The sequence below is a fragment of the Falsiroseomonas sp. HC035 genome (genome assembly GCF_050563525.1).
Taxonomy (GTDB): domain Bacteria; phylum Pseudomonadota; class Alphaproteobacteria; order Acetobacterales; family Acetobacteraceae; genus Falsiroseomonas.
Genome location: NZ_JBNXUN010000001.1, coordinates 553,349 through 664,882 on the forward strand (window position 1 = coordinate 553,349; position 111,534 = coordinate 664,882).

Below are 111,534 nucleotides of genomic sequence, written 5' to 3' on the forward strand. Positions count from 1 at the left end.
CGGTCTGCTTGCCGCAGACCTGCTCGTAGGTCGGGTTCGGCACATGCCCACCGGCATAGCCGCTCTCCACCCGGGTCACGCCCTGCACGTGCCGCAGCGCGCCCTCGATGCACCAGAAGCAGCCGCCGCCGAGCGTCGCGGTTTCGGTCGTCATGGTCGTATCTCTCCTCGTTTGGGACCTATGTGGGGTGTTCGTCCCGAGGATGCACGGGGTTCCGCTGCGCGGGCGGGGGTTCCGCTGCGTCGCCGGTGGGGGCACCCTGCCCTGCATGACCCAGACTGACCCCCGCCTCGCCGATGCCGTCGCCTTCGCCGAGGCCCACGAATCCCCCTTCCCGCGCGACCTCCTCGCGCATCTCGAATCCGGCCACTTCGACCCGCCGCCGCACAACGCCGTGCTCGGGCCGGTCTTTCCGCGCGGCGCGCCCAACGGCCTGGTCCTGCACCGCGGCCAGCGCATCGCCGCCTGGGGTGACACGCGCCAAGCGGACATGACCTTCAGCGCCGCCAAATCCTACCTCTCCCTCCTCGCCGGCATCGCCCAGGCGGACGGCCTGCTGCCGGACCTCGACGAGCCGGTCCGCGCCCGCATCCGCGACGGCGGCTTCGAATCCGACCAGAACAGCGAGATCACCTGGCGCCATTTGCTGACCAACACCTCCGAATGGGAGGGCGAGTTGTTCGGCAAGTCCGACCGCATCGACCGCGGCCGCGACCTCGCCCGCGAAGCCGCCGCGCGCAAAGGCATGGACCGCCCCCTCGCCCGCCCCGGCACCTACTGGGAATACAACGACGTCCGCGTGAACCGCCTGTCGCTGTCCCTGCTGCACCTGTTCCGCCGCCCGCTGCCGGAAGTCTTCGCGGAGCGTATCCTGGACCCGATCGGCGGCAGCCGCGACTGGGTCTGGTACCCCTACGACAACGCCTGGGTCGAGATCGACGGCCGCCGCCTGCCCTCCGTCCCCGGCGGCACCCATTGGGGCGCCGGCCTGCGCATCCACGCCGAGGACCAGGCCCGCATCGGCCAGCTCGTCCTGCAGAACGGCGCATGGGAGGGCCGGCAGGTCGTCCCCGCCGAATGGATCCGCCAATCCCTCGCGCCCTGCCCGCTCAACCCCTCCTACGGCTTCCTCTGGTGGCTGAACGGCGCCAACCGCTGGCCCGGCGCGCCCGCTGACTCGGTCTTTGCCATGGGTGCCGGCGGCAACGTCACCTGGATCTGGCCCGCCGGCCAGGTCGTCGCCGTGCTGCGCTGGGTGAACCCAGAGGCGGTCGGGCCCTTCTGCGCCAGGGTCGCGGCGGCGCTGGGCTGAGGCGGCACAGGATCATGCTCCGCCTCCTTGTCCTGCCCGGCGACGGCATCGGCCCCGAGATCACGGAGGCGACGCTCCAGGTCCTCCGCGCCGCCGATGCCCGCTTCGGCCTCGGCCTCGCCTTGGAGACGCAGCCGATCGGCCTCGCCACGCTCGCCAGCCACGGCACCACCCTGCCCGACAGCGTGCTGGCCGCAGCGCGCGCGAGCGACGGCATCATCCTCGGCCCGATCAGCCACCTGCACTACCCGCCGCGCGACCAGGGCGGCATCAACGTCTCGGCCGCGTTCCGCGTCGGCCTCGACCTGTTCGCCAATGTCCGCCCGGCGCGCACCCGCCCCGGCCTTGGCCGCGGCCACCAGCCGCTCGACCTCGTCATCATGCGGGAGGCGACGGAGGGCTTCTATCCCGACCGCAACATGCACATGGGCCAGGGCGAGTTCATGCCGACGCCCGATGTCGCGATCTCGATGCGCCGCATCACCCGCCACGCCAGCCTGCGCATCGCCCGTGCGGCCTTCGACCTCGCGCGCCGGCGCCGCAACAAGGTTACCGTGGTGCACAAGGCCAACACCTTCATCATGACGGACGGCCTGTGGCTGCGCTGCGTGCGGGAGGTGGCGCAGGACTATCCGGAGGTGACGCTGGACGAGATCATCGTCGATGCCTGCGCCGCCATCCTGGTGCGCGACCCGCAGCGCTTCGACGTTCTGGTCGCCACCAACTTCCACGCCGACATCCTGTCGGACCTCGCCAGCGAATTGTCGGGCGGCCTCGGCCTTGCCGGCAGCACCAACGAGAATGCCGAGCTTTGCTGCGCCCAGGCCCAGCACGGCAGCGCGCCGGACATCGCGGGGCAGGACCGCGCCAACCCCTGCTCGCTGATCCTGTCGGCCGCCATGCTGCTGGACTGGCACGCGCGCCACCGCGCCAACGCCGCCGCCGGCGCGGCCGCCACCGCCATCAACGCGGCCCTGGATGCGTTGCTGGCGGACCCGGCGACCCGCACAACGGATCTCGGCGGCCCGCTCGGCACCCGAGCCTTCGCCGGCCGCCTCGCCGCCGCGCTGTAAGCCACTGGCGCAAGCCCTCCCGCCCCGCCATCCTGCCGCCAGAAGAAACGCCCGAGGATACTTCCATGCGTCGCCGCCACATCCTGGCCGCCCTCGCCGCCCCCGCCTTGGTCCCGGCCGCGGCGCGCGCCCAGGGCAACTACCCTACCCGCAGCATCACCCTGATCGTCCCCTGGGCGCCCGGCGGCTCCAACGACGTCGTCGCCCGCCTCGTCGCCCCCCTGCTCGGCGAGCGGCTCGGTCAATCCGTGGTGGTGGAGAATCGCGCCGGCGGCGGCGGCTCCATCGGCATGGGCCAGGTCGTCCGCGCGCGGCCGGATGGCTACACGCTGCTGGTTTCCTCGGCGTCGAACCACGTCTTCCACGCCCTGGTCTCGCCCGACCTCGGCTACGACGTGCGCGAGGCCCTGTCTGGCATCGCCATGATGGTGGACGTGCCCAACGTCCTCGCCGTGAACCCCGCGCTCGGCGTCTCCAGCGTCCCCGAACTGCTCGCAAAGATTCGCGCCGCGCCCGGCGGCCTGTCCTTCGGCTCCTCCGGCATCGCCAGCTCCAACCACCTGGCCGGGGAGCTGTTCCGGATGATGACCAAGGTGGACCTGACCCACGTGCCCTATCGCGGCGGCGGCCCGGTGGCGACGGATCTTTCGGCCGGCGTCATCCCGATGGCTTTCATGAACCTACCCACGGTCATCGGCCCCGCCGATGCCGGCCGTATCCGCATCATCGGCGTCGGCACGGAGGAACGCGTGCGCTTCCGCCCGGATATCCCGACCATCGCCGAACAGGGCCTGCCCGGCTATTCGGTCCGCAGTTGGACCGGCCTGTTCGCCCCCCGCGGCACCCCGCGCCCGATCATCGACCGGCTGGCCGAGGCGATGCGCCAGGCGCTCGACAACGCCACCGTCAAGACCCGCCTGACCGACCTCGCCAGCGAGCCGATCTGGATGGCGCCCGACGCCACGGATACCTTCGTCCGCGCCGAGTTCGACCGCTGGGGCCCCGTGGTGCGTGCCGCCAACGTCACCACCGGCTGAACGGCTTGCGCGTCCGGCCAAAGGCCGGCTTGCGTACAAGCCGTTTCGCCTTCAGATATCGACGACCAGCGGAGGACAGTTGGACATGAGGGACGGCACCGATTTCGTCGAGCTTGCGCGCATCTGGCGCGGCCCGCTGGTGGAAAGCGTACATCGCGGCACCGTCGTGGTGGCCGATTTCGAGGGCCGCCTGGTCGGCAGCTGGGGCGATGCCGGGCTGATGACCTTCCCGCGCTCCTCGCTCAAGCCGTTCCAGGCGATGGCCCTGGTCGAGAGCGGCGCCGCGGACGCCTTCGGCCTGACCGACGAGCACATCGCCATGGCCTGCGCCTCGCACAGCGCGGAGCCGTTCCAGGTCGCGCTGGTGAATGACTGGCTCGGCCGCCTGGGCCTCGATGAATCCGCCCTGGTCTGCGCCCCGGCCCTGCCGCGCGGCGAGGCCGACATGGGCAACGCCTTCACCAGCGGCGGCCCGCGTCGCGTCTACCACAACTGCTCCGGCAAGCATTGCGGCTTCCTGACCGTCGCGAAGCACTTGGGCGCCGGCCTGGATTACGCCGACCCGGCGCACCCGGCGCAGAAGCTGTACCTCTCCATCCTGTCCGAATACCTCGGCCAGGACGCCGCGAAGCTGCCGATGGGCCGCGACCAGTGCGGCCTGCCCGCCTTGGCCCTGCCGATGCGCAGCCTGGCCCGCGCCGCCGCCCGCCTTGCGCTGGGCTATTCCGGCGACGCCAACCGCCGCGCCGCCGCCCGCCGCGTGCTCGGCGCCATGGCCGCCCACCCGGACCACCTGCAGGGCACGGACGCCGCCACCGCCCGCGTGGTCCGCGCCACCAATGGCCGCGTGGTGCTGAAAGGCGGCGCCGAGGGTTTCCTGATGGCGATGGTCCCCGAACGGGGCTTGGGCATCTGCATCAAGACCGCCGATGGTTCGCCCCGCGCCAAATTCGCCGTCCTCGCCCGCGTCCTCGGCCATTACGGCGTGCTGGAGACCGCGGAGGCCGAGGCCCTCATCCCCGACCTCTGCCCCCCGATTACCGACAGCACCGGCGCTCTGGTTGGCGGCACCGAGATCGTCTTTGAAAAGCCCGTCGCCACCACCCCCACCAAGGCCACCCTCGGCTTCTGGCTCGGCGGCGTGAAAGAAGCCTTCTTCTGAGAAGAAAGCCCTCTCCCCTCACTTCCGGGGGGAGAGGGTTGGGTGAGGTTGCCTCGCCACGCTTCGCCGCGCACCGAAGCGGACGCGCCCGCAGTCTGCTACAATCCCGGCATGATCGCCGTCATCTTCGAAGTCTGGCCCGCGAACGGCGAACGCCAGCACTACCTTGACCTCGCCGCCGCGCTGCGCCCGGAGTTGGAAACGGTCGACGGCTTCCTTTCCATCGAGCGCTTCCAGTCTCTCGCCGACCCCGGCAAGCTCTTGTCGCTGTCCTTTTGGCGCGACGAGGCCGCGGTCCAGGCCTGGCGCCAGCGCGAAACCCACCGCGCCACGCAGGCCAAGGGCCGTGCCGGCGTCTTCCAGAACTACCGCCTCCGCGTCGCCGGCGTGCTGCGCGATTATGGGATGCACGACCGCGCCCAGGCGCCCGCTGACAGCCGCGCGGCCCACCGGGGCTGATCAGCCGGTCGCGAAGATCGCCTTGCCCGCCGCCAATCGAAAAATCCGCGTCGGCCGCTCCACGCCGACCAGCCGGTGTACGATCAGGATCACGCTGCGCCCCGCGGTCGCCTCACCCAGCGTCTCCAGGAAAGCGCGCTCCGTCTCCGGGTCCAGCCCCGCCGCCGGCTCGTCCAGGATCAGCACCGGCGCCTCCGACAGCAGCGCGCGCGCCAGCACCAGGCGTCGCGCCTGCCCGCCGGAAAACCGCACCCCCGCCTCGCCGCAGCGCGTCGCCAGCCCCTCCGGCAGCGCCCGCACCACCTCGCCGATGCCGGCGCGGTCCAGCGCCTGCCACAGCGCGGCCTCCTCCGCCTCCGGCCGCCCGATCCGCAGGTTCGCCTCGATGCTGTCGTCGAACAGCCGCGCATCCTGCGTCAGGCAGGCGATCCGCCCGCGCACCGCATCCGCCGGCAGCGCCGCGAGATCGACCCCACCGAGCGTGATCCGCCCCGCCTGCGGCGCCGCCAGCTTCAGCAGCAGCGACGCCAGGGTGGATTTCCCGATCCCCGAAGGCCCGAGCAGCGCGATCCGCGCCCCCTCCGGCACATCCAGTTCCAACCCGTCGAACACCGGCGCCCGATCCGCCGCCCAGGCGAAATGCAACCCCTCGATGCGGATCGCGTGGCCGCGTGGCGTTGCCACCGGCGCCTCCGGCTCCGCCACCGGCGGCGCCTGGTCCGCCGCCTCGAACAGCCGCCGCGCGCTCGCCCCCGCCGCCGCCAGCGCCGCCCCGGCCCGCGGCATCAGCCCCAGCGCCTCCCCCGCCGCCGTCGCCAGGAACAGCCCCAGCACCGCCGCCGCGACCCCTGCCTGCCCGGACGCCAGCCCATAGCCCAGCGCGCCCAGCATCGCCGCCTGGCTCAGCAGCGCCCCCGCCGCGCCGCCCCAGGCCCCGCGCCGCGCCAGCGCCCGCTGCGCCGAGGCCAGCGCCGCACCCTCCTGCGCCACCCGCGCCGAGGCACGCGCCTCCGCTCCCGCCGCCAGCGTATCCTCGATGCCCGTGAGCGGATCGACCACCGCCGCCCGCAGCGCCCCCTGGCTTTCCGCCACGCGCTGCCCGGCAGAGGCCGCCCCCGGCGCCAGCAAGGGCGGCAGCAGCAGCGCCGCGGCCAGGGGCAGCGCGACCAGCGCCGCCAGCGCCGGGTCTATGGCGCCCAGCACCAGCGCGATCGCCAGCACTGCCGCCACCCCGGCAACCCCCGGCACCACCGCGCCGAGATACACCCGGTCCAGCGCATCGATGTCCGAGACCAGCCGCCCGAGCAGATCCCCCGCGCGTCGAAACCCGAGCCCCGCCGGCAGCCGTTCCGCCAGCCGGCGAAAGAACCAGATGCGCGTATCCGCCAGTGCCCGGAAGGTCGCCGCATGCGTCACCAGGCGTTCCAGGTAGCGGAACACTGGCCGCAGAAGCACCACCGGCCGCAGCCAGATCAGTGCCGCAGCGCCCCCCGCGAACACCGTGCCCTGCGCCACCCCCTCCGCCACGCCCCGCCCCGCCAGCCCGAGCAGCGCCAGCCCTGCCAGCGCCGCCGCCACGGCCATCGCCGCCCCTGCCGCCAGCCACCAATACCGCCCGCGCCAAAGCCCCAGGACCCGCACCAGATCGCGCGTCATCCCGAAGCCCTCTCCCCTCTCGGGGGGAGAGGGTTGGGTGAGGGGGCCCGCGCCGACCTCCCTCATTCCCCCGCCAGCCTTCCCGCCACGCCCTGCTGCCCCACGGCCCGCCCGGCCTCGATCTCCAGCACCCGCCCGAGCGCGCGCTGCGCCGCCCGGCTATGGCTGGCGATGATCGCGGTCCGCCCCGAACACAGCCGCCGCAGGCTGTCCAGCACCTCCGACTCGGTCCCCGGGTCCAGATGCGCCGTCGGCTCATCCAGCAGCACCAGCGGCGCATCCCGCAGGAAGGCCCGCGCGATCGCCACCCGCTGCGCCTGCCCACCGGACAGCCCGAAGCCGCCCTCGCCCACCAGCGTGTCCAGACCCTGCGGCAGCGCCTTGGCGAAATCCACCACCCGCGCCGCCACCGCCGCCGCCTCGACCTCCGCCGCCGAGGCTCCCGGCCGCGCCAGCGCGATATTCTCCCGGATGCTGGCGCGGAAAAGATGCGCCCGCTGCCCGACATAGGAGGACAGCCGCCGCAGCTCCGCCGGCGCCAGCTTCGTGGCGTCCCGCCCGTTCAGCGAAATCCGCCCGCCATCCGGCCGCAGGAATCCCATCAGCAGGCGCAGGACGGAGGACTTGCCCGCCCCCGACTGCCCCGCCAGCACCAGCGTCTCCCCGGCCATCACCCGGAAGCTCAGCCCATCCAGCGCCGCCGGCCGCGTCGGGTCATAGACCAGCCGCACATCCTGGAACGCCACCGTCAGCTTCCGCGGCATCTCCTCCAGCAGCAGCCCGCCCGCCGGCTCCACCTCCAGCAGCGGCGCCAGCTCAGCCGCCGCGCCTCGCGCGGAAAGCCGCTCGTGATAGGCCTGCGAGAAGGCCCGCAGCGGCGTGAACAGTGCCGGCACCAGCAGCAGGCAGAAGATCGCGCCCGCCGGGTCCGGATGATTGGCGCCCAGTATCGCCCCGTGCCGGATCGCCAGGCACGCGATCGCCCCGGCCGCCAGCGCCTCCATCGACGCCGAGGACAGGAACGCGACCCGCAGCACCCGCATGGTCCGCGCCCGCAGATCCTGCGCCGCCACGCCCAGTGCCTCGGCCTCCGCCTCCTGCCGCCGGAACAGCACCAGAGTCGGCAACCCGCGCATCCGATCCAGGAACCGCCCCGAAAGCTGGTCGAGCGCCGCGAATTGGCGGCGGCTGGCCTGTGCCGCACCGATCCCGGTCAGCGCCATCGCCACCGGTACCAGCAGCGCCGCCACCAGCAGGATGGCCCCGCTCGTCGCATCCACCGTGAAGGCCGCCAGCACCACCAGCCCCGGCCCGATCATCGCCAGCATCGCCGCCGGCAGCCAGCGCGTGAGGAACCCTTCCAGCGCCTCGATGCGGTCCACCACCAGCGCCGCGCGCTCGCCCACCGGCCGCTGGTCCCCGGCGCCGCCGGCCAGAAGCCGCTCGAACGCAGCGCCTCGCAGCCTGGCCTTCGCCGCCTCCCCCGCCGCGATCAGCGCGCGTTCCTGCGCCACGCCCAGCCCTGCGGAGACCAGCGCCAGCGCCGCAACCGCCGCCAGGCTGCCCCAGCCGGCCTCGCCATATCCCAGAAGCCGAGCGATCAGGGTGGCGATCAGCCAGGCCTGCGCGATGCCGATGGCGACCTGGGCCGCGCCCAGCCCCACCGGCAAGCCCAGCCGCCGGCGTGCCGCCCGCGCCTCGCGCTGCAGCAGCGCGGACGCCGCATCCCCCCCTTGTCTCGCCCTTGGCATGTCACCTCGTAAGATACGCCAGCGGCTCGCTTTGGTCACCCCGTCGTGACCAATGGACTTGCCCTGTGGCGCGGAATCCCCACCCTGCCCTCACCGCCGCCGGAGCCTCGCCACATGCTGCCCACCCATGGTCGCTACGCCTACACGCCCTGGCGCGGCCGCACCCCCTATGCCTGGCCCAACGGCACGCGTCTCGCGGTCTATCTCGGCGTCAACCTGGAGCACTTCGCCTTCGGCGAAGGCCTCGGCGCCGAACTCGCGGCCGGCGGCCCGCAGCCCGATGTCCTGAACTTCGCCTGGCGCGACTACGGCAACCGCGTCGGCGCCTGGCGCCTGCTCGACCTGCTGGACGAATTGTCGTTCCCGGCCACGGTCCTGCTGAACAGCGCAATGTACGATTACGCGCCTGACCTTATCGCCGCCCACCGCGCCCGCGGCGACGAAATGGCCGGCCACGGACGCACCAACTCCGAACGCCAGTCCATCCTGCCCGAACCCGGCGAGGCCGCCCTCATCGCCGAATCGACCGCCGCCCTGACCCACCACGAAGGCGCCGCCCCGCGCGGCTGGCTCAGCCCCTGGATCGCCGAAAGCCGCACCACGCCGGACCTGCTGGCCGAGGCCGGCTACCGTTATTCCATGAACTGGTGCGCCGACGACGCCCCCATCTGGATGGCGACCCGCGCCGGCCCCCTGCTCGCCATGCCCTACCCGCAGGAGGTCAACGACATCCCCGCCATCGTCGGCCGCAAGGACTCATCCGAGCAATTCGCCACCACCATCCTGGACGATTTCCACGAGCGCCTGCACCAGGTGGCGGACGGCCTGGCCCAGGTCATGGGTATCGCGCTGCACCCCTACATCATCGGCCAGCCGCACCGCATGCGGCATCTGCGCCGCGCGCTGACCGAGATCGCCCGGCACCGCGACGCCATCTGGATCACCACCGCCGGCGCCATCTTCGACCACGTCGCCACCCTGCCCCCCGGCATCATCCCCGGTTCGGAGTTTTGCGAATGACCCGCCTCCTCGCCTCGGCCCTGCTACTGCTGCTCGCCGCGTGCAGCACCGCGCCCTCCGGCCCGCCGCCCGCCACGGTCGCCCAGGTCGACCTCGCCCGCTACGCCGGCATCTGGTTCGAAATCGCCCGCTACCCGAACAGCTTCCAGGACGCCCCCGGCCAGGTCTGCATCGCCACCAGCGCCACCTATACGGCGCGGCCCGATGGCCAGATCGGCGTCATCAACCGCTGCGAAGACGCCGCCGGCCAGCCCAACATCGCCAACGGCAGCGCCTACGCCGTGGACGGCACCGGCAATGCGAAACTGCGCGTCAGCTTCTTCTGGCCCTTCTACGGCGACTACTGGGTGCTCGGCCTGGACCCCGACTACCGCTGGGCCCTGGTCGGCGCCCCCAACCGCAAATACCTCTGGGTCCTGTCCCGCACCCGCGCGATGACGGAGGCCGACTACGCCGCCGCCACGGCCATCGCTGCGCGCGAGGGTTTCGACCCTGCCCGCCTGCGCCGCACGCCTCAGCCCAGCTCGAACGTCGCCACGCCGTAAAGCTGCGCGGCCCGGATTTCCGGTGCCGGCCCGGTGTACATCCGAGCCGTCTCGAACACCGGCCGCAGCCCCAGCCGCTCCGCCAGCCGCACCGCCTCCCGCTGCGGCTCCGGCACGTCGAGGAACACCGTGCCGCCGCCCGGTACCCGCGCCAGCAGCCCCGCCAGCAGTGCCTCCGCAACCGCCGGCGACCCCGCCACCAGCGGCCCCACCTTGTGCCCCTCCCGCGCCGGCCGGATCACGCCGAAGCCGTCGACCTCGCCCGCCGTCACATGCGCCAGCGCCACATGCCCCGGCGCCGTCAGCCACGCCCGCAGGAAATCCTCCCGCGCCGCCGGAAACACACCCCGGTCCAGCGCCGCCAGCGCCGCGAAGGGCACCTCCCCCGCCGGGACGATCCCCGCCGGGACAATGCCCGCCGGCACCGGCAGCGCCCCCGGCACGCCGCCAAACCGGATGTTGTTCCAGGCGAGACAAAACCCCGATTTCCGGTAGTTCGCCTGCTGCGCCACCACCCCATCCAGCCCGACCAGCCGCCCCGCCAGCCGCGCCATCGCCGCCCGCCACACCGCCATTCCGTGCCCCTTCCCACGCAGGTCCGGGCGCGCGATGTAGAAGCCGATAAAGCCGAACGTCGCGCCGTAGCGTGTCGCGGCGATTACCGCGGACAAGGCACCGTCCTGCTCCACGGCCAGGAATGCCTGCGCATCCTGCGCCAGGAAACACGGCAGGTCCGAAAGCCCCGGATTCCACCCCTCCGCGGCCGCCCACTCCACAGCGGTCGCCGCGCGCGCCGCATCAAGGGTGACGATCCTCATCTCAGTGCATCACGTCGCCGCCATTCGGCGACAGCGTGGCGCCGACGAAGAAGTCACCGCCGGGAGACGATGCCAGCAGCAGCGCCGCGTGCGCGATCTCCTCCGGCTGCCCGACGCGCCCCAGCGGCAGCTTCGCTCCCGTCCGCTCCGCCCACCCCTCGCCAAGCTGCGCCGTCAACTCGCTCACCACCGGCCCCGGCGCGATCGCGTTCACCAGGATGCCCTTCGGCGCCCCCTCATGAGCCAGGGCCCGCGTGAACCCGATCAGCGCCGCCTTCGCCATGCAGTACGGCACGATGTTCGCCGCGCCTTTCAGCCCGAGTTGACTCGCCGTGGTGATGATCCGCCCGCGTCCACGCGCCGCCATGCCGTCCCACACCGCCTGCGCCGCGAAGAAGCTCGCCTTCACATGCACGTCCATCACTCGGTCGAACATCGCCTCCGTCACCGCCTCAATCGGCCCGCGCAGGTTCAGCCCGGCATTGTTCACCAGCACGTCGCACGGCCCGAGCGTCGCCTCCGCCCCGGCAATGAAAGCCCGCAGCGCCGGCAGGTCCGCCACGTCGAGGTCCACAGCATGCACCCGCCGCCCCATCGCGGTGATCTGCGCCGAGACCTCCGCCGCACCTGCCTCGTCATGCAGATGGCAGAAAGCGATGTCTGCCCCCTCGCGGGCGAACAGCAGCGCGATGGCGCGCCCGATCCCGCGGCTGCCGCCGGTGATGATTGCCACCTGCCCCGCCAACGCCCTGCTCATCCCAACAGCCTCCACCGCCCGCCGACCGCCCACCACGATGCGCTCCGAGTTCAGCAGCGCCTGCGTGGCCAGGACATGCCGGTTCGTTGCGTTGGCATGCCCGCTCCTACCGCCGCCGGCAAGACGCCGAACAGGCGCCGCCCCACGCCCCTTGCAGCGACCCGATTCCACGCGATGCTGCCGCACCCCTTGAAAGCCGCCGCATGTCCGACACGCCCGCGACCATCACCCTCGCCGAGATGCAGGCCCGCGTGCACCAGGGCGTGCCGCTCGCCGCCGCCTGGGAGATCGAGGTGCTGTCCTTCAGCGCCGGCCTCGCCCTTCTACGCCTGCCCTTCCGCGCCGACCTGCTGCGCCCCGGCGGCACCGTCTCCGGCCCCGCCCTCATGGGCCTCGCCGACGTCGCCATGTGGGTCGCGCTGCTATCCCTCAGCGAGGGCCAGGACGAGAGCCTGACGGCCAGCCTCGCCATCACCTTCCTCCGCCCGCCACCGCCCCGCCCCGTCCTGGCCGAGGCCCGCGTCATCAAGCGCGGCCGGACCCTATCCTACGGCGAGATCACCCTCCGCGCGGAAGGTGCCGCCGAAGCCTGCGCCCACGCCACCACGAGTTGGGCCGCCCGGCCCCGGCAAAGATGAAAACCCCTTCACATTACATACCCGCAATCCCATATCTTCCCCAACGGAGATGGAGGAAAGCAAGATGCGCGCCCGCGACCTGATGACCCCCGACCCGATCAGCTTCCCACCGGAAACCCCCATCCAGGTGGTGGCACGCGCCTTCGCCGAGCGCGGCATCTCCGGCGCCCCGGTGGTCGATGCTGAGGGCCGCCTGGTCGGCATGGTGACGGAGGGCGACCTGCTGCGCCGCCTCGCCGCCCCGCTGGACAAGCCCGAAAGCTGGATCGCCACCCTGCTGGCCCCCGCCGCCAAGCAAGCGGACCGCTTCGCCCGCACCCACGGCCGAACCGCCGCCGACGTCATGACCCGCGGCGCCGTCTCGGCGGAGGAAGACATGCCGATCGAGAAGCTGGCGCAGGCCATGGAGCAGCGGAACATCCGCCGCATTCCCGTGGTGCGCGGCGACAGGCTCGTGGGAATCGTCTCCCGCGCCGACCTGATCCGCGCGCTTCTGCAACCGCCCGAAGCTCTGGCCGCCGACGCACCGGATGAACGCATCCGCCGCGACCTGCTCGCGGCCATGAAGACCCAGCCCTGGATCGATGCCTTCTACATCTTCCCCGAGGTCAAGGACGGCGTCGTCTATTTCCACGGCTTCTGCCGCAACGAGTCCGTCCGGCGCGCACTGCACGTCCTGGCGGAGAACCTGCCCGGCGTCCGCGACGTGAAGGTGATGGTGGAACGCCCGCCGCTGCCGGTCGTGGGCGCCTGATCGGCGCCGGGCGCAGGAACAACACGCTCCGGCGAGTCATCAGGTATTCGGCGCTTTCGCCTTGAAGTCGCCGAAAATCGAGACCAGGATTTTCAATTGAGGCCCGGGCCCCTCTGGCGGCGCACCCCCGGCATTCCGCGATGTCGGGCCTCCAACCTGAAACCGCCGCGCCCCCGCGCGGCGCAAGGGACAAAGGTGGGCGTCATGGATGGCTCTGGCTTCAGCGTGTCGGATGGGTCGCTCAAGGGACGGCTTGCCGAACGCCTGCGCGAGTTGGACCTTCAGATCACGGCCGAGCGCCTGCGCGCCACGCCGGACGAGGCGCTGATCCGCCGCCTCAGCCGCGAGAAGCTGCTGGCCCGCGACCGTGTCGCCGCCCTCGGCGGTTGCGCCATGCCGCGCTGGGCCCGGGAGTCTCCCACCCCCTAGAGTGTGATCGTCTGAGGTGAAGCAATGAGCCGGAGGCTGTGTGGCGCTTCTATCAGCGCCCGGCCGGATCTAGACTCGTCGCCCGGTGAACAGCACCGCCGCCAGCATCGCCACCACCGCCAGCACCACCCCGGCCAGCTTCGCCCAGCCGAGCGGCTCGCCCAAGATCAGCACCGAAAGCAGCACCGCCGCCACCGGCACCATCGCCGTCAGGCAGGCGGTCCGCGTCGCGCCCATCAACTCCCCGGCCCGCGCATACAGCGTCGTCGCGATGGCGGTCGACATCACACCCTGCCCCACCGCCTGCAGCATGTTCGACTGCCACGGCATGTCCGGCACCACGCCGCCGCCCAGCAGCAACCAGGGCGGCAGCAGCACCGCCGCCGACAGCACGCTCATCGCCGCATTTCCCGCCAGCGCCGGAATTCGCCAGCGCCGCAGCAGCAGCGTGAACGCCGCCCACACCGTCCCCGCCGCAACCAGGATGATGTCGCCGCGCCACGCCCCCGGATGCGCGCCGCCAATGCCATCCCAGCCGATCAGCAGCACACCGCAGGCGATGAACCCCAGCGCCACCGCCCGCCCGCGCGTCGGGCGCTCCCCCAGCAGCGGCACCGCCAGCACCGCCCCCATCACCGCCGCGGTGATCGGCGCGATGGTCCCGCCATGGCTCGCCGGCGCATAGACCAGGCCCCAGCCGAACAGCAGCGCATTCAGCGCGCCCCCGGTCGCCACCAGCCCCATCAGCTTCGGCAGCCCGATCCCGGTCAGCACGTGCCGCGCCCGCCAGGCAAACGGCGCCAGCACCAGCGCCGCCGCGCCGTAGCGCAAGGTGGCGAGATCCAGCGGCGAATACCCCGCCACCGTCCCGCTGCGCGCCACCACCGCCTGGCCACCCCAGGTGATCGCCGCGACGAGACCGAACAGCAGCCCGATGACCAGGTTGCGGGAAGCCGGCGTCAAGCGCGCGGCGATGAGGAGAAGGGCACGGCCGCAGCCTAGCCCGTCCGGTCGGGTATTCCCAGGCACGCTGTCAGGCCGGGCTTCACCCGGCGTGCCGTCAGGCGGCGTGAACCTCGTTCACATCCTGCCCGAAGCGGTCGAAGCCGACGCCGTAGCAATGGATGGAAATCGCCGTGCGGCAGGACAGGTTGGCCAGCCGGTGGATCAGCGTCGGGTCGGCCGGCCCGTGGCTGCCCTCCCCCGGCCGCAGCAACTGCGTGGCGTGCGGCTGCGGCAAATCTCCCTCGCCCTCCGCCGGGGCGTAGTACGTCTCTGTCAGGACCCCCTGATGCACCCCCAGCGCGCACCAGGTCCGGTGCCCATGCACCGGCGACATCTGCCCCGGCCGCCAGACCAGCGCCACGACCGCGTAGCCATCGCCGGCCCGAAGCAGGTGCCGCACATACCGGTCCGGACAACAGGGGCAATCCAGCCCCGCCAGCAGCCCGGGGTCCGCCGCGAAGGCCTGGATCGCCTCCGCCACCGCCCGCGGCCGCATCGCGTCCGGCTGCCGAACCGCGGCGTCGATCCCGGCGAGCATGGTCTCCAGCTTCGGGCGGGCGCGCATGAAGGTCATCGGCGGGTTCTTCCTCGATGACCGCGACCCTACACCATGATTTTTCTCCCGGACAAGTCCGAAGTAGACCCGCCTTCTCCCAAAGCGCTGGGTGACAGGCGTTTCCGTCTCACCATCGCCCGCCGGCCAGCTGGCTAGATCAGGCCATAGTCGTTGCCGTTCCCGTTCTTCCGCCCGATGCCCTTCACGGCGAGGAAGTAGCCCTTCCCGTCGTTGCGCAATTCCCATTTGTAAAGCAGGCAGTACTGTCCGGAGAACCGCTTGTGGTTCCAGCCGGACAGGTACCGCAACGCACCGTCCCCCGGACCCAGGCTCGCGGATTGGCTTGCCATGTTGAGCAAGGTAATCTCGTACTGGTCCTGGACGACCTTCGGCAGGCCGGCGACGACGTTCTTGACGTGCTGGGGCACGTTCTTGGCATCCCAGCCCCATTGCTGCTGGCCCGCCTGGCTCGACGCCCGCCGTTCCTCGAGAGTCCTGGTATCACCGACCTGCTCGCTCATCTGTCCGCTCCTCCGCACCCGCCGGGCCACTATGGCTTTTGCGGCGGATCGAGCGAGCGTAACGGAGGTTAACCACTATTCGCGAGCGTAATTGTGTCGAACGCCTCGCTCGAAACGTGCAGGGCGTTTTCCTGTAGACCCCCCGGCTGCCGAACCGATCCCGAAAGCAACTTCAAGCGCCGAGCCGCGCCAGCACCGCATCTCCCATCGCCGCCGTCCCCAGAACCGCCTCTCCCGGCAGCGCGATATCCGTCGTCCGCGCCCCCGCCCCCAGGGCCGCAGTCACTGCCGCCTCCACCTCCCGCGCCGCCGCCTCCGCCCCCGCGCTCCAGCGCAACAGCAGTGCGACCGACAGGATCGCCGCCAGAGGGTTCGCCACGCCCTTCCCGGCGATATCCGGCGCCGAACCATGCACCGGCTCATACAAGGCCCGCCGCCGCCCATCCGGCGCCGGCGCGGACAGGGACGCGCTCGGCAGCAACCCCAGGCTGCCCGCTAGCGCCGCCGCGCCATCGGACAGCAGATCGCCGAACAGATTGTCCGTCAGCACCACGTCGAAGCGCTGCGGATCGCGCCCGAGCATCAGCGCGCAGGTATCCGCCAGCATGTGGTCCAGCGCGATGTCGCGGAATTCGTCCTGGTGCAGCGCCGTCACCACCTGGCGCCACAGCGCCCCCGCCTCCATGACGTTCGCCTTGTCCACGCTGGTCAGCCGCCCCCGTCGGCCGCGCGCCAGCGCGAAGGCGAAGCGCGCCGCGCGGATGATCTGGTCCTCGGTATAGACATGCGTGTTGACGCCGCGCCGCGCACCATCCGCATGCCGCTCGATCCCACGCGGCTCGCCGTAATAGACCCCGCCCGAAAGCTCCCGAACGAACACCAGATCCACCCCCGCCAGGATGCGCGGCTTGAACGGCGAAACCTCGTCCAGTGCCCGTTCTGCCCGCACCGGCCGCAAATTCGCGAACAGCCCGAGCCGCCGCCGCAGCGCCAACAGGCTGCCGCGCGCTCGTTCCTCCGGGGATATGGCGCCGCGCCCCAGGCTGTCCGCAGCCCCGAACAGCACCGCATCGGTCCGCGCCAGCACCGCCTCGGTCTCCGCCGGCAGCAACCGCCCGGTCTCGCGCCACACGGCATTGCCATAGGGCATCTCCTCGATCACGAGGTCCAACCCGTGCCGCGCCTGCATGTGGCGCAGCACCCGCAGCGCCTGGCCCGTCACCTCCGGCCCGATGCCATCGCCCCCGAGTGCCAGGATATGCACGGGTCGGGTCTCGGTCATGGCAGGCTTCCTCGGGTCTTGGCGCAAACCGCGCTTGCCCTGAATCCGACCGGCCGACCCACCGGTCAAGCCACCCGCCCGCGCCCGAAACGCCCCCCTTGCTTAACCCAGCCGCGCGCCCGCATTCTCCGCCCCCGGAACAGCCGGCCGGAAAGGCGCGGCAGATTAGGGAGGGGACCCGATGACGACCTTGATCACCCGCCGCCTTGCGCTGGCGGCCGCCGCCGGCGCGCTCGCCAGCCCGCACGTCGCCCGTGCGCAGACCCAGTACAAATCCGAATACAAGCTTTCCGTCGTCGGCAACCGCACCATCCCGCTGGCCGATGGCGCCTTCAAATGGGCCGAGCTCGTCACCGAACGCTCCGGCGGCCGCATCAACGTCAAGGTCTATCCCGGCAGCCAGCTCGTCGGCGGCGACCAGACCCGCGAACTCGTCGCCATGCGCCAGGGCGTCATCGATTTCGCCGTGTTCTCCACCATCAACATCTCGCCGCAGATCCGCGAGATGAACCTGTTTTCCCTGCCCTTCCTGCTGCAGGACAGCCGCGGCTTCGACGCCATCATCAGGGGCCCGATCGGCACGGAGCTGTTCCGCACCCTCGAATCCCGCGACGTGCAGCCGCTCGCCTGGGGCGAGAACGGTTTCCGCGAGATCTCCAACAGCAAGCGCGCCATCCGCACGCCGGAGGATCTGCGCGGCATGAAGATCCGCTTCGCCGCCGGCGCCATCTTCTCCGAGATCTACACCGCCCTCGGCGCCAACCCGGTGCAGATGTCCTTCGCCGATTTGCAGCCTGCGCTGTCCACCGGCGCCGTCGACGGCCAGGAAAACCCCGTCAACCTGTTCCTCGGCTTCCGCATGGACACGCTGGCGCAGCGCCACCTGACCATCTGGAACTACGTGGCGGACGCTGGCATCTTCCTGCTGACCAAGCCGGTGCTCGCCAGCTTCTCCCCCGCCGACCGCGAGCTGGTCCGCGCCTGCGCACAGGAAGCCGCCGACATCCAGATCGCCGCCAGCCGCAAGGGCCTCGGCGCCGATGGCGACCGTTCCTCGCTCGATGAACTGGCGCGCCGCAATGTCACCGTCACCATCCTGTCGGACGCCGAGAAGCAGGCCTTCGCCCGCGCCACCCGCAGCGTCTACGACAAATACGCCCAGACGGTCGGCGCCGACCTCGTCCGGCGCGCCGAAGCCGCCATCGGCACAGCCCGCGCCTGAAGCCAAGAAAGCCCTCTCTCCCTCTCATGGGGGAGAGTTGGGTGAGGGGGACGCCGCGACCCGCACCCCCTCCGCCCCATACCGGGACCGCTCCATGACCGAACACGCCGACATCCAGGCCCCCGGCCTGCAACTGGGGGAAGCGCCACCGCGCATCCCAGTGACGATCGAGGGCGCCATCGGCGCCGCCATCATGGGCGCCCTCGCCCTCATCACCTTCGCCAACGTCGTGGTCCGCTACTTCACCGACGTCTCCTTCGCCTTCACCGAGGAATACTCGGTGGCGCTGATGGTGGTGATGGCCTTCGTCGGCGCCGCCGCCGCCTTCGGCAACGACCGACACATCCGCATGACCTTCTTCACCGAGAAACTGCCGGTCCGCACCGCCCGCCTCGTCGAGCAGTTCGTCCTGCTGGTCAGCCTCGGCATCTTCGCCGCCATCGCCTGGCTCGGCGCCTGGTACACCTGGGACGAATACCGCTTCGAGGTGCTGTCCCCCGGCCTCGGCGTGCCCTCCTGGTACTACACCGTCTGGATGCCGCTGCTGTCGGCCGTGATCTGCCTGCGCATCGCCGGCCGCATGTGGCGCGTGGCGCGGGCCTGATCCGATGGTCCTCGAAGGCTCGCTCATCCTCCTTGGCGTCTTCTTCCTGCTGCTGTTCACCGGCGTGCCGATCGGCGTCTCGCTCGGCCTCGCGGGGTTCCTGGTCATCGCCGTCGAGGGCCTCGGCGTCATGGCCCTGCCCACCAACATCTGGACCGGCATCGCCAAGTACCCGTTGCTGGCGCTGCCGATGTTCGTGCTCGCCGGCATGGTGTTCGAACGCGCCGGCGTCGCCGCCCGCCTCGTCGTCTTCGCCCAGGCGCTGGTCGGACCCCGTCGCGGGGCGCTCGCCATCGTCGCCGTGCTGGTCTGCCTGGTGCTCGGCGGCATCAGCGGATCGGGCGCCGCGGATTCCGCCGCCGTCGCCGCGGTGATGCTGCCGGCGATGATCAAGCAGGGCTACCCGCGCGCCTATTCCGCCAGCCTGATCGCCGCCGCGGGGTCCACCGCCGTGCTGATCCCGCCTTCGATCCCCTTCATCGTCTATGCCGTGCTGGTGCCCGGTGTCTCCGTGCCCGCGCTGTTTCTCGGCGGCGTCATCCCCGGCCTGCTCGCCGGCCTGTCGCTGCTGATCCCCGCCATCGTCCTGGCCCGCCTGCACGGCTTCGGCCTGCCGCCGCCGGAGGAAGTCCGCCCGCCGCTCTGGGCCTCCTTCAAGGACGCCATCTGGGGCCTGCTCGCCCCGATCGTCATCCTCGGCGGCCTGCGCTCCGGCGCCTTCACGCCGACGGAGGCCGCCGTCGTCGCCGTCTTCTACGGCCTGTTCGTCGGGCTGTTCATCTACCGCGTCCTGACCTTCCGCGACCTCTACGCCGTGCTGCGCGACAGCGCGGAGATCTCCGCCGTGGTGCTGATGATCATCGCGCTGGCCAGCATCTTCGCACATGCCGGCAGCACCGTCGGCGCCTTCGACGCGCTGGCCCGGACGCTCGTCGGCATCACCGGCAACGAGACGCTGATGCTGCTGATGATCACCGCGCTGGTCCTCGTCGCCGGCATGCTGATCGACGCGATCTCGATCTTCCTGGTCTTCCTGCCGATCCTGCTGCCGATCGCCCGCGCCTTCGACTGGGACCTGACCTGGTTCGGAATCCTGCTGACCATGAACGTCGCCATCGGCGCCTTCACCCCGCCCATGGCGGTGAACCTCATGGTCACCTGCAAGGTCGCCGGTGCCTCCATGGAATCGACCATCCCCTGGGTGATCTGGTTCGTCCTGGCGATGCTCGGTGCCCTGCTGCTGGTCGCCTTCATCCCCGAACTCGCGCTGTTCCTGCCCCGCCTGTTCGGCGACCTCTGAGCGGGGAGGGCAGCGCCCTCCCCGCCGCCCTGCTACAGGCTCATGTCCAGCGCCGGCTTCGCATCCGCCGGCAGCGGGCTCTCATACGGCTTGCCGCCGGTCCGCTTCGCATGGTCCGCCTTGGCTTCCGCGATGATGGCCGGGTTGCGCAACGCATCCACCGCCGTCCCCGCCATCACCTTCGCCACATGCACCATGCCCTTGTGCGCCGCCGGCAGCTTGCCCTGGCCGGTCAGCTGCCAGCTATGCCCCGGCGTGCCGATCGCATAGGTCGCACCCCGCGCCTGCACCGTCGGCACCTTCCAGGACACGTCGCCCACATCCGTGCTGCCGATCATCGGCACGCCCTTGGCCCCGTCCGGAACAACCTGCTCGCACAGCACCTCGCCCTCGCGGGGCTCCACGCCGACGCGCCGCCAGGCGGACAGCACATCCTCCGCCGTCATGGTCGCCTGGAACTCGGCGGCCTTGGCCCGGTCCGCATCATCCCATTCCGGCGCACCCAGCCGTGCAAGGTTCGCGTGCATGGCGCGCTCGAGCGGCGTGTTCCCCATCAGGTTCGACACCGCCGAGACCACCCGCGTCGTCACGCTGCATTCCGTCATCAGCGCCGCGCCATCGGCGATCTTGCGCACCCGCGTGACCAGCGCATTCAGCTCCGTGACGTTGCGCGCCCGGATCAGGTAGCGCACCTTCGCCGTCGGCTGCACCACGTTCGGCGCGATGCCACCCGCATCGAGATACGCATAATGCACCCGCGCGTCGGAGGGCATGTGCTCCCGCATGTAGTTCACGCCGACATTCATCAGCTCCACTGCATCGAGCGCGGACCGCCCCAGATGAGGCGCCGCCGCCGCATGGCTCGCCCGTCCCACAAAGGAAAAGTCGATGCGCGTATTCGCCAGCGAGATCGCGTCATCCACCCCCGCGAAGGCCGCCGGGTGCCAGGTGATGGCGATGTCCACGTCGTCGAAGGCGCCGTCGCGCACCATGAACCCCTTGGCCGCGCCGCCTTCCTCCGCCGGGCAGCCATAATACCGCACGCGGCCGGGCAGCCCGTTCGCCTTCAGCCAGTCCTTCACCGCCGCCGCCGCCATCAGGCTCGCCGAGCCCAGCAGGTTGTGGCCGCAGCCATGCCCCCGCGTCTCTCCCGGCACCGGCCGCGGCTCCGCCACGCCCGCTTCCTGCGACAGACCCGGCAGCGCGTCATACTCGCCCAGGATGGCGATCACGGGTCCACCCTCGCCCGCCTCCCCCATCACCGCAGTCGGGATACCCGCGACATTGGTGGTCACCTTGAACCCTTCGGCCTCCAGCATCGCCTTGTGCTCGGCGCTGCTGCGGTGCTCGTCGTAGCAGAGCTCCGGCATCCCCCAGATCTTGTCCGCCAGCTCGACATAAGGCTCCCGCCGCTCATCGACGAGCTGCCAGATCTGTTCCGCATTCTGCATATTCGACATCCCTCGCATCCTGCCGCCAGTATCGGGCCGAGCCCTGTACGCACGCAACCGCCCCACCTGCCATGCCCGCGGCCGGCTATGCTACGTTGCTGAACCGGCCCGAAAGGCGAGCGCCATGCCCGAACTCAACCTGTCCACCCTGGTCCTCCTGGTCGTCCTGGTGCTCGCCGTCATCACCGTGGCGCAGGGCGTCCGCACCATCCCCCAGGGCCAGGTCTGGACGGTGGAGCGCTTCGGCGCCTTCACCCGCCTGCTCTCGCCCGGCCTCAACCTCATCATCCCCTACGTCGACCGTATCGGCCACCGGCTGAACGTGCAGGAGGTGGTGCTGGACATTCCGGAGCAGTCCGTCATCACCAAGGACAACGCGACGGTCGCGGTGGACGGCATCGTCTACTACCGCGTCATGGACCCGGCGAAGGCCGCCTACGCCGTGCAGGACCTGACCCAGGCCCTGGTCGCCATGGCGATGACCAACATCCGCGCCGTGATCGGCGAGATGGACCTCGACCAGACCCTGTCCTCCCGCGACCGCATCAACACCTCCCTCCTCACCATCCTGGACGGTGCGACCGACCCCTGGGGCGCCAAGGTCAGCCGCGTCGAGATCCGCAAGATCGAACCGCCCGAAACCCTGATCCGCGCCATGAACCTGCAGATGACGGCGGAACGCGAGCGCCGCGCCGCCGTCGCCAAGGCGGAGGGCGACAAGCAATCCCTGGTCCTCCAGGCCGAGGGCCGCCGCGACGCCGCGCTGCGCGATGCCGAGGCCCGCGAAGCCCTCGCCCAAGCCGAGGCCAACGCCACCCGCATGGTGGCCGAAGCCGCCGCCGGCGCCGGCGCCGATGCCCTGCGCTACTTCATCGCCCAGCAATACGTGAAGGCGTTCGAGGCGATGGCCGCCAACCCCTCCTCCCGCCTGGTCATCGTGCCGATGGAGAGCGCCGCGCTCGCCGGCGGCATCACCCAGGCCATGGAACTGCTGCGCGGCACCCAGCCGGGCGCGACGCCACCCGGCACCAGCACCCCGCCCCCGGGCGGCGGCCTCATCCCCGGAGGCAGCCCTTGGAACCGGGCCTGATCTGGATCCTCGCCGGGCTGCTGGCACTCGGCGCCGAGTTGGTCCTGCCGGGCGTCTACCTGGTCTGGGCCGGCCTCGCCGCCATCGGCACCGGGCTTGCGATCGTGGTGTCCGGTCCGGCTTCCGACTGGGGCTTCGGCTGGCACGTCGCCCTGTTCCTGGTCCTGCTCGCCACCGGCGTCGCCCTGTCCCTGCGCCACCGCCGCAACGGACCCACCCGCCGGGTCAACGCCCCCGAGGCCGGCCTCGCCGGCCGCCGCGCCACCATCCTCTCCACCCCCGATGGCGCGCTTCGCGTGCGGCTGGGCGACAGCGAATGGCCCGCCCGCCTGCCGCGCGGCGTGCTCGGCGCCGTCCCTGGCACCGCGGTGCGGGTGGAGGCTGTGGATGGCCTGGTGCTGGTCGTCCGCCCCATCGAAGGCGAGGCCCAGCCGGGCGCCCCATCCTGATCCAACCAAGCTTTCGCCCATCGGCACGTTGCCAAGCGCCCGCTTCGCCGCCATCTTGCGGCGCACCATAACGGCACCGCGATTTCGCCCGCGGCGCCGCACCCCCGCCTGCGAGGAAGCATGCCATGACCGTCACGGCCAACGGGTCCGTCACCTTCACCCTGGACGGCTCCAATCGCAGTACCAGCCTGCCCATCCTCAAGGGCGTGCTCGGCCCGGATGTCGTCGACATCCGCAAGCTCTACGCCGATCTCGGCGTCTTCACCTTCGACCCGGGCTATGGCGAGACCGCCAGCTGCGAAAGCCAGATCACCTACATCGACGGTGACGCGGGCGTCCTGCTGTACCGTGGCTACCCGATCGACCAGCTGGCAGAGAAGTCCGACTTCATCGAGGTCTGCTACCTGCTGATGAACGGCAACCTGCCGACCGCCAAGGAGCTGGAGACGTTCCGCAAGGGCGTCACCTACCACACCATGGTGCATGAGCAGATCCGCCGCTTCTACGACGGCTTCCGCCGCGACGCGCACCCGATGGCGATCATGTGCGGCGTGGTCGGCGCGCTGGCCGCCTTCTACCACGACAACCTCGACATCAACGACGCCCACCAGCGGGAGATCGCCGCCTTCCGGCTGATCGCCAAGGTGCCGACGATCGCGGCGATGGCCTACAAGTACAGCCTCGGCCAGCCCTTCGTGTACCCGCGCAACGACCTGTCCTACGCCGCCAACTTCCTGCACATGCTGAACAGCGTCCCGGCCGAGCCCTACAACGTCTCACCGACCCTGGCCAAGGCGATGGACCGCATCCTCGTCCTGCACGCGGATCACGAGCAGAACGCCTCGACCTCCACGGTCCGCCTGGCGGGTTCCACCGGCGCCAACCCCTTCGCCTGCATCGCCGCCGGCATCGCCGCCCTTTGGGGCCCCGCCCATGGCGGCGCCAACGAGGCGGTGCTGAAGATGTTGGCCGAGATCGGCCACGTCGACAACATCCCGGCCTTCATCGAGAAGGTGAAGGACAAGAACTCCGGCGTGAAGCTGATGGGCTTCGGTCACCGCGTGTACAAGAACTTCGACCCGCGCGCGAAGATCATGCAGGAATCCTGCCACGAGGTTCTGTCCGAACTCGGCATCAAGGACGAACCGCTGCTGGACATGGCCATGGCGCTGGAGAAGGTGGCGCTGGAGGACGAATACTTCGTCTCCCGCAAGCTCTACCCGAACGTGGATTTCTATTCGGGCATCATCCTGAAGGCGATGGGCATCCCCACCAGCATGTTCACGGTGATCTTCGCCGTGGCACGCACGGTCGGCTGGGTCAGCCAGTGGAAGGAAATGGTCGAGGACCCGGCCCAGCGCATCGGCCGCCCACGCCAGATCTACACCGGCCCGGCCCAGCGCGACTACGTCGCGGTCCCCGAGCGCGGCTGAACCGTCGCCCCGATCCCGGATCCACCCGCCATCGGGGTGGGTCCGGGGCCCGGCCTAGGCTGTCCCGCCCTTCCAGCACCTGCCAGCCCCGCCCCGCGGGGCTTTTTTTCGCCCCGGAGCCGCCGGCGCCAACCGGGTCATTGCGGAATCGAGAAATCCACGCACGCCAATTGCGGCGTCTCGGCAAGCAATTGAATCCCTGTGGAAAATTCCGCCCGCGCAATTGCGCGCCAGCTTCGCGCCCCGCGCGGAAAGCACCGCCCCAGTGGCTTGGGGCGCTGCAACGGCACCCGTTCTGCAACCCCGAGTCGTATTTTCTTAAGATTCCCAGGGATTTCGCCTTGAACTCGCAAGCAGTTCAGGGAATCTATCTACGCAGGGTTGATATTCACAGGGGACAGAAACCAAATGAGCGAAACCCTCCGCCTGGGCTCCGGAAAGGAGCTTGATGAACTTGTGCGCACACGCCTGCGGTGCTGGCCGCAGCGGCCACCCGGCATCACCCGAACGCCGAAGCAGCCGGGCACCTGGCTGCGCGGCCGGCCGGGCGAGCCCTCGCTCGTCGCCCAGCCTTTCCTCAAGCTGCCGGGCACCAACACCTACCGCACCATCCCGGACGGCCTCTGGCTGCATTTCAGCCCGGACCCGCTCGATCGCTACGCCGACATCCTGTGCATCGAGGCCTGCGGCACCATTGCCAACCTGCAGGACAAGCGGGCCCGCTTCGCCCCCTCCACCTGCTCGCTGCTGGTGGTCTGCCCGGTGCGCTGGATGCTGGATCGTGTCGACCCCGAGGACAGCACCCCGCGCTGGCGCCTGATCCACCTGCTGCGGGAGGCGCCGATCGAACCCCTGGTCCTTCCGGTGCGCGACGTGCGGGTGCTGTATGGCCTGAAGTCCCGCCACTACCTCGGCTTCGCGAAGTCGCAGATGCCGCAGCCGCACGAATACTTCTGCCCGATGGACGCGCTGACCGCGAAGGACGGGCATGAGGCGCCGGAGCTCCAGGGCCTGATCGGCCGGGCCAGCGCCGCCGCCAACTTCATGACCCCTCCCTGATTGCCGGCCAGAACCCGTCGGCGCGGCGGCGGTGGGGCCGCCGCGCCGCCGGCCTGCCCGTTTCGCCACAGGAAGTTCACAGACCCCCCCTGCCCACCCCGCCCGGTCCCGTCTAGATCGCAGCGCAACCATCACGCAGCAGGGCAGGCATGGCACTCCAACGTCGCACACTCGGCCTCGCGGCCGCCGGCTTCGCGGCCCTCCGCACCCCCGCCCTCGCCCAAGGTATCTCCGGCCCGCTGGTGCTCTACACGTCCCAGCTCGAGCCCGACGCCGCCCAGACGGTGGAGGCCTTCCGTGCCCGCCACCCCGGCGTCACCGTCGAATGGATCCGTGCCGGCACCGGGCAGATCATGACCCGCCTGCGCGCCGAGATCGCCGCCGGCAGCCCGCGCCCCGACGTGCTGCTGCTGGCCGACAGCCTCACCTTCGAATCCCTCCGCGCCGAAGGCCGCCTGCGCCCGAGCCCGGAAGTCCAGCTCGCCGGCACCCCGCCCGCGCAGGTCGAGGCCAGCCGCGCCTATTTCGCCACCAAGCTCATCACCACCGGCATCGTCCACCACGCCCGCGCCCCCTTTGCTCCGAAGGCCTGGCAGGACCTGGCGGACCCGCGCGCCCGCAACCAGGTCGCCATGCCCTCCCCAGCCGTGTCCGGCGCCGCCGCCATCCACCTGACGGCGCTGGCGCAGAACCCGGCCCTCGGCTGGCCCTTCATCGAGCGACTGGTGGCCAACGGCGTGCAGGCGCGCGGCGGCAACGGCCCGGTGCTGCAGGCGGTCGCCGGCGCCGAGCGCGCCTTTGGCATCGCCATCGACTACCTGCCGATCCGCGAGGCCGCCCGTGGCGCCCCGATCCGCTTCGTCTTCCCCGAGGACGGCGTCTCCGCCATCACCGAGCCCGCCGCCATCCTGTCGACCACCCGCAACGCCCCCGCCGCCATCGCCTTCCTGGATTTCCTGCTGGCCCGTGAAGGCCAGGCCCTTGCCGCCCGCCAGGGCTTCCTCCCGATCGACCCGGAGACCGCACCACCCGCCGGCTTCCCCGACCCGCGGTCCATCCGCATCATGCCGCTCGACGCCGCCCGCGCCGCCGCCGAGCAGCCCGACCTTCTCCGCCGCTTCGCCACCCTGACCAGCGGTTGATCCCAATCCGCAAAAGCCCTCTGCCCCCAAGGGGGGCGAGCGCCGGCGCAGTGCGCCGTCGGGGTGAGGGGGGCCTCGCCACCCAATCCGGGCCCCGATGACCCGCACCCGTCTCCTCCCCGCCCTCGCCTTCGCCTGGCTCCTCCTCATCGGCGCCATCCCCCTGCTGCGTCTGCTTGCCGAAGCCATCGCCGGCACCGCCCTCGCCACCGCGCTGACCGACCCTGCCACCTGGCGCGCCACCTGGCGTTCGCTCGCGCTGTCCCTCGTCGCCGCCGCCCTCGCCACACTGATCGGCGCCGCCCTCGCCTGGGCCCTTCTCCTGCGCACCCTGCCGGCCCGCCGCACCCTGATCTTCTGCGCCGTCCTGCCCGCCCTGGTCCCGGCGCAGGTCATGGCGCTCGGCTGGATCCAGGCCGGCGGCCCCGCCTCGCCGCTGCTGCTGGCGCTGGACCTCGCGCCGCCCATCGGCACAGCCAACCCGATCTACTCCGCCGCCGGCATGGCGCTGCTGCTTGCCGTGCAGGCTGCCCCATTGGTCCTGCTCTCCATTGCCGCCCTGCTGCGCCGCGTCCCCGGGGAGGCCGTGCTCGCCGCCCGCGGCCTCGGCGCCAGCCCCGAGGCCGCCCTCCGCCGCACCGTCTGGCCCCTGCTCGCCCCCGGCCTGATGGCCGGCGCCGGCCTCGCCTTCGTCGCAGCGCTGGGGAATTTCGGCGTCGGCGCCCTGATCGGCATCCCAGCCCGCTTCCCGGTCCTGCCGGTGCTGATCTGGCAACGGCTTTCGGCCGGCGGCACAGCGTCCCTCGCCGAGGCCGCCGCCCTAGCCCTGCTGCTCGCAGCCCTCGCCGCCCCCGCCCTGCTGCTCCAGGCCCTCGCAGCCCGCCGCGCGCCCGCTGCCGGACGCCTGCCCTACGCGCCGCTGCCAATGGCTCCGCCCGCCCGCGCCGCCACCACCGCCGCCGTCGCTGGCTACCTGTTCATCGTCCTGGCCATCCCCATGCTGGCTCTGCTCGCCGCCGCCCTGGTCCCGGCCATCGGCATGGAGCTGAACAGCGTCACAGCCACCACCCGCCACTTCCTGGCCGCCATCGCCCCCGGCGCGCAGACCGCCCGCGCCTTCGGCAACTCCCTGCTACTGTCCGGCGCCGCCGCGCTGCTGCTGGCCGCCGCCGCCCTGCCCATCGCGCTGACGCTCCGCGCCCACCCCGTGCGGCTCGCCTCCGCCAGCACGGACCTGCCCTATGCCCTACCCGGCGCCTGCACCGGCGTCGCCGCCATCCTGGTGGTGCTGTCATTGCCCGGCGGCGGCGCGCTGTACGGCACGCTGGGCCTGATCCTGTTCGCCTACCTGACGCGCTTCCAGGCGCTCGCCCTGCGCCCCGCCGCCGCCGCCGCCGCCCGCCTCGACCCGCTACTGGAAGACGCCGCCCGCGGCCTCGGCGCCGGCCCCTGGCGCCGCCTGTGGTCGGTCCACCTGCCCCCGCTCGCACCTGCCCTCGCCGCCGGCGCCATCCTGGTGGCGCTGACGGCGGTGAACGAGGTCACGGTCTCCTCGCTGCTCTACGGCCCCGGAACCCAGACCCTCGGCGTGCTGGTCTTCAGCCTGCAGGACAGCGGCCAGAGCCCGCTCGCCGCCGCCGTCTCCTGCCTCGCCTTGCTGCTCACCGCCAGCCTGATGGCCGCCGCCACCCTCGCCGCCCGCCGCCTGCCCGCCGGCACGCTGCCGTGGCGGCCTTAGCCCGGTCGCATCGGCAAGCCCCGGCCACCCCAGGGTCATAACGGATCAGCAGAGCCCAGCCGCCCAGTGCTCTCATGCGCTCTCCCGGCCACGCTCAGGACTGGACGCTTCTCCCGGTGGTCGGGTCGACCGAGAGCCGTCGGCCACTTCGGTAGAACGATAGCAACCACAACGGGCATCACCACGGACAATGCAACTGTTGCGCTGCTGGGCCCGATCCCTGTACCCTCTCCAAGCGCTGCGGTCAAAGTCGGTCCAAGAAAAACCAGAACGCGGCAGGTCTCGGAACCCAGCGCGCAATAGCCCTGGAAATGCACGGCTGAACCAGAACGGGAGAGACGGACGATGGCCGCCTTCGATGTCATTCGGGAGGGGATGCAGCTCTATCCACCAAGCTACATTCCTGGGCGTGGCGCCGACTATTTGTACTCGCCCTCGCGCCTGTACTTCGCAGTGCTTGAGGAGAACGGCGACTTCAACGTCTATCGCGGAGAGACCCCCGAGGATCCCGCGCGGATACTGGTATGGTCGAATGGCGCCAGTGCACGGATGCCCTCGGGCCATGTCGTGACGGTGATGGTGCTACGGGCCGGGCCCTTCGACCACGGGACCAAGAACCTGCAGATCTTTTCCCATGACCCGAACCGAGGGTCGACGTTGCGGCAGCTTTGGGCCAGCGGCGGTTCCAGCAACCTGGCGAGCCCCATGGTCGCCATGCTGGGTGACGACGGCAGCGTGGTGGTCCGGCAGGATGATCACGACGTCTGGACCAGTGGCTTCTCCGATCCCGTAGGGGAGTTCCTGGTCGAGCAGATCACGTACGACGCGCCGCGTGGCACGATCCAGGCCGACAACGAGGTCGACGTGCTGGAGGAATCGGTCACGAACAACGGCGACGTCTCCCAGTCGATGAAGATGGCGCGGAGCACCATCTCGACGGTGACCTCGAACTGGTCCAAGACGCATTCGGCCCAGTTCACCATCGGAGGCGAACTCCAGGTGACCATCCCGGGCGTCGGACATGCCAAGGTCACGTCCAGCACATCAGTCACGGACACCTTCACCTTCGGCGAAACGCGTGCCAAGGCGACCAGCATCGGCTTCGAATTCCCCCTGGTCGTGCCAGCGCACAAGACCTACCGAGGCTGGGCCAGTGTGCGCGAGGCGAAATTCGAAGTTCCGTACACGGTGTTCGGCGAGCTGCACTTCCGGTCGGGCGCCAAGGTCAAGCACGCCTTCTCCGGCACATACCAGGGCAAGACAGGGTATATGGGAACCTTCCAAATTGATGACGTGACGCCAGCATCCCTCCCAAGCAACACATTCTTTTGCGTCGAAGGCCCCGCAGCGGGGATCGCCCTGCTGCCTGAGGAGTCGCACGTGGCGTAGCCGCGGAGGTGGGAGCGTTTGCTCCGCTCCCACCAGCCTACCGCGCCAGTGACCAGAACATCCGCAGCGTCGTCACCCCCAGGAACACCGCGAACGCCCGCTTCAGCAGCAGCGGCGGGATCGAATGCGCCAGGTGCACCCCCCACGGCGCCGCCAGCAGGCTCGCCGGCACGATCAGCGCGAAGCCGATCAGGTTCACATACCCCAGGCTCAGCGGCGGCAGCAGCGGGTTGCCCCAGCCGCCATAGATGAAGCCCAGCGTCGCCGGGATCGAGATGATCACCCCGAACACGCTCGCCGTCGCCACCGCGGACCGGATCGGCGCCCCGAACATGGACAGGATCGGCACCCCCACCGTGCCGCCGCCGATCCCCATCATGGCGCTGATCCCGCCGATGAACCCGCCCAGGCCCTGCCGCGCGACGCCGCCCGGAAACCGCTCCCGGAACCGCCAATCCACCCCGGTGAAAGCCATGTTCACCGCCACCGCCAGCGCCACCACCGCGAATACCGCGGTATGCGCCTTCCCGGTCACCACCACCCCCAGCAGCGTTCCCGCCAGCACCCCCACCGCGATCGACGGCACCAGGGACCGCAGCAGTGGCACGTCCATCGTTCCCTTGGCGAAGTGCTTCCGCGCCGACTGGATGGAGGTCGGGATGATCGTCGCCAGCGACGTCCCGACCGCCAGCTTCATCTGCACCGCCTCCGGAATGCCGAACAGCGGGAACACGCTGAACAGCACCGGCACGATCACGATGCCCCCGCCTACCCCCAGCAACCCCGCCAGCGTACCGGACAGCAACCCGGTCGCGGCCATCGCCAGCGCCAGCCCCGCCAGCCAGAGCGGGTCCTGCATGTACTCCATCAGACAACGCACCTTCATTCGGAAGAACAGCGGCCCGCGCAACGGTGCGGCGCCAGAAAGCGCGTGCCATACACGTGGGCTTCCACCGCGTCATCCCGGGGTCACACCTTGCCGATCATTCTCGACCCCTGGTTCTGGGCGCTCGCCGTGCCCGCCTTCCTGCTCACCGGCATCAGCAAGGGCGGCTTCGCCTCCGGCGCCGGCAACGTCGCCGTGCCCCTGATGTCCCTGGCCATCCCGGCCCCGCAGGCGGCCGGAATCGCGCTGCCCGTCCTGTGTGCCATGGACATCTCCGGCCTCCGCGCCTGGTGGGGTCGCTGGAGCCGCGCCGAACTTCGCATCATCCTGCCCGGCGGCCTGCTCGGCATCGCCGCCGGCGCCGCGGTCTTCGGCCTGATGAGCAGCGAGGCGGTGAAGCTGATGGTCGGCGGCATCGCGCTCGCCTTCCTGGCCCGCAGCCTGTGGCAGGCCCGCCCCGGCCGCGCCGCCCCGGCACCCGCCACGCCAAGCCGCGCCAAGGGCGGCTTCTGGGGCATGGTCTCCGGCTTCACCAGCACCATCGCCCATGCCGGCGGCCCGCCCTTGGCCGTGTACCTCTATCCCTTGCGCATGGACCGCGCGGCACTGGCCGCCACCACCGTCGTGTTCTTCGCCGTGATGAACTACGTGAAGCTCATCCCCTACGCCCTGCTCGGCCAGCTTTCAGCCACCAACCTGCTGACCAGCCTGTTGCTGCTTCCCCTCGCCCCGATCGGCGTCCGCCTCGGCATCTGGCTGCAATCCCGCATGAGCGACCGCGTCTTCTACCGCATCGTCTACGTCATGCTTGGCCTCACCGGCACCAAGCTGGTCTGGGACGGCCTCGCCGGTCTCCTGTAGGCGCGGGATCCTGTGGCCCAGGATCCCGCCACCCATCACGGACTCGCCGCCGCCGACTGCGCCGGGTCGCGGGAAATCCGCCACACCGTGTTGGACAGGTCGTCGGCCACGATCAGCGCCCCGCGCGGGTCCAGGGTCACCCCAACCGGCCTCCCCCGTGCATTGCCCTCCGCATTCAGGAACCCGGTCGCGAAATCCACCGGCTCACCGGACGGCCGACCATCCCGGAACGGCACGAACACAACCTTGTACCCGGACGGCACGCTGCGGTTCCAACTGCCGTGCTCGCCGACGAAGACACCCTCCGCGAACTCCGCCCCCATCACCGGGCTGGAGAAATCCACCCCCAGCGCCGCCACATGCGCCCCCAGCGCGTAATCCGGCCGGATCGAGGCCGCGACCAATTCCGGGTTCTGCGGCTGCGCCCGCACATCCACGTTCTGGCCCCAATAGGCGTAGGGCCAACCATAGAACCCGCCCTCCTGCACCGAGGTCAGGTAGTCCGGCACCAGGTCCGGCCCGATCTCGTCCCGCTCATTCACCACGGCCCAGAGCTGCCCGGTGCCCGGCTGGATCGTCAGCGCCGTCGGGTTGCGCAGGCCGGTGGCGTATTGCCGGTGCGCACCGGTCGCGACGTCGATCTGCCAGATCATCGCCCGGTCTTCCTCGGCCGCCATCCCGCGCTCGGTGATGTTGCTGTTGGAGCCGATGCCGACATACAGGAACCGCCCATCCTCGCTGGCGGTCATCGCCTTGGTCCAGTGGTGGTTGATGGCGGAAGGCAGCTGCGCCACCGTCCGCGGAGGCCCGCTGACCTCGGTCTGCCCGTCGACGTAGTCGAAGCGGACCAGCGCATCCTGGTTGGCGACGAAAAGCCCGCCATTCACCAGCGCCAGACCGTAGGGCGCGTTGAGGTTTTCCGCGAAGACCCGCCGCATCTCGTAGGTGCCGTCGCCATCGGCATCGCGCAGCAGCGTCAGCCGGTTGCCGCCCGGAACCGGGCTCTTGCCCCAGCTCTTGATGATGCCGGCGATGAGGTCCTTCGGCCGCAGCGGCGGTGCGGCGCTGCCGGTGCCCTCCGTCACCAGGATGTCGCCATTCGGCAGCACCAGCGTCTGGCGCGGAATCTGCAGGTCCGTGGCGATCGCCTGGATGCGGAAGCCCTGCGGCACCGTCGGCAGTTCATTGCCCCAGGCCGCCGGGCGCGGGATCGTCATGTCCGGCAGCAGGCCGCGCTGCGGCTGCGGCAGTTCCGGATTGGCGCCGCGCTGCACCGGGCCAGGCTCGTCACAGGCGGTCAGGGCAAAGGCGGCGACGCCCGCCAGAAGGACTGCGCGCATCAAACCACCTCCCTCGTCCTGAAGCCCGCATAGCCAAGCCAGCCGGCGGCCAGCGCCAGCACCGCCACGACCGCGGACAGGATCAGCCCCTCCGGCATCACCGCCCAGGCATCCTTGGCGTGCACCAGCGCATTGATGAAGCCGAGCACCCAGGCCGCCGCCAGGACGCCGAAATAGATCAGAACTGGCCGGCGGTTGCCCGACCCGATGCGGATCAGGTCGACCAGCGCCCAAAGCAGGGCGAAGCCGCCGAACAGCAGACCGCCCGCGATCAGCCAGGACGAGAAATTCGCCCACTGGATGTGGTAGCTCTGCCAGTAGGCATAGTCGCTCGCCAGCGCGCCCAGGAACAGGGCGACGGGGAACGCCAGAAGAATGGCGTGCAGCGGATGCAGCCGCCGGAGAAGGGCTGGCGCGTACGCCACCCGCGCATCGGCGCGAGCGGCATGGGAACTCCGGGTGGACGTTCCGGGTGCGGATAGGGCGACCACGGCGTGCTCCTTCTTCTCCGAGCCCGTCATGGGACAGGGCCTTGCGAGGCCGCCTTCGGCCTCAGCACTGCCAAGTCAGCGACACAATGCAGCCAAAGTTCCCCGCCTACCCCGCTTCAGATGACGGCCCGTTAAGATGCAAGGTGGTGCCCCTATCCCACCCGGTACGCCGCCAGCACCTCCGACCCCGCGCTGCCGGCCTTGGCCTCCCACTCCGTCACCGCCGTCGCGCCCGCCTGCTTCAGCGCCGCCAGCAGCGCCGCCCCCGGCGCCGCGATGGTCACGCCATTCGCCCGCATCCGCGCCTGGTTCGCCGCATCCCGCGTCTCCAGCAGCGTCCACAGCCCCGCCTCGGTCCGAGTCGCCGCCCGTTCCAGCGCGGCGCGGTCCGTCTCGCCCAGCAGGCGCAGCTTCGCCGGATCGCCAAAGGCGACGCTGACCGGCATGGCGTATCCGATCTCGGTGAAATGCGGCAGGTGCTCCCACAGCCGGCGCCCGGCCCCGCCATCGCCGGAAGACAGCACCGCATCCAGCGAGCCATCCGCCAGCCGCGCCGCCACCGCCTGGAAGCTGAGCTGCTCCGCCACCGCGCCTAGGCTCGCCAGCGTCGTGGTGCCGGTCGCGTCATAGGTGCGCACCCGCAGCCCGCGCAGATCCTCCGGCGTCGCCACCGGCTTGCGCGACCAGAGGCCTGTCGGCGGCCACGGCGTCACATGCAGCAGCGTCACCCCCAGCGTCTCCAGCGCCGCCTGGTAGGCCGGCCGTGCCGCCGCCAGCAGCCGCTTGGATTCAGCGGCCGAGGTCGCCAGGAACGGCAGCGAGGACAGCAGGAAGATCGGATCCAGCGCGCCAAGGGCGCCCGCGAAGGCATCGCCGATGGCGAACTTCCCCTCCGCCACCGCCCGCGGCATGGCCGCGGAGCGCACGCCCTGCGGCGCATCGAAGGCCGGCTCGATCCGCAGCGGCCGCGCCGCCTCGGCCAGCCGCACCAGCGCCTCCGCCGGCATCGCCCCGGCCGGATACTCCGTAGCCGCCACCCAAGGTGCTCCCGATTGTTGGGCGGCCGCCTGTTCCCCGAGGGTGGCAAGCGGCATGCTGGAGGCAAGGGCAATCAGGCTGCGACGGCGCATCACCGCGACTCCATTCTCAGGGCTGCCGCAGCATAGGACGGGGGTTACAATGTCGCAGACAATTCTGGGCGTGCTCGGCGGCATGGGCCCGCTCGCCTCCGCCCACTTCATGCTGCGCCTGACCCTGCTGACCCCCGCAGCGCGCGACCAGGACCACATCCCGGCCATCCTGTGGTCCGACCCCCGCGTCCCGGATCGCACCGCCGCCCGCCTGCACGGCGGGGAGGATCCGCTGCCCGCCCTGCTGCGCGGCCTTCGCGGCCTGGAAGCTGCCGGCGCCACCGCCATCGCCATCCCCTGCAACACCGCGCACGGCTGGTACGACGCCATGCAGGCCGCGACGCCCCTGCCCATCCTGCACATCGTCGATGCGGCGGAGGCCGAGTTGCTCCGCCTCGGCGTGCCGCGCGGGCCGATCGGCCTGATGGGCACCGCCGGCACCCTTGCCATGCGCCTGTACCAGGACCGCCTCGCCCCCCGCGGCTGGACCTGCCTGACCCCCACCGAGGCCGAGATGGCCACCCTCGTCACCCCGGCCATCGCTCGCGTGAAGGCCAACGACCCCGCCGGCGCCCATGCCCCGCTGGCGCAGGCCGCACACGCCCTGGTGGCGCGGGGCGCCGCGGCCGTGGTGCTCGGCTGCACCGAAATCCCCCTCGGCATCGCGGCCGGCCCGGCCCTGCCCTTCCCGGTCTGCGACACCATCGATGCCCTGGCCCGCGCCGTCATCCTGGCCCGGGACGCAGTTCTGACGGCACCGTGATGCGCGACGTCATCACTGTGGAGCAGGACCGGTTTCGACAGAACAGAAGCTTGATCTGGGTCGGGGCCTGGACTGGCGGCGCCGACCCAGGTCCCAGGATGCGATAGGAACTGCCGCAGCCGCTAATTTTTGTATGCAGCCGCCGAACTCCCTCGCACGGCCGCCGCCCCGCTGCGCGACTCTGCTTCCCACCCCACGGCGCCACCCGCCCCGCGCTTCCGCATCCACCTGTTCCGCCTGATCCTGGCCACCTGCCTGCCGCTCGCCATGCCGGCCCTGGCATTCGCGGTCTGGACGCCGAAGCAGCGTCAGGCCGATGCCCTGCGCAGCCTCGATGCCGCCACCACCACCCTGCAGATCACCGTGGACCGGGAGCTGCGCCTGACGGTCTCGATGCTCGAGGTCCTCGGCGGGCCTGCACGCCACCATCACCCTGCCCGCCAGGCAGATGGCCGACCTGGCGGAGGAGACGGCGTAGGCCCCACTTTCAGCTCCGGCTCATACCAGCGGGATCGATGGGCCACCTGCGGCCGGTACTTCCGGCCGAACGGGCGCCGCGGCCTATGCCGCGCAGCCAACCGGCCGCAGGCCGCGCCCGGCGCTTGAGGGCGAGAAAATTATCAGCGGTCATTGAAGATGACCGCTGATGTCAGACGTCCTCCATCCATGTCACGTCGCCATCGTCCAGGTCGTAGCGCGCCGCCACCACCTTCAGCCGCCCGGCCGCCAGCGCCTGCTGCAGGATCGGGCTCTGGGTCTTCAGCCGCCCCGCCACCCGCCGCGCATTCGCCCGCACCGCCCGGTCGAGCAGCCCATCGCCACCGCCGCGCACGCTCAGCACGGCCGGGATAATCGGCTGGATCATCTCCCCGATTACCCCAGGGAAGGTCGCATTCCGCTCCACCACCTCGACCGCCGCGGCCACCGCGCCGCAATTCTCATGCCCGAGCACGACGACCAGCGGGCAGCCGAGCACGCCCACCCCATACTCCACGCTGCCCAGCGCCGTGGTGTCGATGGTGTTGCCGGCGTTGCGGATGATGAACAGCTCGCCCAGCCCGCGCCCGAACAGCAACTCCGGCGGCACCCGGCTATCGGAACATCCGACCAGCACGCAGAACGGCGCCTGCCCCCGCGCCAGCTCCACCCGCCGTTCCCGCCCCCAGGCCGCGCGGAACGGCGCTTCCGTGACGTAGGCGTCGTTCCCGGCCTTCAGCAGTTGCAGCGCCTCGTCCGGCGTCAGCGCGCTGTGCGCGACCGGGTCCGCGGCCCGTGCCGCGCCCGCACCCATCACCCCGAGCGCCGCCAACCCGCCGATCACACCCCGGCGCCCGAGAACCCCGTGCCCTGGCCTGCCGCCGCAGCACCCACATGCCCTATCCTGCATCGCCGACCCCCGATCACGGAGGCGCGACTATACTGCCTCCGGATCGAACAGATACCCCACGCCGCGCACCGTCCGGATCGCCATCGGCCGCGTCGGCGTGCGTTCCACCTTGCGCCGCAGCCGCATGATCCGCAGGTCGATCGCCCGGTCGAAGGCCTCCGGCTCCTCCTCGCCCGAGGTCCGCTCCAGCAGCCAGTCGCGGTGCAGCGCCCGGTTCGGATTCTCGACGAACAGCTTCAGCAGGGTGAACTCGCCCTCCGTCAGCGTGTCCTCCCGCCCCTCCGCCGTCACCAGCAGCCCACGCTTCAGGTCCAGGATCGCCCCGCCGATGCGCGCCTTGCCCGGCGGCAGCACCTCCGGCTTCGCCGCCGCCAGGGCCGCCCCGTGCGCCGCGCCATGCGCCGCCCCCTCCGCCCCGGCGCGGCGCATCACCGCGCGGATGCGCGCCAGCAATTCGCGCGGCTCGAACGGCTTGGTGATGTAATCGTCGGCGCCGGATTCAAGCCCCACCACCCGGTCCACCAGGTCGCCCGCCGCAGTCAGCATGATGATACCCAGCAGCGGCGATTGCCCGCGCAACCAGCGCGCCAGCGCGAAGCCGTCCTCGCCGCCCGGCAGGCCGACATCCAGCAGCGCCGCATCCGGCATCGCCGCCGCCACCGCCGCCCGGCACCCCTTGCCATCCGCCACGGCCTCGCAGACGAAGCCCTGCCCCGCCAGATAGGCGCAGATGGTCTCCCGCTGGAACGGGTCATCCTCCACGATCAGCAGATTGGTCGTGCCACCGGCCATGCGAGGGCCCTCCTGGTCCCACCCGCTGTTACAAATCCCAACGAGTCCCGTCAAACATGTACTTTTCCGAGGTCGGCCGCGCCCCTGAAACAATGTTGGCGAAGTGGATGAAACAAACCGGCCCCCTGCGCGAAACACAAGTCACCGTGATCCCAGGCATCATATCGTAATGCTCCATATTGCCCGAACCGCCGGCGACCTGCCGGCGGATGAGCTGGCCGCCCTTCAGGCGGAGGCGCTGGCGAATCTCGCCGGTCCCTTCGCGCTGTTCGCCGCGGACGGCCGGATGGTCTCCGCCAACGCCAGCCTCGCCCGCCTGCTGCCGGAGGGTTCATCCCCGCCCCAATCGCTGGAGGCCCTGCTCGCCGCCATCGCCGCCGCCGCCGCGGACCGCAATCCCGGCATCGCCGCCCCCGAAGCCGCCGCGACCTGGGAACGCGCGCAGGACTGGCTGGCCCCCGATGGTGGCTGGTTCCGCATCCTGCTGCGCCGCATGGCGCACGGCTTCGTCCTGTCGGCCGCCGAGGTCACCGACCTGAAGCGCCAGGAAGCCGCTCTGTCGGACACCCAGACCATCCTGCAGAAGGTCTTCGACCACATGACGGACGGCGTCGTCATGTGGGATGCCGACATGCGGCTGCAGTTCTGGAACCGGGAAACGCTCCGCGTCGGCGAATTCCCGCCGCACATGGCCTACAAGGGCGTCAGCGTCCTCGACGTCATGCGCTACCAGGACGAGCGTGGCGAATTCGGCCCGCCCCCCACCAATGCCGCGGACCTTGAAGCCCGCGTCAACCAGCGCGCCGCCCTGCTGAACCGCCCCGGCGGCATCTCCTACATCCGCCAGACACCCTCCGGCCTGTGGCTCGAGGTCAAGACCATCCCGATCGAGTCGGGCGGGGCCGTCCTGATGTACCGCGACATCACCGCGCTCAAGCAGCGCGAACAGGACCTCGCCGCCGCCCGCGCCATGCACCAGCTCATCCTGGACAGCATGACGGACGGCGTCGTGCTGATGGACCGCGACCTGACCTTCCGCCTGGGCAACGCCGCCGCCCTCCGCATGTTCGACCTGCCGCCCGAGCTCGGCACTCCCGGCGCGTCCGCCATCGACGCCATGCGCTACCGCATCCAGCGCGGCGATTTCGGCGAACCGCCACAGGACTCCGCCGCGTTGGACGCCATGGTGGAAGGCCGCCTGGCGCTGGCCCGCCAGCCGGGCAGCGCCCCGCAACTCATCCGCGGCGCCGCCGGCGAATGGATCGAGGCCTCCTCCGTCGCCACGCCCGATGGCGGCACCCTGGTCCTCTACCGCGACATCTCCGCCCTGAAGGCGCGGGAGGATGAACTCCAGGCCGCCCGCGCCACCCATGAACTCGTGCTCGACACGATGAATGATGGCCTGGTGCTCTGGAGCCCGGACCTGCATGTCCGCCTGCTCAACCGCCAGCTCGCCGGCCTCTATGAGATTCCGGAGCCGCTCACCCGCCCCGGCGCCGATGGCCGCGACATCCTCCGCATGATGATCCTGCGCGGCGACCACGGCCCGCCGCCGGAAGGCGACGCACTGGACGCCATGGTCGAAGCCCGCGTCCAGGCCATCCTCAACCACGGCCCGGACCCCGACATCCGCCAGGCCCCCACCGGCGCCTGGCTCGAGATCACCCGCCAGACCCTGCCCGACGGCAGCATCCTGTCCACCTATCGCAACATCTCCCGCCTCCAGGCGCGGGAGGCCGAGCTGCGCCAGGCCCGCGACAAGGCCCAGGCGGCGGAGGCCGCGCTGGCCACCACCATCGAGCACATGAGCCAGGGCCTGATCATGGTCGCCCCGGACCGCCGCGTCCGCGTGATGAACCGCCGCGCGGCGGAGATCCTCGCTTTGCCGCCACACCTCGCCGAACCCGGCATCCCCTTCGGCGAACTCGTCGCCTTCCAGACCGCCCGCGGCGACTACGACGGCTCCCCGCACCGCCTGCAGGAAGCCCGCCGCGCCATCGCGGGCGAAGCGCTAAGTGAGGAACGCTACGAACGCGCCCGCCGCGACGGCACGGTGGTGGAAGTCCATGCGCGAAACCTGGACGATGGCGGCGCCGTTCGTACCTACATGGACATCACCGACCGCAAGCGCGTCGAAAGCGCCCTGGCCGCCGCCCGCGACGCCGCCGAAGGCGCAAACCGCGCCAAATCCGCCTTCCTCGCCGCCATGAGCCACGAGATCCGCACGCCCATGAACGGCGTGCTCGGCATGATCGAGGTGCTGGAGCGCACGCCCCCCGGCCCTGCGCAGGACCGCTGCGTCGCCGTCATCCGCGAAAGCGCCGGCTCCCTGCTCCGCATCATCGACGACCTGCTGGATTTCTCGAAGATCGAGGCCGGGCGGATGGAGCTGGAAACCCTGCCCTTCTCGCTGCGCGGCCTGGTCGAGGGCGCGGTGGATACGCTCACCGTCGAGGCCAAGCGCCGCGGCCTGCTGCTGTTCGCCGACCCGATCGCCCCCCCCACCCCGCAATCGCCGGACATGGTCTCCGGCGACCCGGTCCGCGTCCGCCAGATCCTGTTCAACCTGGTCGGGAACGCCATCAAATTCACCGATGTCGGCTTCGTCCGCCTCCGCGCCTCCGCCAGCCTCGCCGGCCCCCGCTCGAAGGAAGTGCTGGTCTCCCTGATGGTGGAGGACAGCGGCGTCGGCATGACGGAGGAACAGATGGGTAAGCTGTTCCAGCCCTTCGCCCAGGCCGATACCTCCACCACCCGCCGCTTCGGCGGCACCGGCCTCGGCCTGTCCATCGTCCGCCGCCTGGCGCAGCTCATGGGCGGCGACGTCTCGGTGGACAGCACCCCCGGCCGCGGCAGCCGCTTCTCCGTCACCCTGCGTCTGGGCCTGGTCGACGCCGCCGAGCAGATTCCCGGCGCGGAGGCCTCCGCCACCCTCGCCGCCCCCGCCCCCGGCGCGGCAATTCCCCACCTGCTGGTGGTGGACGACCACCCGGTGAACCGGGAAGTCCTGGCCCGCCAGCTCGAACTCCTGGGCTGCGAGGCCGACATGGCGGAGGATGGCGCCCAGGGCCTGGCGCTGTGGCGCGGCAAGCGCCACCGCGTGGTGCTGGTCGACCTGCACATGCCGGTGATGGACGGCCTCGACATGTCACGCGCCATCAGGCGGGAGGAAGCCGCCAGCCCCGGCGCCCCCCGCACCGCCCTCATCGCCGTCACCGCCAACGCCCTGAAGGGCGAGGATGAACGCTGCTACGCCGCCGGCATGGACGCCTTCCTGGCCAAGCCGCTCGCGCTCGACCTGCTGTCCCGCACCCTGGCCCGCTTCCTGCCGACGCAGGCAACCCCCGGCGCCGAGCCCGGTCCCGCCCCCGCGGAAATCGCGCCCCTGTATGACCCGGAAGCGCTCCGCAGCCTGTTCGGCGCCGACCCGAAACGCCTCGCCGGCCTGCTTTCCAGCTTCCGGGAGGGTGTGATCCGCGACGTGGAGGCCGTGAACACCGCGCTCGCCGCCGGCAACCTCCCCGCCGCCGCGGACGCCGCCCACCGCCTGAAAGGCGCCGCCCGCATGGCCGGAGCGCGCCCGCTGGCCGACCTGCTCGGCGTGGTGGAGGCCGCGGCGCGGGAGGGCAACGCGGACACCGCCAATGGCGCGGCAGCGGGCCTGGTGCCGCTGGCCGAACGGACGCTGGCGGCAGTGCAGTCGGCGAACTGATCCCGGCATCGCCTTCAGCATTCCTGCCTGCAGGCGGACCAGCGGCCGGCGATTTCCCTGGAACCCCTGGTGGCGGCGGCGCCATGCTCCGCCGCCAGGGGCGATCCGGAGCCCCGGCGGAAGGAGGAGCCATGAAAGTCCTTGGTTTCGCTCTTGCCATTCTCCTCGGCCATGCGGGTTCTGCCGCCGCCGAGATGGACCGGGACCGGCTGGTCGGCAGTTGGTCCCTCGTCGCCTATCAACTCACCTACGAAAGCGAGCCGCCGAGGGACATCTTCGGCAGCCGCCCAACAGGGCGCATCATCCTGACCGCTGACGGCCGCATGGCTGCCGTGATCGCCGCGGAGGGACGAACCCCCGCCACGAACGATACCGAGCGTGCGGCGCTGCTGCAGGCGACCATCGCCTACACCGGCCGGTACCGGCTGGAAGGAGATCGGTTCGTCACACGGGTCGACACCGCCTGGAACAAGACCTGGGAAGGCACGGAGCAGGCGCGGGACTTTCGCCTGGACGGCGACCGGCTGTTCATCGAGGCGCGAGGCACCGACCCGTCACGTCAGGGCGCACCCTGGGTCGCACGCCTTACATGGCAGCGGGAGAAGTAAGGGCCGCTCGCTACATTGGCTTCCCGGGCCTTGGCCGTCCGCGCGCGCCCCGGCGCGGCGCGGCGCGGCGGCGTCATGTCGCCAGGTCCGGCAGTTGCGCGATTTCGAACACGACCTTCTCGCGGAAGGCTTCAAGAAAGCCGGCCGGCCGGTCCGCGACGCGCACGAAGCCGGTCGCGACATTCTCGCGCAGCCAACGCGCCGCTTCGGCGAGCAGCTTATCGCGGTCATCGGCGCCCTCGACCAACCCGGTCGGGAAGGCGATCGCGTTCACCACGATACCCTCGGCAGCGGCGGAATCGCGCGCGTCACGGGCGGGAACGCGCGGATTGGTCTCTACGCCATCCGTCGAGATGTCGATGATCCGCAGGCCCGCCGCACAGGGCGATGCAACCAGTTCCTGCACCGCAAACGCCAAAGCATGGCCGATGGCGGTATTCCCGTTCCAACCTGAGCGGCGAAGCCCACGGAAGTCCGCGGCGAAGCGGCGTGCATCCTCTGCGTCGCGGACAACCGTCCATTCCAGCCTGACGAGTGGCACGAAGGCGAATTCGGCGACGAGAACCGCGAGCGGGCCCGAAGTCTTCAACCTCCGGGTCAAGCGCGGGTCTTCGAAGGCTGCCGCGGTGCCGTCACGCTGAGCAAGGTACATGCGATCCGGCACCGACGCCGAAGCGTCGATGAGCAGGACGATTGCCGCCGGGCATGTTGCCGCCTGCATGAACACACTCGCTTCCGGCGTCCTGGCGCGAGCCGCACGACGCCTGGCGGGCAGGAGGCGTCGGCGTGCGGTCGGCAGGCGCGCCGCAGTTTCCGCGTCCAGCTCCGGCGACTGCAACCAGTCCAAGCACACGATCGCGGGAGCATGGGACGCAACGGTGGGCGACACCGCCAGGCACCGGCCCAATCAGCGCCCACGCCTTAGATGCGAATGACTCGCAATCGCGATCAGTCGCAGTCGCAGCCCGGCGCCTCGGTCTGCATCCCCTGCACCACGTGATGGTCGATCCACTCCGCCACCAGCCGCCGTGCCTCGGTCACCGAGGCTTCGGGGTGGTGGATGCGGTACAGCGTGGTGCAGGCGGTGAAGGCCGCCATGTCGGCATTCCCCCCGTCGCGCAGCTCCCGGTAGGCGGTCACCACGGCACGTTCGCAGCGTCGGGCGATGTGGCTGAATTCGCGGCCCATGGACACTCCCGTCTTCCCCGGCGGCGCGGGATGCAAAGCGATTGAGAATGGTTCTCAATACCTGCCCCGTTTATACGACGCGGCCGCCTATCGGTTCAAGTGATGCGATGCATCATTCGACCCACCGGACCGACTGATGGTATAGGTATTTTTTCTTGCGCTGGGCGCGGCAAGATCGCAGTCCTGCCGGCTGCCCGAGGGAACGCCCATGCCCCCACACCGCCAGCCCCGCCGCGCGACGCGTCCCCATCCCTGGTCCCCGATGACCGACGCCGAATGGACCGCCCTCGCCCCGCTCCTTGCGGCCACCCGCGGCCGCCCGCCCGCCGACCGTCGCCGCACCCTCGACGCCATCTTCTGGGTCGCCTGCTCCCGCGGCCCCTGGCGTGACCTGCCGCCCGAACTCGGCCGCGCCGATACCGCCCACCGCACCCTGCGCCGCTACGCGCGGTCTGGCCTGCTCGACCGCCTGCTGCGCGCCGCACCCCGCCTCGCCACGCTCGAATGGCGCATCGCCCGCGCCTGGCGCCGCGCCTGCCGCCTCATGTCGATGGCGAGCCTGCTGCTCGCCCGCGACCTGGGCCTGGTCGCCGCCCTGCCGTGTTCGGAGGCCGACCTGCCCAACCCGGATTTGTCCGAAACCCTGCGCCGCGCCCGCGAATCCGTGCTTGAATCCGGCCTGCCGATCCTGCGGTCGGGCCTGAAATGGCTGATGCTGCTGCACCGGATGGTTGGCGGCCGGCCTCAAGCCTTCCGCACAACCACCTGATCATAAAGCAATGTCAGCCGCGCGAGACTGCCTCCGCCAGCGCCTTGCCCACATCCTCGGTCCCGGCATTGCCGCCCATGTCGCGCGTCCGCGGCCCGCCTTCCGCCAGCAGCGTCTCGATGGCGCCAACGATCGCATCCGCTGCCGCCTTCTCCCCCAGATGCTCCAGCATCATGGCGCCCGACCACACCTGCCCGATCGGGTTGCAGATCCACTTGCCCGCGATGTCCGGCGCGCTGCCATGCACCGGCTCGAACATGCTCGGATGCAGCTTCTCCGGATTGATGTTGGCGCTCGGCGCGATGCCGATGCTGCCCGCCACCGCCGGCCCGAGGTCCGACAGGATGTCGCCGAACAGGTTGGACCCCACCACCACGTCGAACCAGTCCGGGTGCTGCACGAAATGCGCGCACAGGATGTCGATGTGGAACTGGTCCGTGGTCACGCCCGGATACTTCGTCGCCATCTCCGCGAAGCGCTCGTCCCAGTACGGCATGGTGAAGGTGATGCCGTTGGATTTCGTCGCGCTGGTCAGCTTCCGCCGCGGCCGCGTCTGCGCCAGTTCGAACGCGTATTTCAGCACCCGGTCGACACCGACGCGGGTGAAAACACTGTCCTGTGTCACGAATTCCCGATCCGTGCCTGGGAACATCCGCCCACCAGTCGAGGAATATTCACCCTCGGTATTCTCACGCACCACGTAGAAGTCGATGTCCTTCGGACCCCTGTCGGCCAGCGGCGTCCGCCCGCCCGGCATCAGCTTGCAGGGCCGCAGGCTGATGTACTGGTCGAAGCCGCGCCGGATCGGGATCAGCAGCCCCCACAGCGAGACATGGTCCGGCACCCCCGGCCAGCCCACCGCGCCCAGGAACACGCTGTCGGACCGCCGAAGCTGGTCCAGCCCGTCATCCGGCATCATCTTGCCGGTCTGCTGGTAGGTCTCGCAGGACCAGTCGTAATGCGTCAGCTCCAGGTCGAAGCCGAAGCGCCGCGCCGCGGCATCCAGCACGCGCAGCCCCTCCGGCACCGTCTCCTTGCCGATGCCATCGCCGGGAATCACGGCGATGCGGTGGGTCTTGCGGGTCATGGATGCGTCCTCCGGCGTTCCGGCGGACCCTGCTACCGCGCCGCGCCGCCGGCAACCCCACGCGCGCGCACTGCGCTCAGCACCGCGACCGCCAGCCCTGCCAGCGCCACCCCCTGCGCCGGCCGCCACCCCGCGTCCAGCCCCAGATTTGCGGCAAGGATCCGGCCGGCCGGCAGGTTGGTGGCGGCGGCGTACCATCCCCACTCGATCGCCGCCGCGCCCAGCCCCGCCACCAGCGCCAGCCCGGCCAGCGCCCAGGGGTCCGCCCGCCACCGCCCCGGCAGCAGCCGCCAGGCCATCAGCCAGACGAAGACGCCGGCCAGCACCACCACGGAGTCCGCCCGCGCCTTCGCCTGCAGGAAGGCATGGAACACCCCGAGCCCCGCCAGCAGGTACACCCCCCGGTGCAGCCGCTTCCACCGCCGCCCGAGCCGACGCTGCCACCCATCCAATGTCGTGCTGCTCATGCCCACCGCTTCGCTGGCTCTGGCCGGCAGGTTTCGCCGGCTCACAGCCACCCCCGCCGCAGAATCTCGCCCGCCACCCGCCCCACCTCATCCAGCGGCGTCCGCACGAAGGGCTCCGGCGCCCGGTCCAGCGGCCGCGCCTGCCCCGCAGCGTACAGGCTTTCATGCAGCGCGAGGTGCCGCCGCCCCTCATCGCCCATCGGCGCGACGAACACCGGCGCCGCCGTTACCAGCGCCTCCGACAGCATGGAGACGCTGTCCCCGCTCACCACCAGCACATCCGCCCAGGCCAGCACTCCGAGATACGGATTGGCACCGGCATCCCCCCAGCGATGCAGCCGGTGCGGCACGCCCGCCAGTGCCGCGCCCAGCGCCGCCGTCGCCGCGGCCCCGGTCCTGCGGCTGGTCGTCGCCAGCACGCTACCGGCGAAGCCCGCCACCCGCGCGCCAAGCCGCGCCGCGACCTCCGGCGCCAGCCCCTCCCCCCGCACCGGCCCGCCCAGCAGCAGGCCGACGCGGGGCGAGGGCAACTCGGCAAGCCCGGTAAACACATCCCGCGCCGCCGCCAGCTTGGCGGGCGTCACCCGATGCGCGGCGCCCAGGATCGCCAGCACCTCCGGCACCCGGGCCGGCGCGTCATGCCGCCCGAGGACGGACAGGTCGAACCGCCCCGCCGCCCGCATGCACTGCACCGTCCGCACCCCGCGCGCGCCGAGCCACCGCACCACCGGCCCGGCCCGCCGCCCGGCGGAGATCACCAGGCGCGGCCATGGCGGCACGAACGCCCCGCGCGCCTGCGGCGTCAGCCCCGCCAGGGTCGGGAACGGCAACGGCAGCCGCGCCAGCGCGCCCCACTCCAGCGCGACGACGCGATGCGCCACCGGCAGGCGCTCCGCGATGCCGAGCGCCTGTGCCGCCGTCCCGGCGCGCGGGTCCACCAGTACCCAGACGGGCTCCGTCATGGACGAACCCGCGGGACATGGTTACGAACGGACGACACGCCGAGTTCAGGAATTCGCAAAGATGGCCATCCCGCACGCCTCCGACTGGGACCGCGACGCCGCGCTGACGACCGCGCGCATCCTGCTCGAGATCAAGGCGGTGAACTTCCGACCGGAGGAGCCCTACACCTTCACCAGCGGCTGGAAGAGCCCGGTCTACATCGATTGCCGCAAGATCATCTCCTTCCCCCGTGCCCGCAACCAGATCTGCGAGCTGGCGGTGCAGAAGATCGGCCGGCACATCGGCTACGAGTCGATCGACGTGGTGGTGGGCGGCGAGACCGCCGGCATTCCCTTTGGCGCCTGGATCGCCGACCGCATGATGGCGCCGATGGCCTATGTGCGGAAGAAGCCCAAGGGCTTCGGCCGCAACGCGCAGATCGAGGGCGAGGTGCCGGTCGGCCAGCGCACGCTGCTGGTGGAAGACCTGACCACCGACGGCGCCAGCAAGATCCGCTTCGCCAACGCGCTGCGGGAGGCCGGGACCATCTGCGACCACACCTTCGTGGTATTCTACTATGGCGTCTTCCCCGGCAGCTTCGAGCAGATGAAGGCCATGGGCCTCAACCTGCACCACCTGGCCACCTGGTGGGACGTGCTGGAAGTCTGCCGCGAGCGCCCATATTTCTCGGAGGCCGCGCTGAAGGAAGTGCGCAAGTTCCTGGAGGACCCGGTTGGCTGGTCCGGCGCGCATGGCGGCATCGGGTCGCTCGCGGAGGCGAAGCCGAAGGACGGCAGCGAGTGACGGGAGGATCGGATGGCGCATTCCAGCGTGGAACTGCCCGAGGACCAGGCCGCACGTCTCCAGCACCTCGCCACCTTCCGCGCCACCACGGCAGAGGCGCTGTTGGCCGAGGTGGCGCGCAGCCTGGTTGCCGATGCCGATGCGCTGGAGTCATGGCTCGGTGAAGGCGAGGCGCAGGCCGTTGCCGGGCGGACCGTACCCTTCGAGCAGGTGATGGCCGACCTGGACGACATCATCGCGCGCGCGCGGACCGCTTGAAGCGACTGCGCGTCACGCTGCTGGCGCGGCGCGACCTCGCGGAAGCCATCGAGGACATCGCCCGCGACAACCGGGAAAGCGCGATGAGGCTCCGCAACCGCCTGCCCGATGCCGGGCAGCGACTGGCCGCCTTCCCAGGCATGGGCCGTTCCAATGAGCGCGGCCGCCGGCTCTTCGCGGTGCCGGCACATCTTTCCTGTTGATTTACCCTGTGGAGGATGACGACCTCATCATCCTGCGCGTCTGGCATGGAGCCCGCCAATGGCCGCCCGCTGGCTGACCCTCGCTCTCCTCGCCCTCGCCGCCCCGGCGCAGGCCCAGCCGGCGCGCGACGTGCTGACCATCGGCATCACGCAGTACCCGGCGACCTTCCACCCAAACATCGAGAGCATGGCGGCCAAATCCTATGTCGGCGGCTTCACCCGGCGGCCGCTGACGGCGCGGGATGCCGACTGGAACCTGACCTGCCTTGGCTGCGTCACGGTGCCGAGCCTGGAGAACGGGCTCGCCACGCGGGAACAGACGCCGGACGGCAAGGCCGGCATCCGCGTCACCTGGGAGCTGCGGGAGGGCTGGGCCTGGGGGGATGGCACGCCGGTGACGGCGGAGGATCTGCTGTTCGCCTGGCAGGCCGGGCGCGACTTCTCCACCGGGTTCGGCGGCAGCGAATTCTATCGCCGCGCCTATGAGGCGATCGTGGAAGGCCCGCGCCGCATCACGCTGCGCTTCGACCAGGTGACCTTCGAATACGGCAGCAGCGGCGATTGGGTGCCGCTTCCCGCGCATATCGAGCGCGCGCGCTGGGAAGCCGAACCGCGTAGCTACCGCACCCGCAGCGCCTACGAGACCGAGACCACCAACCCCGGCCTGTGGAACGGCCCCTACCGGGTTTCCGCCACCACACCCGGCTCCGGCGTAACGCTGGAGCGCAACGCGCATTGGGGCGGCACCGCCCCCGCGTTCCGCCGGATCAATATCCGCACGGTGGAGAACACGGCGGCGCTGGAGGCACAGCTTCTGGCCGGGCAGATCGACATGGTGGCGGGGGAACTCGGCCTGCCGCTGGAACAGGTCACGGCGCTGGAACGCCGGGCGCGCAACCGCTTCCGCTTTGAATACAAGCCGGGCCTGATCTACGAGCATCTCGACCTGATGCTGGACAATCCGATCCTCGCCGATCGCCGCGTGCGCCAGGCGCTGGTGCTCGGCACCGACCGCGCACAGATCGTGGCGCGGCTGTTCGAGGGACGGCAGACCGTGGCGCACACCACGGTCAACCCGCTGGACGGGATGCATGACGATGCGGTGCGCCAGTGGCCGTTCGATGCAGCGCGGGCCGGCGCGCTGCTGGCCGAGGCCGGCTGGACGCCCGGCCCCGACGGCATCCGCCGCAATGCGGCCGGCGACCGCTTGGCCATCGAGTTGATGACCACCGCCGGCAACCGGTCCCGCGAGCAGGTGCAGCAGGTGTTGCAGGGCATGTGGCGGCCGCTGGGCATCGAGACGCGCATCCGCAACGAGCCACCGCGGGTGTTCTTCGGCGAAACCGTCTCCCGCCGCCGCTTCACCGGCGCCGCGCTGTTCGCCTGGATCAGCAGTCCGGAGAACGTGCCGCGCACGACGTTGCATTCGGACGAGATCCCGACCGCCGCGCGCAACTTCTCCGGCCAGAACTACACCGGCTTCCGCAACGCGGAAATGGATGCGCTGCTGGAAGCGTTGCCGATCGAGCTGGATGTAGAGCGCCGCCGCGTGCTGTGGCACCGCCTGCAGGCGATCTATGCGGAGGAGCTGCCGGCGATCCCGCTGTGGTTCCGATCCGACGCGCATGTCTGGCCGATCTGGCTGGAGGGGGTGCGGCCAACCGGGCACCTCAATGCGTCCTCCAACTGGGTCGAGCAGTGGCGGGTGGTGCGCTGATGCTCGATCATGTCTCCATCGCCGTGGTGGATTTGCCGCGCGCCGCGCGGTTCTACGATGCGGTGATGGCGGCGCTCGGCCAGCCCTGCGTGTGGCGGGAGGAGCGCGCCATCGGCTACGGGCTGCGCGACGCCGGCAGCTACCTGACCATCCGCGCCGGCGCCACGGCGGCGGATGCGGCCTGCCACTGGGCGTTCCGGGCGAAGGGGCGCGGGGCGGTGCGGGACTTCCATGCGGCGGGGCTGGCGTCGGGTGGCACGGATGACGGCGCGCCCGGGCTGCGGCCGATCTACCACCCGCACTACTACGCGGCCTTCCTGCGCGACCCGGACGGCAACCGCATCGAGGCGGTGTTCCACGGTCCGGAGGCGTGATCCGGCTGCTGGCCGGGCGGCTTGTGCAGATCGCGGTGACGCTGACGGTGCTGTCCTTTGCCATGTTCCTGTTGATCGGGCTGATGCCGGGCGACCCGATTGACCTCGCCATCGCCGGCGACCCGCGGCTGAATGCGGAGGATGCGGCGCGGCTGCGGGCTCTGCACGGGTTGGACCAGCCGTTGCTGACCCGGTACCTCGCCTGGGCCGGCGCCTTGATGCAGGGCGAGTTCGGCTATTCGCGGCTGTTCGCGCAGCCGGTGGCGCAGATCATCGGGCCGGCGCTGGGCTCCACGCTGGTGCTGCTGGGGGCGGCGGTGGTGGTCTCGGCGGTGGTCGGGCTCGGGCTCGGGGCGCTGGCGGCGATGAAGCCGCGATTTGCGCCGGTTGCCGATGCCATCGCCATCCTGGGGCAGTCGGCGCCGAGCTTCTGGTTGGGCATCCTGCTGATCATCGTCTTCGCCGTGATGCTGGGCTGGCTGCCGGCGGGCGGGACTCCGGAGCCTGGCGCGGTGGAGGCGCTGCGCTTCCTGGTCCTGCCGGTGGCAACGCTGGCGGTGGCGAACCTTGCGGCCTATGCGCGGCACAGCGCGGCGGAGCTTTCGGCGGTGCTGCAATCGCCCTGGATCACCGCGGCGCGGGCGCGCGGGGCGGGGGAGATGCGGCTGCTGCTGCGGCATGCGGCGCCAAATGCGGCGGTGCCGATCCTGCAGGTGGCGGCACTGGATGCCGGCAGCCTGGTCGGCGGGGCACTGATCACGGAGACGCTGTTCGCACGGCCGGGCATGGGCAAGCTGATCTATGACGCGGTGATGGGGAACGACACCAACCTGGCGCTGGTGGCGCTGCTGCTGGTGGCGCTGGTGACCATGCTGGCGACGCTGGCGGCGGATATCGGGCAGCGGGCGATCGACCCGAGGTTGGCGTGAGGCTGGCGATCGGGGCGCTGCTGTTGGGCACGCTGGCGCTGGCGGCGGCGGCGGCGCCGTGGGTTGCGGGGTGGCTCGGGCTGGATGGGGTGGCGCCGGATCTGTTCAACCGCTTCGCCCCGGCCTCGGCGGACCATCCGCTGGGGACGGATGACCTGGGGCGGGACGTGCTGGTGCGGCTGCTGGAGGGGGCGCGGGTGTCGCTGGCGGTGGGCGTCGCGACCGCGGTGGCTGCAACCGTGATCGGCACCGGCATCGGGCTGCTGGCGGCTTGGCGCGGTGGGTTGGTGGATGCGGTGCTGATGCGGCTGGCGGACGGCATGCTGGCGCTGCCGGCACTGCCGGTGCTGGTGGTGCTGGCCGCCGCCGACACGGGGCGGATCGGGCTGCCGCGCGGCGAGGCCGCCTCCGACATCGTGCGCATCGTCGCCATCCTGTCGGTGTTCGGCTGGGTCGGCGTGGCGCGGCTTTCGCGGGCGGCGGCGCTATCGGTGCTGGCGCGGGACTATGTGCGGGCGGCGCGGGCGCTCGGCGGCTCCGAGGCGCGTGTGCTGTGGCGGCATGTGGCGCCGAACATCGCGGGGCCGGTGTCGGTGGCGGCGGCGCTGACCGTGGCGGGGGCGATCCTGGCAGAGAGCACGCTGAGCTTCCTCGGGCTTGGCATCGCGCCGCCGGCGGCGAGCTGGGGGAACATGCTCGCCAATGCGCAGGATCTGGTCTTCAGCGCGCCCTGGGTCGCGGTGTGGCCGGGGCTCGCCATATTGGCGGCGGTCGCCGGCTGCACCTTGGTAGCCGATGGCCTAAGGCGATGACGCGCCGGCCGGCGGGGCGTGAACGGTGACGGGCGGCGCCTCGCCCTGCCAAGCCTCGATCTGCACCAGGCATGATTGCGCGGCGGAGCCCTGCCCGAGGCGGGAGGTGCCGACATCCGAGGTCAGCACGTTGGGGTTGCCGTGCAGGCAGGTGCTGTCGGTGGCGCCGGGCCGCGCCGGATTCCACCAGGCGCCGGTGGCCATGGCGACGACGCCGGGGCGGATGTCCTCGGTCACGCGCAGGCCAGCGGCGACGGCGCCGCGGTCGTTGAAGACGCGGATCACCTGGCCATCCACCAGGCCGCGGGCGGCGGCGTCGGCAGGGTTCATGCGCAGCTTCTCGCGGCCCTGGATCTTGTCGTCGGCGGCGACGCGGCCGGTGTCGAGCTGGCCGTGCAGGCGTGTCGCCGGCTGGAAGGACAGCATGTGCAGCGGATATTTCCGGGCGAGGGCACTGCCGAGGAACTCGGTCGGCTCGCGCCAGACGGCATGGCCGGGGGTCTCGGCGTAGCCGAAGCCGGCGATGGTTTCGGAGAAGATCTCGACCTTGCCGGAGGGCGTGTTCAGCGGGTTCGCGGCCGGGTCGGCGGCGAAGTCGGCGAACTGGACGTAGTCCGTGGCGGGCGGCGGGATCTCGACATGGCCAGCTTCCCAGAACGTCGCGAAATCCGGAACTTGGATGTCCTGCGCGGCGCAGGCCTGGCGCCAGCGGCCATACAGGTGCTGCAGCCAGGCGGATTCGTCGCGCTGTTCGGTGAAGGCTGCACGGAAGCCGGCGGCGTCGGCGAGGTCGGCCAGGATGTCGACGTCGTTGCGGGCCTGCCCAACCGGCGCGATAGCCTGATGCATGGCGCGGACGAAGCGGTCACGGGACGCGCTGCCGATGTCGTTGCGCTCGAGGCTCGTCGTCGCCGGCAGCACGATGTCGGCGTGGCGGGCGACCGCGGTCCACCACGGCTCCTGCACCACGACGGTGTCGGCGCGGCACCACGCCCGGAGCAGGCGGCCGAGGTCCTGGTGGTGGTGGAAGGGGTTGCCGCCGGCCCACCAGATCATGCGGATGTCGGGCAGCAGCAGGTCGCGGCCGTTGTATTGCAGGATCTCGCCAGGACGCTCCAGCAGCTCCGTCACCCGGGCGACCGGGATATAGGCGCCGCAGGGGTTACGGACGGAGGGGCCGGCGACGGAGGGCACCTCGTGCCGCGGCGTGCCCATGCCGTTCATGCTGCCATAGCCGAAGGCGATCCCCTGCCCCGGGCTGCCGATGCCCCCCAGCATGGCGGCGAAGGCGACCAGCGCCCACCAGGGCTGCTCGCCGTGTTCCGCGCGCTGGATGGACCAGGTGGCGGTGCACATGGTGGGGGCGGCCGCGGCCTCGAGCGCGAGGCGGCGGATCGTACCGGCCGGAACATCGGTCAGCGCGGCCGCCCAATCGGGGGTCTTGGCGACGCCATCGGCCTTCCCCAGGACGTAGTCGCGGAAGTGGTCGTAACCGACGGTGCAGCGGGACAGGAAGGCCGTATCCTCCTGCCCGGACTCGATCAGCACATGCGCCATGGCGAACATCATCGCCGCGTCGGTGTTCGGCCGGATCGGCACCCATTCGGCGCCGAGGAAGTCGCCGACGTCGCCCTTGAAGGGAGAGATGTTGACGAAGCGGACACCGGCGGCGGCGGCCTGCCGCATCAGCGGCACGTATTCATGCGCGCCGCCGCCGCCCGAGGTCACCAGCCCGTTCTTCAGCGGCAGGCCGCCGAAGCAGAGCATCAGCTTCGTGTGGCGCGCGATGCTAAGCCAGTCCGTCACCCGCCCCTGGATGACCTCGTTGGTGCCCAGGATGTGCGGCATCAGGGTCATGCCGGCGCCGTAGGAATAGTTCGTCACCTGGCTGGTGAAGCCACCGCCCAGGCCGAGGAAGCGATGGAGCTGCGTGCGGGCGTGGTGGTAGCGGCCCGCGGAGGACCAGCCATAGCTGCCGCCGAGGATGGCGGGCGCGCCATGTTCCGCGCGGATGCGGGCGGTTTCCTCGGCGACCAGGCGGATCGCCTCGTCCCACTTCAGCGGGATGAAGCTGTCGCCGCCGCGGGAAAAGCCGCGCCGTTCGCCACGCAGCCAGCCGGCGCGGGCATAGGGCCGGTCGATACGCGCGGCACTGTGAACAGCGTCCGGCATCGAGGCGAGCAGCGTCCCGGGAAAGGAATCGCGGGCGAAGGGGCGGGCCTCGGTAAGGCGGCCATTCTCGACCACCGCCTCGAAGGCGCCCCAGTGGGAGGAATGTGGCTTGATCTCGGTCATCGGACGAACCCCTTCGGGCGCAATCTGACGCCGCCGGTCGGGCGCGACAACCTCGATCGCGTGGCTTACAGGCGGCGCAAAAGGGGCTAGGCTTCGCCCACCCTGCATTCCGAAGGAAGCGCCATGACCCCGCCGCGCAATTCGAACGCCGCACGCGATATCGCGAATGTGCTGCACCCCTATACCGACCACCGCGCCCATGCCGTGAACGGCCCGCTGGTGATCGCGCGCGGCGAGGGCGTGCGGGTGTGGGACGACCAGGGCAAGGAATACATCGAGGCGGTGGCCGGGCTGTGGTGCGCCTCGCTCGGCTTCGACAACAAGCGGCTGGCGGAAGCTGCCTACACGCAGATGAAGAAGCTGCCCTTCTACCATTCCTTCACGGCGAAGTCGCACGAGCCGCTGATCGACCTGTCGGAGATGCTGATCGAGCGCGCGCCCTGCCCGATGAGCAAGGTGTTCTACGCGAACAGCGGGTCGGAGGCGAACGACACCGCGCTGAAGATGATCTGGTACTACAACAACGCGGTCGGGCGGCCGGAGAAGAAGAAGGTCATCTCCCGCCTCAAGGCCTATCACGGCATCACCATCGCGGCCGGGTCGCTGACCGGGCTGCCGGTGAACCACAAGATGTTCGACCTGCCGGTCTCCGATCGCTTCATCCATGTCTCGACGCCGCACCACTACCATGGCGCCAAGCCGGGCGAATCCGAGGAAGACTTCGCCACGCGGCTGGCGGCGGAGCTGGAGGAAACGATCGTGCGGGAGGGGCCTGAGACGGTGGCGGCCTTCTTTGCCGAGCCGGTGATGGGGGCGGGCGGCGTGATGGTGCCGCCGGCCACCTACTTCGACAAGATCCAGGCGGTGCTACGGCGCCACGACGTGCTGTTCGTCGCCGACGAGGTGATCTGCGGCTTCGGGCGCACCGGCAACTACTGGGGCTGCCAGACCTACGACATCACGCCGGACATCATCACCTGCGCCAAGGCGCTGAGCGCATCGTTCCTGCCGATCTCGGCCATCATCATCAACGACCGCATCTTCCAGGGCCTGGCGGACGGATCGCAGACCATCGGCACCTGGGGACACGGCTTCACCTATTCCGGCCATCCGGTCGCCGCCGCGGTCGCGCTGGAGACGCTGAAGATCTACGACGAGCTGGACATCGTGAGCCATGTCCGCACCGCCGGGGACCACATGCAGAAGGTGCTGCGCGAGCGCTTCGAGGGCCATCCGCTGGTGGGCGAAGTGCGCGGCATCGGCATGGTCGCGGCGATCGAGCTGGTCGCGGACAAGGCGAACCACAAGAACTTCGAGGCCTCCGCCAAGGTCGGACCGCGCCTGGCAAAGGCTGGCGAGCAGGAGGGCGTGATCCTGCGCGGGTTGGCGAACGACACCATCGCGTTCTCGCCGCCGCTGATCATGAACGTCGACGAGATTGACCAGATGGTGGAGCGCACGGCGAAGGCGCTGGACAATGTCGCGGTGCAGCTGCGGCGGGAGAGCCTGACAGTCGTCTGACCATGTCGCTGATGGTGCTGGTCGCCGGTCCCTACCGCTCGGGGACCGGGGATGACCCGGAGCTGATCGCAGCGAATGTGCATGCGATGGAACATGCCGCGCTGGCGCTCTGGCAGGCAGGGCACCTGCCGGTGCTGGGCGAGTGGTTCGCGCTGCCGCTGATCGCCAGCGCCGGGTCACGGGCGCGCGGCGATGCCGTGTGGGACGGTATCTTCCATCCGGTGGCGGAGAAGGTTGCGGCACGCTGCGACGGTTGCCTGCGGATCGGCGGCGCCTCCGCCGGCGCGGACCTGATGGTGTCGCTGTTTACCGCGAATGGGCGCCCGGTCTGGCACAGGCCGGAGGATTTGCCGCCGGCCGCACCCCTGATCCGGGCATGACCCGGCGGCTCAGCGCGCGCGGCTGATGCAGAACTCGACGATGCCGGCGAGCGCGCGGCGTTCGCGGCATTCGGGGAAGATGGACAGGGCTTCGAGCGACGCCTCGCCATAGTGGCGGGCGCGTTCGACCGTGTCGGCGAAGCCGCGGTGCTTCTGCATCAGGGCGATGGCCTGCGGCAGGTCGGCTTCGGTCTGGTCGCGGTCTTCCAGGGTGCGACGCCAGAAGGCGCGCTCGGACTCATCGCCGCGTTGGAAGGCGAGCAGGACGGGCAGCGTGATCTTGCCCTCGCGGAAGTCGTCGCCAACCGTCTTGCCGAGGGCTTCCTGTTCGGCGGAATAGTCGAGCGCATCGTCGATGAGCTGGAACGCGACACCGAGGTTATGACCATAGGCGCGCAGCGCCACCTGCTGCGCCACGCCGCAATCGGCGACGATGGCGCCGACCTCGGTCGCGGCGGCGAACAGGGCGGCGGTCTTGCCCTCGATGACGGCGAGGTACTGCGCTTCCGTCGTCGCGGTGTCGTTCTGCGTGATGAGCTGCAGGACCTCACCCTCCGCGATGGTGGCAGACGCGGTGGCGAGGATGCCGAGCACTTCGAGTGAGCCGTCCTCGACCATCAGCTGAAACGCGCGGGCGAACAGGAAATCGCCGACCAGCACGCTGGGCTTGTTGCCGAACAGCGCATTGGCGCTGGCCTGGCCGCGACGTAGGGCGCTTTCGTCAACGACATCGTCATGCAGCAGCGTCGCGGTATGGATGAACTCGACGCAGGCGGCCAACGCCACGTGGCGCTGGCCCTCGCGGTAGCCGGCGAGCTTCGCGGCGGCCAGCGTCAGCAGCGGGCGCAGGCGCTTGCCACCGGCGGCGACGATGTGGGCAGCGAGCTGCGGGATCAGCGCCACGGGGCTCTGCATGCGCTCGACGATCAGCCGGTTGCAGGATTCGAGGTCGCGCTGCACCAGGGCCATCAGGGTGGCGAGGGCGTCCTCGCCCCGGATCGCCTCCGGTGCATCATCGGTGCTGGGCGCGACAGGCAGATCCACGCGGTATTGACCTCGGTTCGTTGCCGGGCAACTTAGCTACGCCCCCCCCAAGGGGCAAGGCTGCCGCCCCTCCGGGGCGGGGACAAGCTAAGCGGACGGGAACGCCAGAATGCGGGTGCTGCTGGCGACGACGAACCCAATCCGCCTCTCCTTCCTCATGGCCCTGCTGCGCGACGCTGGCTACGCGCCGGTGGTGCTCGATGGGCATGTCAGCGCCATCGAGGGGGGCATCGGAATCTTCCCGCGACGGCTCGCGGTGCCCGAGGACCAGGCATCGGGGGCGAGGCGATTGCTGGCCGAGGCCGGGGAGTCGGATGGACTCGCCTGACCTGACCGAGGATCAGCTGCTGGGCGGCCGGGTGCGGCTGCTGCAGCGACGGGACGGGCTGCGCGCCGGCCATGACGCGGTGCTGCTGGCCGCCGCGGTGCCGGCGCGGCCGGGCGATGTGGTGCTGGAAGCCGGGTGCGGCAGCGGCGCGGTGTTCCTGTGCCTGCTGGCCAGGGTTCCCGGGATTATTGTGGTGGCGGTGGAGCGCGATGCCGCGCTGGCCGCGCTGGCGCGCGAGAATGCGGCCCGGAACGGACTCGCGGCGGTTGTGACGGTGCTGAAGGGCGATGTGGCTGATCCGGCGCTGCGGACGGCCCTGCCCCGTGTCACGCACGCCTTCGCCAACCCGCCCTACTGGCCGGCGGGAACGCCGCCGCCAGGGGCGTTGCGCGCCGGGGCGACGCATGCGGATGAGGTACCGCTGGCGGCATGGACAGGGTTCATGACGGCCGGGCTGGCGCATCGGGGCAGCGTGACGCTGGTGCTGCCGGCCGCCCGATTCGCGGATGGGGTGAGTGCCTTGGCAAGTGCCGGCTGCGGCAGCCTGGCATTGCTACCGCTATGGCCGCGCAGGGACGTTGCAGCCAAGCGGGTGCTGCTGGCGGGGCGTCGCGGCGGGCGCGGCCCGGCGCGGGTGCTGCCGGGGCTGGTGCTGCATGGGGAGGGCGCGGCCGCCGATCCGGTGCTGCGGGATGCGGCGGCGCTGCCGCTCTAGCTTTCGTTCGCCTCCGGGTGGCGCAGCAGCCACAGGCGTTCATGCGCCGCGACCAGGCTTTCCATGTTCTTGCGGCGGTTGACGTCGGGCGCCACCGGCCGGCGCGTCAGCATCATCTCCAGGATCCGCAGCAACTCCTCCGCCACCTCGAAGTCGCCCTGGTCGCAGGCGTGGTGGAAAGCGATCAGGATCTTGTCGGACAGCCGCCTGGTATGGCGGGGCGGGTTCGACGACGCGATTCGGGCATCGCGGCCGGACGGCTCCCGTTCCTCGTCGGACATGCGGAATGCGGCTCCATAGTTCGGCACCGGGTGCCGGTGCAGTGGGTGGACATTAGCCAGTGTTAGACCCGGCCGGAACCCTCCGCGACGCTGACGCCGGTCGCGGAGAGGTCAAAGTCGAGCAAGCCGGCTTGATCAGACCGGGCGAAGATGCGCGCGGACCGACTGGGCGATGGCCTCGGGCGTGGTTTCCGGCCGGAACAGGGTGCGGACGCGGCCATCCGGACCGACCAGGTAGATGAAGGAGGAGTGATCCATCAGGTAGGCCGACATTTCGGGCCGCTGGGCCTTGGCATAATAGACGCGATAGGCGCGGGCGGCGGCGGCGACCTGTTCCGGCGAACCGGTCAGGCCGACCATGCGGGGGTGAAAGCGGCTGACATAGTCGGCCAGTGCTTCCGGCGTGTCCCGCTCCGGGTCGATGGTGATGAGCATGGGCGTCACCTGGGCGCCCTGTTCCTCCAGCGCGTCGATGGCGGTGGCGATGGTGCCGAGTTCGGTCGGGCAGACATCGGGGCAATAGGTGAAGCCGAAATAGACCAGCAGGAAGCGGCCGGCGAAATCGGCCTCCGTCACCGGCTTGCCGGACTGGTCCACCAGGCTGAATGGGCCGCCGAGCGCGAGGCCCTGCGGCAGTTGCACGCCGCCGGCCGAAGGCGCGGGCATGTCGGCGCCGACAAAGCTGCCGATGCGGCGGAGGAAGGCATCCGCGATTCCCTCATCCGGGTCACGGCCGAGCCAGGCGGCGGTCCAGAGGCCGCCGAGGAACAGCAGGAGGATCAGGGCGAGGACACGAATCGCGACGAGCATGGCATGGGAGATAGGCGCGGCGGGCGGCGGCGTCCACGGGACAGGCGCTGCACAACTGCCGGGGCCGGTGCTTCGTTAGCAGCTTCAGGTCAGCCGCGGCGGCACGGAGGTCGGGATGGACAGGCAGCGTGATGAGGAACCCGCGGAAAGCGGCCTGCGGCTTCCGCCCAGCCCGGTGCTGCCGGTGACGCCGGGGGAGACGATCACCGTGCTGGTGCATTTCCACCGCGCGGAGATCGGGCGGATGACCGGATGGCGGGACCGGATCGACCTGACCTCCAACTGGGCGATCACGGTGGTGGCGGGCATGTTGTCCGTGTCCCTGTCCACGCCGGCGGCGCATCACGGCGTGCTGCTGTTCGCCATGGTGCTGGTCATGCTGCTGTTGTCGATCGAGGCGCGGCGCTACCGGTTCTTCGACGTCTACCGGACCCGGGTGCGGCGGCTGGAGCGGCACTACTACGCGCAGGTCTTCGCGCCGCGACCGGATGTCGACGCGGATTGGGCCGAACGCATGGCCGCCGACCTGCGCGAGCCGCGCTTCCTGATCTCAAGGCGCACCGCAATGTCGCGGCGGCTGCGGCGGAACTACTTCTGGATGTTCCTGGTGCTGCTGGCCGCGTGGGTGCTGAAGATTTCCTCCTCCTGGCTGTTGCAGGATTCGGTGCCGGTGGATCCGGCCCGGCCGGGGCCGGACCTGGTGCAGAACCTGGCGTTGGGGCCGGTGCCGGGGTGGCTGGTGCTGGCGGGGGTGGCCACGTTCTATGGCTGGGTGATCTACGCGACGTTCCGACCAAGGCCCAAGCTGGGGGAATTGGCGCATGGGGATGTGCATGTTTGAGGGCGGAGGGTTGCGCGGCCTCCCCCCTCACCCCGACGGGGCACTGCACCGGCGCTCTCCCCCCTGAAATGGGGGGAGAGGGCTTTGACTATCGGAGGGCGATTTCGCCTTCGGGCTGGGCGGTGGTGAAGGTGCTATCGCCGAAGGCTTCTTCCCAGGTGCCGGTGGTGCTGGCCTTGGAGTATTCGGTGGCGCGGTTCTCGAAGAAGTTGGTGTGCTCGATGGCGTTGAGCATCTCGTCGAGCCAGGGCAGCGGGTTGCGCTCAATGTTGTAGAGCGGCTCCAGGCCGAGCTGTTGCAGGCGGCGGTCGGCGATGTAGCGGATGTAGGTTTTCGTCTGCGCCGCATCGAGACCCTCGACGCCGCCCAATTCGAAGGCGAGGTCGATGAAGGCGTCCTCGTGCTCGACGATGGTCGAGCAGATCTGGGCGAGGTCGCGCTTCAGTTCCTCGGTCCAGATTTCCGGGTTCTCCTGCACGAAGGTGCGGAACAGGCGAATGACCGACAGGCAGTGCAGGGTTTCGTCGCGGACGGACCAGGAGACGATCTGGCCCATGCCCTTCATCTTGTTGAAGCGAGGGAAGTTCATGAGGATGGCGAAGGACGCAAAAAGCTGCAGGCCCTCGGTGAAGGCGCCGAAGGCGGCGAGCGTCTTGGCGATCTCGGTCTTGTTCTCGACCGAGAAGTTCTGCATGTAGTCGTACTTGTCCTTCATCTCCTTGTACTTGAGGAAGGCCGTGTACTCGATCTCGGGCATGCCGATGGTGTCAAGCAGGTGCGAATAGGCGGCGATGTGGATGGTCTCCGTGTTGGAGAACGCCGACATCATCATCAGCACTTCGGTCGGTTTGAAGACCTGGCTGTACTGCTTCATGTAGCAGTTGTTCACCTCGACATCCGCCTGGGTGAAGAAGCGGAAGATCTGCGTCAGGAGGTTCTTCTCGCCGGTGGAGAGGTTCTTCTGCCAGTCCTTCACGTCATCGGCCAGCGGCACTTCTTCCGGCAGCCAGTGGATGCGCTGCTGCTGCAACCAGGCCTCATAGGCCCAGGGGTAGCGGAAGGGCTTGTAGACCGGGTTCGCGGTCAGCAGGTCGAAACGCATCGGGAGCGCGTCGCGGGGAATGCTGTCATCGGGCATGGGCTAATCCTTCGAAACTGACTTGCGTCGCTTCCGCTGCCGAACATAATCAGCAATTTGGTCGCGGAAAACATAAACTAAGACGACAGCAGCAAACGGCCAGCCGACTTCATTGAGTGATAGATTTAGGGTCTGAATGTGCAGCACTAGGGCTTCCTTCCGCCGATTGTCTGACCGTCATTGCGTTCCCTTCTTCAGTTTCTTGGTCGGTTTGGAGCTACTCTAGATCAAGATCAAAGAATTATTTACCGGAACCACTAACTTTAGTTGCCGAGGATCGATGCCGTTCTGTTTGATCGATCTCCGTAACAAGGCGGCGGATTTCCTCCACCGGCCCGCGCAGTTCCAGCATCCGGTCCAGGTCACGCTCGAGGTCGCGCCGCCGGGCCAGCAACGCGCTGTCCGGCGCTATTGGCACGCGAGGCATTCCTCGTAGTCGTTGCCGTTCTCGGAGGGCGGTGCGGCGCGGACCAGAACCCGCGCCACCTCGTCCTTGTGCAGCGTCATCACGTCGGACTGGCCGACCACCTTCGCACTGATGGTGTCGGCGCGCTGGATGGAAAGGCTGCGGCAGTAATAAAGCGACTTCAGGCCCTTCTTCCAGGCGGTGAAGTGGATCTGGTGCAGGTCCTTCTTGCTGACATCGGCCGGCAGGAAGACGTTCACCGACTGCGACTGGCAGATGAACGGCGTGCGGTCCGCCGCATGCTCGATCACCCAGCGCTGGTCGAGTTCGAAGGCGGTCTTGAAGGTCAGGCGTTCCTGGTCGGTCAGGAAGTCCAGGTGCTGCACGCTGCCCTTGGTGACGGTGATGCTGGTCCAGGTGTCGTCGTCGTCCCGGCCGTGCTTCGCCAGCACCTTCTTCAGATGCGGGTTGCGGACGATGTAGCTGCCGGACAGCGTCTTGTGGTTGTAGACGTTGGCCGCGATCGGCTCGATGCCCGGCGAGGCGCCGCCGCAGATGATGGAGATGCTGGCGGTCGGCGCGATGGCGATCTTGTTCGAGAAGCGCTCCATGAAGCCGTATTCGGCGGCGTCCGGGCAGGCGCCGCGTTCCTCGGCCAGGATGCGGCTGGCGAGGTCGGCCTGTTCGCGGACATGCTTGAACATCCGCTTGTTCCAGACCTTCGCGATCGCGCTCTCGAACGGGACGTTCAGGGCCTGCAGGAACGAATGGAAGCCCATGACGCCGAGGCCGACGGAGCGTTCGCGCATCGCACTGTAGCGGGCGCGGGCCATGCTGTCGGGTGCCGAGTCGATGAAGGACTGCAGGACGTTGTCGAGGAAGCGCATCACGTCGGGGATGAACCGCGGGTGATCCTTCCACTCGAACCAAGTCTCGCAGTTCAGCGAGGACAGGCAGCAGACGGCGGTGCGCTCCATGCCGTGCTGGTCGGTGCCGGTCGGCAGCGTGATTTCGGAACACAGGTTGGAGGTCTTCACCTCCAGGCCGGATAGCTTGTGGTGTTCCGGACGGGCGCGGTTCACGTGGTCGGAATAGATGATGTAAGGCTCGCCGGTCTCGATGCGGGCCGTCAGGATGCGGATCCAGATGGCGCGGGCCGAGACCTTGCGCATCAGGGCGCCGTCCTTGGGCGAGACCAGCGCCCATTCCTCGTCGGCTTCGACCGCGCGCATGAAGGCGTCCGACAGCAGCACGCCGTGGTGCAGGTTCAGCGCCTTGCGGTTGGGGTCGCCGCCGGTCGGGCGACGCATTTCGAGGAATTCCTCGATCTCCGGATGGTTCACCGGCAGGTAGCAGGCGGCGGAACCGCGGCGCAGGGAGCCCTGGCTGATCGCGAGCGTCAGGCTGTCCATGACGCGGATGAAGGGGATGACGCCGGAGGTCTTGCCGTTGCGGCCGACCTTCTCGCCGATGCCGCGGAGGTTGCCCCAGTAGGAGCCAATGCCGCCGCCCTTGGCGGCGAGCCAGACATTCTCGTTCCAGAGGCCGACGATGCCGTCGAGGCTGTCCGAGGCCTCGTTCAGGAAGCACGAGATCGGCAGGCCGCGCGTGGTGCCGCCGTTGGACAGCACCGGGGTCGCCGGCATGAACCAGAGGCGGGAGATATAGTCGTAGATGCGCTGGGCGTGGGCGGCATCGTCGCCATAGGCGGAGGCGACGCGGGCGAACAGGTCCTGGTAGGACTCGCCGGGCAGCAGGTAGCGGTCGTCGAGGGTCGCCTTGCCGAAATCGGTCAGCAGCGCGTCCCGCGAACGATCGATGCGGACCTGGCCATGGCCTTCAAGCTGAACTGCATCAAACACGACCAACCCCCCGAAATGGCTGCGAAGCGGTGCAGCGACTCCCCTATGCCGCGGAGAATGCCCCGGCCGGGTCGCTGTAACAAGATGTAGTGTTGCCACACCCCTACCAACACCAAATGCGCGGCTAAGTTCGCTCTTGCATTTCGGCAGCCGGTTCGGGCAGCCCATCCATGTTCGTCTTTCGTTCATGTTTGTAGCGCAGGATCGAAGCGCCTGTCGCCTCTTCTTGAGGGGTGCAGCACGTTCATCCCCGACATCCCCGCAATCCACAGCTCGCCATCCTGCTGCGATCACGATCGGTCGAAACGGGCGAAACCAAAGGTGAAACCGACGTGAAACGGTCCGGTCTCAAACTGACACTTCAAACGGAGAGTCCTCCATGCCGACCCGCCGCAGCGACGCCTCGGTCTTCCTGCAGCGCATGGCGTTTGCCCTGCTGGCGACCATGCCCCTGATCATGGCGGCGCCGCTGCGCCCCGCTTTGGCACAGGCCGCGGTGGAGGTGCGCCTGTTCCGGATCATGACGATGCGGGAGGATCTGGTGCTGGGCCTGATGCCGGCCGAGCTCGCCGCGCTGGGCAGCGGGCCGGAGGTCGATGTGCTGGCGCGGCACATCGTGGCCGCCGGGCAGCTGACCGGTTGGCGCTATGTTGTGACGCGGGCATCGGATGGCGGCACCCAGCTCGCCGCGCGGGACCGGGTGGCGGTGCTGCGGCAGGATGCGCTGACGGTGGAGCCCTACCGTGCCGCGCTGCCGGTGCTGCCGCCGCCGCGCTGATTCTTTCGCGGATTGGGGCACGGTTTGGGGGATGCGCCGCGGCGCGTGCCGCGCTTTGATCGGGGCTGGCCGCAGGAGAACCCGCCATGACCTCGATCCGTCGCCGCACCGCCCTGGCGTTGCCGCTCGCCGCCCTCGCCGACCCGGCGCTGGCGCAAGGAAGTACGGCACCGGCCAACTGGCCGACGCGGCCGATCCGCATCGTCGTCCCCTTCGGCACCGGTGGCGGCACGGACATCACCACGCGGGTGCTGGCGCCGAAGCTGTCCGAGATCCTCGGCCAGACGGTGGTGATCGAGAATCGGCCGGGCGCGGGGGGCACGCTGGGTGCCGATGTGGTGGCGAAGGCGGCGCCGAACGGCGAGACCTTCCTGCTGGCGACGGTGTCCAACATGGCGCTGGCCATCGGGCTGTATGCGCGCCTGCCCTATGATCCACTGAAGGATTTCGTCTCCATAGCGCCGACGGTGTTCATCCCGATCGGCATGGCGATTTCCTCCAAGCTCGGCGTCCGCACGGCACAGGAGTTCATCGCGCTGCTGCGGGCCAACCCGGGCAAGTACTCGTATGGCAGCGCGGGGGCCGGAACCTCAGGCCATATCGCATCCTCCGCCTTCCTGTCGCGCATCGGGGCGACGGCGGAGCATATTCCCTATCGCAATCCGGGGCAGACCTACCTCGCGTTGCAGCAGGGCGAGATCGCCTTCACCAGCGACATTCCCTCGATCCTCGCGCCGTTCCACCAAGCCGATACGGCGCGGCTGATCTTCGTCGCGACCGATGAGCGCAGCCCGCAGGTGCCCGAGGTGCCGACGGCGCGGGAGGTGGGGCTCGGCGACTACAAGGCGTATTCCTGGTACGGGATCTATGCCCCGGCCGGTACGCCGCGGCCGATCGTGGAGCGCATGGCGCAGGCGATCGAGCAGGCGCTGTCCGACCCCACGATCGGGCAGCGCTTCGATGGGATGGGCACGCCGGCGATGCGGGGGTGGACGCCGCAGCGCTTCGAGGATTTCCTGAAGTCCGAGATCGACCTGTGGCTTCCGCTGGTGCGGGCTTCCGGCGCACGGGCTGACTGAGAAAGGATACTGAAGATGCCGCATGACGGGCACGACCACAGCCATGACACGCCGCCGGATGATGGGTGGAAGCATACCGGCGTCCGTGTGATCCCGGCCGACAGCCTGGATGTGAACACGGCGCAGACGCCGGGGATGAACCGCGCCGCGGCCATCAACTTCGCCCGCGTCGGCGCGCAGAAGATCTGGGCCGGCACCGTGCATATCCACGCCAATGCGAAGACCGGCGCGCATCACCACGGCGCGCTGGAGAGCGTGATCTACATCATCAAGGGCCGCGCCAGGATGCGCTGGGGCGAGAAGCTGGAATTCGTCGCCGAGGCCGGGCCGGGCGATTTCATCTTCGTACCGCCCTACGTGCCGCACCAGGAAATCAACGCCAGCACGGACGAGACGCTGGAATGCGTGCTGGTGCGCAGCGACAACGAGGCGGTGGTGGTGAACCTCGACATCGAGCCGGTGGAGAAGCCGGAATCGGTGGCCTGGGTGGACCCGATCCACAAGGCGCCCTGACGGCCGAGCCTGCCCCTGAACCGCGCCGTGGCGGGTTCAGGAACAGGACCGCGCGTCAGAAGATATTCGCGACCGGAAGCCCGAGCGCCATGGCACCGGCGTAGCGGGCCTGCGGGCCGGCCTGGAGCGGATGGAAGCGGGCGCCCTGGATGTCGCGGAACAGCCGCTCCAACCCGCTGCTGCGCTGGAAGCCGGCACCGCCGGCAAGCTCGAGCGCCAGTTCCACCGTGCGGATGGCATGCCGCGCCACCAGCGTGCGGCCGGTCATCACATCGTTGACCGCCTCCGCCGAGGGAACCGCTCCGGCCGTGGCCGACTTGCGCTCCACCGTCGCCAGCATCCAGCCATGCGCCAGCCGTGCCGCGCGCAATTCGGTGTCCATCCGCCCGGCCAGGCTCAGCATGTCCTCGGTCGCCGGCTTCCGCCGCGCGATGTCGAGCGCGACGTCGCGAGCATGCTCGGCGACGCCGAGATACACCGCGTAGACCAGGGTGAAGGCGATGGTGCTGATGATCTGGAACAGCGGGTGCCATTCCCCCGCCCGGCGCTTCAGGGCGACCGCGGCATCCGGGATGAACAGACCGTCCAGGATCACGTCGTGGCTGCCCGTGCCGCGCATGCCGAGCGCCCGCCAGTTCTCCAGCACGCGGATCCCGGGCGCCCGCATGGGGGCGGCGAAGTGCAGCACGAAGGCTTCGCCCGACTCCTCCAGCACCGCGCCGGTCATCAGCAGGTCGCCGGCCGGGGCACCGGAGGAGAACACCTTGCGCGCGTCGATGCGGTAGCCGCCCTCCACCCGCTCCGCACGGCCTGACCCGCCGATCCAGTCGGAGCCACCGCTCGACAGCAGGATGATGCGCTCGGCGGCAACGCGCTTGAGCAGTGGCTCCACGGCGGCGAGGTTCTGGTGCCGCCAGCGCCAGGCCGGGATCGCGACCTGATGGGTATGCATCGAGAAGGCGAGCGCGGTGGAACTGCAGCCATGCGCCAGCAGGCGCAGCATCTCCGACAATTCGCGCAGATCGGCGCCGCCGCCGCCGAGCTCGGCAGGAACGCCGGCCTCCACCAGCCCCGCCTGCTTCAGCAGGGTGTAGTTGTCGGCGACGAAGCGGTCGGATTCATCCGCCGCCGCCGCACCTTCGGCCAGCAATGGCACAAGGCGCCTGACCTGGTCGGGCAGGCTGGGTGCGGCGTCTGTCATGGGGGTCAATGTCGCGGTGCTCATGGTCGTGCTCCTCCTGGGACCGCATGGAGCACCGGCCTCTGGGCAGCCCGCCAGTTCAAGAACTGTACCGGTGTGGAGGGCAGAGCGGCTATGATGGTCGGGCTCGTGGAGGAGACGACCATGGTCGATCCGGGAAGCTACGGGCAGTTCTGCCCGGTTGCGATGGCCTCCGAAATCCTCTGTACCCGTTGGACAGTGCTGATTTTACGCGAATTCCTCTGCGGCACGACGCGCTTCAACGACCTGCGCCGTGGCGTGCCGCGCATGTCGCCGGCGCTGCTCTCCAAGCGGCTGAAGGAGCTGGAGCGCGCCGGGGTGCTGACGACGGAACGCAATCACAAGGGCGTGCTGGAGTATCGCCTGTCGGAGGCCGGGGAGGATCTGCGGCCAATCATCCTTGGAATGGGATCATGGGGCCAGCGCTGGGTGGAATCGCAGCTGTCGCTGCGGAATCTCGATCCCTCGCTGCTGATGTGGGACATGCGGCGGCACCTCGATCCGAAGCCGCTGCCGCCGCGACGCTGCACGATTCAGTTTCAGTACCCGGAATTGCCGGAGCCCCGTCGGAACTGGTGGCTGGTGATCGACGGCGGCGGGATCGACCTCTGCAATTTCGATCCGGGCTTCGAGGTTGATCTGCTGGTGACCGGATCGCTGCGCAGCCTCACCGCGGTCTGGATGGGGCTGGCCACGATCGGGCGCGAGGTGGAAGCCGGCCGGCTGGAATTGCTGGGCGACCTCGGGCTGGCGCGCAGCATGCAGCATTGGCTCGGCCTGAGCCCCTTTGCCGGCGAGCCGCGGCGCGTCGCCTGAGCCGCCGTCCTCGGCGCGAGCCTGGTCAGCCTCGGGCCCGCACGCCGCACCAGTCGGCGATGAACGCCGCGATGGTCAGGGTGCAGGTCCTGAGATCCTCCAGCGAGGTACGCTCGTCGAAGCCGTGCGCCATCTCTCCCTTCGGGCCGTAGCACAGGCCTGGGATGGCGAAGTACAGGCCGTAGTAGCGCGTGTCGTTGACTGCGGTGGACAGGCGGGCGGGCATCTCGCCGCCATGCACGGCGGCGTGGGCGGCGGCGAGCACGGCCTCAGCTTCGCTGCCCGGTTCCAGGACGTAGGGGTCGGTCTGGAAGCCGTGGAAGGTGATCTCGGGCGGGTTGTTGGCGAGGAAGGCATCGCCCTTCGCCGCCGCCTTCACAGCCGCCTCCACACCGGCCATCGCCTGTTCGGGGGTGGTGCCGGGCAGCAGGCCGATGCGGCAGTCGACCTCACACCAGGCGGGGGTGGAGGAGGCCCAGTCGCCGCCGCGGATGATGCCGGGGTTGAACTTGATGGGGTCCTGCACCTGCCCGCCGTACCAGGCATTGTCGCGCCCCGCGGCGTTCAGCGACTTGGTGTGGGCGTATAGCGCCTGGATCAGCGCATAGGCGGACATGATGGCGTTGCTGCCGTCCTGCGCGACCATCACGTGCACCGGCACGCCGCGCACCTTGAGGCGGAACCAGATGGTGCCGGTCTGGGCGCGGGTGATGGTATGGCCAGTGGGCTCCGGGATCAGCGCGGCATCGGCGCGGTAGCCGCGCGCGAGCGTGGCAAGGGCGCCGTTGCCGGTCGATTCCTCCTCCGTCACCGTCTGCAGGTAGACATCCGCTGCGGGTTCCAGCCCGGCGGCGCGGATCGCGTCCATGGCGAAAACCATGGCGGCGACGCCCGCCTTCATGTCATGCGCGCCGCGGCCGTACAGCCAGCCGTCGCGGATCGTGGCGGCATAGGGCGGGTGGGTCCACATCTCGTGCGGGCCTTCCGGCACCACGTCGATGTGGCCCTGCAGGATCAGGCTGCGGCCGGTGGGTTGCGCCGGACGATGCGCGGCGACGACCTGGATGCTGGCTGCGGGGTCGGCATCGACCATGGGCGCGGCCTTGGGGTGATCGGGCACCTCGGCCAGGCTGAAGCGGTCCACCGCATAGCCGCGCTGGGCGAGCTGGCGGGCCATCCAGTCCTGCAACGGCGCTTCCCGCCCGCGCAGCGACGGGAAGCGGACCAGGTCCTGCAGGAAGGTGGTCTGCTGGTCGAAGGCGGCATCGACGGTGGTGCGGAGACGGTCGAGCAGCGCGGGGTCGGGCATCGGGGGTCCACCAGGATGTGCGGCGCCAGGGTTCGCGGGGTGGCGTGTGGCGTCAAGCGTGGGGCGTCAGTCGGGCGGCGCGGCAGGCGCGAAGGCCTCGGCGTAGGTGGCGGGGACGAAGCCGACCAGGATCAGCGCGCCGCGGGTCAGCACGGGGCGGCGGATCATCGCCGGCTGCGCCCGCATCAGGGTGAGCGCGCGCGGGGCATCGAGGTCCTGGCGCGCGGAGTCGGGCAGCTTGCGGAAGGTGGTGCCGGCACGGTTCAACAGTGTGGTCCAGCCGAGGCGGTCGACCCAGGCCTCCAGGTCCGGCAGGCCGTGCAGGCGGTAGTCGTGGAACCGGTGCGCGATGCCGTGCGCGCCGAGCCAGGCGACCGCGCGCTTCATCGTGTCGCAGTTGCGGATGCCATGCAGGGTCACGGGCTCGACCATGGGCAATGCCTCCTTTTCATCCAGGTAGCGGTGGCGTTCCGGGTCATGTAACTTCGCCGTAAGATTGGCGTCCGGCACGGCGCTGCCCACGACTTCTGTAACCTTGATTGGCGCACTTGGCTTGGACCAGTTGTCTCGGGCGATGACCACGGCAAGACGAGATGGCGGGGCGGCCAGGTTGGCCTCGCCGGCGCGTTGGTGGCTGGTGGCGGCGGTGCTGGCGCCGCTGCTGGTGCTGGGCGTCTCCGCCTGGCGTGCCTGGGAGGGTGCCTGGAAGGGGGCCGAGGCCGAGGTGGCGCGAACGGCGGATGCGGCGGCGGAATATGCGCGCCGGCTGCTCGAGGCGCAGGTGCTGCGGCTGGAGCGCGCGAACGACCTGCTGGCCGGGCTGGACGACGCCACGATCCGAGCGCGCGAGGCGGAATTCAGCGCGGCGCTGAATGACCTGGCGGCGGAGCGTGGGCCGGCGAGCGAGGCCGGTTTCTACCTGTTCTTATTCGATCGCAACGCGGCCCCACTGGTGGCCGGCAACCTGCTGCCGGTGCCGGAGCCCAACCCGGTGCTCGCGCAACGCGACTTCAACCAGGCGCTGCGTGGGCCCGATGCACCCTGGGTGCATGTCAGCCAGATCTATACCGGGCAGGCGACGCGGCGGCCCTACTTCGCGGTGACGGCGCGGCGGGCGCGGACCGGCAACGGGCTGCCGCCCGAGGCCTATGACGGCATCGTCAATGCCTCGGTCTACCTGGAGCAGGTGAACCCTTCCCTCGCCGCGCTGGCGGCGCCGGGGGATGTGGTGACGCTGATGCGGACGGATGGAACGCTGCTGGCGCGATCGGAGGGCTTCCCCGTTGCCCCGGACGGCGCGCGGCTGAACCCCGGCAGCCCGCTGCGCGCCACGATGGCGGAGGGCACGGAGCGGGCGGTGCTGCGCGCGACCCCGCGCTTCGATGGCGCCGAGCGGCTGATGGCGCTCCGGCGGGTGGGCGGCGACTGGCCGGTCTATGCGGCATCGGGGCGGCAGCGTGCGACCATCGTCGCGGCCTGGCGCGCGGCCGTGCTGCCGCAGGCGATCCTGGCAGGTTCCTCCGCCCTGCTGCTGGCGCTGCTGGCACTGGCCGTACAGCGGCGGCAGCGGGCGCTGGTGGCGGCGAACGCGGCCCTGGAGCGACGGGTGGAGGAGCGGACCCAGGACCTGCGGGACCGCGAGCGGCTGCTGCGCATGGCGCAGCAGGCGGCCAGCGCCGCATCCTGGTCCTGGGAGCCGGCCAGCGGCCGGGTTCGGTGGTCCGAGGAGATGTACGGGCTGCTGGGGTGGAACCCGGCCTTGGACGGGGAGATCGGCGACCTTGAGAGCTTCCTGCCGCAGGTCCATCCGGAGGACCGGGAGAAGCTGCGGCTGGCGGCCGCGGCGGCGATCGGCGAGGGCAGCATGTCCCTCACCTTCCGGGTCTTCCGGCGGCTGCCCGCCGGGCAGCGGGAGGTGGTGTGGCTGCTGTGCCGAGCACGGCTGTATCCGGCGGAGGGGAACGAGCCGGCGATCCTCGTCGGCATCGACATCGACATCACCCAGCAGCGCCGCACCGAGGAACGCTTCGAGGTGGCCTCCGCCGCCATGTCGGGCTTCGTCTACGAGTGGGACTTCACGACCGGTCGGGTGGACCGAACCTCCGGCGTCGCGGCGCTGCTGGGCGTGGCGGTGCCGCCGGACATCGAGGCCTGGAATGCGCGCATCCACCCGGAGGATCTCGGGCGCATGCTGGCCACGATGCGGCAGCTGGAGCAGGACCGGGCGCAGGAGGATTACGCGCTGGAGTACCGGGTGCGCCGGGCGGATGGTGGCTGGGCCTGGCTGTGGGACCGGGGGCGGGTGACGCGCGACGATGCGGGCGGGCTGGTGCGCCTGATGGGCGGCGCGGTGGACGTGACGGCGCGACTGCTGGCGGAGGAACGCCAGGTGCTGCTGCTGCGGGAGGTGGACCATCGCGCGAAGAACGCGCTGGCGGTGGTGAAGGCGGCGCTGCGGCTGACGCCGCGGGACGAACCCGAGGCGTTCGCGACGGCCGTTGAAGGCCGCATCGATGCGCTCGCGCGGGCGCAGGACCTGCTTTCCGAAACCAGTTGGGCCGGGACGGAGCTATGCAAGGTGCTGGAGGGCGCACTGGCGCCCTTCAACGATGGCACCGGCGGTCCGCGGGTGGTGCTGGAAGGACCGGCGCTGGTGCTCGCGGCTTCCGCGATCCAGCCGCTGGCGATGGCGGTGCATGAGCTGGCGACGAATGCGACGAAGTACGGCGCGCTGTCGTGGGCGACCGGGGCGCTGCATGTGGCCTGGCAGGTGCGGGATGGGGCAATGCTGCTGGAATGGGTAGAGACCGGCGGGCCGCCGGCCGAGGCTCCGGCAAGGCACGGATTCGGGTCGCGCGTGGTAAATACCACGGTGCGGTCGCAGCTCGGCGGCGACACCGTCTGGCATTGGCCGGCGGAGGGGCTGCGGCTTGAGATCCTGCTGCCGGTGGCGCGCGTGCTGGCGGCGGATGCGGGTGCGGTCGCGGGCGCCTGATGTGCCTCAGCGCATGCGGGTGGAAGCGCCCTCGCGGCGGTTGATGGCGCCGCCGCCGGCGGAGTCCAGCACGGTGCCGGTGATGAAGCCGGCGGCGTCGGAGCACAGGAACAGCACCGCCTCTGCGAACTCTCCGGGGCGGATGGCGCGGCGCAGCAGACCGCGGGCGGTGATGGCCTCGGCATAGCCTGCCGGCATCGCAACCTCCGCACTGCCTTCGGCGAAGCCGGGGCGAGCGCAGTTCACGCGGACACCGGACGGGCCAAGTTCGAGGGCGAAGGCGCGCGAGAGGTATTCGAGGCTGCATTTGGACGCGCCGTAGGGCACGCCGTTGCCGCGGATTACTTCCGCGGCGGTCGAACTGACATTGACGATGGCGCCGCGGCCCGCCTGCGCCATCGCCGCGCCGATGACCTGCATCAGCCGGAAGGGCGCGCGGGCGTTGATCGACTGGATGCGGTCGTATTCGGCGGGCGTCACCTCCATCAGCGGGATGAAGGGGTAGATGCCGGCGTTGTTGATCAGGATGTCCGGCGCGCCGCCGGACAGGGCGGCGGCGACGAGCGCGTCGAGGGCGGCGTCCTCGGCCAGGTCGGCGGCGTGCAGGGTGAGGCGGTGTGGCGGCAGGCCGGCGGGAGCGCACAGCGCGGACGGATCCCGGTCGGTCAGGAACAGGGTTGCGCCCTCGGCGCCGAAGGCGGCGGCAAGTTCGCGGCCGTAGACGCCGGCGGCGCCGGTGATGACGACCTTGCGGTCCTGGAAACGCATGCGGGCTGGCTCCTGGCTGCGGCGCGATGCCGCAAGGCTCGCATGCGCGGCGCCGGGCGCCGAGGGGCGCGCCGAATTCGATGCGGGGTCGATGAACTTCCAGCGGTGCGGAACGTTGTTGAGGCAGGCGCATCATCCGGTGCGTGACCAGAATTTGCGCGACCGGACTGGGCGCGACAGGGAATTGGACTGCCATGGCGTTTCCGAAAGCCGCTTTCGTGCTGGCGGTGGTCGTTGCCGGTGGAGTCGGTGCGCTCGCATTCGGCGGGGGAGGCGTGGGTGCGCCGGGTGGGGAGGTGTCGTCCGCGCCGATGGCGATCGGGGCCAGCGGGCATCCGGTGGAGGAGGAAGCGCAAGCCGTCGCGGCGGTGCGCGCGCATGTGAGGGAGGCTCGGGCCTCTGCCGATCTGGCGGGTGTCGTGCTGCATGAGGGGCGACAGCCGGATGAGGTGGTGGTGTGCGGCACGCTGGAGGGGCAGCCGGTGGTTGCACGTGTGCTGCTGTACCGCGCCGATGCCGCCGCCGTCGCCATGGCGGTGCGGGAGGGCCGGGCGCCGCCGCAGGCTCGGGCGCCCATGGTGATCCTGGAGGCCGGGCCCGGCCTGCCGCGCTTCGCCACGCTGGGTGGGCCGTGGGAACGGTATTGCCGCGGGCCTCAGCCGGCACCGGCCCCTGCCCCAACTGCGGCCCCGGCGGAAGTGATGGCCGCGCTGCCGGTGGTGGAGCAGGTGCGGGGAGCCGGCACGCAGGGGCGCGTGGCGGTGATCTCTCCGGTCAGGGTGCGGGCCGGGCCGAGTGGCAGCGCCGAGATCCTGATGACGGCGCAGCGCGGCCAGGTGCTGACGGTGCATGCCGAGGCGGCGGGCGGCTGGCTGCAGGTGGGCGAGGATGGCGCGCCGCTGGGCTGGGCGCATTCCAGCCTGCTGGGCCCGGCCCCCTGAGGCAAAGGTCCTAAGGCAAAGGCCCCCTGAGGCAAAGGCCCGTTGAGGGCAACGGGCGCGCCTGGCGGACGTTCAGTCCCGACAGCCAGGAGGCGATGACGATGCCGAATGCGAAGATGGTCCCGGCCCTGCTGATGGCCTCGGCGCTGGCCGCCGGTCCGGTGCTGGCGCAGACCGCGGTACCGGCGGACCCGCGCGACCGGACAACGCCGCAGGCCGAGCGTCCAGGGCCTGAGCAGCGCAGACCCGACCGCTCCGGTGGCGGGCCGACCGGCAATGACATCGTGGGAGAACGCGAGGGCGGTGGCGTGCCGCGGGGCGTGGTTCGGCCGCCGATGGACATCGACCCGGGCATCCAAGGCAGCGTACCGGTTCCGGCGCCCAACACCACGCCAGTGATCCCCCCGCCCGGCACGCCGGGGGGCGAGCCGGGCGTGGTGCCGCGCTGACCCTTGCTGCGGGGTCAGCGGCCGCGGACGGCGCTGACCTCGATTTCGACCAGCCAGCCCGGGTTCACCAGGCCGGCCACCTGCATGACGGAGCGGACCGGCAGGTTGGGCTGGGCCTGCGTGCCGAAATGCTCGCGATAGGCTTCCATGAAGCCGTCGAAATCCATGCGGCCGCCGCGGGACGGGTCGCCGACCAGGAACACCTGCATCCTCACCACGTCGCCCATGGTGAGGTCGAGGCGGCGCAGCGAGGATTCGATGCTGCGCAGCACGCCTGCGGTCTGCGCCCGGGTGTCGCCACCCCAGGCGGCCTGACTGGTGGCGGGGGCGTCACGATCGGCGCGTGGCGGCACGGCGCCGGAGAGGTGGACCATGGTCGTCCCTGCCGGGATCTCGACCGCCGCCGCGATGGGGAAATCCGAGTTCGGGATGCGGTGACGCGTGACCTCCTGCGCCAGGGTGGGGGTCGCGAGGAGGGTGGCGAGCAGGATGTAGCGCTTCATCGTAGGGCCTTGGCCTCCTCGGCGGTTACGGGTTCGCGGTAGTCGTTGCCGAAATGCGTGCGGATGTAGGTGACGACGTTCGCCACCTGCTCATCCGTCAGCATGCGGCCGAAGCCGGGCATGGCGCGCTGGCCCTGCACCACGAGGGTCAGCGGGTAGCCGGCGGCTTCGAGGTTCGGGTTGTTCGCCAATGCCGGGTAGGCGGCGGCACCCTCCGCGCCCTGTCCCTGCGGCATGTGGCAGGACTGGCAGACCTCGCGGTACACCCCCTCCCCGTCCGTCGACTGCACGGTCGGGGTGGCGGCGAAGGGCGAGCCGCGGGATTGCGCGAGCGCGGCGGCGGGGACGGCGAGTGCGGCGAGCAGCAGGACAGCCTTGGTCGGGTTCATCGCATCAGCCTCCCACCACGCGCCGGTGCAGGCGCTGGATCGCGTCGTAGGCGGACAGCACCGCGCCTTCCTGCCAGGCCGGAAGGTAGGAGGCGTGTTCACCCGCCAGGACCAGGCGGTTGTCGATGGCGCAGAGGTTGTCGTAGTGCTGCGCGCGCTTTGCCTCGGTCCAGGTGCCGGCGCAGCCCAGCGTCCAGGGCACGCGGTGCCAGGCGACGGAGACACCGGTCTCGAATTCGTCGCGGTATTTCTGGCCGTGGATCTGGCTGCCCCAGTCCAGGCTGTGCCGGATGCGGTCCGAGGGCGACATGGCCGAAAGCTGGTAGGCGTAAACGCCGCCATAGGGATAGGCCGCGAGCAGCACGCCCTTGCCGGGGGACATGAAGCCGGTGGAGGGATAGGAGATCAGCGAATTCGGCAGGTCGGTATAGGAGATGCCGCCGAAGATCTGCTCATCCTGTTCCCAGAAGCGTCGCTTGAACTGCAAGCCGACCTTGGCGGAGGCGTCATAGGGAATGGCATCGATGGCGGCCTGCATGGGTCCGCCGACATCCATCTCGATCTGGCTGAGGATGGTCAGCGGCAGGGTGCAGACGCACCAGTCGGCGGTGGTCTCCACCGGGTTGCCGCCCTGCGCGGCATCGACGTGCAGCACGCGCACGCCGGCATCGGATTGCCGGATCTCGGTGACTTTGCGGCCGAAGCGGACGATTTCCGGCCCGAGTTCGCGGAACAGCGCCTGGGCGATGGCGTCCATGCCGCCGGCCGGCTGGAACATCGTGGTCTGGAATTCGTAGAGCATCCCGTTGGCCAGGTAGCGCCACATGCCGGACCGCATCAGCTCGCTCATCGGCAAGGGCTGGGAGGGCTCGGGGCGGGCGCTCAATCCGCCGCCCGGATCCTTGGCGAAGCCGCGGCGGTCGCTGGCCGCGAGGTTGGCGTTGTAGCGGTAGTCCGCATCCAATGCGCCCCAGCGGCGCAGCGCGGCAAGCAGCGCTTCCTTGTCCTCCCGCGTCACCTCGGCATCCAGCTTGTCCTGCTGCGTCGCCTTGGCAAGCAGTTCGCTGGTCTGGCCGATGAAGTCCGCCTGGATCTCGCGGTAGCGCTTCGGCTTGCCCCCGAAGCTGCGCGAGTTGTGGATCCAGGCGTTGTGGTTGACCTGGACGAAGGGCTCCAGCGCCACGTTGTGGCGGCGGCACAGCTCCAGCACAGCATGGTGGTTGTAGGGGATGCGCCAGGGGCCGGGGTTGAGGTACTGGCCGCGGTCGAACTCGCAACGCTGCGTCTCGCCGCCGAGCTCGGTGTAGGTGTCGCCGCCGCGCAGGGTCCAGCAACGGCCGCCGGCGCGGTTCTGGTATTCCAGGAGCTGCACCTGGTAGCCGGCCTTGCGGAGTTCGATGGCGGCGACCATGCCGGCCAGGCCAGCGCCGAGGACTAGAACCTTGGCGCCGCGCGCATCGCCATCCAGGCGCGGAGCGCCGCGATGGGGTGATTCCTGGGCGTGGCCCAGGTTGGTCATGGCCTCGTACATCACGGCGCTGCCGGCGACGGCGCCGATCATTGCCAGCAGCTCGCGCCGACTGCGCGGTCCCTGCTCGTCCGTGTCCTGGTCCGGCATCTTTGTGCCCCTTCCCCCAAAGTTACTGAGGGCGAGAACGCCGCCGAGGCCGGTCGGCGGCGTGCTCAAGGGCGTTTGATGTGGCGCCGCCTAGTGGCCGCCGTGCTCGACCGCCGGACCGGGCGGAGCCTTGCCGGGGTCCTTCGGCGTTTCGGCAGGCTGCTGGGGGGTGGGGTGCACGGCAGGGCCGACTGGGGCGGGGCCGGGGTCCGGCTTGCGATCCGGCTTGGCTGGGCCGGGTTCCTGGGTGGCGGGGGATGACATGGCGCTGTCCTTTCGATCGATCGAAACCGGAAGCATCACAACGCAAGGCAGCGCCGCGGGTTCGCGCGCGGACAGAGCGGGCGGCGCATGCCATAAGCCGGCCACACCGCATGCAGCCCTGGGTTCCTCATGATCAGACTCGACAACATCAGCAAGCAGAACGGCCAGCAGCTCGTCTTCGTGGAGGCCTCCGCGGCGCTCCAGCGCGGCGAGAAGATCGGGCTGGTGGGGCCGAACGGGGCGGGCAAGACCACGCTGTTCCGCATGATCACCGGGCAGGAGCCGCCGGATGAGGGGATCGTGCTGGTCGATCGCGGCGTCAGCATCGGCTTCTTCAGCCAGGATGTCGGAGAGATGTCGGGGCGCAGCGCGGTGGCAGAGGTGATGGATGGCGCCGGCGCCGTCAGCACCGTGGCGGCGGAGCTGTCCAAGCTGGAAGCGGCGATGGCGGACCCTGACCAGGCCGACGACCTCGACCGCATCATCGAGCGATTCGGCGAGGTGCAGGCGCGGTTCGAGGAGCTTGATGGCTACGCGCTGGATGGGCGGGCGCGGGAGGTGCTGGCCGGGCTCAGCTTCAGCCAGGAGATGATGGACGGCGATGTCGGCGCGCTGTCCGGCGGCTGGAAGATGCGCGTCGCGCTGGCACGCATCCTGCTGATGCGACCCGACGTGATGCTGCTGGACGAGCCGAGCAACCACCTGGACCTGGAGAGCCTGATCTGGCTGGAGAATTTCCTGACGGGCTATGACGGCGCGCTGTTGATGACCTCGCACGACCGCGAATTCATGAAGCGCATCGTCAACAAGATCATCGAGATCGATGGCGGCACGCTGACCGCCTATTCCGGCGGCTACGAATTCTACGAACAGCAGCGCGCGATGGCCGACAAGCAGCAGCAGGCGCAGTTCGAACGGCAGCAGGCGATGCTGGCGAAGGAGATCAACTTCATCGAGCGCTTCAAGGCGCGCGCCAGCCACGCGGCGCAGGTGCAGAGCCGTGTAAAGAAGCTGGAGAAGATCGACCGCGTGGAGCCGCCGAAGCGGCGGCAGACCGTGATGTTCGACCTGCCACCGGCGCCGCGGTCCGGCGACGACGTGGCAAAGCTGCAGGGTGTGCACAAGCGCTACGGGCAGCGCGTGATCTATGAGGGACTCGACCTGCTGGTGCGGCGGCGGGAGCGCTGCTGTGTCATGGGCATCAACGGCGCGGGCAAATCCACGCTGCTGAAGCTGGTAACCGGATCCACGGAGCCGGATGCGGGAACGGTAACCCTGGGGGGCAGCGTGAAACTCGGCTATTTCGCGCAGCACGCCATGGACCTGCTGGATGGCGAGCGGACCGTGTTCCAGTCGCTGGAGGATGCGTTCCCGCGCGCGGGTCAGGGCGCGCTGCGGTCGCTGGCCGGCTGCTTCGGCTTCTCGGGGGATGAAGTGGAGAAGCGCTGCCGCGTGCTGTCAGGCGGTGAGAAGGCACGGCTGGTGATGGCGACGATGCTGTTCGACCCGCCGAACTTCCTGGTGCTGGACGAACCGACCAATCACCTCGACATGGCGACGAAGGAGATGCTGATCGGAGCGCTCTCGCAGTTCGAGGGGACGATGCTGTTCGTCTCGCACGATCGGCATTTTCTGGCGGCACTGTCGAACCGGGTGCTGGAGCTGACGCCGGAGGGCCTGCACCAGTATGATGGCGGGTACACGGAGTATGTGGCGCGGACGGGGCAGGAGGCGCCCGGCTTGCACGCCTGACGCCCGAGAAGCCCTCTCCCCCGCTGGGGGGGGATTGCATGAGGGGGCCCGTGACACCCGCATACGCTCACCGAAAGACGTTCCAGGCAGTGCTGCCTGGCCGGCTGGGCTGCCGGCCTGGCAGGCCCCCCCTCACCCCGACCCTCTCCCCCCAGAGTGGGGGGAGAGGGAGAAGGCGTTACGCCAGGTCGAAGCGGTCGAGGTTCATGACCTTGGTCCAGGCGGCGACGAAGTCCTTCACGAACTTCGCCTCGGCGCCGTTGCTGGCATAGACCTCGGCCAGCGCGCGGAGCTGGGAGTTGGAGCCGAACACCAGGTCGACGCGGGTGCCGGTCCACTTCACCGCGCCGGTCTTGCGGTCACGGCCTTCGAAGACGTCCGCCGCGTCGCTGGCGGGGCTCCAGGCGGTGCCCATGTCCAGCAGGTTGACGAAGAAGTCGTTCGTCAGCGTGTCCATCCGCTGGGTGAAGACGCCGTGGCGCGACCCGGCGACGTTGGCGTTCAGCGAACGCATGCCGCCGATGAGGACCGTCATCTCCGGCGCCGTCAGCGTCAGGAGCTGGGCGCGATCGACCAGCAGTTCCTCCGCCGAGACGCTGTAGTTGGTCTTCAGGTAGTTGCGGAACCCATCCGCCGTCGGCTCCAGCACGCCGAAGCTGTCGACATCCGTCTGCTCCTGCGACGCGTCGGTGCGGCCCGGGGTGAAGGGCACCTGCACGTCCTGGCCGGCATTATGTGCCGCCTTCTCCACCGCGGCGCAGCCGGCGAGCACGATGAGGTCGGCGATCGAGACCTGCTTGCCGCCGGGCTGGGCAGCGTTGAAGGACTTCTGGATGTCCTCCAGCGTGGCGAGCACGGTGGCGAGCTGCGCGGGCTCGTTCACCTCCCAGTCTTTCTGCGGCGCCAGGCGGATGCGCGCGCCATTGGCGCCGCCGCGCTTGTCGGAGCCGCGATAGGTGGAGGCGGAGGCCCAGGCGGTGGCGACCAGCTGTGGGATCGACAGGCCGGAGGCGAGGATGCGCGACTTCAGCGCGGCAATGTCCTGCGCATCGACCAGCGGATGCGTCACCGGCGGGACCGGGTCCTGCCAGATCAGTTCCTCGGACGGGACGAGCGGGCCGAGGTAGCGGGCGGGCGGGCCCATGTCGCGATGCGTCAGCTTGTACCAGGCGCGCGCGAAGGCATCGGCGAACTGGTCGGGGTTCGCGTGGAAGCGCTTCGAAATCTCCAGGTAGGCCGGGTCCGTCTTCAGCGCCATGTCGGCCGTCGTCATCATCGGCGCGTGGCGCTTCGACGGGTCATGCGCGTCCGGCACGGTGCCGGCGGCTTCCGGGTTCACCGGGGTCCACTGCCATGCGCCGGCAGGGCTCTTGGTCAGCTCCCACTCGTAGTTCAGCAGGTTGTCGAAGTAGCCGTTGTCCCACTTGATCGGATTGTTGGTCCAGGCGCCCTCGATGCCGCTGGTGATGGTGTGGACGCCCTTGCCGGTGCCGAAGGCGTTCTTCCAGCCGAGGCCCTGTTCCTCGATGCTCGCACCCTCGGGTTCCCGGCCGACCAGCGCGGCGTCGCCAGCGCCGTGGCACTTGCCGAAGGTGTGGCCGCCGGCGGCGAGCGCCACCGTTTCCTCGTCGTTCATCGCCATGCGCGCGAAGGTCTCGCGGATGTCACGGGCGGAGGCCATGGGGTCTGGCTGGCCGTTCGGGCCTTCCGGGTTCACGTAGATCAGGCCCATCTGCACGGCGGCCAGCGGGCTCTCGAGCGAGCGGTCACCGGTGTAGCGCTTGTCGCCCAGCCAGGTGTCCTCGTTGCCCCAGTAGATGTCTTCTTCCGGCTCCCAGATGTCGGCGCGGCCGCCGCCGAAGCCGAAGGTCTTGAAGCCCATGGATTCGAGCGCGCAGTTGCCGGTGAGGACCATGAGGTCGGCCCAGGACAGCGCATCGCCGTATTTCTGCTTGATCGGCCACAGCAGGCGGCGCGCCTTGTCCAGGTTGCCGTTGTCCGGCCAGCTGTTCAGGGGGGCGAAGCGAAGCGTGCCGGAGGAAGCGCCGCCACGGCCATCGCCGGTGCGGTAGGTGCCGGCGCTATGCCAGGCCATGCGGATGAAGAAGGGGCCGTAATGGCCGTAGTCGGCCGGCCACCACTCCTGACTGTCCGTCATCAGCGCGTAGAGGTCCTGGCGCACCGCCTCCAGGTCCAGCGTCTTGAACTTCTCGGCGTAGTTGAAGGCCGGACCCATCGGGTCTGACAGGGCGGAGTTCTGATGCAGGATGCGGAGGTTGAGCTGGTTCGGCCACCAGTCGCGGTTGGACCGGCCGGCGAAGGTCGCATTCTTCGGGGCGCCATGCATCACCGGGCACTTGCCGGCAATCGGGCCGCTGTTTCCGTCCATTTTCTTGACCTTTCCTGGCGTCGTGGCGCTGGCCAATGATGCGGGCCGGCGCCTGGGAAGTGGCATGACCCCGCAATGAGGGGCGGCTGGGGCATGATCCCTCAGCCATCACGCCTTTGGTAGCCAATTTGACAGGAAAGGGAATGACCAAGAATCGAACGAGACGATTGATAACGTCTATCACAGCCCACGAGGCGCGCGTGGGCGCTACTTGAACCGACGGATGATCAGGCGTGGAGGAGGGGAAGGGATTCGAAGAACCGTTCATCGCCATCCCGGAACGTCCAAAAGATCCCGGGAATCCTAGCGCATTAGAGGGTCGGTCGTTCAGCGTCGTCCCTGGACGTTCAGGGCAAATCAGGTACGCTGCGGGGGTTGGCGCGGAGGTTGGCGCGCGATTCTTCTTTGTGGGTTGGGCGGACCGATGGCGCGACAAGCAGCAGGAAGATTGTCGGCACGTGGCGTCGAGGCGCTGAGCAAGCCGGGCCGGTATCCGGACGGCGACGGCCTGTACCTGCAGATCTCGCCCGCCGGCGGCAAGGCCTGGATCTTCCGCTACTCCATGGCCGGCCTGGTCACTGCCACAGGGAAGCGCGGCGAGCGCCAGATGGGTCTAGGCTCCTATGGCGACCGTCCGCCGAAGGTGACCCTCGCCGAGGCCCGACGGAAGACCGCTGCGGCCGCTACCCTGCTGCGGGATGGGCATGACCCCATGGAGGCGCGGGAGGCCAGCAGAGCCGCCACCTCCGCGGCCCGCGCCAGGGCCGCCGGTAGCACCTTTCAGGCTGTGGCAGAGCGGTACATGGACACGCACCTTCAGGGCCTGGCCAACCCGAAGCACCGGGCGCAGTGGCGCGCCACGCTTGCGACCTACGCATACCCGACCTTGGGCCCGCGGCCGATCGCCGCCGTCACCCGCATGGAGGTGGCCGACGCGGTGCGGCCGATTTGGAACACCAAGCGCGAGACGGCGCAGCGGGTGGTGCAGCGCATGGATCGCATCTTCCGCTACGCCAAAGCCGCAGGGCTGCGGGAGGGCGACAACCCCGCCTCCATGCGGGAGGGCCTGTCCGCGCTGCTGACGGCCGGCGCGCCTGGCGGCGTCCGAAGCAAGCGCCACCACCCTGCGCTGCCCTGGCAGCAGGTTCCCGCCTTCCTGGTGCATCTGCGGACGAAGCCCGGGCTGGCGGCGCGGGCACTGGAGCTTGCCATCCTCACCGCGGCCCGCACCGGCGAAGTCATCGGCGCGCGGTGGCGGGAGGTGGATCTGGAGGGCGCAACGTGGACCGTGCCCGGCGAGCGCATGAAGGCTCGTCGTCCACACCGCAAGCCGCTGCCTGCCACCGCCATGGTGCTGCTGGAGGCGCTCGCGGCCGCAGGCCGAGCCGGCGACGCGTTCCTGTTCCCCGGGCCGAAGCCCGGCTGCTCGCTATCCAACATGGCGATGGCGATGCTGCTGCGGGGCATGTGTGAGGCGCCGGAGGGGCAGCCGCCGCGGTGGCGTGATGCGGCCGGCCAGGCCATCACCCCGCATGGCTTCCGCAGCAGCTTCCGCGACTGGGCCGGCGAGACAGGCCAGCCGGTGGACCTGGCGGAGGCCGCGCTGGCGCATGTGGTCGGGAACAAGACCGAGGCCGCCTATGCGCGCAGCGACCTGTTCGAGCGGCGGCGCACGCTGATGGCGGCCTGGGAGGCTTGGTGCAACTCGCCCGGCAGAACCTAACTTTTTGTTTTCTTCTGGCGACCGGCTCGATCTGTGCCAGAGCGAGGCGCCGGAAGCTTCGGGGCTGGCAGTGGCAGCTTAGCTACTGGCGGTGGCGCTGCATCGGGCCTTGGATTGGGATCGAAAGCTGTAACCAGCAGCGCAGTCTGTATTTGCTTAGCTATCGCCGCTGGATCCGAATACCCGTTAATCTCGCCCGAAAAGGCGTTGTCCTTCATCGCAAACTTTACGCCTCGTCTCTCCTTGGCCTTTATCCACGCAATTAGAACCCCAGCAGCGGCGTTGATAAACGCGACGCCAATCAGGATCATCGTGCCTGACGCCTGGGGGAGCCCAGGCGACGGTTGCAAAACCGAATATGCAACGCCCGCTTCGTCAAGGCCTCTCATAAAATCGGCAGTGCCCGAACCGAGAAGCGCGAAGCGAACTGCTTCAGGCTGCGCCTCTTCCCCGGCTGTTTCGGATTGCACCTCTTCCTCCGCCATCTCCGCCACCCGAAGACCGACCTGGAGTAAGTGGCGGACAGCCTGCGCGCGAGTGGGGATCCGCCGAGAAAACCGGTACTCGTCGATCGCGGCCAGCTCGCCCTGCGAAATCATCAAGGGAAGCCGCAGGTTTTTCGGTTCGTCGTTCATCGCGAACAAATAGCACAATCGGCGTAGCTTGCACAACTGCTCTTGACGGGCAGCGAGGTATAACACAAGTTGTGCGACTTGCACAAGCAAGCGGCTGGACAAGGCGTTCGAAGCACCTTGCCCAGCCTGACCACAACCCGAGCCCAGCGGAGCGCGGACCATGGCTGTTCCTAAGCATACCACTCCCCTGCCTTCCAGAAGAAGACCGCCGACCACCGCGGACGCTGCCGTCACGGCGCAGGTGACCAGTGCACCGGCAGCACCGAACCTGCCACGGCACCTCCTGCTGGCCTTGAGCCGGATGAAGCACCCGACATCACCAGCGCCGGTCCTCTGCCCCCGTTACCGAGGGTCCAGCCATGATGAGTAAGGAAGACCACGCCGCCCGCGCGGCGCGACCCGCGCTTAACCTGGCCGACCTGGAACCGCTGCTGCTCGCCCTATGCGCCAGCGCCACCGTGCTAGGCATGACGGCAATGTCGGCGGCCGACGAAGAAGTCAGCGTTGGACAGCACAAGGGGATCGAGTGGCTTACCGGCCACGTCGACGCCCGGGCTGAAGACGTGCGGGCGTTCACTGCGAGTGCTCCGCCGCGCTGGTTGACGTGGAACGACGAAGTAGAGTGCATGGCGGTGCTGGAGCGCTTCGCGCCGGAGGCGCGGGAATGACCCGCATGTCCCGCCGCGGCGCCCTGGGCGGCCTCGGCGCGCGCTTCGGGACGCTTCCGCACCCGGACGCGGACCTGATCCACTGGTGCGACGCCTACCTCCTCGCGGCCGAAACCTACAACACGGCTCCGGGGGACGACGAAGACGATCGCCTTTGGAATGCCGTGATGCGGGCGGGGGCGGAGGTGGACGCCCGGCCTCCGCGCACGCTGGCGGGGCTGGTGGCCATGGCCGAGGTTGCGCTCGAATTGGCAGGCCAGGAGCCGGAGGAACGGACCGATTGGAGCAGCTCGCCTGCCGGCAGCTGGGCTCGGGACGTGACACTGCACCTGCTGCGCCTGTCGCGGGAGGGCGCAGTATGACCCCGGAGAAAAGGCTGCTGGCCATCTCCGACCTGGCGGTTCGAGACCGCGCCGGGATCGTGGTATGCTCCAGGACGACGGGGGCCGGGATGGCCATCCCGCGTGCGCGCGCCTCCGCAGCTCGCCGCCCCGGTCGCCTATCACGCGGACTGCCTGGCGGAGGCGCAGATGGACGACCCCGAGTTCGACCTGACGGGCTTGCGCGAGGTCCACAACGTCAAGCCGGGACCGCCGCCGTCTCCCACCGCACAGGCCGAACTGATCAAGGCACTGTTGCAAGCGCAGTCGATGAGCAAAACCGAGATGGCGATGTCCGAGGTCCAGCGCGAACAACACGTCGCAACGGCCGCGCTTGTCGCGGTGTGCGAGTTTCTCCACAGCATGCCGCAGGTCTCGAGCAGGGGCCTGCACTTGCCACTCTTTCGGCTGGCGCAGGCGCTGGGCGATCTGACGAATGGAAGACAGCCTCAACTGCTGACGGCCGTACCAATCGGAAAAGGCCGCCCCCGGCAAAGCATTGCGGAAGACTGGTTAGTGGCCGCCGCGGCGTTGGCAGTGGAGGAACTGCTCGCGACAAATATCAGCAGACCCCAGGCTGCGCAGAAGGTCGGGCAAGCGATCGCCGCCGCAGGCCTGCTGCCGAAAACACAGAAAGAACGCTCACCGGCGGTAGCTGCCCTCGGCTGGCGGGACAGACTAAGAGAAGGACCTGGGGGGTCTGCGCCAGCCGGCGCTCTCGCTATCTGGGAGTATCATCGGCAGGGCCTCGGGCAGGCAGAGCTTGGATCTACACCTGCCGACCGCGCCGCGCGCCTGATCAACATGATCCGCAAAGCCACGCCGCTGCGCTGGCGCTAATTCTGACTAACCCCCCCGCTTACTCCGAACGAGGGTACATTAGGTCCGTCCTGAACCTTGCAGGACGCATCAACATGCGCACTCACGCTGAAAAGCTCGCCTTCACCATCCAGGAGGCGTCGGACTCCACCGGCATCGGCCGCACGCGGATCTTCGCGCTGATCAAGGACGGGCGCCTCGACGCCCGCAAGTTCGGCCGCCGCACGCTGATCACGGCGACGTCGCTGCGCTCGCTGGTCGCGGCGCTGCCGCGCTCCTCGAAGAACGCCGCCTAGACAGAAGCAGCCGACCGCGGGAGACCCGGGCCGGCTGCGGAGACTGCGCTACTATACTGGCGACGACTGAACACCGCCAGTGTAGCGCATCACCCGCCGCTTTTCCAGTCCCTCGCGACCCTCAACGAGGAAATCGCGATGCACCACCGCACTCCACCGCCGCCGCTGCCGATCGGCCAGTGCGGCACTCTTCGCAACCTGCGCAGCTTGCTGGAACAGGCTGCCGACGCGCGCCGCGATGGTGACGCCGGCGCCGCTGACTTGCTCGAAGGATGCCTTGATCGCGCTGCGCCCCGGCCTGCAGGCGGCGCATCGCGGCTACACGCCCTCGCTCACCGGGAGGGCCTCGCATGAACGATGACGAGGACGACCGCAGGTTCAACACCCTTTTCGGCTGCAGGCTTTACACGATCAGGGCCAAGTCCGGCGCCATCACCTACGTGGGGCGCCTCGGGTTTCTGAGCGTGTGGGTTGTCCCTTGGGAAGATCCGGATGGCCCCGGGCAAGCACACGCACTCCCTGCGCGTTCGGCAGCACCGCCAGTTCTGGCAGGAGCCGGAAGGCATGGTCGACACCGACTTCCACGGCGCGAAGGCGCAACCCTTCGCCACGTTGAAGGAGGAATCAGAATGAACATCAACAGTTTCCCGTTCGAGGCTTGGCCGAACCCGAGCCTTCCGCCCGCGGATCTGATGGCCGAACAAGTTGTGCTCGGCGCGCTGCTGGCGTTCAGCATCCCGCGCAGCGCGACGGCAACGCTGCGCCCCAAGCACTTCGCAGATACCGTCCACGGCGCGATCTTCAAGGCCATCAGCGAGGCCCCCGAATGGACGCCCCACGGCAACCGGACCTGGTTGCAACGGCACTTGCAGAAGTCCGGCGCGCTCGAAGACGTCGGCGGCTCGACCTACCTCGACCAGCTCAGCGCCGCGGCCGGGTCCGACCTTCAGGTGCCGGCCGCCGTCGCATCAATCCTCCAGACCTACCGGCGCCGCGTGGTGCTCGAAATCGCCGAGCGGCTCACCGCCCTCGCGCGGGAATGAGCCATCATGGGCAGCGCCTGGAACATCGCTGAAATCAACCTCGCGCTCGCCGATCGCATGCGCGAGCTTGCCCGCGACCTCATCGGCACCGACGCCACCACTAAGGGCCGTGACGAATTGCGCTTCGGTAGGCGGGGGTCGCTGTCGATCGAGGTGGCCGGGCCGAAGCGCGGTTCTTGGTATGACCACGAAGCCGCGTTGGGTGGCGATCCCCTCGGCCTGGTGGCGCATCTGAACCGCACGTCGATGCGCGACGCCTACACCTGGGCGCAGGGCTGGTTGGGGCAGGACCACGGGGCTGCGTACCGCCAGGATGCGCGGCGGCCTGTAGAGGCTTCTGAGGCGCCACCAGACCCCGACGCACGGAAGCGGTGGAGCCTGAAGACCGCGCAGGCGCTATGGCACGAGGCGGGAGACGCGACGGACACTCCCATCGAGGCCTATCTGGGCACGCGCGGCCTGACGCTACCGCATGACGCGCCACTGCGCTTCCACCCCCGCGCTTGGCGCGCCAACAGGAACGGCCCGGCCGGTCCCGCCATGGTAGCGCAGATGACCGTGCCGGAAACCAGCGAGCCCTGCGGCGTCCATGTCACCTACCTGCGCCCCGATGGACTGGGAAAGGCTGACGGCGAAGACCAGAAGGTCATGCTCGGCCATGTCGGCGTCATCCGACTTGTGCCGGATGAGGACGTGACGCACGGCCTCGGCCTGGCGGAGGGCATCGAGACCGCGCTGGCCGTGATGCAGCAAGGCGGCTGGAGGCCGGTGTGGGCGGCGACGTCAGCCGGTGCTGTACGCCGCTTCCCTGTTCTGCTCGGCATCGAGACCTTGACCTTGTTCGCCGACACGGACGGGCCCGGCTTGGCAGCAGCGCGAGAGTGCGGCCAGCGCTGGGCTGCGGCTGGACGTGACGCGCGGTTGCTGGCCCCGCCCGCTGGGGATTGGCACGACGCGTTGAGCCTGGGCGGGGAGGCGGCGTGATGGACTACGGCGCCGACCCCGACACAGTCTTCAGGAACGCCGGCGCCCACGAGGAACACTTCGCGCCGCCACCGCCTCGGCGCGGCAAGCCATATGGGCGGCTGCGGCTCCTGACCATCGCGGACGCCGAGGCCGCGCCGCCGCGCCGCTACCTGCTGAAGGGCTTGATCGCACCCGGCGAGCTGTCCTTGTGGTGGGGTCCGCCGAAGTGCGGGAAGTCCTTCCTGAAACTCCGGCTGGCCTACGGCCTGGCGCTTGGCGTCGGTATGTGGGGGCGAAAGGCGAAGCCCTGTCGCGTGCTGTACGTCGCGGCCGAGGGCGAGGGCGGGTTCGCAGCCCGGCTACTGGCCCTGCGCGACGCGATGGGAAATGCCGGCGACGCCTTCCAATACGTCGCGCAGTCCACCGTCATCGGCCCGCCGGCAGGTGATCTGTCCGCCGTCATTGCCGCGGCTATCGACATGCGCGCCGACATCATTGTGTTCGATACCGTGGCCCGGACTTTCGGCGACGGCGACGAGAACACCGCTCAGGACATGGGCGGATACGTCGCCAGCGTCGACCGAGTCCGCGCAGAGACCGGAGCGCATGTGGCCGTGATCCACCACGGCACGAAGCAAGGCGACACGTCGCGCGGATCCGGCGCGATGGTCGGGGCCGCGGACCTCATCGTGAAGGTGAGCAAGGGCGTCGACGGCGAGCCAAGCGTCGCCAAGGTGGAGGCGGCCAAGGACGACACGGACGGCGCAGAACTGCCTTTCCGCCTTCGGGTGGTCGACCTCGGCCTGGACGATGATGACGACCCGCGGACCACCTGTGTCGCAGAGGAAGTGGATGGCAGGATCCAGCGCAGGAAGCCTCTGACCGAGAGCACAAAGCAGGCCCTCGCCGCTCTGGCGAACATTATCCTGACCGAAGGCAAGCCGCTGCCGGTTGGCCCGCTGATGCCGCTCAACGCGATGGGGGTCGAGGAAGGACAGTGGCGGGCCGAGTGCGAGGCCCGGCGACTGTCCCTCGCCGAGAAGGAGAAGGACCGGGACCGCGTGTTCCGCCGCGCGGCAAAGGATCTGCGCGACGCAGGCGAAGTGGCCATGCGCGAGGGGTGGGTTTGGCTGCTTCGGCCGGGACAGGCGCAAGTCAATGCGTAAGCGGCACGGACAAGGCGCGGACAGAGGTTTCTCTAGGGCGGACAGACGCGGACGGACTGCGGACATGTCCACCGCGAAGGGCGCGGACTGTGTATTTCCCCCTTGGGGGAAATACCTGTCCGCTGTCCGCCCGCCTCCTGAGCTGGAAGTGAGAGGGGTTGAGCCGAGCCCCGCCGCCGCCGCCTGCCAGCCAGGCGAGCAAGCCGAATCATTTCGGCGCGGGTCCTTGGAAACGGGGCACCCCTTCCACGGGTAGTTCGCGGCGCGACTGACTCCTAGCCACACGGAGTCATTTCTGGAGTTTCATACCAAAAGCTGGGTAATATATTGGTAGACCACTGCGTGCGGACGTTTATTTGCGGATCTGAGATAACTGGTTGCGAACGTGTGCCGCAGTGCTAGCTAATCGAACCTGGCACTCACGTCGATGATCGGCTCTCGGAACGTGTAAGCCGGGATCGCGTTCTAAAGACCCGCAATATTCATCTGGCTGTTTTAATGCGGATCTTAGAAAGCCAGCTGTTAGATTAGATTTCAGCGGAGGCTCCGTTTGAAAGCCACTCTGCCAGAACCTAGACCACGATCGGAAGCGGCTGGATGAGATCACCGATGTACGCCAGCCGCAACATTTTCGTGGGTCTCAGCCAAAGAAGGCGCTCCCACCCGTTCCCACGGTCTCCACCAGGAGTGCCCGGTCGAGAAAGAGGTTCCTGGCCTCGCAGCTGGTTTCTGCCACCAGCAAGCACCCGTGGCAGGCGGCGCCATGTAGAGCCCGGTCGTCCGTGGCTGCCGCCGGTTCGTGGTCGGCGCATACCGGGTCTCCAGAGCAAAGCCTCAAGCGATCGAGGGCTGAGGCAAGCACCTTTCCGAACCGGCGCGTCACCTCCACCAGGCCGCCCAGCGTACCCTGATTCCCAGCCGATGCCGTGTAGATGAGGATGCCGCACCGGACGGGTTCGTCGGGGGCGCGGGGCATCGAGAAGACGCGTTCCTTCAAGGCGCTGGCGGGATACCCGCAGTCGATGGCCACTTCGGTCATCAAGGCGTGGGCTAGGCCGTGGGCCATGACATAATCAGGCCGCTCTCGCTCCTTGATGGTATTGGAACTGACTTGCATGCCGCTGGCGCGCCGTGCTGCAGCCCAGGCGTCGACGCCGGCCTGGAGTTGCCCAATCCGCCGCTGCACGGCCTCCCTGGCCAGCCATTCCGCCAGCGCGTCAGGACACAACTGAACGAAGAAGCCCTCACCATACTGATCGACCGCGGGGAGCCAGTCCGGGTTCTTCGCCAACGGTGCCCCGCTCACGGCAAGTCCGACATCTTCCAGGTCATCGCTGGCGAGCGGCGCCGGCTCGAACCGCGTGAAGCCATAAATGCAGGAGATCTCCCGGAGGCGATGAACCGCCACTAGGGAGCCGACACCGGCCAGCGCCTCGTCGCGCTCCGGATCCCAAAGGCTGCGCGGCAGCGTTTCGGCGTGCAGGAGCGCATTCGGAGAACTGTCTCCGATCAGCGCCCGGCCACTGCTGAACAGCGTGAATTCGGCAAACCGGGGATCCTCAACGTCGTCCAGCCCAGTCGTGCTGGAGGCCATGCCGGTGATCCGGGCAAAGATCTCCTGGTCGGAGTACCCGTCCAGGTTGGCCTGGACCTGTGGGTTGAACATGCGAGCCATGCCCACTTGTTCCGGCGAGTTGCACTTGCTCAGCACGGACCACAGGCCGCCGATCCGCTTCGCAAGTTCGTCATCGGCTTGAGGCAGCGAGATCACCCTGGCGACCTGGGGGAAGTAGGTGTTGGTCGCGCTTCGGATGAGCAGGCGAAGGCCCTTCGTCACATCGCACCCATCCGGATCCCGGTCACCAATCCAAGGACGCTCACCAAAGCACGACCCCAGCCTGAAAGGCTGGAACAGCTCCTCCAGCGACAGTGCCGCGCCGCAGTCGCAGGCGACCCGCGTGTCCCTCGGGTCGGCGCTCGTGCTCGATTCCTCCAGCCACATCTGCTCGCGGCAGCCTTGCCCAACAGCGTGGAGAATGCGGCGCCACTCGATGTCCTGCAGGTGCCCCTTCTCGCAGCCGCAGACGAAGCGGATCGGCGACACCTTGCGGCGCTTTTTGTCCTCGCCTCGGTGCTCCTTGCGGTTAGGTGGGTTGAGGTCCTGGAAGCGCACGAGTCGACGGCGACTTGGCGGATCGCCGGGGATCGCCTCGCAGACAAACCACCTTGGGAACACCGTCGCCTTGATGCCGAGAGACCGCCTCTTCGGATCGCCCTGGTCGATCGGTGGCGTGCGCAGCTCCGGCGGACGATCGGCGGCGAGCCGGCCATCGCCATCGCTGGCCAGGCGCTTGTGCAGCAGGCGCGCCAGCCGCGGCTCCTCAATCACCTTGAAGGTGCCGGTCCCGAACATCTCCCAGTCGTCGAGGCCCTGCACCAGGACGGATCGCTCGGGCAAGTCGAGCATCGAGCCCGGCCCAAAGACGCCGACCACCTGGCTCAGCCTGATCTTGTCGTCAGCCATCGTGCCGCTGCCTATGAGGAGAGAGGTGATCCGTTCGGGTCGATAATCTTGAGCACGGAGGTGTGCTCGACGTCGCGCATCGATCGCCCAGCGGCGAAGCGTCGATGCTGCGGCTTGAAGCTTGGCAGCAGCGGGTCAAGCGGATCATGCAGCAGCGCCCGCTCTCGCGGGTAGGCGTAGGTAAGCCTGTCGCCGTTCGCCGTCAGGTCGTCGGCGACCGCCTCCCAATCGTCGAGCAGCCCCTCGACCGTCAAGCGCAGCGCCGCCTGCCCTCCGACAACGTCGGCCGCTTTGGCGCGGTCCAGGATCGCATCGATCACCGCGGTCCGCACATCCGGATTCTGCCTGAGCCGCGCGACGGCCCCATCCGGCGTGAGGTCCGGCGCAATGTGCCGTGCCATGGCGACGACTACCGCCGCCAGGGCGCGGTCCATCGCCCGCGCCGCCCAGGGCGTCACGCTGGTCGCTTCCACGGCTCGGTAGAAGCCGGCGTGGAAGTGGCGGAAGCCCTCGTGGTGCAGGCGGTCGCGCGGCTTATGAGCGTTCAGCAGCACCAGCACGAGGCCAGGCCGGTCTGACAACCGGCCGACGCGGCTGGTCGCCTGGATATACTCCGATGCGGTCTTCGGCTGGCCCTGCACCAGCATCAGCCCGAGGCGGCCGATGTCGAGGCCGACGGAGATCATATTGGTCGCCAGCGCCACGTCGACGCCATGCTTTTCGTCGGTGCAGGGCTTCGACAGCGCTTCCTTCGCCTGCGCGACTTGGTCCGTGCTGACGCGCGACGTCAGCTCCAGCACCTCGCGCAGCCGCCGGTCAGCAAAGGGATGATCAGGCGGGTCGAGCCGGCGCCGCTCCGTGCCGTAGCTGGCGAGACGGGCACGCACTTCGTCCTCGACAATCCGGCGCGCACCACCGAGCTCACGCAGCGCGTTGAAGTAGCACAGCGCGGTCATATAGGCGTCGGCCTGCCCGCCCTCCGCGGCCTCCTTGGCCGCCGCCGCCAGCAGCGTAGTGAGGGTGCGCAGGTAGACCAGCTTCGGCCCCTTCCCGGGCGCCGCCAGGCCCACGTAGAGCCGCGCTGGCCGCTGCGATGGGGGGACCGTCAACGCAAAGTACGAAGCCCTTCGGTCAGGGCCAGGAGGCGGGAAGATCTCGGTCCGCTCCCGGTCGAACAGGGCGCGGATCTGCGCGCCGGCGCGGCGCACCGTCGCCGTGCTCGCCACCACCTTCGGCCGGATGCGCTGGCCCGAGGAGCGGCGGCTTGCGAGCCGGTCGAGCGCGATTTCATACAGGCTGGCGACGGTCCCCAGCGGACCGCTGATGAGGTGGAGCTCGTCCTGCACGATCAGCGAAGGCGGCTCCAGGCTGGCCCCGTTCCATAGTGCCGTGCCTGCACCCGGCTCCGCCGCGCCGTAGAACCCCCACTGGTCGGCCCGGTTGACATGGCCGAAGAAGGCGCCGGCCTCGGCGATCCAGGGCAGGCCGGCGAACTTGTCGACGGTGGCAACAATGAAGGCAGGCAGTCGCCGGTAAACCGCCTCGTCCACCGTGAGCACGGGTAGTGCGCGGTCGCCCGTGAAGGCGCAGGTGGAGTTCGCGCAGCGGATCTCCATGTTCTTCGGTGCCAAGTTGTTCGGCACGCAGGCGAAGGAGGACCGCTCGAACGGCGCCCCGCACCATGGGCAGGCCTTGATCGGCGCCGGCGCCTCGCGGCCATCCTTCTGGTAGCGCCGCACCCGCGCAACCGCTGTATCCTGGCGCCCGTCGCCGGTCTTGCCGAGCCGGTTGGGCGAGGCCGCCGAGCCGACCCAGAGGCCGATCTCAATCGGCCAATCGCCTAGTAGCCGCTTCCCGTCCCTCTGCCAGGCGGCCTCACCGCGCATCAGCTCCAGCGCGCAGACCACGCCCGCGGCGCGCGACAGCTGGTCGAGCGTGAGCAGGCGGAGCGTGTAGCGCATCAACACCGCCACGCCGGCGCCCAGGAGGCCGTGGCTGGTGATGCGCCGATACCCGATGGTCCACGCCGCCAGGCCAAGATACGCCTCGGTCTTGCCGCCGCCGGTCGGGAAGAACAGGAGGTCCACCACTTCCCGGTCCGCGTGCATCGGGTCCTGCAGGCCGCGCAGGTTGAGCAGGATGAATGCGATCTGGAAGGGCCGCCACCGCGGCGCTGTTTGCGCCGCCGGGTCGTCCTCGGGGCCGGCGTTGCGCTGCCGCGCGGCGCGGGCCACCGCCTCGTTCATCGCGCGAAAGGCCAAGCGCGAATCCTCGTCGGCGCAGAGCAGGTCGAGGCCGTCGGCGATTCGGGCTTGGGCCCCGCGGGCGGCATCGAGAAGGCGCCCAGCGGTCTGCTGGCGCGACGTCCCGGTGATGCCGCCGACCGTCATCGCCTGCTGGGCGATCCACACCCCGTAGAGGCCTGGCAGGGCGTCAAGGGCCTGCCGCAGGGCTGCCGGGCCGGCCTCGGCGAGGGCGGCCAGCGCTTCCATCCCGAACTCGACGCCGTCGATCGCCTCATTCGGCTCGACGCGCTCCACCTCGGCCGTGGGCAGGAAGTCGGTGGCGGCGGCGCGGACGACGCCGTCCGCATCGGGCGCCCAACCGGCCGAGGTGTTGCGGCCGACGCCGTACTCGGCGACGTCGCGATAATGCAGGTCGGCGGTGGCCGCGTCCGGATCGGGGGAGCCGTGGCCGGAGAGGTCGCAGCGCGGGGTGAGGCCTGTCTCGCAGCGGACCTCGAGGCGGAGTTGGAAGGCGTAGGCGACGTCCGCGAAGCGGCGCCGGGCGTCCCGGCGGCGATTGACCACCATGACCGTCAGCACGCGGAGCGCCGTTCGCGCGCCACCGGGCTCGGTGACCGAGTAGGGGCGGGCATGCGCCTCAAGCAGCAGCGCGCCGGTCGGGTGCTGCGCGCCACCGGAGCCGGGGACCGGGATCGCGCTGCCGCGCCCGTTCTCCGGCACCGGCAGGCGGATCGTGGCTTCGCCCGGCACGCGCTGCCACTCGACAGAGCGGAGCGCCGGATCGAGCCGCGCGCTCTCGTCCATCAGTATCTCGCGCGGCAGCGGCGGGATGGTGGTGTAGTCGCCCCAGGTCAGCCTGACCTCAACCTCCCGCACTGAAGCATCCACCAGCACAGTGAGGCCGAGGGATGACGGTAGGCGACGTGGGCGGGAGGAAGGCTCGTCACTGAGCGTGTCGTCGGAGGCACGGGCGCGCCCGGTCTCGGGGTCGGAGCCCTCGTCCTCGCCGACGAGGGGATCGCCTTCATCTTCCAGGGGCTCAGCGGCGGCCGCTGTGGCCGCGCCAGCTGTGTCGGGCGCCGGCGCGAGGTAGCCCGTGAGGTACCAGCGCGACGGGTTCTCCTTCAGCCGCTCGCGGGTGAGGTCGGTGTCCTGCGGGCCAGGGCCGATGAGGTCGCGGCGCAGGACGTTGACTAGGCGAGTGCGGACGTCTTCCGCGGACGTGAGCGCTGCAGCGGCCGAACCTCCCGAAGCCAGTGCGGCTAGATCAGGAAACGCCAAGCGAGACCTCCCGTGTGGACCAGCCGGGCCTCATACCGCGACGATTTGCATAGCTCCGGCTTTAGGCCATTCTTGATGCTGCGACAGCGCGCCCTCATTGCCTGCTCAACTCGGCGCCGAATTCCTCCGCCGAGATGTCGAGAGACTTGCCACGAAGTTTGCGGCGCTTCTGCAGCGAAGCGATCACCTCCGCCGCAGCCTTTTTCCACGCACGCGCCGTCCCAACACGAAATCCTTCAAAGTCGCGCATCGGATGAACAAGGGTAATCGAGGTGCCCTGCAGGCGCACCACGGTCCGGACCTCTGCCGCCTTCCAAAGCCCCTCGAGAAGGAGCGACCCGCTTTGCGCGTCCCAATCTAGGTCGAGGACGTACTCACCTGGCGCAAGGCGCCACCTCTCGTAGCAGTCGATGTCATCCAGGGCGCGCGCCTTCTGCTCGGCCTTCAGCCCCCGCCTGGCCGGAGGAGTTAATTTTGTGTGACGGTACGCAACGATTCGTAGCTGCTTGTCTCGGAAGAAGCCCGGATCCTCCCTGAGCCGGTCGAGCAGCATGCCGACCCCTTTTCCGGCGCTGGTCGCCGGCTTAGTGGCCCCTCGACGGGCGCGGCGAGCCTTCCAGCGTCGCTCCGCCTCCGCCAGGATCGGATCTGTGATCTCATAGGCATGAGCCCAAACTTGATCTTCAAACCAATCGGTCCAGGCTTGCCGCTCCGCATCAAGCAAAGGGGGTAGGACAAGGTTAGCTTCGATGAGGCCGGTCACCTCGTCTTCCTGGCCCTCGTGCCCGAAGCCGTTCGCCGAGGCGTTCGATGAGCCGATCAATGCTCCCGCTTTGGTCAGCCAAAGCTTGGCGTGAAGCTCATCCACCGCCATTACTCGCGATCGGCCGAGGTGCTTGATCAGGCTGCGCACTTCACCCGGGTTACAAGCGCCGCTCATTAGGTCCAGCGCGATGCAGAGATCGCTCGTGCGTGGCAACTTATCGAGGCCAAGCCGCCGCACAGCGCCCTCGCCCCAGTAAGCGACGGCGATGCGCGCCCAGTTGCTGAACGCAAGCATGCTCGCTACTTCGTTCAGTGCATCGGCGCCCCCTACCAGTCGCATCGTCTAACCCCTTCTCTCTGTGTCCGGCGTCGCCGGCTGCGCCACTGGCCCGTGCGTGAAAGCTTCGCTAGCGGAGTTGCCGTTGTGTTGTCGCCGCGCAGCTGCGCTAGTGACGCAGTGATGCTCACGCAATCTCGTATTCTTCATCTTGCGTGCGACGAGGAGTAAGCCCCTTGCGGCGTTCGGCTTCAGCTTGGATTCGGTTGAGGTCGAGCAGACGGGCGAGGACCTCTTCGCGGAATGCGGCGGGCCAGAACAGGCGATTCTGATAGCGGTAATCAGTTTCGGTAGGCTCGGCAAGGAATTCAGGTGCGGCGATGGCAGCGAGGTCGTGCCAGCCATAGGCGCGCAGCACCGCGCAATCGACGGCGTGGTGCAAGTCGCGCAGTCGGACAATGTCGGCGCTGCGCTCTGTGAAATCGTGGAAGCGGTTGTAGGTCCTGGTCAGGCCCTCATCCCTGACAATCATGATGGTAGCGCGATATTCGCAATAGGTGCGCCCCACGTCCTCCAACGCCAAACTACCCTCGCCATCAGAGCAGAATGGAAATGTAGCAAAACAATCCGTCGGAGTGTAACGAAGCCTATCCTCTAAGGTCGAAGCAAAAAAACGAGTCCAGGACTCATGCACGCGTGATTGCAGAAGTGCAAACTGCGTATATTTATCGAACATGAATACTGCGAGCGTGTTAGCGTAAGCCATTCCCGTTGTGAGAAAAGTGAAACTTGCGTGCGGGGTCGCCCCACAATTTATCACTAGTATTCTCTTTAGGTTTGCCGACTTTGCCTTAATTTCGTTGCCCTCATATTCCCATCTCCACCAGTTTTGTTTCACCTTTTCGTTCTTAATGATGTTCCGTTCTGGTTTTACTTTTGAATTAATAATAGACATTAGGTCAGGCCATCCCGCCCATGCTTCGGTTTCTTCAAGACCTGAGAAATCGATCACATAGCGCCGATGAGCGTGACGCGGGTCGTTGTTGACCTCCTCACCGCCAATGTAAGGGCGGATGCGTTCTGCATTTCGCGGGTTGAGAGCGATTAGCCGTTCCATCTCGGCTAGTGGGGTAACCACGCTAGCTCGACCTGCATCATCGAACGTGAAGCCCATTCCTCGCAGAATGCAACCTTGAAACGCCTTACCAGAATTCTGGACTAGAACAGAAGGCGACGCGTCCAGTTCACCCTCTACTAAATAGGCGGAAATGCGCCTTACTTGCCGCCCATTAAGTATCGCAGTATTTGAAATGCCTTTGATGACATGGACGACTGAAACGACTACGGCCGCCTCTCCTGGCCAAGGAAGCCTGGAGATAGCTCTTCGGACGACTCCGTCCGCACGGAGGATGCAGGCGAGGCCGCTCTCCCGACTGGACCCCTGGCCGACAGTATTGGTGCCAATGAGCCCGAACGACCCCTCTGAACGAATTAGAGCGAACGCGCGGCGGAAGAAATGCGCGACAATGTCGGCATTCTTGCTTGTCCCGCCATGCAAGCTCGAAACCCACTCATTGTAGGTCTCACTATACACTGCGGAAATACGCTTCCCACCTAGGAAAGGCGGATTGCCGACGATGGCATCGAATCCTGGTGTGGCGCTGGCAAACACCTCAGGGAACTCCACTTCCCAGTGGAACGGCCGCAGCGGGTGCGGCCCCTGTCCGAGCGTCGCCGCTTGCCGCCGCACCTGTGCCCAGAACGTAGCCATGTCCTGCCCTCCAAGATCCTCCAGCGCCTGCCGCTCCGCCTCGCGCGCTCTCGGCTTGTCATGCGCGAAGAAGGCCGCAAGCACCGCGTCGCCTAGCGCCCTCACATCGGCCAAGCGCGCTTCCAACGTGGCGTGCTTTGCCTCCTGGATGCCGCGCGCTACGTCGTCGGCGGCCTCGCGGATGTCGGTGCGCGCCTGCACAGCCTCCGCTACCCGTCCGGCAACGAAGCGGGTGAACAGGCTGCCCTGCCGGTCGTCACCCCAGGTCAGCGCGCCGATCTGCGCCCGCGTCAGCCCGACGAGGCTGTCGCCGGTCTTCAGCGCGTGGTCGAGAAAGGTGAACTCATGGTCCCGCGCGAGCGTGGCGAGCCACAGCGACAGCCGCGCCAGGTCGGTCGCAAGGTGGTTACGGTCCACTCCGTAGAGGCAGCGCTGCGCCACCAGCCGGCGCGCCAGTAGATCCTCGTCCTCGTCGGGCGCGATCTCCGGCCGCGTGCCGGGGTGCCGCACCCAGGCCATCACTAGCCGCGTTGCTAATTGTCGGCAGGCCTCCACCAGGAAGGCGCCCGAGCCCATCGCTGGGTCCCAGACCTTAAGTGTCAGCACCTCTGCTGGCGTCGCGGCGTCTCCGATGCGTTCGAAAGCTGGCTCCAGCGCATGGCGTACAATCGGCTCGGTCAGGCTGCGTGGTGTGTAGTGGCTGCCGGTCCGCCGACGCTCGTCGGTCGGCTGCAGCAGCGGCGTGCCGGCGTCGGCGAGGCGCCCACCGGGCGAGCCGCGCTCGTCCACGATCGGACGCAGCGCCTCGGCGATCGCCGGCGCATCGCGCGCGGCCGACAGCGCCTGCGCGACCTTCGCCGGCAGTTGCCCTCGATCGGCCTCCTCCCTAAGGAATTTTTGCCGGTCCACTCCGTTCTTCACTGCCAGCGCCGCGAGGTCGAGGAAGACCGGCGTGCGGTTGTTCTTGCCCGCCTTGATGGCTAGCGCCGGCCCCGGCAGCGTCAGCGCCGTGAAGCCCATCACTGTCTCGTAGACGCTGCCGATCTGCTCGACATCGAGGGTCCGGTAGGACAGCCGCTCGCCGTCGAGGTTCAGCAGCCCGTCCAACACGCGCAGGACGCAGCCATCCGAGACCGGCGCCGGTGCCGCCCTGTCGGTCGCCGCATCCTGGCCCTGCAGGAAGGGGAACACCGCCGGATCGAATAGCTTGCCACCACGGCCGCGTATCCACCCCGAGGGGTGGCCGGCATAGATGAGGCGGAACAGCGCCAGCAGCCGCGACCAAGCGCCGCGTCGTTCCTCCATCGTGTCGGGCTGGCGTGCCTCGTCTTCGAGCAGCCGGGCGTACAGGGCCCGCACACCGTAGCCGTTCTCATACAGCGCCCGCGCCTCGGCGCCGGCCGCCGAGGGCACGAGGTTGCGGTCCTCGGCGTACAGCAGGAATACTAGGCGCAGCAGAACCGTCAGCAACCCCTCATACAGGTGGGCCGACTGCTGCGCAGCCAGCGGCTCGATGCGGGCACGGTCGGCGTCGTGCAGGCCACGCAATAACTCATGCAGTGCGCCCAGCACCTGCGAAGCGAGCTTGGTCGAGACCTCAGCCTGGGCATCCCGGCTGGCTTTGAGCAGGGCGGGAAGCCGTCGCTCGGCGGCGTCGTTGTGCAGCCTGAAGGCGGAGAGCAGCAGCCTGAGGCCACCGAGCATCGGGCGCCCAGACACGCTGCCCAGCGCGCGCAGCGGGAAGGCCAGCCAGCCGCTCGTCTCGCCACGCGGCGCGTGGACTAGGCGAAGTTCGTGGTCGCTGATTAGCAGGCCGGTCGGCACGCCGGTCTCGCGCAGCAGCCGCTCCAGCCGCTGGTGGGGCGTGGCCTCCCAGCCCGCCAGCGCGCCGCGGGCGTCAGGATTAATGCCATGGGCGGCAAATTGAACGAGCAGTTGCCAGCCGCCGCTAGGCGCGGTGACGGCCAAGTCCGGGGCGAGGCGCGTCTCGCTTTCCGGCAGCCAAACGGATAGGTCCTCCGGCAGGGCCGGGCCACCCTGCGCCCCGGCGACCTGTGGCGCACGCCAGCTCAAGACACGCACCAGGAAGCCCCAGGGGTCGGCCACCGCAGGACCTTCCTCCTCCTGCGACAGGAAGGGCGCGACCTCTTCGCTGTCCAGCCGGGTCTGCTGTTCTGGCACGAGCCCGTGGCGCGCGAGGACCGATGGGGCGACGACAAGGCCGACCGGCTGAACGTGGCCCAGCCATTCGAGGTTCGGATCAGGAGGAAACATCGCTCAACCAGTTCCTGGCCAGAGGTAGAGGAGTCCGACCGTCTCGATGCGGTCGGCGCGGACGGCGTAGCCTTCACGCACGCGCGCCGGCTCGTGCTCGATCTCGCGGGAGAGGCGGTCGAGCTTGTCGCGCCAGTGGCGCCGGTCGCGCCGGCGCTGATCGGCCTCGGCGTCCGGAAAGAGGCGAAGCTGCTGGTCGTCCGGCTCGGCCTCGACCTTGGCGATCCGGGACCGCTGATCCTCCAGGAGGCGCAATAGGGAGGAGGCTTCGGCATCGCCTCGGGCGGCGAGATCCCTGGCGACCTCGACCTTTCGCGCAGCGGCGCGCCGGTGCAATTCAGGCTCCAGGTCGGAGGCGTCCTTGGCGGCCCAAGTGCGGATGCGGTTGGCGACCTGGTCGGCGGGCCGGCGTGGGTCGCGGAGGGCCTCCTCAAGCTGGTCGAGCGTCGCCTCCTCACGAATGGTGCCGAAGGCGCGCAAGGGCTTGGTGCCGCGGGCGGCTTCGGTCCAGGCGGCGGTGACCGGGATGATCTCCTCGTGCAGCCGTGCCGCAGAGGGACCGTAGAGGGCGAGGCGCCCGAGCAGGACCACCCGGGGCTGCGCGCCCGGCCCGACCACCACGCTGGCCCGCGAGAGCCCCGCCTGAAAACCCTGGCTTAGGAAGCGCGAGAGCAGGCGACGGACCAAGCGGTGTTCGAGGTGCAATTGGACGACGCCCTCGGCGTCGGCGCCCTCCTCCGTCACGGCCGGGCGGAAGGCGACGGCACGCAGCGGGGCTGTCGCTCGCCAATCCTTCAGCTTCTCGTTCCGCCCCCGGCGGCGGATGCGCAGGTCGTCCAGCGCTTCCGGCCAGCCGGCGGCCTGGAAGGCAGGGTGACCAGCATCAAGGCGGAACAGCGCGGTGCCGCCGACTTCGCCCGCCCGGGTGGCGTCGAGCGGCAGGCCAACTCGTGTCAAAGCGGTGCCGACCACGTCGCGCATTTCGTCTGGATCGACGCCCACCCGCTCGCGCGATCGCTCCAACGCCTTCCGAAGCTCATCAAGCTCCTTCGCCTGGCGTGCGCGGCGGGCGACGGTTTCGTCGTCCATTTCGGCAACTGCGATGCGGACCCGTTCGTCATCGCCGGCGTCAGCCACTTCGCGGGCCAGAGCCGCTGGGCGGACGATGCCTTCCCGCTCCAGTCGATCCGTTAGTTTGTGGGCAATGATCTGGCCGGCCGAGCCAAGCTGCTCGCGGATCAACTCGGTTTTCCGGACGAGGGCTTCGAGGACGATGTCCTCTTCACGTTGCTCGAAAAGGAAGTAGCGGCACCAAACCGTCGGTGAGGGTTGCAGCTTACGGTCGATACGGCCGTTGCGCTGCTCCAGCCGCGCTGGGTTCCAGGGCAGGTCGATATGGATGAGGTCGTGGCAGCGGGACTGGAGGTTTATGCCCTCGCGCGCTGCATCGGTGCAGATGAGGATGCGTAACGGATCAGTCGCAGGGTCAGCGTTGAAGCGGCGCTTCAGCTCCTCACGGCGATCAATCGGCGTAGCCCCGGTAAAGGCGGCAATGCGGTCATCTGGCGCGAGGTCATCAAGCGCTTCGGCAAGGCGCTTCTGGAGCCAGCGGCGCGTGTCCTCGTATTCTGTGAAAAGGACGAGCCGCCGATTGTTCCAGCGTCCGCCAGGTGCGAGGTTGGCTTTAACCCATTCGGTCAGCCAGTGGGCCCGCGCGTCGGGCCGATGAGCGTTCGCCTTGGCCAGTGCGAGCATCGCTTCGACCCTGGCGATGTCCGAGATGGGTGCAGCGAGCATTGCCGCCGCCTCTGCGGCTTGGCGTTCTTCAGCGTCAATAACTGCTTCACCAGCTGCTTCGTCCCTGGGTTCGTCCTCGGCTTCGGCCGCGCCTCCGACGAATGCCCTCGCCGCCGCCACCGAGGCTCCTTCGGCAGCACGATGGAGACCACGATGATGTACTTCCAGGGTGTGGGCAAAAGCAGCGATGGAAGAGAGCAGCCGCTGCTGTAGGCCGACGATAGCGAGACGCGCGTTCCCTGCCTCGCGGGGAGGAAGGCCTGCAGCACGGGCGCGAATCGTCTCGCCGTAGGCCGCGAGCATCCTGGGCAGGACGAGCTCCGGCGCGTCTTGCGGCAGGCCTGCAAGCCTGATTGGCTCGATCACACGAGCCGGGAAGCGCTCGCCAAAGTGTCGAAGGTCAGCCTTCAGGCGGCGGACCATCACCGGATCGAGATCTCGCGGGCGAACCGGCACGCCGCGCGTGAAGCGCTGAGGGTCGAGGATCTCGAGAAGGCTGGAGAAGGAATTGGAGTGCCCATTGTGTGGCGTGGCGGAGAGAAGAAGGCGGTGTTCGAAGCGGCTCGCGAGTTCGCGCACTGCCTTAGTGAACTGGCTGTCGATCGCATACCGCGAACCATTGGCCGGTGCCGCGTGGTGGGCCTCGTCTAAAATCAGCATGGCTCGCGGGCGGAAGGAGCCAAGCAGGTCTCGCAGACCCGACATATAGGTTTCGTCCGCGAGCAAGGAGTGCGAGATGACGAAGCGCGACCGGGACGCCCAGGGGTTTGCTCCGAAGCCAAGGTCGCGCCTTAGAAGCGCAAGCTGCTCGCGATCGATAGCCTGGAAAGTGAGGCCAAACTTGGCCTCGAGCTCGTCCTGCCACTGCCGGACCATGCCGGCCGGCGCAGCGACAACGACGAAGTCCACCCGACGGCGCAGCAGCATCTCGCGCAGCACAAGGCCGGCCTCGACCGTCTTGCCGGCGCCTACGTCGTCGGCAATTAGCAGGTTGACCCGTGGCAGGCGCAGGGCCTTGCGCAGTGGCAACAGCTGGTAGGCGTCGAGGCGGATACCGGCACGAAAAGGGGCCTGGAAGAGGTCCCGGTCGGCAGCGGTCACGCTGTTCCAACGAAGGGTTTGAATATAAGCAGCAAACACGGACGGGTCGTCGGTGCCGCTCCGTGAGAGGGCGTCCCATCCCTCGTCGCCGAGGACCTCGGCATCGAGCTCGGCGTCCCAGATGATTTCAGCAGCCTCACCCTGGGCATCGTCTTCCACACAGGCGAGGTTGAGCGACGCGGGATTTTGTCCTCCTGATCGTTCACCTTCAACCAGCCAGCGGCGAGTGCGGACGCGGACGAAGTCACCGACCTGCGGAACATTGTGCATACTCGTACCAAAATCACCTGGAAGATTATGGTCCCATCAACTCATAGTCGCCTGCAATGGCGTTCCGGTCTACACGCTCCCACATAGAGGCCGTCCCTAAATTAGTTCGGAACGTTGTCGGCGCCCACTCTCGCTGAACAGCCGGGCATCTTCGCCTCGCCGGGGCTGCAATCGCCGCGATGGTAGCATCTGCTACAGGTTGTGAATGCGCCCAGTCTCACTCCACCAACCGGATCCCTCTAATGGGAGGCCGTGGATGCGATGCGCGGCTACTTTCACCAGATGCTGAGGAGCATCGAGACCTAGCTCGACCTACGCGAGGGTTAGATGCTCGCCCTGGGCCAGCGCAGGCATGTCCATTTGGACTAGCGGCCACGTGCAGGTAGAGTCTGCCGCTGCTTGGATCTTCCGTACAGTGGAACCTGCGGCGCGACTGCACCGAGCGTGCCATGCCGAGCAGGCACGGCACGCGCGGGAGAGACTGTCCATGCTCCCGCGATGTACTGCGCATCTGGAGGGCGCCACGGCAGCCCGCAGGCCCTGGTCGCAGACCCCGCACCGAACCGCCAGCTGCAGGCGTACCGTGCGGCGGCGGCTGCGGCGGTCGAGGAGGCACGGGCGCGTCTCGAGGTGCTGACCGCCGCCAACGACCCCAGTGCGCCTGCGATCGCCACGGTCAGCGCCATCAATGGCTACCTCGCTGGCCTGCCGGCCGACGCCCTGTTGCGGGATGCGCCCGTCACGGTGGCGAAGGCACGCGGGGACCTGCGGGACCAGCTCTCCGGGGCGCGTCATGCGGTTGAGCAGCTGGTGGCGGAGCGGGACCCTGTGCTGGGTGCGCCGCCGGCAGAAGCGGACGTGGTGGCGATGATCAGGGCGCGCGTCGCGCTTCTGGCGGAGCGCGGCCGGCCGATGATCGCGACCGACGCAGTCCATTGCCCGACGGCGCAGGCTGAGGTCTACGCCGAGAGGCCGCCGGGCGTGATCATGCCCGATGCGCTGGCGGCGATGTCCTGGGCTCAGCCCGAGCTCCTGGTGACGCGGCTGCACGATGAAGCCCGCCGCGTCACGAAGGACAGCGGCCGGCAACCGGTCGTGCCCGCCGCGCAGCGCGCCTCCGCAGTCGCCGCGCTGGATGAGCAGATCCTGGCCGCGGAACGCCACGAGGAGGCCGTGCTGGTCGCGCTCGAGGCCGCTGCAGTCACCGTCGCGCACCGCCCCGATGCCGACCCACGCGCCGTTCCCGCCATCACCGGCCCGGCGCCGGGCAGCAAGTAGGAGATTCGAACATTAGCACTCAGATCATCGCCCGACACGGAGAAGCCTTCCGCATCGGCGCGGAGGGGAAACCGCAGTGGATCGATTCGGACGACGTACCGGCGGGCGCCGCCATGGGTTTCTACACCTTCACCAGCGGGCCCTGGGCCGGGCCGCCGCTGCCCACCGGTGTCTCGCATCCGGCGTATCCGTGGACGGCAGGCGCGCTGCCGCAGCAGAGCACGGGATCGCCGGCGCCCGTGGCTGATCCATGGGAAGCCAGCCTCCTGCGATGCTTCAGCGATGCGCGTGGCCCGCAGCCGCCACCACCGACGTGAAGCCTGCTGACACCTCGGCCGAAGCGGTGGGCTGGACCAAGGTGGCGGCAGACTCGAACTCGGGATCGTCCGCCGATGCAGAGGGGGAGGTTTCCAGGATCCAGGAATCGGTTGATAAGCGCGCCGCGAGCCTTGATGATCGGGCGGTGTGAGGGAGCGCTTGAGGGCATGCAGCGCCGGCCGGAATTGGTGTTCGCCCTCGTTGGCGCTGTCGGCACTGATTTGAAGCGTGTCGGCGAGTTGCTCACGCATGAACTCTCGAAGGTCAGCTACAGCTGCGAGAAAATTCGTCTGAGCGACTTACTCCTGGAGTGCTGGCGCTTCGGTGCGCTGCGTGACCGTAAGTCGAGTCTTGCTGACGATGATCGTATAAACAGACTGATGGACGCGGGCGATGAGTTCCGGTCCGTATCACAGCGGGGCGATGCTGTAGCCCTTTTGGCAATGACAAAGATGATGAACTCGCGGCCTGACAGGGATAGCCCGCGGCATAATCACGCGTTTCTGTTGCATTCGCTCAAGCATCCTCAAGAACTGGAAACCCTTCGTGCCGCCTACGGAGATGCCCTTGTGGTGGTATCCGTCTATATGCCCAGGGCAGAGCGCAGGCTAGTTCTCGCAAAGCGCATCGCTCAGACGCGAAAGGCCTATGGCCACGAAGCCTACATGAACGTTGCTTCTGACCTAATCGACAGAGACGAAAAGGAAAGCGGCGAAAAGTTTGGGCAAAATGTTCGCGACACCTTTCCAGAGGCCGATTTTTTCCTGGATGCATCAGACACAAAAACTCTGACACTTCAGGTCGAGCGTCTGATCCAAATCCTATTCCACCACCCGCATCGCACTCCGACGCCCGACGAATATTTCCTCTTTCACGCAAAGGCGACGGCCCTGCGTAGCGCCGACCTCGCACGACAGGTCGGCGCCGTTATCGCTACCGCGGATGGAGAGATAATTTCAGCGGGATGCAATGAAGTGCCGAAGGCTGGTGGCGGCGCGGTGTGGGAGGATCTCGGCGGGAATACCAATGATCGTAGAGATTTTCACATTGGTCACGATCCGACAGCACGAATGAAGCATGTGATCCTGACTGAGGTCTTCGACCGCCTCAAGACGGGCGGCTGGCTGAGTGAAAGCTTCACGTGTCAGGCGCCAGAGGACCTCGCGACTGAGGCGCTCGTTGGACGAAAGACGCTTGCAGGGACGCGCGTGGCAAGCATCATCGAGTTCGGTCGGATTGTGCATGCGGAGATGTCTGCCATTACAGACGCAGCGCGGCGCGGTCTCGCGGTGAAGAACGCAAAGCTCTATTGCACGACTTTTCCATGCCACATGTGCGCTCGGCACATTATCGCGTCGGGCATTAGTGAAGTCATCTACATTGAGCCCTACCCGAAGAGCATGGCGCGCGATCTATACGAGGGTATGCTTCGTGTAGATCATGACGAAGAGGAAGACGAAGGAGCGGTACACTTTCGCCCTTTTGTCGGCACCGCGCCGCGTCGTTACCTGGCATTCTTTGAGATGCCAGAACGAAAGGATGCGCAGGGTCACGTGATAGAGTGGGCGTCAACTGTGGCCTCACCTCGCGTTAAGCAGTTTTCGGCATTCCTTCAGATTGAGAAGGGTCACGTCCTGGAGCTCGCGCGGAACAGTCGAGAGTGGGGCGTGGAAGAAGGGGGAGAGTCAAATGAGTGAAACGACTTGGCTTCAGGAGCAGCTAGCTCAGATTCGTCGCGAGGCGGAGGGATGGAGCCAAACGAAGCGTGATGAAGTGCAGAGAGAGGTGGCCGCGCCGCCCTCTCAAGGCACAGATCAACATGGACAACATGACGCACGATCGTCGAAACAGGTGGGGACGGAGGACGATTGGCGCGAAACCATGATGCGGGGGCAGTCGTAATCCTCGGCGACGTTGAGGCGTAGATGACCTCCCGCACGCTGGTCATCAGGTCCGAACATGCGATGCTGGCCGGCTCGTCCAGACGCTAAGGCCGGGCGGCAGCGGACGCGGCGGGGGTGGGGTGTAGGATCGTTGAGGTGTGGGCTGTTCAGAAACGGCAGACTGGCGTTGTTGAACACCGAACACGGTACCAACCGATACCCCTTCCCGCTGTGCCACTTGGCGGACAGTATCTCCCGCTTGTCGGGCGTTGACGATGCGTGCGTTGCGCTCGCGTTCGATCTGGTCGCGTGCCGGACCAGTCAAATCCCGCGCCCATCGCTCCGAGCACGCCAGCAGGGCGCGCACTGCGGCAGTGTCCTGCGCCTAAAGCGCAAGCGTTAAGCTTCAGAACCCGATGACGACGACCGCCGGGCCGGCATGCTGTCGAGCAGCCTTCCGGGCCCACTCCAGACTGCTCCAGGCCAAGTCTTGAGTACCCCGTAGTGCTCCGGTTCCGACATTGCTACTACCAGGACGTGCAGGTTTGAGTGAAATCCGACGAGCGCGGCAAGTATGCTCTTGTCGTCGGTATTGTACCGGTACGTAAACTGCTCTCCGTGTTCCTTGCGGCCCTGACGCAGCGTCCCAGAAGCCGGCAGGATGCGCAGCATTGTGTCGGCCGTTGTTTGCGCCAAACCACCGTTCAAAAACCATCGGTGCATCACGCGGCCGGCCAGTGGCAGTGCTTCTCCGATGTGTTCCCGGAACAGAGCCATGGCGAGTTTTGCTGAGAATGTATTTAGGTAGCCCTGAAGCACTGGTCCGTCGGCTTGAATTCGGACAAGCGGTCGGATGAGACCGTTACTTCCTCTTACCCAAATCTCCTCAGCCTTTTCATCTCTCCAAAATATCTCCCGCCACAACTCTGGAACCTGCTGCTTGATTGCGGCAAGAAGTTTTTTCGCTTCGTCATTCTGCCAGTGTGGTCCGTCTTCCATTCGAAGTCGGGCCATGAAGCCGGCCACCAAATCGGCGGTGCTAGTCGCCTGATTGCAGCTTTGGCATGCTACGAATTCCATCCCTTGAAGCCTTAGTCGGCTGCGGAACATGGAAATTGGCGGCATGTGCTCCAGAGTAATAGGCGGGTTTTTGCAGTAGATGCAGCGCGGCTCGTTTTGGAGAATCGCGTTCCGCGACCGGCTCTTCTGGTGCGCTTCACGTCCCATGGTGGGTAGAGGTCACTGCGCTTCCCCCTGCTCAAATGCCCAGTGGCCTTGCCCAGCTGCCGGGCACGTTCGGCAGCGCGTCGCCTGACGATGTCTACAGTCTTCTCGGCCTGCAGCACCGCGGGGGTTCGCGCGGAGGCTAACCGACGCCTCGGCAGAATTTTGTAAGCGAAAACAAGCATTTATGCCGCAAAAATGGAGGAGGGGAAGGGATTCGAACCCTCGATAGGGTTTTACCCCTATAACGGTTTAGCAAACCGTCGCCTTCAGCCACTCGGCCACCCCTCCTCAGGGTGTGAAGTTGCACGACGTATGCCAGGGGGTTCTAGCGGGCCGGGGGCGGCGGAGCAAGCGGCTGCGCGGCGTGATGCTTGCGTGGGGCTGGCGGCGGGAACAAGCTTCACGGCAGGACAATGATCGGCCCGGCACGGGCCGCGGGGGGAACGACAGATGCGGATCGGCGCCTTGGCCCTGGCGGGCGTTTTCGGCTGGGTGGTCCCTTCTGCCGCCGAGGTCTCGCGCTTCGAGATTACTGGCGCGGCGGAGCCGGCCTTCAACGGGCAGTCCTTCGGCGAGGCCGGGCGGTATGAGCGGATCGCGGCGCGGGCGACGCTTTCGCTGGACCCGGCGGACCCGCGCAACGCGGTGATCGTCGACCTCGACCGTGCGCCGCGCAATGCCCAGGGGCGCGTCGAGGCGGTGACGGAGGTGGTGATCCTGCGGCCGGCGGAGCCGATGCGTGGCAACGGTACGATGATCGTCGAGGTGCCGAACCGCGGGCGGGAGCTGATGGGCCAGCTCTACAACGATGGCACCGCCAACGCGCTGATGCTGAACCGCGACCCCGGCAACGGCTTCCTGATGCGCCAGGGCTACACGATGGTCTGGGTCGGCTGGCAGGCGGACATTCCGCCGGGAGAGGGCCGCGGCGCCGGTCTGCGGCTGGAGGCGCCGGTGCTGGCGGGTGTCACCGGACGGTCGCGGGAAGAATTCCTGTTCGACAACACCACGAACCCCGTGGTCGTCCCGCTGACCTATCCGGCCGCCAGCGAGGAGGGCGCGACGATCACTGCGCGGGTCCAGGCCGGGGATGCGCGGGCCACCCCGGCAGGGTTGTCCTTCCGGTTCCTGGACCCGCAGCGCATCGAGATCACGCGGCCGCCGGGTTTCGATGCCGGAGCGCTTTACGAATTCATCTACACGGCCAAGGACCCCGCCGTGCAGGGGATCGCCTTCGCGGCGGTGCGGGATGTGGCGACCTTCCTGCGGCGGGAGCGGGGAGCGGCGAACCCGCTGGCGGTGGCGGGGCGGGTTGCGGTCGACCGGGCGGTGCTGCACGGCATCTCGCAATCCGGGCGGATGGTGCGTGACTACTTGTATCTCGGCTTCAACGAGGATGAGCGTGGCCGCCAGGTGTATGAGGCGATGCTGCCGCATATCCCTGGCACCCGGCGCAGCTACACCAATGCGCGCTTCGCCCAGCCCGGCCGCAACCCGACGCCGCATGCGGACCGGCACTACCCGGCCGACCAGTTCCCCTTCACCTATGCGGTGACGGAGGACCATCTGACCGGCCGGCGCGACGGGCTGCTGCTGCGCTGCCGGGTCAGCGCCACCTGCCCGCGCATCATGCAGACCGACAGCGAGTATGAGTTCTGGGGTGCCCGCGCCTCCCTGCTGGTGACGGACACCCGTGGCAACCATATCGACCTGCCGCCGGAGGTTCGCGCCTACGCTCTGACCGGGCATCCGCATTTCGCGGTGGCGACGGCGGTAGCGAATCGGATCGACCGTTGCGCCCTGCCGGTGAATCCCTTGCAGGCCGGCGCGCCGATGCGGGCGCTGCTGGTGGCGATGGAGCAGTGGCTGCGGGAGGGTGTGGAGCCGCCGGCGAGCCGCTTCCCGATGCGGGCGCATGGCACGCTGGTGCCGGTGGAGGGTGCCTATCCGGCGATCCCGTCGCTCGGCTACCGCGGCACGGTGGGGCCGGCGCAACTGGTTGACAATGACGTGATTCCGCCGGTGGTGCGCGGCGAATACGCGGTGCTGGTGCCGCGGGTGGATGCGGATGGCAATGCGGTGGGCGGGCTGCGGGCCCCGGTGATCAATGTGCCGAAGGCCACCTACACCGGGTGGAACCCGCGCTCGGCCGGATTTGCCGAAGGTGCGCTGTGTTACAACACGGGCGCGGTGGTGCCGTTCGCGGCGACGCGGGCGGAGCGGGAGGCGGCGGGAGACCCGCGGCCTTCGCTCGCCGAGCGGTATGCGACGCCGGAGACCTATGTGGCGGCGGTGAAGGCGGCGGCGGAGCGGTTGGCGGCGGAGAGGCTGTTGCTGCCGGCGGATGTGGAAGGGATCGGGGCGGCGGCGGCGGGCGATACGCTGGCGCGGTTGCGGCGGTAGGAAGACCCTCCCCATCCCGACGGCGCACTGCGCCGGCCCTCTCCCCGAAGCAGGGGGAGAGGGCATTGAAGTTACGACAGGGGAATTTCGAAGCCGCGCTGGACGGCGGGGCGGGCCATTAGGCGGTCGTACCAGGCGGCGACGTTGGGCAGGTCGTCAAACGGGACCATGTGGCGCTCATGCCGCCAAGCCCAGCCGAGGATGGCGAAGTCGGCAATGCTGAGTTCGCCCGCCACGAAGTCTCGGCCGGCGAGGCGGCGGTCCAGCACGCCGTACAGACGCTTGGTTTCGGTGTGGTAGCGGTTGAAGCCGTACTCGCGGGCGGGGCCCTCGGGCTGCATCAGGAAGTGGTGGACCTGGCCGGGCATCGGGCCGAAGCCGCCCATCTGCCACATCAGCCATTCCGTGACCTCGACCTTGCCGCGCGGGTCCTTCGGCATGAATGTCCCGGTTTTCTCGGCCAGGTACAGCAGGATCGCGCCGGATTCGAAGACGCTGATCGGGGCGCCGTCCGGGCCATCGGGGTCGATGATCGCAGGGATGCGGTTGTTGGGGGAGATTTTCAGGAAGGCGGGCTCGAACTGCTCGTTCTTGGAGATGTTCACCGTGTGGACGGCGTAGGGCAGGCCCATCTCCTCCAGCGCGACCGAGATCTTGCGGCCGTTCGGGGTGTTCCAGGTGTAGAGGTCGATCATGCGCGGGCGTCTCCTTGCTGGAAGGTTTGATCCCATGACGAGACGGGGTGGGAAAGAGGCAAGCGCGGTGCTTGACCGCAGGGCAGCGGGTTTGCGAGCCTGAGGCGGTGAACCCAGCCGCCATGATCGGCGCCGTGAGCACCGGCGCCCGAGAGGAGGACACGCTCTGGGCGGTGATCGCCACCGCCGGGCGGAAGTCGCGCGTCGCCAATGTCTACCGCAGCCGGATGGCGGCGCTGGAGGACCGGGCGTGGCGGGCGCAGCAGGTCTCGGCCTATGAGGATTTCCTGCGGCGATCGAAGCAGCCAGTGCCGCATTACAGCGTGGCGCCGGTCCGCCGCGCCGATCTGCCGAAGGGCTGGAGCCCCCTGCCCGCGCTGGGCTTCCTGCGCGGGCAGTTCATCTGAGGGCGGCGCGGGCCTCCGCCGCCAGTTGTCCTGCCGTCGCGAGGTGCAGGTCCGTCCGGCGCGCCAGGTCCGAAAGCGACTCGGCGAGGTAGCGGATGCGGTGTGGGGCGCCGAACAGCCAGGGGTGGATGCCTAGCCCAAGAACCCGGCCGCCGCGAGGTTCGGCCAGCAGGCGATCCAAGGCTTCGGCGACCAGGGCTGGCCAGCGCGTCACCGGGACGCGGCGCAGGTGCAGGGTCTGGACATCGTCCCATTCCGCGGGCGGCGGCAGGGCGAGCAGGCCGGAGGCGTGCCGGTAGGGCTCGTCGTCATTCGCCCAGTCCAGGCCGTAGGTGAAGCCGGCCTCCGCCAGCAGGCGCGTGGTGGCGGCGGTGGCGCCGTGGTCCTGGCCGAGCCAGCCGGTGGCGCCAGGCCAGATTTTCGCGAGTTCATCCCGCACCGAGCCGATGCCGGCGGCTTCCTCGGCTTCGGACAGGCGGGCGGTGGTCATGCGGCTGGCGGAGATGCCGTGGGCCACGGGCTCGTAGCCACGGTCGCGGCAGGCGGCGACGAGTTCCGGGTGGCGCTCCGCGGCCATGAGGTTGACGGCGACGGAGGCCGGCAGGTGCAGGGCATCGAGCAGGTCCAGGATGCGCCAGGCGCCGATGCGGTTGCCGTAGTCGCGCTGGGTATAGCCGGTCCAGTCGGGCGAGCCACTGAAGAAGGCGCCGCGGAAGCGGGGGTCGCGGTGGCTGTCCTCGGG

General features: G+C 69.2%; 104 protein-coding genes and 1 tRNA gene (2 of these 105 only partly in view). 59 read left to right on the top strand and 46 right to left on the bottom strand.

Annotated elements, in window-relative coordinates; all coding sequences use genetic code 11:
• Window positions 1-154 carry the beginning of a peptide-methionine (S)-S-oxide reductase MsrA gene (gene msrA / locus ACLF3G_RS02745; RefSeq protein WP_430667780.1) on the bottom strand. 392 nt of this gene lie to the left of the window's left edge, so only the first 154 of its 546 coding nucleotides appear in the window; the start codon lies at window positions 152-154; its stop codon lies beyond the left edge, outside the window.
• Window positions 155-269: 115 nt separating this feature from the next.
• On the opposite strand from msrA, the gene ACLF3G_RS02750 reads away from it, so the two are divergent.
• From ACLF3G_RS02750 to ACLF3G_RS02770, 5 genes are all read left to right on the top strand, one after another.
• Complete coding sequence (locus tag ACLF3G_RS02750) at window positions 270-1,313, top strand: serine hydrolase domain-containing protein (protein WP_430667781.1); 1,044 nt, start codon at window positions 270-272, stop codon at window positions 1,311-1,313.
• A gap of 14 nt (window positions 1,314-1,327) precedes the next feature.
• Window positions 1,328-2,386: an isocitrate/isopropylmalate dehydrogenase family protein gene (locus ACLF3G_RS02755; RefSeq protein WP_430667782.1), complete on the top strand. Its 1,059-nt coding sequence runs from the start codon at window positions 1,328-1,330 to the stop codon at window positions 2,384-2,386.
• Between the two features lie 65 nt (window positions 2,387-2,451).
• Entirely contained in the window at window positions 2,452-3,423 is a 972-nt protein-coding gene (locus ACLF3G_RS02760) for a Bug family tripartite tricarboxylate transporter substrate binding protein (protein WP_430667783.1), read from the top strand.
• An 85-nt stretch (window positions 3,424-3,508) separates the two neighbouring features.
• Window positions 3,509-4,585: an asparaginase gene (locus ACLF3G_RS02765; protein WP_430667784.1), complete on the top strand. Its 1,077-nt coding sequence runs from the start codon at window positions 3,509-3,511 to the stop codon at window positions 4,583-4,585.
• A gap of 111 nt (window positions 4,586-4,696) precedes the next feature.
• Entirely contained in the window at window positions 4,697-5,044 is a 348-nt protein-coding gene (locus ACLF3G_RS02770; protein WP_430667785.1) for an antibiotic biosynthesis monooxygenase family protein, read from the top strand.
• On the opposite strand, the gene cydC is transcribed toward ACLF3G_RS02770, so the two are convergent.
• Entirely contained in the window at window positions 5,045-6,700 is a 1,656-nt protein-coding gene (gene cydC / locus ACLF3G_RS02775; RefSeq protein ID WP_430667786.1) for a thiol reductant ABC exporter subunit CydC, read from the bottom strand.
• Between the two features lie 62 nt (window positions 6,701-6,762).
• On the bottom strand, window positions 6,763-8,451 hold the full coding sequence (cydD, locus tag ACLF3G_RS02780; RefSeq protein WP_430667787.1) for a thiol reductant ABC exporter subunit CydD: 1,689 nt from the start codon (window positions 8,449-8,451) through the stop codon (window positions 6,763-6,765).
• A 114-nt stretch (window positions 8,452-8,565) separates the two neighbouring features.
• On the opposite strand from cydD, the gene ACLF3G_RS02785 reads away from it, so the two are divergent.
• Window positions 8,566-9,471: a polysaccharide deacetylase family protein gene (locus ACLF3G_RS02785; protein WP_430667788.1), complete on the top strand. Its 906-nt coding sequence runs from the start codon at window positions 8,566-8,568 to the stop codon at window positions 9,469-9,471.
• Window positions 9,468-10,016, top strand: coding sequence for a lipocalin family protein (locus ACLF3G_RS02790; protein WP_430667789.1), 549 nt, complete (start codon window positions 9,468-9,470; stop codon window positions 10,014-10,016). Before ACLF3G_RS02785 ends, ACLF3G_RS02790 begins: the two co-directional genes overlap by 4 nt.
• Here ACLF3G_RS02790 and ACLF3G_RS02795 read toward each other — a convergent pair.
• Both ACLF3G_RS02795 and ACLF3G_RS02800 read right to left on the bottom strand, forming a co-directional pair.
• Complete coding sequence (locus tag ACLF3G_RS02795) at window positions 9,986-10,834, bottom strand: GNAT family N-acetyltransferase (protein ID WP_430667790.1); 849 nt, start codon at window positions 10,832-10,834, stop codon at window positions 9,986-9,988. The genes ACLF3G_RS02790 and ACLF3G_RS02795 overlap by 31 nt on opposite strands.
• A gap of 1 nt (window position 10,835) precedes the next feature.
• The gene (locus ACLF3G_RS02800; RefSeq protein WP_430667791.1) at window positions 10,836-11,591 is read right to left on the bottom strand and encodes an SDR family NAD(P)-dependent oxidoreductase; all 756 of its coding nucleotides are present in this window, start codon (window positions 11,589-11,591) and stop codon (window positions 10,836-10,838) included.
• A 203-nt stretch (window positions 11,592-11,794) separates the two neighbouring features.
• Here ACLF3G_RS02800 and ACLF3G_RS02805 point away from each other — a divergent pair, with 203 nt between their 5' ends.
• The 3 genes from ACLF3G_RS02805 to ACLF3G_RS02815 all read left to right on the top strand — a co-directional run bounded on the left by ACLF3G_RS02805 (window position 11,795) and on the right by ACLF3G_RS02815 (window position 13,412).
• Window positions 11,795-12,229, top strand: coding sequence for a PaaI family thioesterase (locus ACLF3G_RS02805; protein WP_430667792.1), 435 nt, complete (start codon window positions 11,795-11,797; stop codon window positions 12,227-12,229).
• A gap of 64 nt (window positions 12,230-12,293) precedes the next feature.
• Window positions 12,294-12,983 (top strand): CBS domain-containing protein, encoded by a 690-nt coding sequence (locus ACLF3G_RS02810; RefSeq protein WP_430667793.1) that lies wholly within the window; start codon window positions 12,294-12,296, stop codon window positions 12,981-12,983.
• Window positions 12,984-13,187: 204 nt separating this feature from the next.
• Window positions 13,188-13,412: a hypothetical protein gene (locus ACLF3G_RS02815; RefSeq protein ID WP_430667794.1), complete on the top strand. Its 225-nt coding sequence runs from the start codon at window positions 13,188-13,190 to the stop codon at window positions 13,410-13,412.
• 69 nt (window positions 13,413-13,481) lie between these two features.
• Here ACLF3G_RS02815 and ACLF3G_RS02820 read toward each other — a convergent pair whose 3' ends face one another.
• The 4 genes from ACLF3G_RS02820 to leuB all read right to left on the bottom strand — a co-directional run bounded on the left by ACLF3G_RS02820 (window position 13,482) and on the right by leuB (window position 16,776).
• Complete coding sequence (locus tag ACLF3G_RS02820) at window positions 13,482-14,375, bottom strand: DMT family transporter (protein ID WP_430667795.1); 894 nt, start codon at window positions 14,373-14,375, stop codon at window positions 13,482-13,484.
• A 97-nt stretch (window positions 14,376-14,472) separates the two neighbouring features.
• Window positions 14,473-14,991, bottom strand: a complete 519-nt coding sequence (locus tag ACLF3G_RS02825; RefSeq protein ID WP_430667796.1) for a cysteine dioxygenase — start codon at window positions 14,989-14,991, stop codon at window positions 14,473-14,475.
• A gap of 134 nt (window positions 14,992-15,125) precedes the next feature.
• Window positions 15,126-15,494, bottom strand: a complete 369-nt coding sequence (locus ACLF3G_RS02830; protein WP_430667797.1) for a hypothetical protein — start codon at window positions 15,492-15,494, stop codon at window positions 15,126-15,128.
• Window positions 15,495-15,666: 172 nt separating this feature from the next.
• Window positions 15,667-16,776 (bottom strand): 3-isopropylmalate dehydrogenase, encoded by a 1,110-nt coding sequence (gene leuB / locus ACLF3G_RS02835; protein WP_430667798.1) that lies wholly within the window; start codon window positions 16,774-16,776, stop codon window positions 15,667-15,669.
• Window positions 16,777-16,957: 181 nt separating this feature from the next.
• On the opposite strand from leuB, the gene dctP (ACLF3G_RS02840) reads away from it, so the two are divergent.
• The 3 genes from dctP (ACLF3G_RS02840) (at window position 16,958) to ACLF3G_RS02850 (ending at window position 19,902) form a co-directional block, all read left to right on the top strand.
• A complete protein-coding gene (gene dctP, locus ACLF3G_RS02840; RefSeq protein WP_430667799.1) occupies window positions 16,958-17,998 on the top strand; it encodes a TRAP transporter substrate-binding protein DctP in 1,041 nt (346 codons plus the stop codon).
• Between the two features lie 94 nt (window positions 17,999-18,092).
• Entirely contained in the window at window positions 18,093-18,602 is a 510-nt protein-coding gene (locus ACLF3G_RS02845) for a TRAP transporter small permease (RefSeq protein ID WP_430667800.1), read from the top strand.
• 4 nt (window positions 18,603-18,606) lie between these two features.
• Entirely contained in the window at window positions 18,607-19,902 is a 1,296-nt protein-coding gene (locus ACLF3G_RS02850; protein WP_430667801.1) for a TRAP transporter large permease, read from the top strand.
• A 32-nt stretch (window positions 19,903-19,934) separates the two neighbouring features.
• On the opposite strand, the gene ACLF3G_RS02855 is transcribed toward ACLF3G_RS02850, so the two are convergent.
• The gene (locus tag ACLF3G_RS02855; RefSeq protein WP_430668134.1) at window positions 19,935-21,353 is read right to left on the bottom strand and encodes a M20 family metallopeptidase; all 1,419 of its coding nucleotides are present in this window, start codon (window positions 21,351-21,353) and stop codon (window positions 19,935-19,937) included.
• A gap of 124 nt (window positions 21,354-21,477) precedes the next feature.
• Between ACLF3G_RS02855 and ACLF3G_RS02860 the strand changes: the two genes are divergently transcribed.
• The 7 genes from ACLF3G_RS02860 (at window position 21,478) to ACLF3G_RS02890 (ending at window position 29,653) form a co-directional block, all read left to right on the top strand.
• On the top strand, window positions 21,478-22,443 hold the full coding sequence (locus ACLF3G_RS02860) for an SPFH domain-containing protein (RefSeq protein WP_430667802.1): 966 nt from the start codon (window positions 21,478-21,480) through the stop codon (window positions 22,441-22,443).
• Window positions 22,428-22,892 carry an NfeD family protein gene (locus ACLF3G_RS02865; RefSeq protein ID WP_430667803.1) on the top strand — a complete coding sequence of 155 codons (465 nt, stop codon included), beginning with the start codon at window positions 22,428-22,430 and terminating at the stop codon, window positions 22,890-22,892. The genes ACLF3G_RS02860 and ACLF3G_RS02865 overlap by 16 nt, the downstream gene beginning before the upstream one ends.
• A 125-nt stretch (window positions 22,893-23,017) precedes the next feature.
• Window positions 23,018-24,325 (top strand): citrate synthase, encoded by a 1,308-nt coding sequence (gene gltA, locus ACLF3G_RS02870; protein WP_430667804.1) that lies wholly within the window; start codon window positions 23,018-23,020, stop codon window positions 24,323-24,325.
• A gap of 408 nt (window positions 24,326-24,733) precedes the next feature.
• Entirely contained in the window at window positions 24,734-25,384 is a 651-nt protein-coding gene (locus ACLF3G_RS02875; RefSeq protein WP_430667805.1) for a hypothetical protein, read from the top strand.
• A gap of 149 nt (window positions 25,385-25,533) precedes the next feature.
• On the top strand, window positions 25,534-26,526 hold the full coding sequence (locus tag ACLF3G_RS02880; RefSeq protein WP_430667806.1) for an ABC transporter substrate-binding protein: 993 nt from the start codon (window positions 25,534-25,536) through the stop codon (window positions 26,524-26,526).
• A gap of 97 nt (window positions 26,527-26,623) precedes the next feature.
• A complete protein-coding gene (locus tag ACLF3G_RS02885; protein WP_430667807.1) occupies window positions 26,624-28,264 on the top strand; it encodes an ABC transporter permease in 1,641 nt (546 codons plus the stop codon).
• Between the two features lie 345 nt (window positions 28,265-28,609).
• Entirely contained in the window at window positions 28,610-29,653 is a 1,044-nt protein-coding gene (locus ACLF3G_RS02890; protein ID WP_430667808.1) for a hypothetical protein, read from the top strand.
• A 37-nt stretch (window positions 29,654-29,690) separates the two neighbouring features.
• Here the strand turns inward: ACLF3G_RS02890 and ACLF3G_RS02895 are convergent, their stop codons facing one another.
• Complete coding sequence (locus ACLF3G_RS02895; RefSeq protein ID WP_430667809.1) at window positions 29,691-30,521, bottom strand: sulfite exporter TauE/SafE family protein; 831 nt, start codon at window positions 30,519-30,521, stop codon at window positions 29,691-29,693.
• A 108-nt stretch (window positions 30,522-30,629) separates the two neighbouring features.
• On the opposite strand from ACLF3G_RS02895, the gene ACLF3G_RS02900 reads away from it, so the two are divergent.
• On the top strand, window positions 30,630-31,400 hold the full coding sequence (locus ACLF3G_RS02900; protein ID WP_430667810.1) for a sulfite exporter TauE/SafE family protein: 771 nt from the start codon (window positions 30,630-30,632) through the stop codon (window positions 31,398-31,400).
• Window positions 31,401-31,435: 35 nt separating this feature from the next.
• Here the strand turns inward: ACLF3G_RS02900 and ACLF3G_RS02905 are convergent, their stop codons facing one another.
• The 3 genes from ACLF3G_RS02905 to dctP (ACLF3G_RS02915) all read right to left on the bottom strand — a co-directional run bounded on the left by ACLF3G_RS02905 (window position 31,436) and on the right by dctP (ACLF3G_RS02915) (window position 34,268).
• A complete protein-coding gene (locus ACLF3G_RS02905; RefSeq protein ID WP_430667811.1) occupies window positions 31,436-32,740 on the bottom strand; it encodes a PQQ-dependent sugar dehydrogenase in 1,305 nt (434 codons plus the stop codon).
• Window positions 32,740-33,261 carry a DUF2231 domain-containing protein gene (locus ACLF3G_RS02910; protein ID WP_430667812.1) on the bottom strand — a complete coding sequence of 174 codons (522 nt, stop codon included), beginning with the start codon at window positions 33,259-33,261 and terminating at the stop codon, window positions 32,740-32,742. Before ACLF3G_RS02910 ends, ACLF3G_RS02905 begins: the two co-directional genes overlap by 1 nt.
• A gap of 122 nt (window positions 33,262-33,383) precedes the next feature.
• Window positions 33,384-34,268, bottom strand: coding sequence for a TRAP transporter substrate-binding protein DctP (dctP, locus tag ACLF3G_RS02915; RefSeq protein ID WP_430667813.1), 885 nt, complete (start codon window positions 34,266-34,268; stop codon window positions 33,384-33,386).
• Between the two features lie 142 nt (window positions 34,269-34,410).
• Between dctP (ACLF3G_RS02915) and ACLF3G_RS02920 the strand changes: the two genes are divergently transcribed.
• Window positions 34,411-35,124 (top strand): aspartate/glutamate racemase family protein, encoded by a 714-nt coding sequence (locus ACLF3G_RS02920; protein WP_430667814.1) that lies wholly within the window; start codon window positions 34,411-34,413, stop codon window positions 35,122-35,124.
• 129 nt (window positions 35,125-35,253) lie between these two features.
• Window positions 35,254-35,730, top strand: a complete 477-nt coding sequence (locus tag ACLF3G_RS02925; protein WP_430667815.1) for a hypothetical protein — start codon at window positions 35,254-35,256, stop codon at window positions 35,728-35,730.
• Window positions 35,731-35,773: 43 nt separating this feature from the next.
• Here the strand turns inward: ACLF3G_RS02925 and ACLF3G_RS02930 are convergent, their stop codons facing one another.
• A complete protein-coding gene (locus ACLF3G_RS02930) occupies window positions 35,774-36,445 on the bottom strand; it encodes a carbonic anhydrase (RefSeq protein ID WP_430667816.1) in 672 nt (223 codons plus the stop codon).
• A 93-nt stretch (window positions 36,446-36,538) separates the two neighbouring features.
• Entirely contained in the window at window positions 36,539-37,303 is a 765-nt protein-coding gene (locus ACLF3G_RS02935) for a response regulator (RefSeq protein ID WP_430667817.1), read from the bottom strand.
• 169 nt (window positions 37,304-37,472) lie between these two features.
• Between ACLF3G_RS02935 and ACLF3G_RS02940 the strand changes: the two genes are divergently transcribed.
• Window positions 37,473-41,015, top strand: coding sequence for a PAS-domain containing protein (locus ACLF3G_RS02940; RefSeq protein WP_430667818.1), 3,543 nt, complete (start codon window positions 37,473-37,475; stop codon window positions 41,013-41,015).
• Window positions 41,016-41,146: 131 nt separating this feature from the next.
• Window positions 41,147-41,623, top strand: a complete 477-nt coding sequence (locus ACLF3G_RS02945; RefSeq protein WP_430667819.1) for a lipocalin-like domain-containing protein — start codon at window positions 41,147-41,149, stop codon at window positions 41,621-41,623.
• Window positions 41,624-41,696: 73 nt separating this feature from the next.
• Here ACLF3G_RS02945 and ACLF3G_RS02950 read toward each other — a convergent pair whose 3' ends face one another.
• Window positions 41,697-42,470 carry a DUF1194 domain-containing protein gene (locus ACLF3G_RS02950; protein WP_430667820.1) on the bottom strand — a complete coding sequence of 258 codons (774 nt, stop codon included), beginning with the start codon at window positions 42,468-42,470 and terminating at the stop codon, window positions 41,697-41,699.
• A gap of 101 nt (window positions 42,471-42,571) precedes the next feature.
• The gene (locus ACLF3G_RS02955) at window positions 42,572-42,811 is read right to left on the bottom strand and encodes a hypothetical protein (protein WP_430667821.1); all 240 of its coding nucleotides are present in this window, start codon (window positions 42,809-42,811) and stop codon (window positions 42,572-42,574) included.
• A 262-nt stretch (window positions 42,812-43,073) separates the two neighbouring features.
• Here ACLF3G_RS02955 and ACLF3G_RS02960 point away from each other — a divergent pair, with 262 nt between their 5' ends.
• Window positions 43,074-43,580, top strand: a complete 507-nt coding sequence (locus ACLF3G_RS02960; RefSeq protein ID WP_430667822.1) for a transposase — start codon at window positions 43,074-43,076, stop codon at window positions 43,578-43,580.
• A 13-nt stretch (window positions 43,581-43,593) separates the two neighbouring features.
• Here ACLF3G_RS02960 and ACLF3G_RS02965 read toward each other — a convergent pair whose 3' ends face one another.
• From ACLF3G_RS02965 to ACLF3G_RS02975, 3 genes are read right to left on the bottom strand one after another with little or no spacing between them, the layout of a single operon-like run.
• Window positions 43,594-44,667, bottom strand: a complete 1,074-nt coding sequence (locus tag ACLF3G_RS02965) for a tartrate dehydrogenase (protein WP_430667823.1) — start codon at window positions 44,665-44,667, stop codon at window positions 43,594-43,596.
• 32 nt (window positions 44,668-44,699) lie between these two features.
• Window positions 44,700-45,134: a hypothetical protein gene (locus tag ACLF3G_RS02970; protein WP_430667824.1), complete on the bottom strand. Its 435-nt coding sequence runs from the start codon at window positions 45,132-45,134 to the stop codon at window positions 44,700-44,702.
• Between the two features lie 41 nt (window positions 45,135-45,175).
• Complete coding sequence (locus ACLF3G_RS02975; protein ID WP_430667825.1) at window positions 45,176-46,096, bottom strand: mitochondrial fission ELM1 family protein; 921 nt, start codon at window positions 46,094-46,096, stop codon at window positions 45,176-45,178.
• A 61-nt stretch (window positions 46,097-46,157) separates the two neighbouring features.
• Between ACLF3G_RS02975 and ACLF3G_RS02980 the strand changes: the two genes are divergently transcribed.
• The 7 genes from ACLF3G_RS02980 to ACLF3G_RS03010 are packed head-to-tail and all read left to right on the top strand — an operon-like array spanning window position 46,158 to window position 51,173.
• On the top strand, window positions 46,158-46,880 hold the full coding sequence (locus ACLF3G_RS02980; RefSeq protein ID WP_430667826.1) for an orotate phosphoribosyltransferase: 723 nt from the start codon (window positions 46,158-46,160) through the stop codon (window positions 46,878-46,880).
• A gap of 12 nt (window positions 46,881-46,892) precedes the next feature.
• A complete protein-coding gene (locus ACLF3G_RS02985; protein WP_430667827.1) occupies window positions 46,893-47,138 on the top strand; it encodes a hypothetical protein in 246 nt (81 codons plus the stop codon).
• Complete coding sequence (locus ACLF3G_RS02990) at window positions 47,135-47,341, top strand: type II toxin-antitoxin system RelE/ParE family toxin (RefSeq protein ID WP_430667828.1); 207 nt, start codon at window positions 47,135-47,137, stop codon at window positions 47,339-47,341. The genes ACLF3G_RS02985 and ACLF3G_RS02990 overlap by 4 nt, the downstream gene beginning before the upstream one ends.
• 58 nt (window positions 47,342-47,399) lie before the next feature.
• Window positions 47,400-49,058: a peptide ABC transporter substrate-binding protein gene (locus tag ACLF3G_RS02995; RefSeq protein WP_430667829.1), complete on the top strand. Its 1,659-nt coding sequence runs from the start codon at window positions 47,400-47,402 to the stop codon at window positions 49,056-49,058.
• Window positions 49,058-49,432, top strand: a complete 375-nt coding sequence (locus tag ACLF3G_RS03000; RefSeq protein WP_430667830.1) for a VOC family protein — start codon at window positions 49,058-49,060, stop codon at window positions 49,430-49,432. The genes ACLF3G_RS02995 and ACLF3G_RS03000 overlap by 1 nt, the downstream gene beginning before the upstream one ends.
• Complete coding sequence (locus ACLF3G_RS03005; protein ID WP_430667831.1) at window positions 49,429-50,361, top strand: ABC transporter permease; 933 nt, start codon at window positions 49,429-49,431, stop codon at window positions 50,359-50,361. Before ACLF3G_RS03000 ends, ACLF3G_RS03005 begins: the two co-directional genes overlap by 4 nt.
• Entirely contained in the window at window positions 50,358-51,173 is an 816-nt protein-coding gene (locus tag ACLF3G_RS03010; protein WP_430667832.1) for an ABC transporter permease, read from the top strand. The genes ACLF3G_RS03005 and ACLF3G_RS03010 overlap by 4 nt, the downstream gene beginning before the upstream one ends.
• On the opposite strand, the gene ACLF3G_RS03015 is transcribed toward ACLF3G_RS03010, so the two are convergent.
• A complete protein-coding gene (locus ACLF3G_RS03015) occupies window positions 51,162-53,468 on the bottom strand; it encodes a molybdopterin-dependent oxidoreductase (protein ID WP_430667833.1) in 2,307 nt (768 codons plus the stop codon). The genes ACLF3G_RS03010 and ACLF3G_RS03015 overlap by 12 nt on opposite strands.
• 123 nt (window positions 53,469-53,591) lie before the next feature.
• On the opposite strand from ACLF3G_RS03015, the gene ACLF3G_RS03020 reads away from it, so the two are divergent.
• Both ACLF3G_RS03020 and ACLF3G_RS03025 read left to right on the top strand, forming a co-directional pair.
• Window positions 53,592-54,989 (top strand): aspartate aminotransferase family protein, encoded by a 1,398-nt coding sequence (locus ACLF3G_RS03020; protein ID WP_430667834.1) that lies wholly within the window; start codon window positions 53,592-53,594, stop codon window positions 54,987-54,989.
• Between the two features lie 2 nt (window positions 54,990-54,991).
• Entirely contained in the window at window positions 54,992-55,369 is a 378-nt protein-coding gene (locus ACLF3G_RS03025) for a hypothetical protein (protein ID WP_430667835.1), read from the top strand.
• Window positions 55,370-55,378: 9 nt separating this feature from the next.
• On the opposite strand, the gene ACLF3G_RS03030 is transcribed toward ACLF3G_RS03025, so the two are convergent.
• Window positions 55,379-56,338 (bottom strand): polyprenyl synthetase family protein, encoded by a 960-nt coding sequence (locus ACLF3G_RS03030; RefSeq protein ID WP_430668135.1) that lies wholly within the window; start codon window positions 56,336-56,338, stop codon window positions 55,379-55,381.
• Window positions 56,339-56,522: 184 nt separating this feature from the next.
• Here ACLF3G_RS03030 and ACLF3G_RS03035 point away from each other — a divergent pair, with 184 nt between their 5' ends.
• Window positions 56,523-56,741 carry a DUF2007 domain-containing protein gene (locus ACLF3G_RS03035; protein WP_430667836.1) on the top strand — a complete coding sequence of 73 codons (219 nt, stop codon included), beginning with the start codon at window positions 56,523-56,525 and terminating at the stop codon, window positions 56,739-56,741.
• Window positions 56,728-57,456, top strand: a complete 729-nt coding sequence (locus tag ACLF3G_RS03040) for a tRNA1(Val) (adenine(37)-N6)-methyltransferase (protein ID WP_430667837.1) — start codon at window positions 56,728-56,730, stop codon at window positions 57,454-57,456. Before ACLF3G_RS03035 ends, ACLF3G_RS03040 begins: the two co-directional genes overlap by 14 nt.
• Here ACLF3G_RS03040 and ACLF3G_RS03045 read toward each other — a convergent pair.
• Window positions 57,453-57,737: a hypothetical protein gene (locus ACLF3G_RS03045; protein ID WP_430667838.1), complete on the bottom strand. Its 285-nt coding sequence runs from the start codon at window positions 57,735-57,737 to the stop codon at window positions 57,453-57,455. The genes ACLF3G_RS03040 and ACLF3G_RS03045 overlap by 4 nt on opposite strands.
• A gap of 135 nt (window positions 57,738-57,872) precedes the next feature.
• A complete protein-coding gene (locus ACLF3G_RS03050; RefSeq protein ID WP_430667839.1) occupies window positions 57,873-58,547 on the bottom strand; it encodes an SCO family protein in 675 nt (224 codons plus the stop codon).
• A gap of 115 nt (window positions 58,548-58,662) precedes the next feature.
• Between ACLF3G_RS03050 and ACLF3G_RS03055 the strand changes: the two genes are divergently transcribed.
• Window positions 58,663-59,388, top strand: coding sequence for a DUF2270 domain-containing protein (locus tag ACLF3G_RS03055; RefSeq protein ID WP_430667840.1), 726 nt, complete (start codon window positions 58,663-58,665; stop codon window positions 59,386-59,388).
• Between the two features lie 88 nt (window positions 59,389-59,476).
• On the opposite strand, the gene ACLF3G_RS03060 is transcribed toward ACLF3G_RS03055, so the two are convergent.
• From ACLF3G_RS03060 to ACLF3G_RS03070, 3 genes are all read right to left on the bottom strand, one after another.
• A complete protein-coding gene (locus tag ACLF3G_RS03060) occupies window positions 59,477-60,526 on the bottom strand; it encodes a ribonucleotide-diphosphate reductase subunit beta (protein ID WP_430667841.1) in 1,050 nt (349 codons plus the stop codon).
• Window positions 60,527-60,767: 241 nt separating this feature from the next.
• Window positions 60,768-60,944 carry a hypothetical protein gene (locus tag ACLF3G_RS03065; RefSeq protein WP_430667842.1) on the bottom strand — a complete coding sequence of 59 codons (177 nt, stop codon included), beginning with the start codon at window positions 60,942-60,944 and terminating at the stop codon, window positions 60,768-60,770.
• Window positions 60,935-62,794, bottom strand: coding sequence for a ribonucleoside-diphosphate reductase subunit alpha (locus tag ACLF3G_RS03070; protein WP_430667843.1), 1,860 nt, complete (start codon window positions 62,792-62,794; stop codon window positions 60,935-60,937). The genes ACLF3G_RS03065 and ACLF3G_RS03070 overlap by 10 nt, the downstream gene beginning before the upstream one ends.
• Window positions 62,795-63,173: 379 nt before the next feature.
• On the opposite strand from ACLF3G_RS03070, the gene ACLF3G_RS03075 reads away from it, so the two are divergent.
• From ACLF3G_RS03075 to ACLF3G_RS03085, 3 genes are all read left to right on the top strand, one after another.
• Entirely contained in the window at window positions 63,174-63,572 is a 399-nt protein-coding gene (locus ACLF3G_RS03075) for a hypothetical protein (RefSeq protein ID WP_430667844.1), read from the top strand.
• Window positions 63,573-63,658: 86 nt separating this feature from the next.
• Window positions 63,659-64,651, top strand: a complete 993-nt coding sequence (locus ACLF3G_RS03080) for a Bug family tripartite tricarboxylate transporter substrate binding protein (protein WP_430667845.1) — start codon at window positions 63,659-63,661, stop codon at window positions 64,649-64,651.
• A gap of 15 nt (window positions 64,652-64,666) precedes the next feature.
• Window positions 64,667-65,164, top strand: coding sequence for a cupin domain-containing protein (locus ACLF3G_RS03085; protein WP_430667846.1), 498 nt, complete (start codon window positions 64,667-64,669; stop codon window positions 65,162-65,164).
• A gap of 55 nt (window positions 65,165-65,219) precedes the next feature.
• On the opposite strand, the gene ACLF3G_RS03090 is transcribed toward ACLF3G_RS03085, so the two are convergent.
• Window positions 65,220-66,389, bottom strand: coding sequence for an acyl-CoA dehydrogenase family protein (locus ACLF3G_RS03090; protein WP_430667847.1), 1,170 nt, complete (start codon window positions 66,387-66,389; stop codon window positions 65,220-65,222).
• 90 nt (window positions 66,390-66,479) lie between these two features.
• Here ACLF3G_RS03090 and ACLF3G_RS03095 point away from each other — a divergent pair, with 90 nt between their 5' ends.
• Complete coding sequence (locus ACLF3G_RS03095; RefSeq protein ID WP_430667848.1) at window positions 66,480-67,202, top strand: winged helix-turn-helix transcriptional regulator; 723 nt, start codon at window positions 66,480-66,482, stop codon at window positions 67,200-67,202.
• A 25-nt stretch (window positions 67,203-67,227) separates the two neighbouring features.
• Here ACLF3G_RS03095 and ACLF3G_RS03100 read toward each other — a convergent pair whose 3' ends face one another.
• Window positions 67,228-68,511, bottom strand: coding sequence for an ArgE/DapE family deacylase (locus tag ACLF3G_RS03100; RefSeq protein WP_430667849.1), 1,284 nt, complete (start codon window positions 68,509-68,511; stop codon window positions 67,228-67,230).
• 66 nt (window positions 68,512-68,577) lie between these two features.
• Window positions 68,578-68,943, bottom strand: coding sequence for an arsenate reductase (locus ACLF3G_RS03105; protein WP_430667850.1), 366 nt, complete (start codon window positions 68,941-68,943; stop codon window positions 68,578-68,580).
• Between the two features lie 142 nt (window positions 68,944-69,085).
• Between ACLF3G_RS03105 and ACLF3G_RS03110 the strand changes: the two genes are divergently transcribed.
• Window positions 69,086-71,506: a PAS domain-containing protein gene (locus ACLF3G_RS03110; RefSeq protein ID WP_430667851.1), complete on the top strand. Its 2,421-nt coding sequence runs from the start codon at window positions 69,086-69,088 to the stop codon at window positions 71,504-71,506.
• Between the two features lie 6 nt (window positions 71,507-71,512).
• Here the strand turns inward: ACLF3G_RS03110 and ACLF3G_RS03115 are convergent, their stop codons facing one another.
• Window positions 71,513-72,274 carry an SDR family NAD(P)-dependent oxidoreductase gene (locus ACLF3G_RS03115; RefSeq protein WP_430667852.1) on the bottom strand — a complete coding sequence of 254 codons (762 nt, stop codon included), beginning with the start codon at window positions 72,272-72,274 and terminating at the stop codon, window positions 71,513-71,515.
• A gap of 194 nt (window positions 72,275-72,468) precedes the next feature.
• Between ACLF3G_RS03115 and ACLF3G_RS03120 the strand changes: the two genes are divergently transcribed.
• On the top strand, window positions 72,469-73,215 hold the full coding sequence (locus tag ACLF3G_RS03120; RefSeq protein ID WP_430667853.1) for an SH3 domain-containing protein: 747 nt from the start codon (window positions 72,469-72,471) through the stop codon (window positions 73,213-73,215).
• Window positions 73,216-73,316: 101 nt separating this feature from the next.
• Window positions 73,317-73,664, top strand: coding sequence for a hypothetical protein (locus ACLF3G_RS03125; RefSeq protein WP_430667854.1), 348 nt, complete (start codon window positions 73,317-73,319; stop codon window positions 73,662-73,664).
• 14 nt (window positions 73,665-73,678) lie between these two features.
• Here ACLF3G_RS03125 and ACLF3G_RS03130 read toward each other — a convergent pair whose 3' ends face one another.
• Genes ACLF3G_RS03130 through ACLF3G_RS03140 form a run of 3 tightly spaced genes read right to left on the bottom strand, consistent with a single transcriptional unit; the run spans window position 73,679 to window position 76,174 of the window.
• Window positions 73,679-74,167: a RidA family protein gene (locus ACLF3G_RS03130; protein WP_430667855.1), complete on the bottom strand. Its 489-nt coding sequence runs from the start codon at window positions 74,165-74,167 to the stop codon at window positions 73,679-73,681.
• Window positions 74,164-74,556, bottom strand: coding sequence for a c-type cytochrome (locus ACLF3G_RS03135; RefSeq protein ID WP_430667856.1), 393 nt, complete (start codon window positions 74,554-74,556; stop codon window positions 74,164-74,166). Before ACLF3G_RS03135 ends, ACLF3G_RS03130 begins: the two co-directional genes overlap by 4 nt.
• Window positions 74,557-74,560: 4 nt before the next feature.
• Window positions 74,561-76,174: an NAD(P)/FAD-dependent oxidoreductase gene (locus tag ACLF3G_RS03140; RefSeq protein ID WP_430667857.1), complete on the bottom strand. Its 1,614-nt coding sequence runs from the start codon at window positions 76,172-76,174 to the stop codon at window positions 74,561-74,563.
• Between the two features lie 393 nt (window positions 76,175-76,567).
• Between ACLF3G_RS03140 and ACLF3G_RS03145 the strand changes: the two genes are divergently transcribed.
• Window positions 76,568-78,190, top strand: a complete 1,623-nt coding sequence (locus ACLF3G_RS03145; RefSeq protein WP_430667858.1) for an ABC-F family ATP-binding cassette domain-containing protein — start codon at window positions 76,568-76,570, stop codon at window positions 78,188-78,190.
• A gap of 178 nt (window positions 78,191-78,368) precedes the next feature.
• Here ACLF3G_RS03145 and katG read toward each other — a convergent pair whose 3' ends face one another.
• The gene (gene katG, locus ACLF3G_RS03150) at window positions 78,369-80,579 is read right to left on the bottom strand and encodes a catalase/peroxidase HPI (RefSeq protein ID WP_430667859.1); all 2,211 of its coding nucleotides are present in this window, start codon (window positions 80,577-80,579) and stop codon (window positions 78,369-78,371) included.
• Between the two features lie 448 nt (window positions 80,580-81,027).
• Here katG and ACLF3G_RS03155 point away from each other — a divergent pair, with 448 nt between their 5' ends.
• Window positions 81,028-82,302, top strand: coding sequence for a tyrosine-type recombinase/integrase (locus tag ACLF3G_RS03155; RefSeq protein ID WP_430667860.1), 1,275 nt, complete (start codon window positions 81,028-81,030; stop codon window positions 82,300-82,302).
• On the opposite strand, the gene ACLF3G_RS03160 is transcribed toward ACLF3G_RS03155, so the two are convergent.
• Window positions 82,299-82,937 (bottom strand): hypothetical protein, encoded by a 639-nt coding sequence (locus ACLF3G_RS03160; RefSeq protein ID WP_430667861.1) that lies wholly within the window; start codon window positions 82,935-82,937, stop codon window positions 82,299-82,301. The two genes, ACLF3G_RS03155 and ACLF3G_RS03160, sit on opposite strands and share 4 nt — an antisense overlap.
• Before the next feature lie 359 nt (window positions 82,938-83,296).
• Between ACLF3G_RS03160 and ACLF3G_RS03165 the strand changes: the two genes are divergently transcribed.
• The 8 genes from ACLF3G_RS03165 (at window position 83,297) to ACLF3G_RS03200 (ending at window position 88,275) form a co-directional block, all read left to right on the top strand.
• On the top strand, window positions 83,297-83,605 hold the full coding sequence (locus ACLF3G_RS03165) for a hypothetical protein (RefSeq protein WP_430667862.1): 309 nt from the start codon (window positions 83,297-83,299) through the stop codon (window positions 83,603-83,605).
• On the top strand, window positions 83,602-83,967 hold the full coding sequence (locus ACLF3G_RS03170) for a hypothetical protein (protein WP_430667863.1): 366 nt from the start codon (window positions 83,602-83,604) through the stop codon (window positions 83,965-83,967). Before ACLF3G_RS03165 ends, ACLF3G_RS03170 begins: the two co-directional genes overlap by 4 nt.
• Window positions 83,968-84,069: 102 nt before the next feature.
• Complete coding sequence (locus ACLF3G_RS03175; RefSeq protein ID WP_430667864.1) at window positions 84,070-84,825, top strand: hypothetical protein; 756 nt, start codon at window positions 84,070-84,072, stop codon at window positions 84,823-84,825.
• A 74-nt stretch (window positions 84,826-84,899) separates the two neighbouring features.
• On the top strand, window positions 84,900-85,100 hold the full coding sequence (locus ACLF3G_RS03180) for an excisionase family DNA-binding protein (protein WP_430667865.1): 201 nt from the start codon (window positions 84,900-84,902) through the stop codon (window positions 85,098-85,100).
• A 492-nt stretch (window positions 85,101-85,592) separates the two neighbouring features.
• Window positions 85,593-85,733 (top strand): hypothetical protein, encoded by a 141-nt coding sequence (locus tag ACLF3G_RS03185; protein WP_430667866.1) that lies wholly within the window; start codon window positions 85,593-85,595, stop codon window positions 85,731-85,733.
• Complete coding sequence (locus ACLF3G_RS03190; RefSeq protein ID WP_430667867.1) at window positions 85,730-86,143, top strand: DnaB-like helicase N-terminal domain-containing protein; 414 nt, start codon at window positions 85,730-85,732, stop codon at window positions 86,141-86,143. Before ACLF3G_RS03185 ends, ACLF3G_RS03190 begins: the two co-directional genes overlap by 4 nt.
• A gap of 6 nt (window positions 86,144-86,149) precedes the next feature.
• Window positions 86,150-87,127 (top strand): DUF7146 domain-containing protein, encoded by a 978-nt coding sequence (locus ACLF3G_RS03195; RefSeq protein WP_430667868.1) that lies wholly within the window; start codon window positions 86,150-86,152, stop codon window positions 87,125-87,127.
• Window positions 87,127-88,275 carry an AAA family ATPase gene (locus tag ACLF3G_RS03200; protein WP_430667869.1) on the top strand — a complete coding sequence of 383 codons (1,149 nt, stop codon included), beginning with the start codon at window positions 87,127-87,129 and terminating at the stop codon, window positions 88,273-88,275. Before ACLF3G_RS03195 ends, ACLF3G_RS03200 begins: the two co-directional genes overlap by 1 nt.
• A gap of 640 nt (window positions 88,276-88,915) precedes the next feature.
• On the opposite strand, the gene drmB is transcribed toward ACLF3G_RS03200, so the two are convergent.
• The 5 genes from drmB to drmD all read right to left on the bottom strand — a co-directional run bounded on the left by drmB (window position 88,916) and on the right by drmD (window position 102,581).
• Complete coding sequence (drmB, locus tag ACLF3G_RS03205; protein WP_430667870.1) at window positions 88,916-90,799, bottom strand: DrmB family protein; 1,884 nt, start codon at window positions 90,797-90,799, stop codon at window positions 88,916-88,918.
• 11 nt (window positions 90,800-90,810) lie between these two features.
• Entirely contained in the window at window positions 90,811-94,326 is a 3,516-nt protein-coding gene (drmA, locus tag ACLF3G_RS03210; RefSeq protein WP_430667871.1) for a DISARM system helicase DrmA, read from the bottom strand.
• 94 nt (window positions 94,327-94,420) lie between these two features.
• Window positions 94,421-95,431 (bottom strand): phospholipase D family protein, encoded by a 1,011-nt coding sequence (locus ACLF3G_RS03215; RefSeq protein WP_430667872.1) that lies wholly within the window; start codon window positions 95,429-95,431, stop codon window positions 94,421-94,423.
• A gap of 124 nt (window positions 95,432-95,555) precedes the next feature.
• On the bottom strand, window positions 95,556-99,413 hold the full coding sequence (locus ACLF3G_RS03220) for a DNA methyltransferase (RefSeq protein ID WP_430667873.1): 3,858 nt from the start codon (window positions 99,411-99,413) through the stop codon (window positions 95,556-95,558).
• Between the two features lie 3 nt (window positions 99,414-99,416).
• Window positions 99,417-102,581, bottom strand: a complete 3,165-nt coding sequence (drmD, locus tag ACLF3G_RS03225) for a DISARM system SNF2-like helicase DrmD (protein WP_430667874.1) — start codon at window positions 102,579-102,581, stop codon at window positions 99,417-99,419.
• Between the two features lie 498 nt (window positions 102,582-103,079).
• On the opposite strand from drmD, the gene ACLF3G_RS03230 reads away from it, so the two are divergent.
• Window positions 103,080-103,859 (top strand): hypothetical protein, encoded by a 780-nt coding sequence (locus ACLF3G_RS03230; protein ID WP_430667875.1) that lies wholly within the window; start codon window positions 103,080-103,082, stop codon window positions 103,857-103,859.
• A gap of 485 nt (window positions 103,860-104,344) precedes the next feature.
• Entirely contained in the window at window positions 104,345-105,874 is a 1,530-nt protein-coding gene (locus ACLF3G_RS03235; RefSeq protein ID WP_430667876.1) for an anti-phage dCTP deaminase, read from the top strand.
• A gap of 585 nt (window positions 105,875-106,459) precedes the next feature.
• On the opposite strand, the gene ACLF3G_RS03240 is transcribed toward ACLF3G_RS03235, so the two are convergent.
• Window positions 106,460-107,170 (bottom strand): hypothetical protein, encoded by a 711-nt coding sequence (locus tag ACLF3G_RS03240; protein WP_430667877.1) that lies wholly within the window; start codon window positions 107,168-107,170, stop codon window positions 106,460-106,462.
• Between the two features lie 313 nt (window positions 107,171-107,483).
• Window positions 107,484-107,575: transfer RNA gene (locus ACLF3G_RS03245), tRNA-Ser, on the bottom strand.
• Between the two features lie 162 nt (window positions 107,576-107,737).
• On the opposite strand from ACLF3G_RS03245, the gene ACLF3G_RS03250 reads away from it, so the two are divergent.
• Entirely contained in the window at window positions 107,738-109,690 is a 1,953-nt protein-coding gene (locus ACLF3G_RS03250) for an alpha/beta hydrolase domain-containing protein (RefSeq protein WP_430667878.1), read from the top strand.
• 71 nt (window positions 109,691-109,761) lie between these two features.
• On the opposite strand, the gene ACLF3G_RS03255 is transcribed toward ACLF3G_RS03250, so the two are convergent.
• Entirely contained in the window at window positions 109,762-110,385 is a 624-nt protein-coding gene (locus ACLF3G_RS03255) for a glutathione S-transferase family protein (protein ID WP_430667879.1), read from the bottom strand.
• A 122-nt stretch (window positions 110,386-110,507) separates the two neighbouring features.
• Here ACLF3G_RS03255 and ACLF3G_RS03260 point away from each other — a divergent pair, with 122 nt between their 5' ends.
• Window positions 110,508-110,792, top strand: coding sequence for a hypothetical protein (locus tag ACLF3G_RS03260; RefSeq protein WP_430667880.1), 285 nt, complete (start codon window positions 110,508-110,510; stop codon window positions 110,790-110,792).
• On the opposite strand, the gene ACLF3G_RS03265 is transcribed toward ACLF3G_RS03260, so the two are convergent.
• Window positions 110,785-111,534, bottom strand: partial view of a polysaccharide deacetylase family protein gene (locus ACLF3G_RS03265; RefSeq protein WP_430667881.1) — the 3' portion only. The gene runs 141 nt beyond the window's last position; 750 of the gene's 891 nt are visible here — the last part of the coding sequence; its start codon lies beyond the right edge, outside the window; it ends in the stop codon at window positions 110,785-110,787. The genes ACLF3G_RS03260 and ACLF3G_RS03265 overlap by 8 nt on opposite strands.

Coding starts and splice junctions, on each gene's coding strand:
- ACLF3G_RS02750 (WP_430667781.1), top strand. CDS start 270: ATGACCCAGACTGACCCCCGCCTCGCCGATGCCGTCGCCTTCGCCGAG.
- ACLF3G_RS02755 (WP_430667782.1), top strand. CDS start 1,328: ATGCTCCGCCTCCTTGTCCTGCCCGGCGACGGCATCGGCCCCGAGATC.
- ACLF3G_RS02760 (WP_430667783.1), top strand. CDS start 2,452: ATGCGTCGCCGCCACATCCTGGCCGCCCTCGCCGCCCCCGCCTTGGTC.
- ACLF3G_RS02765 (WP_430667784.1), top strand. CDS start 3,509: ATGAGGGACGGCACCGATTTCGTCGAGCTTGCGCGCATCTGGCGCGGC.
- ACLF3G_RS02770 (WP_430667785.1), top strand. CDS start 4,697: ATGATCGCCGTCATCTTCGAAGTCTGGCCCGCGAACGGCGAACGCCAG.
- cydC (WP_430667786.1), bottom strand. CDS start 6,700: ATGACGCGCGATCTGGTGCGGGTCCTGGGGCTTTGGCGCGGGCGGTAT.
- cydD (WP_430667787.1), bottom strand. CDS start 8,451: ATGCCAAGGGCGAGACAAGGGGGGGATGCGGCGTCCGCGCTGCTGCAG.
- ACLF3G_RS02785 (WP_430667788.1), top strand. CDS start 8,566: ATGCTGCCCACCCATGGTCGCTACGCCTACACGCCCTGGCGCGGCCGC.
- ACLF3G_RS02790 (WP_430667789.1), top strand. CDS start 9,468: ATGACCCGCCTCCTCGCCTCGGCCCTGCTACTGCTGCTCGCCGCGTGC.
- ACLF3G_RS02795 (WP_430667790.1), bottom strand. CDS start 10,834: ATGAGGATCGTCACCCTTGATGCGGCGCGCGCGGCGACCGCTGTGGAG.
- ACLF3G_RS02800 (WP_430667791.1), bottom strand. CDS start 11,591: ATGAGCAGGGCGTTGGCGGGGCAGGTGGCAATCATCACCGGCGGCAGC.
- ACLF3G_RS02805 (WP_430667792.1), top strand. CDS start 11,795: ATGTCCGACACGCCCGCGACCATCACCCTCGCCGAGATGCAGGCCCGC.
- ACLF3G_RS02810 (WP_430667793.1), top strand. CDS start 12,294: ATGCGCGCCCGCGACCTGATGACCCCCGACCCGATCAGCTTCCCACCG.
- ACLF3G_RS02815 (WP_430667794.1), top strand. CDS start 13,188: ATGGATGGCTCTGGCTTCAGCGTGTCGGATGGGTCGCTCAAGGGACGG.
- ACLF3G_RS02825 (WP_430667796.1), bottom strand. CDS start 14,991: ATGACCTTCATGCGCGCCCGCCCGAAGCTGGAGACCATGCTCGCCGGG.
- ACLF3G_RS02830 (WP_430667797.1), bottom strand. CDS start 15,494: ATGAGCGAGCAGGTCGGTGATACCAGGACTCTCGAGGAACGGCGGGCG.
- leuB (WP_430667798.1), bottom strand. CDS start 16,776: ATGACCGAGACCCGACCCGTGCATATCCTGGCACTCGGGGGCGATGGC.
- dctP (WP_430667799.1), top strand. CDS start 16,958: ATGACGACCTTGATCACCCGCCGCCTTGCGCTGGCGGCCGCCGCCGGC.
- ACLF3G_RS02845 (WP_430667800.1), top strand. CDS start 18,093: ATGACCGAACACGCCGACATCCAGGCCCCCGGCCTGCAACTGGGGGAA.
- ACLF3G_RS02850 (WP_430667801.1), top strand. CDS start 18,607: ATGGTCCTCGAAGGCTCGCTCATCCTCCTTGGCGTCTTCTTCCTGCTG.
- ACLF3G_RS02855 (WP_430668134.1), bottom strand. CDS start 21,353: ATGCAGAATGCGGAACAGATCTGGCAGCTCGTCGATGAGCGGCGGGAG.
- ACLF3G_RS02860 (WP_430667802.1), top strand. CDS start 21,478: ATGCCCGAACTCAACCTGTCCACCCTGGTCCTCCTGGTCGTCCTGGTG.
- gltA (WP_430667804.1), top strand. CDS start 23,018: ATGACCGTCACGGCCAACGGGTCCGTCACCTTCACCCTGGACGGCTCC.
- ACLF3G_RS02875 (WP_430667805.1), top strand. CDS start 24,734: ATGAGCGAAACCCTCCGCCTGGGCTCCGGAAAGGAGCTTGATGAACTT.
- ACLF3G_RS02880 (WP_430667806.1), top strand. CDS start 25,534: ATGGCACTCCAACGTCGCACACTCGGCCTCGCGGCCGCCGGCTTCGCG.
- ACLF3G_RS02885 (WP_430667807.1), top strand. CDS start 26,624: ATGACCCGCACCCGTCTCCTCCCCGCCCTCGCCTTCGCCTGGCTCCTC.
- ACLF3G_RS02890 (WP_430667808.1), top strand. CDS start 28,610: ATGGCCGCCTTCGATGTCATTCGGGAGGGGATGCAGCTCTATCCACCA.
- ACLF3G_RS02895 (WP_430667809.1), bottom strand. CDS start 30,521: ATGGAGTACATGCAGGACCCGCTCTGGCTGGCGGGGCTGGCGCTGGCG.
- ACLF3G_RS02905 (WP_430667811.1), bottom strand. CDS start 32,740: ATGCGCGCAGTCCTTCTGGCGGGCGTCGCCGCCTTTGCCCTGACCGCC.
- ACLF3G_RS02910 (WP_430667812.1), bottom strand. CDS start 33,261: ATGACGGGCTCGGAGAAGAAGGAGCACGCCGTGGTCGCCCTATCCGCA.
- ACLF3G_RS02920 (WP_430667814.1), top strand. CDS start 34,411: ATGTCGCAGACAATTCTGGGCGTGCTCGGCGGCATGGGCCCGCTCGCC.
- ACLF3G_RS02935 (WP_430667817.1), bottom strand. CDS start 37,303: ATGGCCGGTGGCACGACCAATCTGCTGATCGTGGAGGATGACCCGTTC.
- ACLF3G_RS02940 (WP_430667818.1), top strand. CDS start 37,473: ATGCTCCATATTGCCCGAACCGCCGGCGACCTGCCGGCGGATGAGCTG.
- ACLF3G_RS02945 (WP_430667819.1), top strand. CDS start 41,147: ATGAAAGTCCTTGGTTTCGCTCTTGCCATTCTCCTCGGCCATGCGGGT.
- ACLF3G_RS02955 (WP_430667821.1), bottom strand. CDS start 42,811: ATGGGCCGCGAATTCAGCCACATCGCCCGACGCTGCGAACGTGCCGTG.
- ACLF3G_RS02960 (WP_430667822.1), top strand. CDS start 43,074: ATGACCGACGCCGAATGGACCGCCCTCGCCCCGCTCCTTGCGGCCACC.
- ACLF3G_RS02965 (WP_430667823.1), bottom strand. CDS start 44,667: ATGACCCGCAAGACCCACCGCATCGCCGTGATTCCCGGCGATGGCATC.
- ACLF3G_RS02970 (WP_430667824.1), bottom strand. CDS start 45,134: ATGAGCAGCACGACATTGGATGGGTGGCAGCGTCGGCTCGGGCGGCGG.
- ACLF3G_RS02975 (WP_430667825.1), bottom strand. CDS start 46,096: ATGACGGAGCCCGTCTGGGTACTGGTGGACCCGCGCGCCGGGACGGCG.
- ACLF3G_RS02980 (WP_430667826.1), top strand. CDS start 46,158: ATGGCCATCCCGCACGCCTCCGACTGGGACCGCGACGCCGCGCTGACG.
- ACLF3G_RS02985 (WP_430667827.1), top strand. CDS start 46,893: ATGGCGCATTCCAGCGTGGAACTGCCCGAGGACCAGGCCGCACGTCTC.
- ACLF3G_RS02995 (WP_430667829.1), top strand. CDS start 47,400: ATGGCCGCCCGCTGGCTGACCCTCGCTCTCCTCGCCCTCGCCGCCCCG.
- ACLF3G_RS03000 (WP_430667830.1), top strand. CDS start 49,058: ATGCTCGATCATGTCTCCATCGCCGTGGTGGATTTGCCGCGCGCCGCG.
- ACLF3G_RS03015 (WP_430667833.1), bottom strand. CDS start 53,468: ATGACCGAGATCAAGCCACATTCCTCCCACTGGGGCGCCTTCGAGGCG.
- ACLF3G_RS03020 (WP_430667834.1), top strand. CDS start 53,592: ATGACCCCGCCGCGCAATTCGAACGCCGCACGCGATATCGCGAATGTG.
- ACLF3G_RS03025 (WP_430667835.1), top strand. CDS start 54,992: ATGTCGCTGATGGTGCTGGTCGCCGGTCCCTACCGCTCGGGGACCGGG.
- ACLF3G_RS03030 (WP_430668135.1), bottom strand. CDS start 56,338: ATGGCCCTGGTGCAGCGCGACCTCGAATCCTGCAACCGGCTGATCGTC.
- ACLF3G_RS03035 (WP_430667836.1), top strand. CDS start 56,523: ATGCGGGTGCTGCTGGCGACGACGAACCCAATCCGCCTCTCCTTCCTC.
- ACLF3G_RS03040 (WP_430667837.1), top strand. CDS start 56,728: ATGGACTCGCCTGACCTGACCGAGGATCAGCTGCTGGGCGGCCGGGTG.
- ACLF3G_RS03045 (WP_430667838.1), bottom strand. CDS start 57,737: ATGTCCGACGAGGAACGGGAGCCGTCCGGCCGCGATGCCCGAATCGCG.
- ACLF3G_RS03050 (WP_430667839.1), bottom strand. CDS start 58,547: ATGCTCGTCGCGATTCGTGTCCTCGCCCTGATCCTCCTGCTGTTCCTC.
- ACLF3G_RS03055 (WP_430667840.1), top strand. CDS start 58,663: ATGGACAGGCAGCGTGATGAGGAACCCGCGGAAAGCGGCCTGCGGCTT.
- ACLF3G_RS03060 (WP_430667841.1), bottom strand. CDS start 60,526: ATGCCCGATGACAGCATTCCCCGCGACGCGCTCCCGATGCGTTTCGAC.
- ACLF3G_RS03075 (WP_430667844.1), top strand. CDS start 63,174: ATGCCGACCCGCCGCAGCGACGCCTCGGTCTTCCTGCAGCGCATGGCG.
- ACLF3G_RS03080 (WP_430667845.1), top strand. CDS start 63,659: ATGACCTCGATCCGTCGCCGCACCGCCCTGGCGTTGCCGCTCGCCGCC.
- ACLF3G_RS03085 (WP_430667846.1), top strand. CDS start 64,667: ATGCCGCATGACGGGCACGACCACAGCCATGACACGCCGCCGGATGAT.
- ACLF3G_RS03090 (WP_430667847.1), bottom strand. CDS start 66,389: ATGAGCACCGCGACATTGACCCCCATGACAGACGCCGCACCCAGCCTG.
- ACLF3G_RS03095 (WP_430667848.1), top strand. CDS start 66,480: ATGATGGTCGGGCTCGTGGAGGAGACGACCATGGTCGATCCGGGAAGC.
- ACLF3G_RS03100 (WP_430667849.1), bottom strand. CDS start 68,511: ATGCCCGACCCCGCGCTGCTCGACCGTCTCCGCACCACCGTCGATGCC.
- ACLF3G_RS03105 (WP_430667850.1), bottom strand. CDS start 68,943: ATGGTCGAGCCCGTGACCCTGCATGGCATCCGCAACTGCGACACGATG.
- ACLF3G_RS03110 (WP_430667851.1), top strand. CDS start 69,086: ATGACCACGGCAAGACGAGATGGCGGGGCGGCCAGGTTGGCCTCGCCG.
- ACLF3G_RS03115 (WP_430667852.1), bottom strand. CDS start 72,274: ATGCGTTTCCAGGACCGCAAGGTCGTCATCACCGGCGCCGCCGGCGTC.
- ACLF3G_RS03120 (WP_430667853.1), top strand. CDS start 72,469: ATGGCGTTTCCGAAAGCCGCTTTCGTGCTGGCGGTGGTCGTTGCCGGT.
- ACLF3G_RS03125 (WP_430667854.1), top strand. CDS start 73,317: ATGCCGAATGCGAAGATGGTCCCGGCCCTGCTGATGGCCTCGGCGCTG.
- ACLF3G_RS03130 (WP_430667855.1), bottom strand. CDS start 74,167: ATGAAGCGCTACATCCTGCTCGCCACCCTCCTCGCGACCCCCACCCTG.
- ACLF3G_RS03135 (WP_430667856.1), bottom strand. CDS start 74,556: ATGAACCCGACCAAGGCTGTCCTGCTGCTCGCCGCACTCGCCGTCCCC.
- ACLF3G_RS03140 (WP_430667857.1), bottom strand. CDS start 76,174: ATGCCGGACCAGGACACGGACGAGCAGGGACCGCGCAGTCGGCGCGAG.
- ACLF3G_RS03145 (WP_430667858.1), top strand. CDS start 76,568: ATGATCAGACTCGACAACATCAGCAAGCAGAACGGCCAGCAGCTCGTC.
- katG (WP_430667859.1), bottom strand. CDS start 80,579: ATGGACGGAAACAGCGGCCCGATTGCCGGCAAGTGCCCGGTGATGCAT.
- ACLF3G_RS03160 (WP_430667861.1), bottom strand. CDS start 82,937: ATGAACGACGAACCGAAAAACCTGCGGCTTCCCTTGATGATTTCGCAG.
- ACLF3G_RS03165 (WP_430667862.1), top strand. CDS start 83,297: ATGATGAGTAAGGAAGACCACGCCGCCCGCGCGGCGCGACCCGCGCTT.
- ACLF3G_RS03170 (WP_430667863.1), top strand. CDS start 83,602: ATGACCCGCATGTCCCGCCGCGGCGCCCTGGGCGGCCTCGGCGCGCGC.
- ACLF3G_RS03180 (WP_430667865.1), top strand. CDS start 84,900: ATGCGCACTCACGCTGAAAAGCTCGCCTTCACCATCCAGGAGGCGTCG.
- ACLF3G_RS03185 (WP_430667866.1), top strand. CDS start 85,593: ATGGCCCCGGGCAAGCACACGCACTCCCTGCGCGTTCGGCAGCACCGC.
- ACLF3G_RS03190 (WP_430667867.1), top strand. CDS start 85,730: ATGAACATCAACAGTTTCCCGTTCGAGGCTTGGCCGAACCCGAGCCTT.
- ACLF3G_RS03195 (WP_430667868.1), top strand. CDS start 86,150: ATGGGCAGCGCCTGGAACATCGCTGAAATCAACCTCGCGCTCGCCGAT.
- ACLF3G_RS03200 (WP_430667869.1), top strand. CDS start 87,127: ATGGACTACGGCGCCGACCCCGACACAGTCTTCAGGAACGCCGGCGCC.
- drmB (WP_430667870.1), bottom strand. CDS start 90,799: ATGGCTGACGACAAGATCAGGCTGAGCCAGGTGGTCGGCGTCTTTGGG.
- ACLF3G_RS03215 (WP_430667872.1), bottom strand. CDS start 95,431: ATGCGACTGGTAGGGGGCGCCGATGCACTGAACGAAGTAGCGAGCATG.
- ACLF3G_RS03220 (WP_430667873.1), bottom strand. CDS start 99,413: ATGTTTCCTCCTGATCCGAACCTCGAATGGCTGGGCCACGTTCAGCCG.
- drmD (WP_430667874.1), bottom strand. CDS start 102,581: ATGCACAATGTTCCGCAGGTCGGTGACTTCGTCCGCGTCCGCACTCGC.
- ACLF3G_RS03230 (WP_430667875.1), top strand. CDS start 103,080: ATGTACTGCGCATCTGGAGGGCGCCACGGCAGCCCGCAGGCCCTGGTC.
- ACLF3G_RS03235 (WP_430667876.1), top strand. CDS start 104,345: ATGCAGCGCCGGCCGGAATTGGTGTTCGCCCTCGTTGGCGCTGTCGGC.
- ACLF3G_RS03240 (WP_430667877.1), bottom strand. CDS start 107,170: ATGTTCCGCAGCCGACTAAGGCTTCAAGGGATGGAATTCGTAGCATGC.
- ACLF3G_RS03250 (WP_430667878.1), top strand. CDS start 107,738: ATGCGGATCGGCGCCTTGGCCCTGGCGGGCGTTTTCGGCTGGGTGGTC.
- ACLF3G_RS03255 (WP_430667879.1), bottom strand. CDS start 110,385: ATGATCGACCTCTACACCTGGAACACCCCGAACGGCCGCAAGATCTCG.
- ACLF3G_RS03260 (WP_430667880.1), top strand. CDS start 110,508: ATGATCGGCGCCGTGAGCACCGGCGCCCGAGAGGAGGACACGCTCTGG.